Below are 115,343 nucleotides of genomic sequence, written 5' to 3'. Positions count from 1 at the left end.
AATCACACCAGGAACAGGAATAGTCACAGCCCGCAGTCCGCACGAACATCGTCTTCTGGCCTACTACCATTCCCTCGCCTTGAATTGTCGGTCCAAAAATCTCCATAACGGGCACCTTACTCAACTTCCATCCACTCCCGTCTCGCTTCAGCATAGCTTGTCGGAGTTTCATACAGCCTGATAAATTCTATACGCGCCCCGGTATATCGTTGTTCCTCAAGCAAGGCTTCGACCAACTTTTCGTAGATCCAGACAACGATGTTCTCTGCCGTCGTATTCATCGGTGGCAGGGTTTCATTTAAATAACGATGATCCAAATAAATCTCTATTTTTTGTTTCCATATCTCTTTTATATCGCCAAAATCTATCATCAAACCACGTTCATCCGTATATCCACTCAATCCTAATACGGCACGATACGTATGACCATGCAGGTTCTTACATTTCCCCTCGTAGTGATGTAAATGATGGGCAGCATCAAAGGTAAATTCCTTGCTCACAAGAACACGCTTTGAATGATAGTTCAATTGACTCCTTTGAATATCTTCGTCTATTTTTTGGAGCTTATCGACAATTCTAAATTCAGGCATGCCTTAAGACTCCTTCCGAAAGCTTAAATACTCATCAAGCCCTTTTTGTCTCAGCTTACATGCCGGACATTCCCCACAACCATCTGCTATTACACCGTTATAGCAGGTCAACGTTTTTTCCCGAACAAACTCCAGCGCCCCGAGCTGATCAGCAAGCTCCCATGTTTGTGCCTTGTTCAGCCACATTAGCGGTGTATCGATCACAAAGGTATCGTCCATGGATAAATTTAATGTTACGTTTAAGGATTTTACAAAAATATCTCGGCAATCGGGATATCCGCTGAAATCAGTTTCACACACGCCAGTCACGATATGCTTGGCTCCCACTTGGCTTGCTAAAACTCCGGCAAAGGAAAGAAAGAGCAAATTACGGCCAGGCACAAAAGTCGAGGGTAGTCCACCTTCTTCTCCGTCTTCTACCGCTATGTCTTCTCGTGTCAATGCATTCGGAGCAAGCTGATTCAAGAGTGACATATCCAGTATGTGATGCTTGATACCGAGTTCCTTGGTTATCTCCTTCGCACATTCAATTTCAAGACTATGCCTTTGACCATAATCAAAAGTCACTGCCTCAATCTCTCCAAAACGTTCTTTTGCCCAGAACAGACAAGTCGTACTGTCTTGACCTCCGCTAAATACAATGATTGCTTTCTCCTGCTTCATCTGTAAAAACTCCCTTATCATGAAAAAACAGCATCCTAAGAAAGAATGCTGTTTTCTCCTTAGTTTTTTAAAGAGGGTAGCTAAAAACCTCTTCCTTCATATGACTGACTATTCAATTCCTCGTTTATCGATTATCTATTTTTTCTGGATAAAGATCATGATTCATCAAACGATAATGAGCCATCTCTTCGTATTTCGTACCCGGCTTCCCATAGTTACACCATGGATCAATGGAAAGTCCTCCACGTGGAGTGAATTTCCCCCAGACCTCAATATACCTTGGATCAAGTAATTTAATTAAATCGTTCATGATGATATTTACACAGTCTTCATGGAAATCCCCGTGATTTCTAAAACTGAATAAATATAATTTTAGTGATTTACTCTCTACTATTTTTTGATCCGGTACGTACGAGATGTACATAGTTGCAAAATCAGGCTGATTCGTAATCGGGCATAAACTAGTAAACTCTGGACAATTAAACTTCACAAAATAATCCCGATTGGAATGAAGATTATCCACTGACTCCAATACCTCTGGTGCATAATTAAAAGAATACTGTACTCCTTGATTCCCTAACAGGGTTAAATCTTTTAAACTTTCTTCATGATTTCGGCTAGACATAAAAAAAACCTCCTAATAAAATGTTTCCCAACACTTTATCAAGAGAGGCATCTGCAACTGTTCTATAAAACAAATAGGATAAAAAACATAAAAAAAGCCACATCCAAATATGGACATGGCGAATAGTCATGTATCCATAGTTTTTTATAGAGGGTATCAGCTATGAACCTCTCCCGATCATTCGGGTACCTATTCATAATATAGAATACTTTCGAAAACGTCAATTAGACATTTATGTAGATTACTAGAAGAAATGTCTAGGAAATGCCGATATGAGTTTGGGAGTTTAGGACCTAGATTAAAGTAATTTAGATCGATAATCTCTTTTTTAAGAGATTATCAACATTTTTAAAATTTCCTTCTAAATTTAGGTATAAAATCGAAATAGATTTCCTATATTGGTAATAGAATACGAGATTCAAGGAGGAATAGAAATGAAGAGTCCAATAGATTTACCAGAACTATTACCAGAAACATTAGAAGAGTTATTGAAACTATTACTACAAACGATTGTCGCATAGGGAGAGATTTTAGATTAATAATGAACCTTGGAAACATAGAAAAGTAGATATTTCTACTTGTGTCAGGTAGAGATATCTACTTATTCATTATGCTCCAACATCTCCCTCACTCTCTCCTAAAAAACTTTTTATCATACGAATGGTACAACAAAATAGCTCTTGCAAGCGTTTTGGTCCAACACTATGTTTTACAAACTCTTTTTCTAACTCTTCACGGTGCACAGTTAATAGTTGTAAAAGCTAGGTTTACAAAAAATGTTCAGCAGTCTTCACAATCAAATCTTTAGAGTTCAATAAATCTAAAGGTTTTTCAAATTCTATTACCGTCCGTTCTTTATCGTTCGGTGCATTATTTAAAATAATGAAGTTCCGATTTTTTTCGAAGTATACTCGCATGATCCACTTGCGAATACTGTCGTCAATAAGGATATTGAAATAACTCTTATTATCTCTATAGAATATTCTCTCCGAGTCAAACACTCCGTTTAATATAACTTTTGTGATTGAAAAGCTTTCTAGTTCTTCATGTGTTGTGATTATTTCTGGGAATTCACGGACTTCCTCCTGCTCTTCTTCAATGACAGGTTTATTTTCATTCGTAGATTTTAGTGCGGCACTTAATTTGTCATTTACTTGTTCATTCACAATTTGTTTTAAGCCTCTTGCTATTATTGGAGTGAATTTTTCTAGAGTCGTTTTAGTTTTTACACCGTCGTAAATTTGATTTACAAGAAATCGGACAAACTCTTCTGATGGCATGTTAAATTGACCAGAAAGATAAATTTTAAGAGCATTCAAATACTTTAGTTCTGAAGCATTACTTGTAATCTTATCTACATCGAAATTTTCTTTTCTGAACTTAGCAATTTCGCTAATTTGTGTATCTCTTAGTTCTGTGATATTAAACACAAAAAACGGAGAAGCATCCATTTTGTTTGGTTGCTCTAAGTCCGTGAAGAATTTATATTCAATCCCGTTTGTTAAAATACTGAACTTGGAAGTTGTAGTTCCGAAATATCTAAATAGTTGTGAGTCATGTTTAGTTAATACTTGATTTATCCCTTTGCACTCAATTAATATAACAGGCTTTCCTTCGGATAAAATTGCATAGTCCACTTTTTCACCTTTCTTAATCCCAACATCTGCTGTGAATTCTGGTGTAAATTCATTTGGATTAAAAACATCGTACCCAAGAATTTGAAAAAACGGCATAACAATAGCTGTTTTTGTTGCTTCCTCCGTTCCAATTGATGCTCTCAATGTTTCAACTCTGTTAGCCAAACCGCGTATTTGTTCTGCAAACTTTTCCATCTGAAAATCCCCCTTTAAATTTGAGTAATCAAAAATGCATCAAAATCTATTCCTAGTAAAATACCCCATTATTATTAATCTTATTTCACTATATAAATTGACGGATAATTCTATTAATTATTGAAATTGTCTTCTACACAGAATTAATAACAAATATATTCCTATTACAAGTACGTTTATGTGGTGGTTTCCTTTACAATGATTCTTCCCTCCATTAAACTTTTATCGATAACATACTTTATTTTCTATAGCAGAAGTAGGCTACATATATATAGAGTATTATCAGTACCAAACTTTAATGATAACGTTCCAAGGAGGAATTATTAATGCACAATATCCAAGATATTTTAGAAACTAGAGATTTCATTATGAGTAAAACAGACGCTCGTCCTGTGATTGGACTGATTCTAGGCTCTGGCTTAGGAACACTTGCAGATGAAATTAAGAACCCGGTCAAAATTCCTTATAGTGAAATTCCACACTTTGCAAAGTCTGAAGCAATTGGTCATGCAAACGAACTTGTTATTGGCGAATTAAACGGAAAAATTGTAGCAGCGATGAAAGGTCGTTTTCATTATTATGAAGGGTTTACTTTGGATGAAGTAACCTTCCCAGTACGTGTAATGAAAGCACTTGGTATAGAGAATGTGATTATTACAAACGCTTGTGGTGCCGTGAATACAAGCTTTAACCCAGGAGATTTGATGTTAATTACCGATCATATTAATTTAGTTGGTACCAATCCGTTAATTGGACCAAATAATGATGAATTGGGCACTCGTTTCCCTGATTTATCACAAGTTTATAACAAGGAGCTTCGTACTATTGCCACTAAAGTAGCGAACGAACAAAACATCCCATTACAACAAGGTGTTTATGCTTGGTGGAGTGGACCTACTTACGAAACACCAGCTGAAATCCGTATGATTCGTACATTAGGCGCTGACGCTGTTGGTATGTCAACAGTACCAGAAGCGATTGTAGCCACTCACGGAAATATGAAAGTACTCGGTATTTCTTGCTTAACGAATATGGCATGTGGCATATTAGACCAACCATTAAATCACGACGAAGTAATTGAAGTTGCTGGTAAAGTTAGAGTTAAATTTGTGGAATTAGTTAAAGGGATTTTAGAAGAAATTTAAATGAGATGACTTGTTCTAGATAGGTTAATCTGACAAGAATTATAGTTTTAAAAAAGATAGAGTATGCCCTAGGTTTTCCGGATAGCTTTGGACTGCGTATCTACTACATCTGTAGCTATAGAAGAAAAGCTGAGGGAAGTGACAAGTCACTTCCCTCAGCTTTTTTCTTTCCGGAAATTTGTTATTAATATCTGGTGAACACTGTTTAAGTCATAGATACCCAAGAGATATGGATTATTTATTAGTCTGCAGTGACCCGAATTTCAACGGGTCCATCTGCTATTTCTATCCACTCAGTTGGGGTGTCTAGGACTTGAGCGAACCAGTAATAAGGTACAACACCATCAATCCCATGACAGGCATCATGCCAAATGCCTTCTTTCAACACAACAGCTTCCCCAGGTTGAATGATGATTGCTTTGATGTCTTCCGCTCTGGGGTGTTTCAGGTTTCCACTGTTTGCAATCGCCAACACTATGGGGTCTGCCATGCAAAAAAGGGCTTCTTCAGTATGCAAATGTCTTTCCATTTTATATGTTTTACTTGGCAAAGGTGATCCAACAGTTAATCCTAAATGCCCCTCTGAATTTATAAGAGGTGCATCCGTCATACTATCTTTCCAACCATCGCCTTCCGAACGTATAACATTATGTGGTTGATTTCTCATATTGTAGTACTTTCCATATTCCGAGAAATCAATTGATGACACAGATTGTGCAATGATTTTCATACCTTACCCTCCCCCCATTATATATGTCATTTAGACATGAAACAGTCGAACGTATTGTCTAGGAGAACATTCTGCTCTTTCATAAAGTCGATAATCTCCTCGTTTGAAGCCACTCCTCCACGAGGACCCATGACAGTTACTGCTCGAGCAGCAGCAGCGTTTGCAAAACGGGCTACAAGTGTTAAATTATCACTTTTATTTAGGGCATGGATAAACGAACTGCAAAATGTATCTCCTGCTCCAGTTACATCAACAACTTCAACTGGGATTCCTGGAACTTGAATCTGCTCATCCTTTGTATATACAACACACCCGTCTTCTGCATGTGTAACGACTACGATTTCCGTTCCAAATTCAAATAATTGGGCAACAGCTTGTTCAGTTGTTTTCTCTTTTCGATAGGTGTCAAAACCAATCGTGTTGAAAAATACAATGTCCATGTCTTCAATAAATAATTCGTCACCTGCTTCTAAATGAGCGACATCCAAATCATAGACCATTTTCGCACCACTTGCTCTGACTTTCTTAATAATGTCGAGTGCGTCCATATCTCCGCATCGTAAAGGTCTAATTTCTGAAATACATGTATATACGTATTTTGCCTTGCACATTGCATCGATAATTTCATGCGTTATTTCAAAATGAGTAATGCCCAATGTCGGGATAAATAATGTATGGTCATCTTCTGCTAATATAATCATATTCTTCGCATCTGGCAGCGAATCATCATGGAGAATATACCGTGTATCTATTCCTCTATCTTGTAAATCCTTACAGAGAATTTGTGTAATACTTCCACTATTAAGCAAAGCAAGATAGTAAATGTTTTCATTATAAGCTGCATAGACACTTGCTGCATTCGCTATCATTCCGCCGACATAAGCGTCTAACGTCTCTACAAGGACTTTTTCACGAATCCCCGGCCAATACGGAGACCTATAATATTGGTCTAACGCAATGTCTCCAACAAAAAAAGAATAATCGCTATTCATGTGTACCCCTCCTTACCGATAGGAAAAGCCTATCGTACGTTCTTTATTTGAGTCATAAAATGACGCACGTTTTCAACACTAACATTTCCATCATCCTTAAATGTGTCCTTCAAATAGCTTCCTACAATTGCAGCATCCGCTACTTCAAGTTGCTCTTTAAAGTTATCTGCAGTTAGACCCGCACCAATAACAAGCGGAAAGTCATTCCCCATAATCCTTCTAAATTCCTTGATTTTCGTAATATCTGTTTCTAGACCTGTCCCCTCGCCTGTCACAACGATTGCGTCGCATCTAGTCATCCCAATCGTTAAATCCTCTTCTAACGTTCTGCCTGACAAATAAGGTTGATATTTAAATCGAACGCCACCAAGTACAAAGGCATTCGTTTGTTTGCGTGCATTCGTAATCCATTCATCAAACTCGCGATCTTCATCTAAGTGCAGATGTCCTGCAACCGAATCCAACTGAATGAATTTCACATCGTATTTAACGGCAAGTTCAAATGCTTTCTTATCATTATCAAGCACGTTAACACCGTATATAATATTCTTCCGATTTTGATATACATAACTTAACACTTCTTCCACCACTTCAGGGGGACCAAAATAATTTTCAATGATTACAGCATCCACGCCATTATCAATCAATTGATCAATTTCTAGTTTAGCAATTTCAACCTTCTCTTCATTGCTTTCACCTTTCAAATGAATCATTGCCAATATAGGTTTGTTCACATTAAATAAGCTTAGAAAATCCTCTGTTTTAATACGCAATCCCTTCACCTCATACCATTTTTTTTGTGTTTATGTATTCATTATTTCTTGTTTAGTAGTTCCACCAGTTCATGTCGGTAGATGATATTCCCATCCATGCCGAGTTCCTCAGAAATCTCTCCAATTTGAGGCTTTTTAAGCCTGGCTTCCTTTAAGATTTCTGCAGACCAAAATGTATTCCGTGCCGAATCATCTGCAATAATCCTTTTATTTGCCATGGTTATCACACGTGTAAAATTATCTGCTACAAACTCCATATCATGAGTAATTGTAATTACACATTTCCCCTCTTCCTGTAGTCTATCTAACAGGTTTGTGAGTGTTTGAATACCATGTAAATCTTGTCCTGCTGTTGGTTCATCAAGGATGATATATGGTGTTTCTAAGGCCAACACCATGGCGATAGTTACAAATTTTCTGATCGAATAGGGCACATCGAATGGATTCATATTTAAATAGCCTTCGATCCCAGTCAATTCAACTACCCTACTTACACGCCGCTCGATTTCCTGTGCATCTAGCTTTAAATAATGGAGCATGTATTCAATTTCTTTTTGGACATTACTATTAAAAATCTGATCATCCGGATTTTGAAAAACGTAGCCAACATAGGCAGAAGTTTGGGCCGTGGTTTGCGCTTTGGTATTCACGCCATTAATGAACACATCACCGCTCGTAGGTTTGTTTAACCCATTCATTAACTTCACCGCTGTCGTCTTTCCCGCTCCATTCTGTCCTACAATTGCTACTCTTTCCCCTTTTTTTATGATCAAATTTAGCTCTTCGTTAGCTACATGTCCATCAGGGTAAGCAAACGAAACATTCTTTAACTCAATCGCTTCCATTTACACACCTACCCTTTGTTTGATCTGTTCTATTACCTGGGATTTCGTTATCGCGATTGTATCGAAAGCTTCATCCGCCTTTTGCATGTCGTAACTAAGCATAGCTGCTTGAGGAAGCATAACACCCATCTGAAGAAGCTCTATATTGGAAAGCACATCTAGCGTTGAACCGCTTAAGGTAATCCGACCATCTTTTAACACGATAACCTCATCCGAGTATTCCGCTATCAAATCCACTTTGTGTTCAACTAGAAAAATAGTTTTCCCTTGTTCCTTTAACAAATTGATAATCGCAAAAATCTCAGCAGTACTCTCCGGATCGAGCTGTGAAGTCGGTTCATCGATCACAAGGATATCGTTATTCATGGCAATAATGGATGCAAATGCAACGCGTTGTTTTTGACCACCTGAAAGATTATTCGGGTTTTTCTTGATAAGTTGTTCCAGTTTTAAAAGCTTCACAACTTCGATGACTCTATCGATCAACTCTTCTTTTTCCACACCTAGATTTTCAAGGCCTAGCGCAATTTCTTCAAAGACAGTGTCTTTAATTCCACTGATCTGCGTAAACGGATTTTGAAATATATATCCTATTTTGGTGGATAATAAATTACTATCCCAATTGCGCACATCTTTCCCTTCAATCAAAACATCACCCGTAAGATCACCTTCGAAAAAATGAGGAATCATCCCTCTAAGTAAATTACAAAATGTTGTTTTTCCACTTCCGTTGGCTCCAATAATACCGTAGCATTTCCCTGTTTCAAACGCGTAATTCAGCTCTTGGAGAGCGAATTCTTCTGTATAGGGATACTTATAGGAAACATTTTTAAGTGAAATACAGTTCATCCAACAACCCTCCATACGATAAATCCTATAAAAGCAAGATTGACGATAAGCAAAATTATTTTCTCAGACAGAGGAACCGGCCGTAATTCGCGTAAATGCGTATTTTTTGCGGGTGCATAAAATGCTCTTGCATCCATTGCAATCGCCTTTTCTTCTGAATTGGAGATAGCCCCTAAAAATAATGGTCCCAGTATCGGGAAAAAAGCTTTGATGCGATTAATGGCTTTTCCCTCCGTCTCGATTCCCCTCGCTTTCTGAGATTCCATAATTAGCTTCGACATGCTACCAAGGTCAATAATGGACTGGAGCGAAGAAAGAATAACGTAGGTAGCCGTAGGAGAGACACCCTTTTTTTCTAGGGCAAGCATTAAGTCTTTCGCTTGCGTCGCAACACTATAAAATACAAGCGCTCCGCAAATTGCCACAACTAATGTAGCAAACTGTATTCCGTGGTCCACGCCTTCTTGCGTAATTGTGAGAAAGCCGAATTTCATCAGTACATCTTCTCCGGGTATGAACATCGCCCTCATGATGAAGAGTAACGAACCAATTAGAAGTCCAAGCCGAATATAGACTTTTGAGAACTGTTTGATACGACTGGACGCTGTTGCGAGAATAAAATAAAAAAGGATAACCGCTACACTAACTATCCAACTCTTAGCGACAATCGGGATAATCGCTAAAATGAGGATAATATTTAACTTACTTAGTGGATTAAGATCTAAAAACCAATTATTTTGTACTTGTGCTTTTCTAAACGAATCGATAAATGCATAATCCATGTACATGTCTCCTCTTCAAAAGTGGTGGTAGTTCTATCATTCAAATTATGTAAAAAAAATTTCCCCACATGCAGAAATACGCTACATGGGGGGATAAGCGAATACACTATAATGTTCTACTCACTGTTATGCTACTTTTACAGTCGCACCTTGCAACTTATCCTTGTCAATTAGAACGTGTCCAAGTGGAAGCTTAGCCAATGTTCGTACTGGAATACTTTTAAGAATGAAAAATACAATAATTAACGTCGGAACTTTATCAAGTAAATCAGCAAACAACTCAGAAATAAATGCACCTGCCTGTACCGATAACCCCATTGTCATTAGCACACCAGTAATCATACCTGTCGTCCCTGCACCTAAACCATCAAATAACAAAATAGTAATCATTGATCCAACGCCTCCGCCAATAATAGCGAAACCCAAACCAGCAAAAACTGTTTTCCATAGTTTTTTAAATACACCTTTTTTCGATAAATAACCAGCAAGTAAACCGAAACCGATATTCAACCAAATGTAAGCAAGTGATGTTGGATTTGTAACGGAAATACTAACGTTTGTGATTGCTCCAACAATTGCTCCTGGTATTCCCCCGCAAAGTGCACCTACTGTAATTGTTCCAATCGAATCCAGATAGAGCGGTAATTTTAATAAGAGTGCAATTTGACCCCCTATAAAGTTGACCGCAATCCCAATTGGAATTAAAAAGATTGTTAACTTATTCATTTTTTTCACACGACATCCCCCTTTTAATTTTTTATAGAAATTAAATAAAATTATTTAATCTTTACAATCTGAATACATCACTTATCGAAATGTATACGCTTCCATCCATGAAATAAAAAAATTATTTGGCCGAGTTAATACTCGTCATTATATTGAATTCAATAGTGGGTGCATAAACGATTTTCACTTTTTCTATCTTTCTATTGTTTTGATCGTATACATTTCCTTCCGCTTTCAGTAATGCAACTTCTTCTCCATTTAACTCTAGTATGTTTCTCATTTGGTCATCGATTAAAATCGGTGACAAAGAGACTTCCGACCGAGTCGGCTTAACTCGATACTGTTCACGCAGTATTTTGTAAAGCGATTCATTTTCAAAATTATTTTTGTCTAGGTCTGGAAATAAGTTCACTGGAAGCAATGAGGTATCAATCATCAAGTAGGTAACGGAATCTTCCTTTTGTACGCCACGGGCTCGCGTCAACTGATAGTATTCTGTTCCATCAATTGTCACTCTGTTTTGTTCTAATACTTTCGAAACGGCTAGCTCATTACGGTTTTTCAAATAATCAGTAAAGCCACCAAAATTGGTAATACTGTACTGAAGTGGACTTAGTCGAACGAAAGTACCTTTCCCACGAACTTGATGGACTAGCCCCTCATTCACTAACAAAGACAAGGCTTTTCTAATGGTACCGCGAGTCGTATCAAACAACTTCATCATCTCTGTTTCAGATGGAATCGCTTCCCCTTGTATATACTCACCATTTACTATCTTCAACCTCAATTGACGATACAGTTGAATATACAAAGGAGTAAAATCATTCTTATCTAGCAATTCAAATCCTCCTTCATTCACATTAAAGTAGTTGACCACTTATGTGTACAAGTTAATAATAAAACAATAACTTACTAGTGTCAATAGTCTGTTTATTCTTTATTTTTTAACAAATTAAGGATAACACCTGTAACTTGTGTATGATGACAATCCGAAGGACGTCAACTGCATACAAAAAAGAAGTCACTAACATTGACTTCAGATAATAATTTAGACCGATAATCTCTTTTTTAATAGATTATCAACATTTTTAAAATTTTCTTCTAAATCTATGTATAAAATCGAAATAGATTGCCTATATTGTTAATAGAATACGAGATTCAAGGAGGAATAGAAATGAAGAGTCCAATAGATTTACCAGAACTATTACCAGAAACATTAGAAGAGTTATTGAAACTATTATTACAAACGATTGTCGCATAGGGGGAGATTTTAGATTAATAATGAACCATGGAAACATAGAAAAGTAGATATTTCTACTTGTGTCAGGTAGAGATATTTACTTATTCATTATGCTCCAACATCTCCCCCACTTTCTCCTAAAACCTTTTTTCTCATACGATCAGTACAACTAAATAGCTCTGCAATCATTTTTGTCCAACACTATGTATTACAAACTCTTTTTGTAACTGCTGAATAGGCATCGCTCTTGTTCCGACAGCCCCAAACTTCATTCCCTCTTGAACATCCTTAGATTTCCTTGTCCCTGTGTTTGAAAATTTTCAGTATTGGTTTGATGAAAGGCATCATTAATTTAGGTAATACGACTTCTCTAAAATTGTAGAGGGAGGGAGAGCGAGCAAATAATCTCTTTAATGAATTTACTCGAAGAGTAATGACTAGTTCGTTCTGTTTTTTTAGATAGAGTTGTGCGGATTTAATCTTCCTGTTCAGATTGAAATTTTTCAATCCACTTTGGCTTCACGAGGATTTTGGGGATAGTTTGTGTATAAGTAGATTGAATTTAAAAAAATACTTTAAAAACATCACCTTTATAACTCAGAATACGATTTTTTGAAGACCATCCAGAATAAATTCCTATAAAATTTTTAATACTAAACGGATTTTGGGGACAGTTTTGTGTATAAGTATATAGAATCTTAGAAAATACTTTAAAAGCTTAACTTTTTAACTCGGATTGCGATTTTTTGAAGACCAACCAGATTAAATTCCTATCAAATTTTTAATGCTAAAAGGATTTTGGGGACAGTTTTGTGTATAAGTATTATAGAATCTTAGAAAATACTTTAAAAGCTTAACTTTTTAACTCAGATTGCGATTTTTTGAAGACCAACCAGATTAAATTCCTATCAAATTTTTAATGCTAAAAGGATTTTGGGGACAGTTTGTGTATAAGTCTATATCTAAATTCTGAAAAAAAAAGATTCCCTCCTCTTTAAAATAGAGTTGGGAATCTTTTTTAGGTTAATTACCAGCCATAGCTGCAGTTAGCGTATCTTCATAGTCCTCATCATCAAAGACAAGGTTATAAATTTTCCAAGTTCCGCCTTCTGTTTTCTTTAAATATGCAGTACTTGATAAATCCACTGTCACTTCAAAATTCATGTCCATTTCTGGTTCACTCACGGAAACATGAACCTTTAGATTGTCTACTTTAACTTCTGCAAAACGCTTATTTAAGGAAACAATACTGCTTGAATGCTTACCCACTTGTTCCATCTTAATGGAACCCGATGAATATTCAGGGTCATCTAGTAGAATCTGGTTATCAAGTGAATAAGCTAGATAATAACCCATTGTTGTTTCGCGATAAAGAGCTTCCAACGCTTCAAGATTTTGTTGTTCAGAGTATAGTGACAACTCTCCTGTGATGTTACGATTTACAGTTTGAATCACTGAAAGTTCGTCTTCAGCTGTTCCAGATTCTAGATGTAATGCACGGTCAATCATCAATACGGCATGGGAACGTTTAGCGAAATTATTCGGTTTGAACTCGTCTCCATAACCATTTACAATTCCGACACCTGCTGTTTTTACAACTGCTTCATAAGCGCTGCTTTTTTTAGTTACATCTTTGAAAGTTTTTCCTGTTGTTGAAAAATCCACCGTCTCATTAAATGCACGATAAATCATAGTAGCCATTTGAGCACGTGTAATCTTATCATTTGGTTTAAAGGTTCCATCTTCTTTTCCAGTAATAATCCCTCTGCTACTAGCAATTTGGACATAGTTATAATACCAAGCTGAAGAATTTACATCAGGGAAGGTTTTTTTAATCTCACCACTTGTTAAATTCATAGCATTAACCAAAATTTTTGTGAATTGTGCACGGGTAATACTATTTTCTGGTTTTATAAGAATGGATGTATATTCATATTCTTCTCCATCTTCTTCATAAACCTCTGTTTCTTCATATCCATCTATGATATCTGAATACAAGAAGCGTTCTAATTGTTCATAAGCCCCATGCCCATAATCTACATCATCCATGTAATATTGATCAATGGTTTTTTCTGCTGCAAAAGTAGGTGTTATAGGAAAAAGAACAAAAGTAACAAGTAAAACTAATAAAATCCGAACTGTCTTCAATGGTTTGACCCCTCTCATTATCAATCTCTAATACTATGAATATATTACTCAATATATACTTAAAAGAATACAGGAATAATATGTCAATAACAAGTAAATAATGTAAGTTAATAGATAAAAAAGCGCACCTTTTTGGTACACATTACAAATAGCCGTCTAGTCCGATTTCTTTAATCGAATAGACGGCTTATTTTATTACTTCCCATATGCTACCTGGATTGTTTTTGACCAGGGCATGTATTGATCTAAAATTTCAGGGTTTTATATAGAGAAAAGAGTAAGCAGTAGAAGATGCAATTTCGGCTGCTATGTGCTTTTTTAGGTCACTTACTATACAATTCTTTCAAATCTTCCACAAATTTTCTTACCTCTTCTTCTTTAGTTGCCCATGATGTTACTAATCGAATCGCAGAGTGTGTAGAATCAACCTTTTCCCATACAATAAACGAGTAATTTTTTTGAAGCTCCGCAATAATTTCGTTGGGTAATATCGGAAAGATTTGATTTGATGGAGAATGGGTCAAAAATGAAAATTGGGCATTGCTACATGCTTCCCCAAGAATGGTTGCCATCTTATTCGCATGCTGAGCCAATTCAAAAAACAAATCATCTTTGAACAGCTCATAAAATTGAATACCTAACAGTCTCCCTTTTGCGAGAAGAGCCCCTTTTTGCTTCAAATGAAATCGAAAATCCTCTTTTAAAGAATTACGGCAAATGACCAACGCCTCTCCTAAAAGTGCACCGTTCTTGGTTCCACCAATATAGAAAGCATCCACAAGTGTAGGAATGTCACTTAGCTTTAAGTCATTTTCATCAGAGCACAGCGCTGACCCTAGTCTTGCCCCATCCATATATAATATAAGTTTATGCTCTTTACAAAAGTCTCTTAAATCCGTCAGTTCACTCTTCGTGTAGATAGAGCCAATTTCCGTTGAATTGGATAGGTAAACCAACTTTGATTTTACCATATGTTCATCCGTATGTAGGTCCAGAACTTCTTTTATTAGAGAGGGATTCAGTTTTCCATTTTTCGTTTCTACCGATATGACTTTATGTCCAGTAGCTTCAATCGCACCGGTTTCATGTGTAAAAATATGACCTGTACTAGCAGCGATTGCTGCCTCATGTGGTCGAAGAAAAGCGGATATTGCCGTTAAATTTGTTTGGGTACCGCCCGATAGTAGGTGTATATCAACGTCCCGTCTCCCTAATCTCTCCTTCAAAAGCTCAATTGCTTTTTGAGTAAAGCTATCACCTCCATAGCCTTCTTCTTGTACAAAATTTGAATCTATTAAAGCCTGTAAAATTCTAGGATGTGCTCCTTCAGCGTAATCATTCTTGAAGCTATACATATAAATTCCTCCACTCATTAAGATATCGTATCATTGAAAGGTACCAGGTTCTAATGTTTTAGAACCACCTGGTACCCTACACTACAACCTAACAAACTTAATTATTCAACACGCTAATCAATCTTTCATAAATGTCCATCCACGAATCTTCCAAATTCACCGTCATAACATCCAATGTTACTCGTTCATTCCAGCGATAACATTCTGCCACATCGGTTCCATTGTAAGGATACAATAAGATTCCTCGTACCTCTGTTTCTTGCTCTTGATGCATCAAGTACGTAAACAATTGATACATATTATGACTATGGAACGATGCTTTTCCGTGGAATTCTTGGAACATGTTTTTGTAAAACTTTGCATCCATGACGATCTTTTTCGGTTCACGCTTGTGAATTAGTGAGATATCGGTTCTCATTGATGGAAGTAACTTTGCATTTCCATCAAGATTCCAGTGCATTTGCTCGACTGCTACGCGATAGTCTTTTTGCTCGATTCGATAAAAATGGAACAAGAATTTCTCGAACAAGCGATTCATCGAAGTCTCATCAATCTCGGCGGAAAACAAACTCCAATTCCCCTGTTTATGTGACAATAACGTCAACTCGTGTAGGAGTCGGGCGATATGTATCATCCGTTTGTAATGCACATTATGTCGATGGAAATGACATCTTAAAAACATCTCACGAGTAAGAGCCACATACCCTACCCCTACTAAACTATCAAGCCACTTATAACTCCTACGACGTGTCTCTACCTTCACATATCGATTTTTTCTAATCGCCATCAACGTTACTTTCATGATTTGATTGAACAAAATATCCGCTGAATACTCATCCTTTTCACAAACCATTATCGGCTTTTTCGCCATGATGTACTCTAACGAGTCATTCATCAGGATTCGTCCTCCAAGTCGATTCGTATGCTCAACTCGAGTCACATAGCCATTTATAAAACCCCTTCGATTCAAAGCTTCTACTTCCTTCAAAAATTGCTTCGCTATAAAATCATACGTAATGAGATCTTCGTCGATATCATTCAAACTATCCACAAAATCTGGCATGTCGTTCGCATAGCTGAGCAAACAAAACAAATTACGAATTGGCACCTTAAATGTTTGCACCATTTCAAATACCCTCTAACAAAGTCCCGACTATTTCAGGGCGGTCGAAGAAATACTCCCCCAACAATGGCTTAATTTCATACTCTACAATTCCATTAAACCAAACCATCTCGTCCATTCCTTCAGGCAAAGTAGTAAAGAATGAATGACCTATCGCATAGTCACTCCCCAATTGAAAATCCGCAATAATTTCTTTATTCCACTTGTCAACTGCGGATAAAATGCGTTCAACCAATGCAAGTGAAACTCCATGGTTCAGCATAAATTCCTTCCACTTCTCGTTAAATGAAGGCATTAAGGAAACAAAAGCAAATCTTCTTCGCAGTGCAACATCAAGCTGTGCCAATGATCGGTCCGCCGTATTCATCGTCCCAATCAGATACACATTACTCGGCACAGTAAATGGTTCTTTTGAATAACCCATCGTCACAAAATCGTCCCGCTTGTCACGTTCAATGAGCATAAACAACTCACCGAAAATCTTCGATAAGTTTCCACGATTGATTTCGTCGATAATGAAATAATAATCCTTCTCCGGATTTTCTAAAGCCTTGTCACAAAAATCATAAAAAATCCCGGTTTGCAATGCAAAACTACCTTTTAGATTCGGACGGTAACCCATTACAAAATCTTCATACGCGTAGTTTTGGTGGAACTGCACCATCTCAACATGACTTTCATCTCTTTGTCCCATTAATGAATATGCAAGTCGCCTCGAAACAAACGTCTTTCCAACACCCGGAGGTCCTTGCAGAATGATATTTTTCTTATAGTGTAGCAAGTTCGAAATCGTGTCATATTGAGTCTCATCTATAAACACTTCTCGGAGAAAGTCTTCTTTATCATAAACCGGCAAATCGATTTTACTTTCAGCATCATTTGACACTTCTAATGCTTCTTTCAAATTCGGTTTTATCTCCCAAATAATATGATTTTTCTCTTCATATTCATCATCAAACAATATGCGCCAATAATTAGCCTCATCCACGTCAGTTAGTATTGGTTGAAACTTAAGATCTTCCATAACCCGTTTAGCTAATTCAACAACTTGTGTACTGAATGATGGAGGTTGTCCTCCAAGTGAAGCTGCAGTCTGTGTTACTTTTACTTCCCCACCAAGCTCGATTATCTTCTGAAGATAGACTAAATCTGATTCAAAAAAAACCTCGTCATTTTGAAGCAATTCCATCCAGGTTTCTACACTTATTTCTTGAATATAATCTTCAGTTTCTTCTACAACTACATCGGAATCTTCCAAGGAATTTAAGCTCTCTTCCATCTTCTTTTTAAATCGTTCGAATGTAAACTCTTCGTTATTAAATACTTTTTCAATATTTTCTGCTCCACGTTTCGGATGCTGATCACCATGAAGCAGGCCATATCTAACCTGCTCTTCGTTAATCGAAACAAAAAACTGTGGCGCAAACCGGTGACTTGAATACTTTTCTTCATATACAGCAAGCCAACATTCAGAACCTCCGAAGTGTTGATTCCAGTTGAATCCATTTAATACTTTTCCATCAACAAACTTCTTACCCTCATAAGCTTTAAATCGTTGAACCGCCTCGTGAATCTTCCGTTGCTCTTCCTTTACTTTCGTTTTTTTATTAATATAATATAACTCAAACAAAATGAAGAAGTTACTCCAAGATTTTAAAATATTCGTATCGTATTTTGTACTTACTCGTTCTTTAATTTCTTCTAATTCCGCTATACCAAGTGAACCATTTTCAATAAGCTTGTCCAATATTTGAAAACGGATTTGTTTGATCTTTTCCTGGTTTCGGTATTTATCCCGTGATGCCTTCAACATTACCGGACTGATTTCCGAAATAGCTTTCAACATTTCTTCAATATGATTTTTGAAATAATGGATCTCCTTCGCCATTCCAAACAAATACTCAACCGCCGTCTCGACCTTAATTTCATCATATTGAGTGCAGCAGAAAAAGAAATCTTGGATATCTAGCATTGTAAGTTCAGGATAATGTCCCTTAAGGTAATCAAACACAATTTCACACATCGTAAAATACATCTCATAGTTTGCCTGTACCAAACCTAGCTTCTCATCAATTCCAAAAGATTTCTTTAAATCCTTAAACACTTCTTCTTTATAGAGCGGATACTTTTTGTAATTAAATGCAGCAAGTAGATACCCGAAAAGTGGTGATCCTAATGAAATTTTAGGATCAAACTCTTTTCCACTTTCCCTGAACTTTTCAATTCGCTCCGTAACCGGAACTGTAGCATCATATAAGTGATTCATTAAGTCCGCCATCTCAGTCGACCGAGCTTCCGCAAACTTCACCAAATCGGTTGGACCACTCCAATGCACAAAACTCCCTGACTGAGGATTCTCCTTCTGAATCTTTTTCACTACATCGACAACATTAAACTCATTTATCTCCAAACCATCCATAAACTCGTTCAATCTTGTCAGCACCTCTAACTTGTATGCCTCTTCATATGTCGGAGTCTTCTTAAAATCCAAATACCTACGAAATGATATATCTATGTAATGATCCTTTAACAACGCCTTTTCTAATAACGTTCTCTCCATCTCATTCACCCCTATTCCTAATTGGAAATCTATCTACATTATACGTGAAGTAATTGGTCATGCGAACGAACTTGTTATTGAAGAGTTAAATGGTAAGATAGTAGCCGCGATGAAAGGTCGCTATCATTATTAGAAAGGTTTTACTTTGGATGATGTAACCTTCCCAGTACGAGTGATGAAAGCACTAGGGATAGAAAATGTCATCATTACAAACGCTTGCGGAACTGGAATACAAGCTCTAACCCAGGAGATTTAATGTTAATTACAGACCATATTAATTTAGTTGGAACCAACCCATTAATTGGACCTAATAACGGTGAATTAGGAACTCGTTTCCCTGATTTATCACAAGTGTAAAACAAGGATCTACGTAATATTGCAACCAAAGTAGCGAACAAGGTGTGTATGCTTGGTGGAGTGGACCTGCTTACGAAACGCCAGCTGAGATCCGAATGATTCGCATATTAGGCGCTGATGCTGTCGGTATGTCAACGGTACCAGAAGCAATTGTAGCAACTCACGGCGGTATGAAAGTTCTTAGTATTTCTTGCTTAACGAATATGGCATGTGGGATATTAGACCAACCTTTAAATTATGATGAAGTAATTGAAGTTGCTGGTAAGGTAAGAGTTAAATTTGTTGAATTGGTTAAAGGTGTGTTGGAAGAGATTTAAATGAGATGACAGACCCTTTGAAATGTTATATCTGGGTAGAAATTTAGGTAAGAAACTTAAAGTGTACGTTTGGTTTCCGGGTCGCTTTGGACTACACATTTGCTACACCTTTACCGAGAGAACAAAAGCTGAGGGAAGTGACTGGGTCACTTCCCTCAGCTTTTTTCTTTCTGGTAATCCTGTAGCTGATGTCTGTCCGTCGCTCTCCCGCACCCTTCAGGCCCTTTATGTTTTTGATTTGGGGAATGAAAGAATAGATACTTTCTATGTATAAAGGAAGCAACCGAAGATGTAATTTCGGCTGCTATTTCGCTTTTTTAAATAAGGGACACTGACTATTAGCAATAAAAAAAATAATACTCTCAGCTATTGAATCTCACAAGTGCTCATGACTATTCAGAAATCACATCATTCTTATATTCGCCCACCAAAAAACAGCTTCACAACTCATTAGATTTCTTCATGTCCTCCACAAAAGCTCTTACCTTTTCCTCTTTTGTCACCCATGATGTAACTAATCGAATCGCGGAATGCGTAGAATCAATCTTTTCCCATACAATAAATGCGTAATTTTTTTGAAGCTCCGCAATAAGATTCTCCTACCATCTGATTTGGTACCAGGATCCCATACATTTCAATAATCACAATTGCTTTGGTTCCTGGCATCAAACACTAATATTAACGCCGTGCACCATATTCTTTTTTTATCCTTGATATTTTATAAATTTGATTACTTACTGGCATCGCTTTAAAACGATTATAAAACATCGGGAGGACAAGACCCACATAATCATCTAAAAATTTGTTTTCCATCCTTTCTTCTATTAGCACTCTATACTTCACCAAAGCACTTACAATCAGCTTTTCATTTGGTTCAGACATACTAATTGTCTCTATATGTTGGATCATTCTAGTCTTAGACTGCAAAATCTTCTCTACTTTTTTTTCATAGTCTTTCGTATTTTTTACTTCCACTATCATATTTACTACCGTTATTACTTCAATCATTTGTAATCCTCCATGCGCAAATACCTAATACTCTTTACTAATGGTAGCATATTACATCAATATTCTATTGTTAAAGGTGTGATTTTAGATTTTATTGTACTAATTTTCTATAGAAAGGGGTCTATGAAAATAATTTAAGTTGATTGTGTTAGCGGAGGTGAAAAAATGCCTTGCAGAAAAATTTATCCACAATTTAGACTTAGTTATATCTAATTTAGTGGAGTTAGATATTTTCAATAATGTTGTACTATTAAAAAACAGATTTTTACAATTGTAGCAATACTGATTAGTTGTTTGTTATGTAAATTATACATCACCCCTAGTTGTTATCCATTATTTGCTAATAATGAATTTTATATTCCTATACTTCAAAAAAGTCCTTTCATTTTCTACATACCACGTATTTAATTGTTAACTTTTTCATTACGCTTCTTCAACTGACTTTCCATGTCAGTTAGCCATTTGGCCCTATCAACAATTTTTGCTGGTTTTGGATGACGATAATATGGACGTTCATTGAGTATTAAACCCTTTTGCTTTAACTTTTCATCTATTACTCTCGTTGCAAGTTGCTTGATAGAACTATTTCCTCCCCAAGCATAAATCAAGATTGATTCCTCTCCTAAATGACTCTTTAGCTCAGCACATCGACTTTCATGAAAAATGGAATGCTTATGGAATTCAATATGCTTAAATTCATTTAAATACTTCTTAAACTGATCATAATTTCCTGTACAAACATCTGATAAATTAATAATTTTCAGATAATCCCATTGCATGCGTTCCATTAAATTCATTAATTGATATTGAGTAGGATCTGGATTCGCTGCTATAAATCTTTTTTCCTCTATTACTTTTGGAAATGCATCAAACTCAATTGTTTGGTCAATCGCTAAACAACTTCCTGGATTCGCCATCACAATAACTGCATCCACAGAAGTTATCTCTTTTCCTTTTCGAACAATTTTCGCTTCACTACGCATTAAATACTTGTTTCCACCCTCGTTTGTAGTATAAAAATGCGCCAGAATATGAAATTTCTCTTTTAAGATTGTTGCCGGAATCAATGTCATGTAATTGCCTCCCTATATTTGATAATTTGACTATAACACCACTAATTAATTTCGAAATACCCAAAAAGGAATCCCAAAATTAATCCTGATAAACCTGTTCAAATTTAATAAAAAGTACTAAGTTATAAAACTGAATATTAAAGTTTCATAACTTAGTACTTTATCTTTATGCATTGCAATAGATCCAAATGCTCCCCAGCTTAGTCATTCTGCAATGCAGCTATGGTTTACAATTAGAAATCTTCAAAAACAAAGAAGAATATTGGCAAGTCTATCAATAGTTATATCCTCAACGACTATTTTACTTTAATATCTACCTCTAAGTATGATTTTAATATTTCAACAGCTCTTTTATCATTTGCTGGCAAGTTCATAGAAGCTCCTGAATAAATAACAATCGGTAATGCATTCATAGCATGTATTGGTCTAATCTTATAAATATTATGTGCCCTTCCCCCTTTTGGTCCCAAGAGTTCGACATAATCCTCGATAATAAATCTATCTTTGTAATGCATCAAAATATCAACCCATACTTTTCCTATTGCAAGAATATATTTAACTAGTCTATTACAGGAAATTTCCTCAACAGCATTAATTGCTAACTTTGTTGATGCTAAATCATAAATCCAATCTTGTTGTAAACTTTTTCTCAGATTCCAAGATTTTGAGTGATAGGGAAAAAACTCAATTGTATGTAAGAAAGGAATATCCTCTTGAACTAATTTTTGAACTTGTTGTAGTTTTGTATTGCGCCAATGTTTTTTTCCTAAAAATTGCTCAAATTCTATTTCTCGTAAACAATAATCTTTGCTATTCCATGTTAGGTGTTTATTTTTCACATGTGCATTTGATAATTTAACAATTTGTTCGTCTTTACCTTTACCGTATAGTTTCGATAAATCAGCAATATTCATTTGCCCAGGGTTAATAAGTGGCATAAACACATCCTTGCTCATATCTTCATGAAGATAGCCATAAAATGGTTCAGGATAATACTCCAGGTCAAAACTCTCGATAAGCTGTGCTGGAAGTCCATTGAACTCTCTTAAATCAATTTCAACTAAATTATTATTTTGTTCTTTAAAATATGTATTCCAGTAAATAATTAATTCTTGAATTGCATCATTTTTCAATATCATCACTCCAGCCTTTCCGAAATAATTTAGAGTAGTGTTAGAACCTGGTACTCTTAACTAAGATTTTCTACAAAACCTCTAGTAATTTTTCTAACCTCTTTATCTTCTTTGTTCTCAATCTTCTCACGATAATCATTCATACTATTTAATAGAAACTATTGATCCTTTCCCTTGGTTTCGCCATTTCTATGCCCCTTGTTTTAAATATTCTGCATTTCCAAAATCATTTGCACCAATTCTTCTCGATCAATCATTCGGACATGGTTTTTCTTGGCTAGTGTCAATGCCTGTTTTGTATAGATACTATTCGTTATAACCCATGCAGCTCCTGCTTTATACATATTTATAGATGGAATAACCTCCTGAACCGCTTTTACACCAACTGCTTTCTTATAACGTTTTGCTTGTACCACAATCGTATCTTTTCCTTTATTCAAAATTAAATCTGCTCCAAAGTCGCCCGTCGTGGATGTATAAGAAACCTTGTATCCTTGATGTTGAAAAAGCGTACCAACATATTCCTCAAATTGTCGACCACTCATCTGATCAATCTCTGCTATACCAGATTGCTGCATCTTTTTCCTAAAACGCGCTGATCTCCATCCCATTACTAAAATCATCGCAACTACCCCAATACCTATTGCAACTCCTGTTCCTTTTAGAGTCTCAGTAGTATACCAACCTACTAACGCTGCTACAATAATTAAAAATCCTGCCAATTCATCTATCATTTTCTGTTCTTTCTTCGTGCGATTACGCAATGAAAACACACTTCCTTTTTATAAGATAATTTATTTTATTATCTGATTTGGTGTATATTACTCTTTCTTGAAAAATCGAAATAGCAGTTCTTTTGTTGTTTTTTTGTTTTTTGACATGAAGATATGGGACTTCTATAATAATAAATTTGCAATCGGTTTATAAATTCATTGGAGAAACACCTGTTATTTCTATCAGTCTATTACATTTTTAATTATGCATCGTCACTATTTTTAAAATAATAATTATTAATAATGTATTTTACTTTCCTGCATATAACAAAAGACCCTAGAACAAATGCGATTGTCTTAGAGTCTAATCCTAAATATTTTTGGAACAACTTCTTTTAGAGTATTATATCTTTCATTAATTCCGTAGTAGATGGCGCTTTGTCTCTTTTCACACACCAGAATTGCATCTGAGTTGTGTACGAGAAACATACTAAAACTCAATTTTTATGCCATTTCCTCAAACACTATTGAAAATTTTATTCGGTTTGTATGTTACACAACGAAACATCTTAATTCTTTACTAAATTAATAGTTACTGTACTTTGCATTCTCCATGACTTTACAGAGTCCGCAATAACATTATTTTTTTCTTCTTTCATCCATTCATTCCAAAAATCAATTGTACCACTGTCTGGATGGTTATTTGGTTCTGTAATTCTAATACGACTTGGTAATAAGCTTGCATCACCTACAATTAATGCTTCTCCTCTATCAAGCACTGGAAGAACTTCTGTGAATCCTCCTAAATTATCTGGCAATAGTTTTTTAATTACATTTTGATCTTCAGAATTTGATAATCTCATCGCAATAAAGTTATTGCATTGACTTAAAATGGTTTTATTAACTCAGACGGTCTTTGACTTATTATTACTAATCCAACACCATATTTTCTTCCCTCTTTTACAATACGTTCAAAACTTTTTTGAGCAGTATCTAAATTTACGGTTTGTTTTTCAGGAATATACAAATGAGCCTCATCACATAACAAAGCAATTGGATGACGATCATCTTTTTTAGTCCATTGTTGAAGCGAGAAAACTAGACTTGCAATTCTTCCTATTACCATTGGTAAAATATCCGAGGGAACCTCTGACAAGTCAATTATTTTTACTCCACCTTTTTTATCATGTTGATGATTTCTTCCAGATAATAAAGCATTAGACAGTTTATTCATCCAATCCCATTGGCTCACTACTTCCGGCGGATTCATCATAAAAGCTAACCTTTTATCTGAAATCTTATTTTCTAATCTTGCTATAAATCTGCTTAATTTACCGTGAAATTCACCTTGTTTAGGACCTCTTGAACCTTCAACCATCTCCGTATCCAATTGAGTTAACTTATTCAATACTTCGCTAATATTATATGGAATAGGACTATCTACTGTGAAACTATTTATTACTTCTCCCTCTCCAATATCCTCCAAGAATTTACGTTTAGCATCAATAACTGTACGGGATAACAACATAGATTGATTTGGTGCATTTTGATCGCTACGGTCTACAAGCATACCCAACATATCTTCATAGCCTAATAACCAATATGGAAAATTAAGAACCCCATCTTCAATATCTTTTCCAAAATCAATATCTCCTGGCCCTGCTATTTTAAAGTGTTTAATACCATCATCTATTAGTGGCTTGTACTCTCCATGTAAATCAAAAAGAATTGCATTAGAATTATTTAACGCTGCAACTTGTTCTAGTAATTTGGCAGTTGTCCATGATTTCCCTGACCCTGTACTTCCAACAATTACAGCATGACGTTGGAAGAATTTATTTGCATCTAAATAAGCTTTTGCATTTTCATCTAATGTATAACTTCCTAAACTTAATGCCTGTTCTTCTCCTCCCGATTGAAAAGATATTGCCGTCATAAAAGAAGTCAATTTGGCACCATCTATGGGATAACAACAAGAATCAATTTCGGGAACAGTTTCAAGCGTTCTTCTAAAAACATTTGAATCCTCTAGATATCTATCAAAGAAGGTTCCAATTAATGTTACTTTAACCGAATTATCTTCGCTATATATTAACTCCTCTTCGTTACTATCTAATGCTTCAGCATTAATTGATTTACGAATGATCTTTTGAATCATACCTATTAAGTGTTGACCCGCTCGACTACTCTGCAATGCTACTAATCGATTCACCTGCATACTACGTAACTTTTCAATATTTTCAACTTTCAAGATCACACTAGCGGTGTCTACTGCAATAACTCTTCCTAATGAGTCTTCTACTTGATAATCAAATATACCCATTCCTATACCTCCTACAAAATAATATCTAAAAGTGTATTCAAATCCCAAAGGGATTCTGCAACGTCTAAATCGTCTTTATTTGGAAACACTATTTTAGAACCTTTATCATATTCTTCTATACCAAGAACTCTAGCCTGCGGATTACTTTTAATAAATGCTCTCGAATTTTCAGTTAATGTTTTTGAAATAATTAATATAGGTGTTTGAAGTGATCTCATTTTATCGTATAACTTAGGTTGTAAATGCTCGTCGTTAAATCCAAAACCAACAATGAAAATTGATTTTGCACCGATGAATAATTCGTCAACTCGCGTAATAAGACTTCTAAATGGATCGTCATATGTACGTTGATATTTGCCTTTACCTGGTGTAACCATTACCGGATAAAATCCACTAATAGATTGAAAGTCATCAGGCAATCCGTAAACATTTGACACATGGTCCCTATACCAATCAAGTGAACCGTGTACTTTTAGAACCTCTACTATATTGCTTTCTCTTTTCTGATTTTGAAAGTTTCCTTTAAATCTTTTTAAGTAGGCACCTTCAAAACCTGAATAGTGATTTAAACCTGCCTGATCAATAGCATATTCTGCTAATCTATCATAATTAGTAGTTACAATTTTTATTTGTGGTGAAGCAGCCCTATTTAGATGTGCTAATAATCGTGTAAGTGGCATATGTACTTGATTCAAGGAAATTGCTTTACGTATTTCTATATCCTTGCTTACAATTAATTCCTTTGTTTTCAAAACTATTATTTCCTCTAATCTAGAAGATAAATTTACCAAATGTAATGCTTTTTCTAAATCTGTTCCCTTTTCTAGTTCAGATTTGAATTCTTCCCATTTCTTATATTCAAATTCATTTGGTTCAACATTTTTTATTAAATATCTGGCTAATTCGCTCATACCAGCAATTCCGAATGCCGCTGATGCTCCACTACCTAAAATAATTACTGGAACAAAAGAAATGCATTCTTGGATGAACTTTAAAACATGCTTTGGAAGCTTCCCAATCAAATTCCTCACAATCCTCTCACTTTCTAAGAACTATTAATGCATATCCACTCCAAAATTCACATTATCTTAATTTATCGTCTTGCATTTAGCTTGTTTTTATTCTTCTGGAACAGAATATACCAATTAGACTATTAACTATAATAAATTTAGTTCTATTATATCATAAATTTAGAAAATAAAGCACTTACAATATAATTATAAAGTATTTCTTATATAGATTTGAATTTGAAAAATAGCAAATACAAGACATTGTCCCTTACCTACTCCAGACTTAGGAATGTATTATTTATGTTAGTTCTGTATACTCCATACAGAGTTCACATTTGATATTTAGGAGCTTAAATTTTCTTACTTACCCGCTATCCTATCACTAAGGAGACATCGAAAATGTTATCAAAATTATATATAGATAACATGGTAAAAAAATTAAAGATGCTAATTTCAAAGGGAATCACTTATGATGGAAATATCAAATATTTTTTAGGGTGAATAAAATGAAAAAATCAGTCCACGTAGTTGGAGCAATAATTGAAAATGAAAAAAAAGAAATTTTTTGTGCTTTAAGAAGTCCTGAAATGTCGTTAGCAAACTATTGGGAGTTTCCTGGTGGCAAAATTGAAGTTGGTGAAACACCCGAGCAAGCATTAAAACGCGAAATAGCAGAGGAATTTGCTTGTTCTATTGAAGTTGGTGAAAAAGTAGAAGATACCACGTATGAATATGACAAAGTGATCGTCAGACTAGAAACATACAAAGCAAAACTATTACAAGGTACACCTCTTGCATTAGAGCATGCTGAAATGAAATGGGTAACACGCGATAACTTACATAAACTTAATTTCGCTCCAGCAGATATTCCAGCAGTTGAAAAAATCGCAAAAGAATAATAACAGTTTGGAAAATTTGAATGAAATGACGTGATTTAAATGGAACAACTGGTTCGAAAAATGAAGAATTCATTATATAAAGGTTTTATAGATCAGAGTAATCCCGTGTCGGGACAGTTTAAACCAAAGCTACTATCAAATAAATCACATGAGAATGTTTTATCAACACTTCTTCAAGAAATGAAAACATGTGAAACCTTCATTTTTTCAGTTGCCTTTATTACAGAAGGTGGTTTAGCTACTTTAAAAACGATGCTCTATGACCTTCAGTTAAAAGGGATTAAAGGTCGTATTCTAACATCTACTTTTTTAAACTTTAATCAACCAAAAATGTTTAAAGAAATGTTAAAACTTGAAAATGTTGAAGTCCGCTTAACTGGTATTAAAGGATTTCACTCAAAAGGCTATATATTTGAACATAAAAACTATTATTCATTAATCGTAGGAAGCTCTAATTTAACGGATAGTGCCTTAAAAGCTAATTACGAGTGGAATGTCTTTTTAACTTCTTTAGAAGACGGTGAAATCATCCATAACTTTAAAAACCAGTTTGAAGAGGCTTGGATCGAGGCCCTTCCTTTAACAAAGGAATGGATAAACAACTACAATTTAAATTATGAGCAACAACCATTCATTAAACAAGCCGCTTCAAATGTATTTCAAGTCAACACAGAATATTTAACAAACCAGTTAGCCGATAGCCTAGCTATTCAGCCAAATAAAATGCAAACAGCTGCTCTCGAACAATTAAATAGACTACGAGCAACAGGAGCAGAAAAAGGCCTCATTATCTCAGCTACAGGCACAGGAAAAACATATTTGTCAGCATTTGACGTGCGAAATTTTGCTCCAAAAAAAATGCTTTTTGTCGTTCACCGAGAACAAATTTTAAAGAAAGCACTTCAAGATTACCGAAAAATATTAGGTGGCCATGAAGATGATTTTGGTATTCTCTCTGGTAACTCAAAAGACGTCCATGCAAAATATTTGTTTGCAACTGTTCAAACTTTATCTTCTAACCGACATTTACAACAATTTTCAAAGGATGAGTTTGACTACATTTTAATAGATGAAGTCCATCGTGCGGGTGCAGATTCTTACCTAAATATTATTAATTATTTTGAGCCTGATTTTTTGCTTGGAATGACGGCTACTCCAGAACGTACGGATAGTTTTAATATTTTTGAGCTCTTTGATTACAATATTGCTTACGAAATTCGTCTGCAAGCTGCACTTGAAGAAGAAATGCTGTGCCCATTCCACTATTTTGGTGTGACTGATTATGAAAAAGACGGCGAAATAATTGATGACACATCTACTTTGCGACATCTCGTATCAAATGAGCGTGTTCATCATATTCTTGAAAAAATCAATTACTATGGCTATTCTGGAAAACGCATTCGAGGATTAATGTTCTGTAGTTCTAAAGAAGAAGCACATGCACTTTCTACAGCTTTAAACATTATAGGATTGAAAACTATTGCTCTTACAGGGGATAATTCTCAACCAGAACGAGAAGATGCCATTAGTAAACTAGAGCGTTACGAGATCGAATATATCTTATCGGTGGATATTTTTAATGAGGGTATTGATATTCCATTTATAAATCAAATTGTGATGCTGCGCAAAACACAATCAAGCATTATATTTATCCAACAACTTGGTCGCGGCTTACGAAAACACGACACAAAAGACTATGTGACGATTATTGATTTCATAGGTAACTATAAAAACAACTACTTAATTCCAATTGCCCTTTCTGGCGATCAATCCATGAATAAAGATAACGTACGCCGCAAAACAGTAAACACGGACTATATCCAAGGAGTTTCGACAATTAACTTTGAGGAGATCGCGAAGAAACGCATTTTTGATGCCATTGATAATAAAGAATTAAAATTACATCATATGAGTTATTTAAAACAGCCTTATAATGAACTAAAAAATCGCCTAGGACGAGTACCTAATCTACTCGACTTTATTAAACATAATTCAATTGATCCTGAAGTAATTTTAATTAATAAAAACAATTACTATGAATTTTTAACAAGTATGAGAGAGCCTCTTCCAAATATAAGTGAATATGAAGTAGCTGTACTAACATTGTTTTCCCAAGAACTTATAAATGGAAAAAGAATTCATGAAGTATTATTAGTTCAAAATTTAATCCATCATGGTGAGACATCTAAAATAGATTACCTGAAATTATTAAATGATTTCGGAACTTATAGTGATGATGAGACAATTGCTTCCGTAGAAAACTTATTATCATTAAACTTCTTCGTTACAAAAGCACGTAAAAATTATGGTTCCAAACCAATTGTAATCTTAGAAAATGGAAATTATAAGCTAAACAATGAATTAAAGAAAAGCATTGAAAATAATGCATTTAGATTAATGTTAGAAGACATTATTTTATGTAGCTTTGAAAAAAGTAAAAAATATAATGTACAGTTTTCCCTTACAATGTATAAAAAGTACTCGAGAAAAGATGTATGTAGGCTTTTGAATTGGGATAGTAATGAAGAAGGTACTTTAAATGGTGGCAGAGTTAAAATGAATACCTGTCCTATTTTTGTAAACTATCATAAAGCTGAAGATAATGATTCAGAAGTTAAATATATGGATGAGTTCTTATCAACAGATATTTTTAAATGGTGTTCAACTAAGAATAGAAAAATTACAGCTAAAGATATCGCTCCTATAGTGAATTCCTCTTTAGCTAATATAGCTGTTCATTTGTTTGTCAAAAAACATAATGGTGAAGGTAAAGATTTCTATTACCTGGGAGAAGTAACTGTAGATCCAACTAGTGCACAAAATGATAGTCTTATAGACAAAGATAAAACGTATAATGTCGCTACAATGAATATGGTACTAGAACAACCAGTTCAATATGATATCTATCATTATTTGGTAGAGGAGTAGCACACTTAAAATCCCATAAAATATTTAAGGAGTATCTACACGAGCTATTACTCTTACAGATACTCCAAACCCGTCATCGATTTCTCGATGAAGAGTTCTTTATTATCACCCACATTTCAGATACAGATCTCTTAAAACGAAAGTTGCTGTGTCGTATAAGAAGATACTATCGAGGGCAAGGTCATTCCATGAATTAATAATCCTTCTTTATTAAATACAATTAATTCAAATTCATCATTTTCCATGCTATTTCTAACTTCACCAGTAGCGCAGAAAATAACAGAATCATTCTCTTCCGAAAAACGCTGAATATATGGAAACAAATTAATGTATGTTGGAGCTGAAGCAAAAAATGCTTTTTCAAATTTCACATTCATATACGTATCGTTTTTGAAGATCCTTACGATTACATTTCGCTCTGAAGATTCTACACTTTGTATTCTACCTATCAACGTTCTAGCTTGACCTAAGTCACTTTTCTTTAATGTATCTACATTTCTTTTGTATAATCTGGCTTTTATCTTTGGTGAGTCCTCCGTTAACTTACTAGGATCAAGAATCATATGAATAGTAAGTTGTTCTGATGTGCTTCTTCTCCTTAATCGTTTATTTCTATTATTTCTTTGTCTACTTTTATTTTCTAATCGTTTTACTCTTTCTTCTTCACTCAACACTTCCAATTCGAACGCTTCTTTTTGCGATCTATTCATTTGGTCACCATAAACCACACCAATTTGTACATTAGTTCTCCTGCTGACCGTTTCCCCTTCTTCTTTATCCAAAAAATGTGGACAATGTTTGGAATGTAAGTTATACCTCCAAGTTCTTAGATAACTTCTATTCCCAGACTTTGCGACAAATGATAACTTCGCATTACATCCCTCTGTAGAGCAAAATAATTTCCTTCTATATTTTTCTGTATAACCTTTCGGAGTAATATTCTTTAAGTCGAGAACAATTTTTTGACCATTATTTAAATAAATTGAATCAAAGATTTTAACCAATTTCCCCACCCCTTGGATCAAAATTAGATTAAAGACAATTTACTGGCCTACTATAAATTAATTATTCGACATTCAATTGGAAATTCCTCTCATAATCAAAAGGTAATTCCTAACTAACAAGCGTGTTAGACTAATAGCTTTTTTGAGCAATCACTATTAGATAAACAATAATTTCCCTCAGTAAAATTGCGTCCCTGTGCGAGAAACAACTGATCGTCTTCTTTGAATACAGAAAACCTTTTTGATCTAACACCGCCGACTTTTGTATAAAATATTTAAATAATTCTAAATAATCTCTTTACTTTATCCAATTTAATGGATTTAATAGAATTGTACGTTAAAAGAATTTATAGGGGGTAGAGAGATGAGTAATAGTTTTAAAAAAGTATATCTATTAATCTCAGTTCTAATGGTAGTTATGTTAGCTGCATGTAGTGAGGATGATACGAATACTACAAGTGCAAAATCTGGAGGTCCTGTTTCAGCAAAAATAGGCGTTATATCATATATGACCGGCCCTGGGGCAGCATACGGAGAAGCCATCACAAATGGGTTTAACTTAGCCTTAGATGAGATTAATGAAAAAGGCGATGTGAAGATAGAGCTTGTTATTGAAGATTCTGCTGGAAAACAAGACCAAGCATTGACTGTTGCTCAAAAACTGATGAGTTCAGATGATATTGTAGCTTTACTTGGACCAACTTTAAGTACTGAAATGAATGTTGTTGGACCAGAAGCAGACATAAACGGAATTCCTATCATGGGAACTTCTACAACCGCTGCAGGCATTCCACAGATTGGTGAGTATGTTTTTAGAAATTCGATACCTGAATCCCTAGCAATACCCGCTGCTTTAGAAAAAGCAGTGAATAAATATGGGGCAAAAAAGGTTGCAATTCTATACGGAAACGACGATTTGTTTACACAGTCGGGATTTGACACGATGAAAGCAGAGGCAGAAAAAATGGGCCTTGATATTGTAACAATTGAAACTTTCCAAAAAGGCCAATCCGATTATAATGCACAACTAACAAAAATCAAGGATCTTCAACCAGATTTGATCTTAGCTTCTGCTCTTTACAATGAAGGTGCGGTTATTATGGATCAAGCAAGAAAAATGGGAATTGATTTACCTTTTGTAGGAGGTAATGGATTTAACTCTCCACAAGTTATAGAAATAGCTGGAGAAGCATCAGAGGGCTTAATAGTTGCAACTCCTTGGTTTGGTGAAAAGGATGATTCAAAAGTGCAAGATTTTGTTAAAAAGTATGAAACTGCATATGGTCATAAACCAGATCAATTTGCTGCACAAGCGTATGATGCACTTTATATTATGGCTGAGGGCTTGAAGAACGCTGGAGTAGCTGATAGAGACGCACTTCGTGATGCTCTTGCTGAGATAAAGGATTTAGACGGTATACTTGGGAAATTTTCATTTGATGAAGATGGTGATGTCATCATGGAACCAACAGTACTCATTATTAAAGATGGGGCATTCCAACTATTTGAGTAAGTAGGTTTGCACTTAGCCATTTTGTACAAATACAGGTAAGGGTAACTTGCCCTTACCTAATTTGAAAGGGTGAGATTTCTTGCTATTAGAACAAATAATCAATGGAATAACACTTGGAAGCATTTATGCCATTGTTGCCCTAGGTTTTACTCTTGTATTTGGTGTACTTGGCATTATTAATATGGCACATGGCGAGATTTTTATGATTGGGGCTTTTATTGGGGTACTAATAACAAGTGTGTTGGGATTGCCACTGTGGATTGCGTTCATTGCTGCAATTGGAGTCACAGTTATTTTAGGTTATATGCTTGAGCGTATTGCATTACGCCCTCTTCGCGGTAAACAGGGTGTTTCACATCTTGCTCCTTTAATAAGTACGATCGGAGTTTCTATTTTATTGGAGAATCTCTCCCATCATATATTTGGGGCTGGTAACCATCCCTTCCGCCATTCTTTTGCGCAGATTCAATTTCAAGTTGGTTCCATAACCATTTATCTTGTACAAATTTTAATATTTGTCATATCAATTACATTAATGGTTGTACTCTCCTATTGGCTTTCCAAAACGAAAGCAGGAAAAGCTCTTCGTGCTACAGCAGAAAATTTAGAAACGGCAAGTCTGCTTGGTGTGAATACAAAACGAACGATAACAACAACAGTAATTATTGCTTCTGCACTGGGTGGGATAGCTGGTATTTTAGTAGGAATGGCATTTAACTCCGTTAACCCCCAAATGGGATTATCAATGGGACTAAAGGGTTTAGCAATTATTATTTTAGGTGGAATGGGGAATGTCAAAGGAGCAATGGCAGGAGGATTACTTCTTGGTCTTGCTGAAACGATGATTGTAGCCTACGGTGACTCAGGATATCGTGATGCGGTTGCCTTTATAACAATCATATTCATTCTTCTCTTACGACCACAGGGAATTTTCGGTAAGAATACCGCTGAGGCAGGAAGGTGATGATGGGATGTTAGGAGATATTATAAATCCATATCATTTACAAATAGTCTCTTTTATTCTAATTAATATTATTCTAGGAATAAGTATTTACATAACCCTTTCCTCAGGTCAACTATCTTTAGGAAATGCTGGTTTTATGGGAATCGGGGCTTATACTTCCGCCTTATTAACAATTAACTTTGATCTTCCAATTTTCCTAGGCATCATCTTAGGTGCAGTTGTGGCAGGTGTATTTGGGATTCTAATTGGTATTCCTGCGCTTAGACTATCTGGAGTCTATTTGGCCATTGCTACCTTAGGCTTTGGTGAAGTTATTCGGGTAATCTTTGTTAATTGGGAATCTATTACACAGGGCTCCATAGGTCTATCTGGTATTCCACATCTAGGAAGAGAACTATTTAAGACCTTTAAGCTTACAGGATTCGATCCCGACATGCTCGGGTTAAAAAACAATCAATTTATTTATTTACTAGTCGTGTTGATCTTATTATTAGTGAACATTTTACTCGTATGGTTCTTTATTAGACAAAATAAATCACGTGTTGGAAGAGCTTTTGCAGCCATTAAAATGGATGAAAAAGCTGCAGAGTCTATGGGTATAAATATTACCTATTATAAAGTTCTGTCCTTTACGCAAGGAGCCATTTTGGCTGGCTTTGCTGGTGCCTTGTATGCCCATGTAATGGCCTATATCAGTCCTGCTGACTTTGCTTATCACCGCGCAATAGATATCCTTATCTTCTCGATATTTGGTGGTAGTGAATTAATTTGGGGTGCGATATTCGGAGCAACATTTATGACCATTTTACCTGAGGCTTTACGATTTATAAGTGATTACCGTTATATGATTTATGGTGTAATCCTTATTGCCATGATGGCATTCCGCCCTCAAGGAATTATAGATGTGCCTCTTCTAAAGTGGTTCAAAAAGAGTTTAAAGTTAAAAAGGGGGGTCAGCCATGGTATTGGAACTAAAAAATATAACTAAGAACTTTGGCGGGATCTCCGCTTTAACAGATGTATCCTTCAAAATTAATGAGGGTGAAATATTCGGTTTAATCGGTCCTAATGGAGCTGGAAAAACGACCTTATTTAATGTGATTACGAACATGTTCTCCCCTACTTCTGGAGAAATCAGCTTTCTTGGTGAAAAAATATCTGGCCTTAAACCACATAAAATTACCGATAAAGGAATTTGTCGTACATTCCAGAATATCCGACTTTTTTCGCAAATGTCGGTACTAGAAAATGTTTTAGTTGGAGGCCATTGCCGCAGTAAATCAGGTGTGATTAACAGTGTTTTGAGAACTAAATCGCAACGTAAAGAAGAAACTAATTCACTTGAAGCTGCATTAGAACTATTAGAACTAGTAGGCTTATCTAAATTTCAAAACTCTACCGCCGAAAATTTAGCATACGGACAACAAAGAAGACTTGAAATTGCTAGAGCTTTGGCTAGTAACCCGAAACTGTTACTGTTAGATGAGCCGGCAGCTGGAATGAATGAAACCGAAACAGAAGGCCTATTTGATTTAATAAAAAAAGTACAAAAAAGAGGCGTCACCGTGCTATTAATCGAACACGATATGCCCTTTGTTATGAAACTGTGTGATAGAATAACCGTTTTGAATTTTGGGAAGAAACTTGCAGAAGGAACACCAGCAGAAATTCAGAACAACCAAGAAGTTATTGAGGCATACCTCGGTGCAGAGGAGGACGATGAAATTGCTTAAAGTAACGGGCATTGAAACTTTTTATGGGAAAATCCAGGCTCTTAAAAGGGTAAGCCTTGAAGTGGAACAAGGTCAGGTCGTAACTCTTCTTGGTGCAAACGGCGCAGGAAAAACGACGACGATGAAAACTATCTCTGGATTATTGAAACCAAAGCATGGAACAGTTGAATTCTTAGGGGAAAATATTACTGGACTTAGACCCGATCAGCTTCTAAGAAAAGGAATTGCTCTTGTACCTGAAGGTAGAGCAATATTATCCAGTATGACCGTTATGGAAAATCTAGAAATGGGTGCCTACCATCGAAATGATAAAGAGATAAAAAGAGATATTGAAGAAGTAATGTCCCAATTTCCTATTTTAAAAGAACGAAAAGAACAACTTGGAGGAACACTTTCAGGCGGACAACAACAAATGCTTGCTATAGCTAGAGCTTTACTTTCCAAGCCGAAATTATTATTACTAGATGAACCTTCTATGGGATTAGCTCCATTAATTGTAGCTGATATCTTTAAAATGATTCGAGAAATAAAAGAGAATGGAACGACAGTCCTTCTGGTAGAACAAAATGCAAAACAAGCTCTAAAAGTCGCCGATTATGGTTACGTGATGGAAACCGGAAAAGTAATTATCAATGGTGAGGCTAAAAGTTTATTAGAAGATTCAAGAATCGTAGAAGCTTATCTTGGCAAAAGATCAAGTTAATGTGACGAAAAACTCTTTTTACACATCCAAAGAGGCAAGGAAGGAAGATACCAATGACAAATTCTATTTCTCATCTAGAATTACCCCATTCTGTTTCACTATTAGAAAAAATGGCCGCTGAGTCTATAGAAAACGGCCCTTTTACATATGTTCATAGTGGAGCTGGTAATGAGATTACGTTAAAAGCTAATATAGATGCTTTTGAAAGTTGGCAAATCGTCCCTAAATATTTAAATGACGTCAACATTCGGGATACTTCCTCCAAAATATTAGGTACTACATTTCCTAATTCTTTCGCATTAGCTCCTGTTGGTGTACAAAGCATCTTCCATCCAGAAGGAGAGCTAGCTTCAGCACGGGCAGCTGCCCACCATGGGGTGCCGTTTATCGCTAGTACTTTAACATCTCATTCACTTGAGGAAATTGCTACTCATCTTGGAGATACCCCTCGCTGGTTTCAATTATATTGGTCTAAGGATGAGGAGTTAGCAATAAGCATGGTTAAACGGGCAGAAAAAGCAGGTTACTCAGCTATCGTCATTACGGTTGATACATCTTTAATCGGAAACCGGGAACGAGACTTAAATAATGGATACTCTCCTCTTAAACTAGGGAAGGGATCAGCTAACTATATAAATGATCCTGTTTTCCTAGAGAGATTCAAAACTCGCCCTTCTTCTGATGACAAGGGAGTTATAGAAAAAATAGGGGATGTATTATTTAATCCTTCGTTAACATGGGAAGATTTACGCACGATTAAAAAGCATACCTCTCTACCAATCTTATTAAAGGGTATTCTTCACGAAGAGGATGCATCTAAGGCACTGGATTACGGGGTGGATGGCCTAATCGTTTCCAATCATGGTGGTAGACAACTTGATGGTTGTATCTCTTCGTTAGAAGCCTTACCTCCTATTGCTGATGTAATTCAAGGTAGAATACCGATTTTGTTAGACAGTGGAATTAGAAGAGGATCAGACGTTATTAAAGCACGTGCTCTTGGTGCTTCAGCGATTTTACTAGGCAGACCCTTTGTCTATGGATTAGCTGTTGCAGGGGAACAAGGTGTTCGACACGTTCTAAAGGACTTTATAAATGATATTGACACCTCCTTGGCGTTAACAGGATGCTCATCCATGAGCCAAGTTAATGATTCTATAATTCGCAGAAAGAAGTAAAACTGAGGCTACAAATAGTTATACGACAAAAGGGCTGTCTTTAAAGTCATATAGTGACTGAGAGATGGTCCCTTTTCCAATGTATTGATTTCCGTTCCAGACGGACGCTTTCCGCGGGCATGGCTTCAGTCTCCTCAGGGCAACACGATGTTGGTCACGAAGGCGTTGACACACGAGGTGGCGTTCTTAGCCTTCGTTCCTTTGTTCGCTCCTGCGGGGCCTTCAGCTCATGCACCTGCCGCTTCGATTTCGATGCAGAAAACATTTGCTATTCCCGCTGAAGTCGCCGTCTTTCACTACATTCAATTGTCTACAAAAAATAGTAGTTTTAATAAAAAGTATACAAAAAATAGGTGTAGAAAAAGACTCGTTTTTCTACACCTGCTTCAATTTATGGGCTTATTGGACAGCCCCTTTGAATTAACGCGAATGTCTCTAACACAGGGTCGCTGAAGTCCCAGTTCCTAAACTTTCGGCATCTAAATCCCTCTGCTTTATTATTCTAAACTAGAAACTTACTCGTCAATAAACTCATCTAGACATTCCTCGCAAATACAATGTTTGCGTACACTTTCTGGCGGAACATGCTCGAAAATTTCAACCGGAAAGTGTCTCTTATCACACCAGCAATCCCCTACGTCTTTTTGATTATTATTACAACACTTATTGTTCTTACCACAAAGCGGGCAAGTCTTCTTACCGATAGTTTCATTCACCTTTTTACTCCCCCGTAGCATTCGCTTTGTAAATCTTCAATGATTTGAAAATCGCGTCCCTGTGCCAGAAACAAACATGAAAGTGTAAACATTCACGATTGTTTGAATTAACGTGAATGTTTCTAACACAGGGTCGCTGAAGTTAAAATCATCCCCTGCTTTCACACTGGCTTTAATTTCTGGATTATCTTCTTGAAAGGAGTCAAGATTCACTTTTCCTGCTTGGTAATAGGTTTTCCCTTTTTTATAAGCAGTAATGCCGCATAATTGCTTAATTTTCGTTTCGTTCATCGAAAAATTCATTTTCCAATCCTTTCTCGATCACTCTTTCGGTTATCTCTTGTATCGGTTTAGTTGGTTATATTTTAGCACGTTTGGACAGACAACTACATTTAGATATACCTTATTCGCAGGACACTAAAATAAGAAGAGCACATCAACTTTATATTTGATGTGCTCAGACTTAAGAGAAAAGGTTTCGCAAGTGTCAAGATTATTTAAACCTTATGAATTTCATTTATTCTTCCCGCTCATTCTGTAGATTTTTTGATATCATCGTAGAATACCCCTTGATTAATAGAAGGAGGAAAAAGATGCGAGACTCCCGCGGAAGAACGGACCAACGAGACTTCGCACGAAAAGGAGGAGGCTCAATGGTTCGTCTGAGGAAAGCTAATATCTTTTTCCAGATTCAATTTCACTCTTTACAGACTTACTCCACAATATCTTCATATTCCTTAGAAGTTCTTACTTCTATCGTAAGAAAACCATTGCCATAGATCGCTTTTATTAAAAATGGTGCTTCACTTGTATTTTGAAATCTAAAATCTAATGCACCATATGAAACAGTTGCATCTCTTCCTTTTGGAACGTAACCTACATCTAATGAATGATGATGTCTTTCAACATATTTTACGGATAATTCGTCTACTACGTTAAAAAGTGTAGAGGACGTTTGGCAAACCCCTCCCCCGATACCCATGACATGTTTCTTATTAATAATTTCCGGTGCGGGTTGGTAGCCGTTTGCTTCGTCTCTCGGACCTGTCATCTCATTAAACGAGAAATAATCCCCACTTCCAACGATTACATTATGGATAGCCTTCGCTGAAATTTCTATATTTTTGTTCCTGTTTACATCCGAGGGGTTAAAATAAGTTGTATAAGAAGCAATTATTACTTCCTCTAAACGAGCAATATCTTCAATGTTATAACTACTTTCTGTCACATACAAAGGAATTTCAACGTCCTTGCCAGTGGATGAAGCTTCTACAATCCTATTCACTAATTCACTTTCTTTTAAAATAATCCTAGGGCTTCCCTTAATAATCTGACCGTCTGCATCCACTTTATCAAGAACCATTCTTTTGTCATAACCAGCTTCTGTTTCTGTACCTCTTGCCAACTCATAAGCTAACTTTTCAATTTCCTTTTTATATGTTGCGAAATCTGCTTCATATCCTAAATCTTTCGGTGATATAGTTTTAATTATTTCTAATGTATTTGGATCAACAATATTTACAACTAAAGGCTTTATTTCCTTTTCAGCTTCTTCACTATAGGTAACTGGTTTTTTTTGCTCCTCCTTCGGTTGTTTCTGTTCATTATCATTTGTTTTTACTTCTTCATTTGAAGATTTTTGGAGACAACCTGCCAGTCCTATTGAACATAAAATTACCAGTGCAACAATCCATCTTTTCACTCTCTCGTACTCCCTGCTATAAGGTATTTCCAATTAGATATCTTATTCAAGTAGTAATGATAGTGTGAAAATTTTAATCCATTTATGGAAATAAAATGAGCGCGCGGAGTAGCGTGCGTCTGTGTTCTACGAAAAAAAGCCGCCCCGGTTTTTATGCGAGGCAGCGCAATTTTTTCTAAATGAATTATCATATTTGTTTCGGTGCCAGTAAAATAGACACGATTGCTACCATTAACAGAATAGTAATTAAAACATTTTTTTGGGTCAATTACTCCCGCTCATTTCTAAAGGATATTCATTCTCTATCTTCCTTATCTGTTTTTGTTTATCTTTCATAATAAAACAAAACTAGAGAAAATAAGAGAAAAAAGTATGAACAAGCATACTTTTTTCTCTCGAATATTATTCTTGAAATTTAATTACTCGCCTCTTGCAGCATTTGCTTGTTCTATAGCAGCATTATATTGGTCAACTGCAGTAGTATATGCTTCGTTTACATCTCCGCCATTATAGATAGTTTCAAGAGCAGTTTCCATAATTTTACGACCTTCTGGAAGCATATCCATTAAAGCACCTTGTGTTGCATAAGAAGCTTTTGTATCTTGTAACTGGTCAACTGTAACTAGTAATTGTGGTTTTTCAGCATGAGCATCTTTTACAACCTGTTCTTCATATGCAGCTGGGTTGATAGCAAAGTAACCTGTACCAACATGCCACTCGGCTTGGATTTCTGGAGTTTGTAAGTATTTCATGAACTCCCAAGCAGCTTTTTGTTCTTCTTCTGATTTACCATCAATCATCCAAAGACTTGCCCCACCGATAACAACACCTTGACGTTCTTTATCTTCTGGATGTGGTAAGTAAGCAATTCCTACCTCAAATGGTGCATTGTCAATTACATCTCTTGAACTTGCAGAGGATTGTAAAAACATTGACACATCACCTGCTAAGAAACCAGCCATCATGTTATCTCCATTTGTACCATAGTTAGCAAATGTTTTATCATCAACCATACGTTTTACCCATTCTAAAATGGATTTACCTTCTTCTTCAGTCCAACCAATTTCAGTAGGAGTTTCCGTACGTCCATTATCATTATTCAACAATTGTGCACCTTGGTTAGCTAATAATTGCTCCCACAACCAACCATACGCTTGTAATGCAAAACCCTTCATCTCTGGATTAGATTCAACGATTTTTTTGCTTGCTTCTTCTACCTCTTCGAATGTTGCTGGTGGAGCCTCTGGATCAAGTCCTGCTGCTTTAAATGCATCTTTGTTGTAATACATAACAGGTGTTGATGAGTTAAATGGCATTGAATAGAATGTACCATCTAAAGAATAGTAATTAGTAATATTTTTTTCTAAGCCGCTCATATCATAGTTATCCGCATCAACGAACTCTTGAATTGGCGTAATTTGTCCGCTATTAATCATTGACATTGTTCCAATTTCAAACGTTTGAATTACTGTAGGTGCACTATCTGAACCAGCAACAGCATTAAACTTGGTTAATGATTCATCATAAGTTCCTTGATATTCAGCATTTACTTGAATACCATCTTGAGACGTATTATATTCTTCCACAATTTTGTTCAATGCTTCCTGACCTTTTCCTCCCATAGAGTGCCAAAAAGTTACCACTTGTTTTTCTTCGGTTTCTGCACTTTCTGTTGAACCAGACGTTTCTCCATTACTTTCAGATTCGGTGGTTGTTGAGCTTCCTTCTGAATTACATGCTGCTAAAAATAAAGCAATCATCAGTGTAAAGAATACGAATAATTTTTTCATTGTTATTCTCCCTTTTTGTTTTGAATGGTTTAAATTTAAAATTATTTTAAGGCACCTTCAGTTAAACCTTTTTGAAGCTTTTTCTGTCCAAAGAACAATAATAGTAATGTGGGAATAATAACAATGACAGCACCTGCCATTATGACACCCCATTCGTTTAATTGTTCCTGGGTTTGTAATTGCTTCAAGCCAATTTGTACTGTACGTACCGTATCATTTGTCGTCGCCAATAGTGGCCATAAGTACATATTCCAAGAGGATAAAAATCCATAAATGCCTAATGTGACTAAACTAGCCTTGGATACAGGTAACACGACTGTTACATAATATTTAAAATCACCCATACCTGCAATCTGACTGGCTTCTCTTAACTCCTTTGGTATTTGTTTAAAGTTTTGCCTTAACAAAAATGTACCAAATGCTGTTGCAAAGAATGGCACTGCCAAGCCAGCATAGGTATCAATCCATCCTAAATCTCGGATGATTTGAAAGTTAGGAATGATCGATGCTTCAAAGGGTACCATCATCGTCGCGATAAATACGTAGAATAATAAATCTCTTCCTTTAAACTCCAGAAAGACAAAAGCATAGGCAGCTAAACTAGATAAGACAAGTTGGCCAATCATAATCACAATAGACACTACTAAACTATTAAATAAATACTGTAGTAAAGGAAAGCGTTCAAATGCACGGACATAGTTATCTAAAGTAAATGTACTAGGTATACTTCCGGTTAAAATATCCTGATTGGTCATGAAGCTCATTACAATGGCCATAATCATTGGTCCTGCTAAAATAAGAGCTGAAAGGATCAGTAATACATAAAAAATGACTTTTCGGCTTTTAGATATGGTCATTGATAGTGAACCTTCCTTTCCCCAAGCTTAAATTGCAATGCTGTCATCAATAAGATCAGGATGAATAAGACAATTGCTTGGGCACTCGCGGATCCAAATTTATAATTCGCAAAAGCCTCTCGATAAAGCGAATAAACGATTAAATTTGTTTCATTTATTGGACCGCCCTGTGTTAAGATATCGATTTGACCAAAGGATTGAAAAGCATTAATAATCGTTACCGTAATGACAAAAAACATGGTTGGAGAAAGCATCGGAATAGTTATTCTTCTTAGTTTGTATAAATATCCTGCACCTTCAATATCAGCACTTTCGTATAAAGATGAATCAATAGATTGCAAACCACCTAACAATATTAAAAAAGTAAATCCAACATTCATCCAAATCGTAGTGATAGATACAGCTATTAGAGCCCATTTCGGGTCTGTTAGCCATCCAATTGCTTCAATCCCAAACGATCCTAATACTTGGTTAAGTAATCCCATCGATGGATTAAATAAATACAACCAAAATACAGATGCAGCTGCAACAGATACTCCCATCGTTGAGGAATATATCGTTCGAAAAAAGCCAATCCCTTTTAGTTTTTCATTAGCAATAATAGCGAGAAATAAACTAATGATTACTGATGCAGGGACTGTATATAGAACAAACAAAAACGTAGACTTCATACTTTTTAGAAAAATCGGTGAGCTAAACATATTTAAATAGTTTTCCAAACCAACAAATACGGTTGGATCCCCGTTAGCTTTTGTTAAGAAAAAACTTAGATAAATAGTACGAAACATCGGATAAAATAAGAAAACGCTAAATAAAATAATAGATGGTAATAAAAAAGCCATACCTTTTATAAAGCTTTTGATTCGTTGTTTCTTTTTTACTTGCTCCATATCTAATAGACTGGTTTCATATATTTGAGCTGTGTTAGTCATACTCATATAGCTAAAACCTCTTGTTCTTTATCTTTCAAGGCAGATTGAATTAAATCACCTGTCTCAGAATCAAAAAATAATAGATTTTCAGGCAATATTTGGACAGGTACTTTTTGACCTACATGGATGGACCATTGTCCTGGCCATTTAGCCGTCCATAATTCTGAACCAACGTCAAATGCAATCGATGTTTCATTTCCCAATTGTTCAACATTGACCACTTCTAAAAAGTGATTTGTATTTTCATTTGTCCCAGGCAGTACATGCTCAGCCCGAATACCAATAGTTAACTTTTTATGATTGTGTAAATCCTTTACAAATGCAGAATCGAAGGCGATATGTAGTTGACCCTCAACAATTAATTCCTTGCCGTCTTCTGAAAATCTTGCTATTCCCATATTCATCTTTGGAGAGCCAATAAAAGAAGCAACAAATAGATTGGCCGGTTCATTATAAAGGGTAATTGGTTTACCAACCTGTTGAATTTCCCCATCATTTAAAACCATTATTCTGTCACCCATCGTCATCGCTTCTACTTGATCATGAGTAACATATATCAATGTCATTCCAATTTTTTTTTGCAATCTACGAATTTGGACCCGCATATTAGCTCGAAGTTTGGCATCCAAGTTGGAAAGTGGCTCGTCCATCAAACAAAGTTTCGCTTGACTTACAATAGCTCGTGCTAATGCAACACGTTGTCTTTGACCACCGGAAAGCTCTCTCGGTTTACGTTCTAACAATTCAGTTAGTCCCATCATTTCAGCCGCTTCTAATAATCTTCTTTGTCGTTCTTGTTTATCAACTTTTTTTGCCTTTAAACCAAAGAGAATATTCTCCTCTACTGATAAATGTGGATATAAGGCATAGTTTTGAAAAACCATTGATAAATTTCGTTCCTTTGGTGGCATGTGATTCACAGATTTACCGTTAATCTTTAAAATACCTCCAGAAATTTCTTCCAGTCCTGCAATCATTCTGAGTAATGTACTCTTTCCAGATCCAGAAGGACCAACAAGAACAAAGAACTCACCTTCGTCTATTATTAAATTGATTTCGTTCAATACGCCTTTTTGTTTATCGTATGACTTCGAAACCTCAACTAACTCAATTCGGCTCATACCCAACCTCCCCTTTCTTAAATTTGGGCGCATAGTTATTAAAACATAAAGAATTGCTTAAAAAAGGAATTTTACAGTATTTTAACTAATATTTTACAATTTCCAAAAAATTAATGGATACTTTACATTTTTTACATTAGCTGGGTTTATTAATTAGGTATTTCGTTACCTTCAAAATGACTACTACTATAATTCGTCCCATGGTCAAGGTCACAGAAATCAATTATTCCTATAGCTTTTCCAATTTATTGATTTCCGTTCCAGACGGACGCTTTCCGCGGGCATGGCTTCAGTCTCCTCGTAGCTTTCGCTCCTGCGGGGCCTTCAGCTCATGCTATTCCCGCTGGAGTCGCCGTCTTTCACTACAATCAATTGCCTACAAAAATAGTAGTTTTAATAAAAAGCATACAAAAAACAGTTGTAGAAAAAGACTCGTTTTTCTACAACTGCTTCAATTTATGGGCTTATTGGACAACCTCAAAAATAGTTTAAGTTTGATAAAAATACTTCTAAATCGCTGAAATCAAGTCACCAGTCGTATCATCATTAATCGTAGTGGAAGGGTATAGATAAACAGATGGGTTTCGTTCACATAGGGACACCCATGCATCTACACATGTAGGATCAAAATGTTTCCCTTTTTCCCCTACTAATACATTCATTGCCTCGCTATGGGACCATGCCTTACGGTAAGATCTCTCGGAGGTCAGTGCATCATATACGTCTGCTACCGCCACGATTCTCGCTAACAAATCGATTTCATCTCCCATAAGCCTGTCCGGATACCCACTTCCGTCCCATTTTTCATGGTGAGAACGAATAATACTTAGTTCCTCTTTCATAAACCCGAGTTCTCTACACATGTCGTAACCACTTACGGGATGCTGTTCAATTATTTCTCTTTCCTCCTTGGAAAGTTTTCCTGGTTTATTTAGAATATCATCTGGAATATTAATTTTCCCGACATCATGGACTAATGCACCTTGTGCTATCACGCGAAGCTGCTCTGGTTTTAACTGAAGTTCTTCTGCTAAATGCAGTGCATACATTGTTACACGAAATGTATGGCCTACGGTATATGTATCTTTTTTCTCTGTTGCAATCACTAAATCTTTCACACTTGGAGAAATACTGTTCGTAATTCTTTCAAAAGGATCATTCGTAAATAGAGCACGCATGGCAGAGATGAGTGTACCTTTCGTAGCATACTGCTTTACTAACCCAATTAGCATCACAATCATCGAAGCAAGTAATAAGTAATGATAGATCCACCAGCTCAGTCGCCAAGTCTCTCCGGTAACCATAATAATTTGGGTTAACATAAACCATCCGGCGATATAGACAATGGCAAGTTGAATTGGAAAACGGGAAAATCTGTATGTCTGGTAATAACGAAACATCGTAATAAGATTTAATAATAAAGTAATAAATATGATCGCCACTTTAAACGATTGTACATATAATGGCACAATGATATGAGGAAAAAACATACCAATGATCACCACAATACTCATTAAGACGATCCAAACTGGAAGAAGCAACTTATGCCTACCAGATAACAATTCAACTAACTTATTGTCGGAAGGTAGCGAGGAAAGCCATAACCAAATCGTTGCTAGTAACATACTCAACTGTGCTGCAACACCCGCTAAATCCGTTTCAGGAAGCAATAAATGAGGTGTTGATAAACCATGCAATAAAAACAGCAGTGCAAGTGAAATAAAAGACAATGCCAAAAAGCTTACTTTAATATTACGCAATCTTTTCCCCGCAATCCCTACTGCTATGGCAATAATCGTAGACAAGGACGCGATAGCGCTTACTATATAAAAGTGTCTTTTAAGGTTCATTAAATACGGATCTGTCATAAGTCCGAATCTTAAACAAAGAAATAGGACTAGGGGTAAGGTCATGGCGATTATTGGTCCAACAAAGCTATAATTTTTCATGCAATTGCCTCCAAGGCTCAAAAATTATGTAAATAATACTAGTATCTGTACGTATTATAACAAGTTTATACATATTTCGACATAGAATTTCAAGAGAATTCGACAAAATTTTCAATAAAATTTCATTTCAGCACCTAATACATATGTGAGTGGCTGAAAATAAATAGATTTACTTGGACCAGTATAAACAAAACTAGCCAATAGAAAATTGCTTTCTATTGGCTGGTATTTATTTTATCGGGGTTTATAGTACATTTCTTTAGACTGTAAGGAACAGTATGTTAACTTCCTAAATTAGAACACTTTACTTTAATATTATCTTTCCTTTGAAGAGGCTCTCTCAATTTTGGAGCCTTTTGAAGCATCTCATCAAAGTGTTCAATGTCTATTTGCTTGGTAGCCAGTTTTTCTGCTGGAGTCTCACGGATTTTCGTCACAAAATATATGCTTTAAAAAAAACAGCCTAGAGCTTGCATAAAAAAAGAGCCATATAAACGGCTCCTTTTCCTTTAATCTAAATCTTGCAATTCATTCAACGCGGCTTTCAAAGCCTGCAATTCCGATAGAGTAAATGTAACACCCTTACGCATTTTTTCATGATCCTCTGACCACTCTCGAATATCGTATTTCGGTTCTCGGTCATTCCAGCTAACCAAATTCAGCTCTTTCGTCCATCCTTTACTTCCCTCAGACAACACCGAAATCGTTTCCTTAATATCGTATTTAATTTCAGCCATTATATTTACATCCTTTCTTAGTTGAAAATCTTTCTACAGTCTCAGGTGACACCCTAGAATTTAGATTATCTCTTCAATCTTAAGCTTTTTAAGCATATACTACTCATCGTGAATCCATCCACCTTTAGATCACTATGCTTTACTTTGTTGCTTCTCTTTCAACTGTTCAAATAACTTTCCAACTATCCCTATCCCTACATTTTCATATTTGGCTAGATGGCTCGCTTACCCGCCGCGGATTCTACAATAATATAAATGCTGAAAACAACAGCCTAATTTAACAGAGACAAAAAGTAAGGGACTAACTACAAAAACAAGCTAGCCCCTCCATTCTTACTTTCACATTCATTCTTTTAGTAATTAACCTTCTCTTTAAACGCTTCATAGCTATCGGAAACTTTGTATGCCACATCTGTTTGTAGCGCTTCGAAATGTTTTTCACCACATTTGATTTTTGCACTTTCTCGGTTTCGGAGTCCATCTAAGTCCGTTGTTCCTTTTGTTTCGATTACGAAGAAAAGTTTTTCTACTCCATCTTTATCTAATAAGATTGCCCAGTCGGGATTGTAGTTGCCGAGTGGGGTTCCAATGACAAAGGAAGACGGAAGCTTCACGAATAGCTTTACGTCTTTATCTTTATCAAGGTCTTCCGCAAATGCCTTTTCAACGTCCGAGTCGTATTGAATATAGTTATAAACCGATTTTTCACCCGATACTTCTATCGTATTCTTTTTCAAGTATCCAATCAGTTCTTGCTCTTCAAATAAGGATTGGGAAAAATATTCCTGTTCACCAATTTTTTCATATTTAATCCCATCAATAATCATACTTTGTTTTTCTTTATGGATAATTTTTACTACCGCTTCCATAAATGCTTGTGGATTCTTTTTAAAGTCATCTAGTCTTCCCGACTGAATTAATATCTCTATTAATGTTTTTCTTTTAAGCGTTGTATGATCTTGTAAATAACGGAGTATATCTGGAAGTTTTCGTTTCACTTCTTTTAATTCCGTAACTCGGAAGCCCTTCCCTTCTCCCGTTATCCCCTTGCGTTCAGTGCGAATATCTGCTTTTTCCGTTCGAATTTTGCGCGCTGAAATCTCTTCTAATTTTTTTACTTTCTCTACGCATTTCTCTATTAATTTTTCGGAATCTAATGAGACAGAATAAGTTGTTTTATATTTGATACGGTCCCATAATTCATTGAATTCATCGGTCAAGAAAACTTGTTTGTTCAGTTGGATATCTACACGATCGTCTTTTTTGAAAACAGGAAGCTTTTTGATCGACTTCTTTAATACTTCCGTTATGCCATATTGAATATCCGTGAACTCTTCTGGTACTCGGAATTCCTCTTCTGACAATTCCTTCTTTAACTTTTCTTTCACTTCTCCATTTTTAGAAACATAGTTTTCTTTTACGAGATAAGCAAACACTTCTGCCGAACGCTCATAGCCAATCTCTATTTCCTTACCCGTTTCTTTATCCTCAATCGTAAGAGTGGCAAAGGTTTGTTCTTCAATGAATCCAAACTTAACGCCAGTTTCCTCTTCCATTTCTTTTTGAAGACTTTCTGCAAAGTCATGGTAAGATTCGTTTGCGATAACAGTCAATATGTTCAAATTTTGATCGTATTGTCTGATCCCATCTTTATTTACAGGTAATCGAAGACCACGCCCAATTTTTTGTCGCTTCGTTAGAGGATCTTTTGACTCTACCAGCGTACATATTTGAAAGACATTTGGATTGTCCCAGCCCTCTTTTAAAGCTGAGTGGGAAAAGATAAATCGTAAAGGTGTTTCAAAGCTTAGTAACTTTTCTTTTTCTTTCATGATTAGTTCAAAAGTGGATTCATCCTCTTTATTACTGCGAAGTTCCCCTGTTTTGCTCATAGAACTATTTTTGTATTTACCTTTTCCATCTTTCGAAAAATAACCATCATGTACTTCGGACGCTTTTGGGTTTGCTATATACTGATTTTCCTCTAATAGCGTATGGTATTTTTGAAGTTTCATAAGATTGGTATATTCCTCTTCAAACATGGTTGCATAAATTCCCTTTTCCCAGGAAGAACCTTCAGGATATATGCGATAATTTTCCACTCGATCAATAAAGAATAAGCTCAGAACTTTAATTCCTTTATGAACAAGTGATAATTCCTTATCTAAATGTGCACGAACGGCTTCTCTAATTTGTAATCTTTTTAGTTGTTGATCATCCAAACCACCGATGACACCACCTATTTTTAGGAACCTTCCATTCGCGAATTCAATGGATTCATTTCCTAGTTCTGCATTTATACCTTCTAGAACATACCCTTTATACAAGTCTCGTTCGCCTGAGATTGTAAATAAATTACTCTTCGTACTTGGATTTATTTCTTTTACAACACGTTTTACTGTGCCATCTTTTTTCTGTTCATCTATTTCTACCTTGGCTTTATATCCACCACTGTTTGATACACTCACAAGTTTTATATAAGCATCGTTATGATCATCTCCAGAGGTAACTGAAAGTACTTCAATCTTTTTCACTAACTTCTGATCATAGGCATCGACTGCATCTAATTTATAGATAAGATTATACGTTTCTTTATGTGTTGCGGAAAAACGAAGCTTACACATTGGATTTAAGGAAGCAATTGCTTTTTTAGCTGTAGCCGTATTATCTACGCTTTGAGGTTCATCAATAATGACAATTGGATTTGTTTCTTGAATGAACTGAATAGGGCGCATGCCATTCATTGTGTCTCGTTCCCGGTGAATAAGATTTGCTTTATTGTCTTTCTCTGGATCATCAAAGCTTTTACGGAACGCATCTATATTAATAATCATTACTTCAATATTCGTACTGGTAGCAAAGTCTCTCACCTGCTCTAAATTCGACGAATCATATTTAAAGAAATGACAATTTTGACCTGGATACTCTTCTTTAAAATGAGTTTCCGTCATTTGAAGGGATTTATAAACTCCCTCACGAATAGCAACACTCGGAACAACTATGATAAATTTGGTAAAGCCGTATAGCTTGTTTAGTTCAAAGATAGAACGTGTATAGACATACGTTTTCCCTGTTCCTGTTTCCATTTCAATCGTGAAATTCCAATCTTGAATATGGTGATCTTTTTTCAAATGGTTTCGAACTTGTACTTCTTGTAAATTTTCCATTACATCTAACGCGGATAGCTCTAGTTTATTTCCTACACCTAAAGCGGTAACCTCTGAACCCACAATATCGCCCATACTAACAGTAAAATTGGATACATTACTTGATTGACCTTTAAAAAGATCCGTAATCGATTGAATTGCATCAAACTGATACTGTTGTTTATCAAATTTAATCTTCATTTGATGCACCTCCTTAAATTACTCGAATGTCATCGACACCACTTCTTTTCAATAGTTGTTCTGCATTAATTTTCGCCTCATCAGACGCAAATCCATCATCTAAAAACACCATACGTTTACACTCTGGGTAATGTAAGACTAGTTCTTCTATATTTTTAGTTGTTAGATTTTTATCCAAACAAATCACTAAATAACCAAACCCTACTGAGAATGAAGTAATATCTCCCACTTTTTCTTCTTCCATTGGCACAGTTAAAGGAATGCCGTACTTCAATAAAATCTCATAAAGTACATCTTCCTGCGTACGCCCTTCTTTTACTGCTCCTTCAAAGAATAAGAGATTATTTTCAATATTCTCGGCATCCTCATCCCACGTTTTTAAATTTGTCTCATCTAACTTGAAAACTTTAAATCCAATATCCAGATTGTCTAATCCGTCTTTATCTTTATTTTCTTCTTTTACTTTTAAACCAGCACGTCGAATACGTTCTTTACCGATTTCACAAATGTTCGTATAACCCGCTTTGTAAGCATCCGACTTTTCATCCGTTGTTTCTGGAATCTGCACCATAATAAATTTCCTGCTACCTCCGTCTGCAGCATTTAAATCCATGACCGCATGGGCTGTTGTTGCTGATCCCGAAAAGAAATCTAGATAAATTTCATCGTTTTCAAAAATGCTTAGTAATCGCTTAATGAAACTTAATTGCTTTGGATTATCAAATGGTGTATTGAACTCTTTTAACAAAGAATAGTCCGGTCTTTGGTCATCTGACATAATGGATTTTGGTCTCTGCTCTAGATTATCTGTTAAATATCTTTTAAGTCTTGGAAGGCTTCCATCTGTATGAAAATGAATCCTATCTTCCTCTATTAATTGTTGCAGTTTCTCTGCGCTATATCTAAATCCTCCTGGAGGAATCGGGTCTTCCATTAAAGTAAGAGGATTCATGATAGTTACCATGTTCCCGTTCTTTACCCCACCTAGATTATCTTTTTGGTAAACTCCTTTATCGTCCATATACCAGTAGTTCACAAAATCCGTAAATCGAGGATATTTAGTAATTTGTTTTAATTCTTCCGTAATTTCATCATGGCTTAAATTCATATTCCTAAGCTCTTCAATTTTTCTTAAATAATCATTCACATTATTTTTGGCTACTGCCCATTTATTTTCTGCATATTTAACATTTAAGCTACCAATATTTTTAGCATAGACCAAACAATAATCATGACTTACAGAGAAAAAGATGGCTTGGTTTTTTGCACTATTTGTATTTCTCGTGACAGAGGCAATAAAATTCGCTTCCCCGAATATTTCATCCATTATTTTTTTTAGGTTACTTTGCTCTGAGTCATCAATACTGACAAAAATGACACCATCATCTTTCAATAAACTCTTTGCTAACTTCAATCTTGGATAAATCATATTTAGCCAATCCGTATGGTACCTACCATTTGTCTCCGCATTGGATTTATAGCTTTCCTCCATCATTTCTGTATAGTTTTTAATATTGTTATGGAAGTTATCTTTATAGACAAAATCTTTTCCAGTGTTATAAGGCGGATCAATGTAGATCATTTTCACTTTATCTCTATACGAGTTTTGAAGGAGTCTCAGGACTTCTAAGTTATCTCCTTCTATATATAAGTTTTGTGTTGTATCCCATTCTACACTCTCTTCCTTGCATGGACGGAGGGTTCCTGTTGATTGTTTTTGTGCCATTTGAATCGCTTCTGTTTTTCCGTTCCATGTAAATTCATATCTTTCTTTTTCGGATTGTACACGGTCTCCTAGAGCGATCTTTAGTTTTTCAAAATCTATCTTTTGTTCTGTAAAAACTTCTGGGAATAGCTCTTGTAGTTTTTCCACATTGTCTTTCACGACATCTATCGTTTTTCCTTCTAATTTTTCCATTTAAATCATACCTTTCAGTGTTTCAATTTCTTTCGTTCTCTTTTTTTCTTCTTTTTTATCTTCATATGCTAATCCATCTTTTCATTAAACTCTATTGCTTTCTTCTGGCATCCCAGATTTCATTAAACCAAGTCTTTTAGACTGGTGTTTCCGTGACGTATATATTATTAACATTATAGGAGTGTATACATAACCTAATCACTTTACAGTAAATGGTAAAGAAATTTGGATACTTATTCACCCACTTTAGTAATACAAAAGGTTTAATCCTAAATTTAGTTCCGTTGTAGATCTATTCTCGCTCTCCATTACTTATTGTCGTTTTAGGCAAAAAGTAATCTATACAAATATTTTATCATATCCCTATAGTTTTCCATCTAACATTAAAAGTCAGTTTGGTTTCATTCGTTTACGCTATTTATTTAATTCCAACAAAAAAAGCCCGCAACCGCGAACTTATTTCAACATATCCTTCACTCGTTGCACAAACGGGTCTTTATCATAGGAGTAGTATAGCTGAGTAGAAAGCCTAACAGGGTCACCAAAGAAAAAGCGTTCATATAGTGTTTGGCGTGTGCCGAAAGAACTCATCGTTAAATCCCAAGCTAAGCGGAAAAGTTTGACGCGATCCTCTGCATTGTCTTCGTTAGACTGTAAATATTGATCGAGATCTTTTCTAATTGTGGATTGAAACGCATTTTCGGTTGGGATGGACATTAATCCACTTGCCCCTAAAAGCTGAATGATTTCGGCAAACCTCGGGTATACGCGTGGAAATACATTCATCGCCACCTGTAGTGTATGGCGGTCTGGTTGCATAAACCCCCATTGGTTGATTTTTGCTTCTACCTCGGATTTGATTACTAATGCTTTCATCGTTTCCAAAGCTACAATAATTTCAGAAGCCTTTTCTTGGACATGCTGATATTCTTCTATTTGAATTGTCTCGATAATAGATTGGACGATCCCCAATATAAATTCTATTTTCACAATTTGTCTAGATGCAACTTGATGTAGGGTAAACGGTAGAAAAGAGCTAGAAATCATGAAGCTGGTCGATACTGGGATGTTATCATAAAAAAATACGCGATCCCAAGGAACCAATACATTGTCGAATACAACAAGAGAATCCATTTCCTCATATCGCGAGCTTAGTGGATAGTTAAATGTGGAGTCGCCACCAACAAAGGATTCTCTACATATAAACCTTAATCCCTTGCTATTACTAGGTATGGAAAATAAAAATCCATGTCCTTTTTCTAGAATCCCTCCCGATGATAACACTAATAATTCATCCGTTATTCCACCTTGTGTTGCAAGTAACCTAGCACCCTTTACGATAATTCCTTCTTCGTTTTGATCGATTACCTTCGCAGCAATTGGCTCCTTTATATCCTCCACATAAAACTGTGCCCGATTAACTTGTGGATCAATAAATGTATGGGTCAAGGAAATATCATGTTCCCTTGCATATTCATAGAACGCTCGTAAGTTAGCAGGAAAACAGTTCTGTTGATTTTCTAATATATCTACTGATGAAACATAAGCCATTAACACTGTATTCATATAGTCTGGACTTCTACCCATCAGCCCATTGTTTGTTCTAGCCCAATGCTGCACCATTGCTCGCCTGTTAGCTAAATCCTCTTTTGTCTTTGGCTGTAAAAAAGACATGCCTACTGAATTTCCCGTTAACGGGGATGGATACGTCATGACGTCTTTTAAGGAAGCATCATGCTGCAAATCGTACAATGCCGCCTGACTTCTCATGATCCCCTTGAATGCAGCGTGCTCGGAAATCTTACCCGTTACAGGTTTACCATCTATCCATATATTCGTTTGAAGTTGGTCAATTCGATCAATATATTGCTTTCCTGTAATAGCTGGCATATACACTCTCCTAAATGGTACTAGCTGATTATGCAAATTATCTAACCATTTCTTTAGTTGTATACTATTAAAATTTTCTTGCGATTGTTACTACGTAGCGTATATACCTCTTGTTTTATATAGAAAACTAAAAGGTACAATAAGTAGTGATCACCTATTCAAGAGGAGTTGTCATGATGAAAAAAATATTATTCGCTCTTTGTGGAATTACCCGCCTAAATGATGATGGGTTGATTTATAATGATAAATTTGAATAATAATAGAATAAGCCCCAGAAACTTATGAAAATTGTTTCTAGTGCTTATTCTATTGTGTCCTCACTAAATTGGTTAAACTAAGTAATGTGATTTCACTTTCTCTCTTACACCTGCATCTATCCCAAATTCCTCCAGTAAATACGCATCTACACTCCCGTACACTGATAAAATACTATTATATGCGCTTTGAATATAGATTTCTCTACAGCTTGCAAGTATTGCCACTGTTTCATCGTCTTGAATTATTTCTTTCATTTTTTCTAACCATTTTGGTGTATTTTCTTGTAAAAATTCATTGGTTTTTAAGTAATCTTCGATAATGGTCTCGATTGGAATATCTAAAATCATCAAGATAATTGCTGCTCCTACTCCAGTGCGGTCTTTACCTGCTGTACAGTGATGTAATAATGGTCCCTTCCCTTCGACAAAAATCTCTACTAGCTTTTTATAGGAAGCATTATTTATCGGTAATTCAACGTAAAATGCAGTAAATGAGTGTTCATCTATATTAGAAAAAGCTTCATTTTTTAATAATTCTTTCATGGCAGCAGTTTGGGTCTCATTTTGTTTTTGTGCAGGAATACGAATATTATTTACTCCCCCAATAAGAGGGGTTACATTGGTTTGTGCCTCCACTTCATCACGATAATCAAAAATAGTATGTAAACTTAATTGTTGAAGCTTTTCCAGGTCAACTTCTTTCATATTTCCTAGTTCACCAGAGCGAAATAGTACTCCTTCTTTTACTATACGACCATCTTTGGACTTGTAACCACCCATATCTCTAAAATTGTGGATACCTTCAAATTTTATTGCATTTAATAGTTTATTCATAAAATCCTCCTTATATCATTGTATGTTTTATAAGTACTTACTCGTCTTTACCTTCTAATAAATCGGTGGTATGGGCTCTGTTAAACTAGCTGCTTTGCTCTCGCATCGGTTCATTTATTCCATTTCACACGAAAAAGGATTTCCCATCTAAACCGGAAAATCCTTTTTCGTTTATTTGGCTGAGGCTGGGAAGTAACGACTTTTCAATTTAGTAGAAGCTAACTCTAAAATAATCGCTAAAAGTAAAATCATATAGGTGATTAATCCGACTTCGCGCATATCAAAGTAGAAGCCAGATGCCATGAACAATTCAAAGCCAATACCACCTGCTCCTGCTGCTGCTCCCATTGCTACAGCTACAGAGAAGTTAATTTCAAATCGTAAAAACGTCCAGGATAACAGATACGTGAAGGTGGACGGCAAGACAGCATGTGTCACAATATGCCACCAATTGGCTCCTGTTGCACGTAGCGCTTCCAATATTCCTTTATCCACTTCTTCAAACGCTTCTGAAAAAGCTTTTACCAAATATGCAATAGAGTGGAAAAGCATACCTAGAACGGCAGCTTCACTTCCTAGCCCTGCTGCAATTGCAAAGATTAATACCCATAATACGGTTGGAACTGCTCGAATAAAAGCGACCACGATTCGAATCGTTTGAGATACCCACTTGTTGGATAAATTGGTTGCCGCCATTAACGCCAGGAAGAATGCAATGACCGCTCCTAAAATCGTCGCAAGGAATGCTAATCCAAGCGTAATCCCTACTTGATAAAAAGCTTCTCCCCATGTGAAGTGAGTCAATGCTGGTTCTAAGAACATCGTTTTCAAGTTATAAATGGTTTCAGGGATAGCTGTCGCTAAGTCCAAGCCCGTATAGTTAAAAAACAGAAACGCTAAGATGGTTAGAGCAGTGAGAAGTAGAATGGTCCATTTCATCACACGCTCCACTTTGTTTCCCGATTTAAGAGAGATACGGCCATCTGATTTTCTTTTGATATATGTCGATGTAGTGGTAGTTGTTGCTTCCATTATAGAATCACCTTCCGTATATGGTTTGAAATTAACTCAATAGCTATGACGGAAATGACGATACTAAGTGTTACAAGCGCTACTGCATTATAATTAAGGGTTTTATAATAGAGGTCGAATGAGTACCCAATTCCAGTACCAGTTAAAATACCAACGAGTGTCGCACTTCTGATGTTCGTCTCGATCATAAACAAAATCCAGCTAATCATCTGTGGCAAACATTGGGGAATAACTGCTTTATAGACAATTTGAAAGTATGTAGCTCCAGTTGCTTGCAATGCTTCCACTGCACTTTGACTCGCTTCATCAATGGATTCGATAAATGCTCTCGTTAAGAATCCAACTGACCCAACAAATAACGCCAAGTAACCTGTTACGGAGTTTTGACCAAATGAAAGCAACAATATTAACGCCCAAGCAACGACTGGAATATTTCGTGCAACAGATGCAACGAAGCGTGCAAAAACGCCTAACGCTCTGCTCGTTCCTGTTGTTTTAGATCCCATTAATCCTAAAAAGAGAGAAACAACAGTCCCAGTTGTCGTCGCTGCAATGGACATAAGGATAGTCTCTGCTAATTTTTCTAATATCTTCGGCAGTCTTTCTAGGGTTTCTTGGGTAACAATCAAATTGGAGAATATCCAAGTAACAGCATTCGGTAACGTTGCAATTCCATGAATGATATTAAAGTTCGTTATGTCAGATGATAAATACGTCAAGACGATAATAATGGAGGCAAATAGTATCGTCTGCCACTTCCGCTGGTTTCTCATTACTTTTTCATTCACTTTGGTTGCTCCTTACACAGTTACTAACTGTCTTTTCTCTACAGTTTTTGTTCCATAAATTAAGTCTGTACTGTCTGTATTCAGTCTATAGCTTGGTCCATCAAATACGATGCTCCCTTTACTTAAACCAATAATGCGATCAGAATATTCACGTGCAACTTCCACTTGATGCAAATTCACGATGCAAGTAATATTAAGCTCCATCGTAATCATTTTTAAATAATCCATAATCACTTTGGATGCATTAGGATCAAGAGAAGCGATTGGTTCATCACAAAGAACGATTTTTGGCTCCTGAATAAGTGAGCGAGCAATACCTACACGTTGTTGTTGACCCCCACTTAGCTGATCGCATCGTTTATAGGCATGTTCTTCTATTCCTAATTTTTTTAGAAGGAAAAAGGCATGCTCCTTCTCTGCTTCTGAAAACCTTCCCAGAATACCTTGAAGCGTTGTTTTATATCCCAATCGACCATGTAGCACATTTTCTATCACCGATAAACGCGGCACGAGATTATAATGTTGAAAGATCATGCCAATGTTCGTACGCATTTTGCGTAGTTCTTTCTTGTTCAAAGTCCCTACGTCTAGACCATCAAAAATGACTTTCCCTTCATCGATTTCAACCATTCGATTAATACAGCGTAAAAGTGTTGATTTCCCTGCTCCTGATGGACCAATGATGGAAACAAATTCTCCTGCTCCTACCTCAAAACTAACGTCCTTTAAAACTTTCGTTTCTGCGTTATATGATTTCCCTAACTTCTCCACTTTAACTAAGGACATATGATTCGACTCCCTTTAAGCTAATTTATAAAATTAGAGCATGCACGTAATCGCATGCATACTCTAATTCCTTACTAATGCCATTCATTTTTTTATTTAGAAAGCTCACGAATTGGGTTGAACCATGCGTCTTCCACTTCTGCGAATCTTTCACTTTCCGTTTTGAAGAATAATCCTGGTTGTCCTGAATCTTTAGGAACAAAGATTTTTTCATTGTTTGCCACTTCATCTGAAGTGAATAGTTCTAGTAATTTATCATAATCCTCTTGACCTAAAGCTTCTAAATTTGCTGCGAATGGTGCGTTTAAAACCGGAGTTACAGACATCAAAACAAATTCTTTACCTGGTACTGTGTTAAAAGGCTCTGCTGCGTCGTCTTTTACTTTATAAACGGATCCAGCTGTGTTTTTTTCACCTTCCACCACATCTACGTAGTTTTCTACGCAAGTATCACAGAAAGCCGCTACCTCTGAATTGTTACTTAATAGATTTACTGCAGAACCTTGATGTGAGTTACCGAATAATACTTGAGAGAATAGAGGTCCGCCTTCCATCAAATCTTCTGGTACTAAATTTTCAAAGCCTGACTTCTCTGCATAATGAGCGATAATTGATGATGATGGAACCACAAATCCGGATGTTGAACTATTTGAAACGAATGACATACTTTTTTGTTCTAGTGTATCTAAAGAAAATTCTCCGTCTACTTTGAAATCATCTTGTGCATCTACATTTACAGCTAACCAGCTATGGTATAATGCATCATCTAACGTACCTGATTTACCAGTAGGTACAACTAATGGTTGAATAGCATCGTTTCCATTCTTAGCTTCGATATAACCTTGCGCTCCCATGAAAGCAAGATCTGCGTTGTTGTTTATTAATGTTTCAATAGCAATTGCATAATCAGTAGTTAACTGATGTTCCACTTTTTTACCAGTAGCTTCTTCAATTACTCGACCAATTTCATCACGTGAAGATTTCATATCTGTACCAGATTCATTTGGGTACCAAGCGATTGTGATCACGTCGTCCACTTTTGACTCCTTCGCTCCAGCAGTTCCTTCTGAGCATGCAGATAACAATAGAGCAACTACTAAAAACAGGCTGATGATAGACCAATTTTTCTTCATTAATAATTCTCCTTTTCGCTAAATAAAATGGCAGTGCAAGATTCTTAACCTAGTCGTACTTTTACATTTAAACATAAATTATTTTCCAATTGTGGAAATTTACAGTATCTTTAAATACTATTAACCTTCTTTACAACTCTTTGAAATGAAGGACTCACAATAGCCCCAATTTCAATAGTTACTCCATACAAACCGTGGAAATCTGTACCACCAGTCATGATCAAGCCATATTTTTCAGCTATAACTTCCACCTTTTGATAGTCTTCATCTGTATGATCTAAATGATTCCGTTCTATTCCCCCCAAGCCAACCTCTACAAGTTCTGGAATAAGGTCATAAGAATTTAACTGACCAGGATGCGCCACGACAGCTAGTCCTCCGTCTGCAACAATTGCTTGCACAGCTTCAAAAGCGTCTATATACTCAATATCCCCGGCAGCAACACCGTCTCCTTTAAATAACCTTTTATAAAGTTGCTTATATTCAGAAGATGAATAGTCCGCATCGGTGAGATGGTGCATAATATGTTGTTTGTAAATGGTCTCGGAAGGCTTAGCAGTTTCCTTTATTGCTTCTATATCCAGTTCATATCCAGCAGCTATAATGTGTTCTATCTGCCAAATAGAATGAGCCTGACGCCGCTCCAGTAGCGGCTCGCAAATCTTCTGTATGTGAGTTGCATCTGGAAGATAGTTATATCCCAGCACATGTACTTTACGGTTTCTATTAAAATCGTAGGCTGATATTTCAATACCAGGTATCACCTTTATGCCGTATTTTTCACCGAGTTTGATTATTTCAGGTAGGCCTTTAACCGTGTCATGATCGACAAAACTAATATCCGTTACCCCTTGCTCACTTGCCTTTTTCATTACCGATTCTACAAGATCTGATCCGTCCGAGTATCGACTGTGGACATGTAAATCAGCTTTCATCCCTAACAACTTCTTTCGCAACGGTCAGTTGCCTTGTTTGCATATCGAAAACCTTATCGCAAAGACCTTCCATAAATTCGATATCATGAAAAATACCTACTAAGGTTGTTCCTTTGTTTTTCAACTTCTCGATGATTTCACGAACCTTTAGTTTTGATTGCTGATCTAGACTAGCAGTTGGTTCATCCAACAATAATAATCTTGGATTTTTAACCGTTGCCATAGCAATGTTCAAGCGCAGTTTTTCACCGCCAGAAAAAGTATTTGGATAGCTGTCCCATAGTTTTGGATCTAATTCAAAATGAGTTAATGCTTTTTCCGCTTCTACAAGAGCAACTTCTTCTGATTCGCCCATTTCCAGTAAGGCATTAATAACGAGCTGTTTGCAGGTGGTTCTCGGCATGACATTTAAAAATTGGGATACGTAGCCAATTTCATACTTTCGTAAATACAACATCTTTCTTTCGGGAATGGTCGACAAGTCGATGTCACCAAAACGGTCTGAGTTATATAAGATCCCGCCTGTATCGGGTAAATAGGAGCGGTAAATACTTTTCAATATAGTAGATTTCCCACTGCCACTCTTCCCTACAATTCCTATAAATTCTCCAGCTTCCAAGGAGAAATTAATATGTTCAATCGCAGGCATCGTTTTCCCTAAATGATGAATGGTGAATCGCTTGCCAAATTCCTTTATTTCTAGCATCGGCATATTGTTTCCTCCTCGCTTTACTATTTAATCCGGTAATTGGTTGTCGTTATTAAAACACCATTCACCATTGTTCCAGTTAGCATTGGATAACCGTCTTCCATTCTTTCAATCACAAGAAGGTCGGCTTTCTTCCCAACTTTTATAGAACCCAACTCATCGTCCATGCGTACAGCTTTAGCAGGATTTAGGGTAACCATCATAAACATTTTGTGTAAATCTTTTCCGTGCTTTTCATGCAAATCAAATATGGCATGCAACAGAGCAGCCGGGTAATAGTCACTGCAAAGAATATCTACACAATCATGCGCAATCGCTTCTGCTGCTGATAAATTGCCAGAGTGCGAACCACCGAGTAGCACATTTGGAGCCCCCGCAATGGTATGTAAACCGATTTCCTTCGCCCGTTTAGCAACCTCTAGTGTGATAGGGAACTCACTAATCGTTGTTCCAAATGATTTCACTAACTCTAATTTTTTTATGTCATCATCGTCATGTGATGCGACTGCAATCCCTCTTGATAGAGCGATATCTGCCACTTCTTTTATTTTTTCTATCGTTAAAAACTCCGTGCTTTGTCGTTCTGCGATTAAAACATTCACATCATCATCTGAAATATCACGGTATCCCTTTAAAGTTTCACGGTAGACTTCTAGATTGCGATATTGCCCTTGCCCTGGTGTATGATCCATAAAAGATAATAAATGCACTTTGCCATCTTCCATATTTCGAACAAGTGTATCAATCTCATCCACATTATCTATTTCAAAACGTGCATGTAAGCGATGGCGGATTAAGTGCAGCTCGTTATGCGTTGCATCAATGGCATCAACCATTCGTTGGATATTGTTCGGATTACGCATCGGTTTATGGGTAAAAACGTCTTCACGGTAAAAAGAAAGGGAATGGAACATTGTCGTAATCCCATGGCTGATCAATATTTTTTCTGCTTCTCGTAAACTAATATTGAAATCCATCATGCTAGTCGGTCTCGGTGAAGCAATCGTCTCAATATAATCAGAATGGATATCGATAAATCCAGGGGAAATATATCCGCCTCTGGCATCCATTAGATTTGCCTCTGGATAAGCTACAACTTCTTCCTGTGGGATAATCGCTTGAATGGTTTCATCTTCCACGACAACCGCGAATCCTTCGATAATTGCTTCTTCCGTTATGATTTTCCCGTTATGAATAATGTACAAAGTAGTCGATCCTCCTATAATAATGAGTAAACTAATTGCTGCGTGTACTCATGTTGTGGGTCTTCTAAAACTTGATCTGTTAATCCCTCTTCGATAATTTTTCCGTTCAGCAAGACAATCGTTCGATCTGCAAGCATGCGGATCACCGCTAGATCATGCGATACGACGATCATACTGATACCTAAATCCCGTTGTATTTTTTTAATTAAATCCAGAACATTTGCCTGAACAGATAAATCGAGACCAGTTGTTACTTCATCCAAAAATAAGATCGGCGGATTATTCGACAAAGCCTTCGCAATTTGAACTCTCTGTTGCATCCCACCAGAGAAATTTCGTGGTTCTTCTTTCATTCGATGCAAAGGAATATGCACGCTTTCCAGTAGCCTTTTGCTCGTTGCTTCCATTTCTGCTACGTTTCGATTACCTGCCGCAATTAGTTTTTCCGCAATATTACCGACAGAAGAGAAGTTCATTTTTAAACCATGCATTGGATTTTGATACACCATGCCATAAATATGGTTTCGAATAGAACGTTTTTGCTGGGAAGACAGTTCAAAAACGTTTTGCCCTGCTAATATAGCGTCGTTGATATATGCATCTCCTGAAGATACCTCTGCATCAAAATACAAACATTGCATCATCGTAGATTTTCCGCTTCCACTTTCCCCAACAATCCCCAAAATTTCTCCGGGATACAAATCAAATGAAATATCTTGGCATGCATAAACCGTGCCGCAATGCTTACAGAAGTTTTTCTCCAATTTTCTCGTCTCAAGTTTCGAGCATTCTCGACATCCTGTACCAAATTGCTTTCGTAAGTTTCTGACTTCTAGTATTGGTTCCTCATGCATAGCTGGTTTGCACCTCAGCTTTCTCTTTCTTATTCAACTGATCCATACAGTGGCTTGTGTCGTTACATTGATAGATGGTTTTTCCTGTTTGATGATCAATCAATTCATCCAAAAAGATAGCTGTTGAACCACATAAATGACAATGCTCGCCTTCAAACGATTCCACCGTAAATGGATAGTCTTCAAAAGCAAGAGATTCGACATTTGTATAAGGTGGTACAGCATATATTTTCTTTTCACGTCCTGCCCCAAGTAAGATTAAAGCTTCCGAATGATGCATCTTTGCGTTATCAAATCTAGGGATCGGGCTAGGTGCCATCACATACCGATGATTCACGTATACCGGGTGATCTGCAGCTGTAGCCGTCTTGCCGTATTTCATAATTTGTTCGAATAACATTAACCACACACCGCTATAATCATCTTCGGAATGCATTCTTTTTGTCATATATTCTCTTGCTTCCACTTTTCGAAGTGGCTCTGGTTCCGGAACTTGCAAAACAATAATTTGCTCTTTTGTTAGAGCAAATTCTGGTATACGGTGCCTTGACTGAATAATATCAGCGTCTTCCGTTTGATCCGTTAGCTCTACACCAGTTGTTTCTTGGACTAGTTTTTTTATATTGACTGCATTGACCGACTCGTCTGCACCTTGGTCAATCACTTTTAGTACATCTGCCTTACCAATAATCGAAAGAGTGATTTGTAATCCCCCTGTGCCCCAGCCACGCGCAATTGGCATTTCTCTTGAAGCAAATGGCACTTGATATCCGGGAATTGCTACTGCTTTCATAATGGCACGACGAATTTCCTTTTTAGATCCTTCATCGAAAAAAGCAAAATGAGTTTTAGCTTTCAACTTTCTGCACCCCTTTCTTCACTTGGCGCATACTATCCAATTTAGATTGGAACGTAACATAATGCGGTAATTTCAAATGAGAGATAAAACCGGTCGATTCCACTGAATCTATGTGCAATAAAACAAATTCTTCATCATGAGTTGGGAAATCAGATTCTGTATGCTCGAGACATTGATCTAAAATACTCATAGCAATAGCCTTCGTTTCATTTTGTCCATAACAAATGCCATAACCGATTTCAAACTCCAACACATATTCATTGTTTTCATTTTTCACTTTCGTTGGAACAAACGACTCCACTTCGGTCACCGTGATTTCTCCGATGTAAAACTCTTCTTCTTTGCTCTGCTCCATCTCGTTTGGATGTTCTACATATATCGGAACAGCACCTACACGTACCTCTCCAACAGTCGGATGAACTTGCCCATATCCTCTAAGTGAGGCGTACCCTAGAGATGTAACAGCACCTGTTTGCCCTCGCGTTAGCACTTGCAGCCTCTCACTACGCGTTGTTGGAAATTGTAAACTTTGCTTTGTAATATCGATAGGTGGTGTGTTATTTGCTTTGTGTTTTTCGAAAAGTCCTTCTTCACGCAAATAATCCACTACTTTGGGGAAATACATAAGTTCGTCCAACTTCTCTATATTTTGCAATTCTTCTTGGTAATTCTGTAGCCATTGCATATTATCTTCTGTGTTTTCTTTTATGAGATCAAAGTCTAGCAATCTGTGGGTGTAATCATATGTTGCACCTAATAATTGACCACCTGGGATATCTTTAAAACTTGCAGAAATTCTTCGTTCGACGAACATCGTTTCCGATTCAACTGTTTGACTGTAATAGGGACGCGGCAAGGTGGAACGATGAGCACGCATAAGGAAAACCGCTTCCTCCATACTTCCTTCTGCTTGTTTAATAGCTAATGCAGCCAAGTAAGGAGAATACAAACTACTTTCAGACATCACTTGATCTACCATTGCACGCATAGTCGACATAATTGTGTTTATTTCTATGATTTCTTTGCCTTTTAGACGTTCAAACTTTAATCGTTTAATAGAAGCTTCAATTGCCTGAGTACCACCTTTTACTGGAACGTATCCCATTAGCTCACCCCCATCATATTCACGGAAGTCGACCGAGGAATGCATACGATTTGTGCATCCGAATCCGTGAAAATCAAATCAATTCCCAGTGGATATTCCTTCGTCCGTTCATTTCTCGCTTGCCACATAGATGGCTTAAAGCTTGTGTCCAATTGAGATGTATGTTGAATCCCAGGTCCAGTTAAAGTCATTTCACCTGTATTAGATAAAGGAGAACTCTCGATAATCCATGTCGATGATTGCTGCGGATCGATGAGGTTGCCATTTTTACATTGCAGTAACGCAGTTTGAATTGCCGCATCTGTATCTTCACGCAGTACAATGACAAAGTCTGCTTCATTAATCGGTGAATATCTTGCAGATGTATATTCTGAAATTTTTTCTATTAAATTTTGTTGATCATTTGAAAGAATGTGAAATGTAACTTCTGCATCTAGAAATGTCATCGCAGTTAAAATGGTTGCTTCATTACATGGAAGATTGAAATCCACTCGTTCTGCTAGTTCAGATAAGGTGGAAATCGTTCCAGGTCGTGACATACTGTGCAATACTTTTCTGTAAACTTGCTGCAAATCATGTACTTGATCAATCGCCATACTATCTCTCCTGGTCATTAATTTTGTCTTTTTCGCTTAAACTTCCATTGTCTCAAAGTTCACTTTGGTCTTGAAAAGTTCCGATTGCTTTGTGGCACGCTCTTTTACGATTTGTGCTTCCGCTTTTATTAAGGAATCTTCCCAAGTGATGGTTTCAGGTAATTCCGCTTTATATGCTGCATCGATAATCGCTAAATGTTTGGCCAACTCATCTTTCATGCCAACAACAATACCGATTCCAATGCGGTTATTTATCTCTACTTTTGCTTCTGTAATAAGGACTTCTCCTATATAAAATAGTGAGTTTTTTGCCGTTTCACGCATTTTGATCATTGTTAATCCATATTGCGGTTCCAGAATCTCACGGCATTCATAGGTATCGATAATGGATTCTGCAAACTGTTGTGCCAAGTGGCCATCTCCTTGAATGAGAATCTCAGTTCTTCGTCTTCTTTTCATATGGTTGAATCCTCCTTTGCAAATTCATCTTAACTTGTCGCCAAGTGCCCGTGTTTTAAGGTATCGTAAATGTTTGTAAATTTACTTAATAATTCTGCAACAAAAAAGACAAACAACTGGAGGGGTTTGTCCTTTTCGTGGCTATTTTGTCGCGTTCATTTTGCGGATTGTCGCTTGCGGAGGAGCTTTTGTCCTGCTTATTATTTTTTTACAATCATTTCATTTCATTGTCACAAACTAACCTCTTATCTCGTTTAATATGCAGATAGAAAAAGGAGTAGATAACATGAGTGAATTGACTTGCATCATTATTGGTGGAGGATACGCAGGCATTAATGCAGCTAAAGAAATTCAAAAAAATTTAAAGAAAAAAGAAAACAAACGATTAATTAAACTGATTTTAATAGACAAAAACCCCTATCACTTACGAAAAGTATTACTATTTAAACCCGCGGCCGGCAACCAAGATATTACGATCCCTTTAACACAGTTGCTTCCAAAGGAGTTTTTATTCCTTCAGGCTTCCGTAAAAAAAATTGAATCGGAATCAAAGCGATTACTTTATCTGGATGCCGAAGGAAATGAGAATTCTATAAGGTTTGACATTCTTGTTATTGCTGTGGGCAGTATCGTGCGCCACCCCTCCCCTATTCAAGGGGGACTTTCATTGGATAGCCTAGAATCTGCCCGAAAAATCCGGGAAGCTTGGCGCACTAATCTAAAGAAAGCTGTTAAGGAAACAAACATGATTGAACGCCAGAGATTAATGACCATTGCAGTTGCAGGAGCAGGCATAAGTGGGATAGAGACATCTGCCGAACTAGCCTATTTCGTACGGAAAGACGCGGAACACCTGGGACTGGACTCAGAGCAGGCTAGGATAAACTTAATTAATACGAATGAAAGGCTCTTCCCAGAGGGACCAGCCAAAGTAGCAATTAAATTGGAGAGTTCACTTAAAGCTAGCGGAGTAACCATCTATCATCAAAGCAGAGTATTAGAGGAGGACGACGGAAAACTAACTTTATCTAGTGGAGAAACGATGTCCATTGGTCTATGCGTCTGGACGCTAGGACTGTTACCCAATCCAATACTACAAAACATCGGTTTGCCGGTCACTTCCGACGGATACGTAATTGTAGATGCAAGCTACCGGGTTCAGGGGGCACAAGATGTATATAGTATCGGCGACTGCGCACGAATTGTAGACCCCGCTAGCGGGCAGGTGGACGGGAAGACTTGTAAGGAAGCGACCGCTCAAGCGACGAGACTTGGAAAAATTTTATTGGCGGATCTTATAGGACGCCCAGCACCTTCACATAAGGGGTTTATTGACCTTTTCTGTTTTGGCTTAGGTCCGGAGAAGGGAATAGTTTGGATGAATAAATGGGGGCTAGATATTATTATTACTGGAAATCTAGGGAAAAAAATTAGAAAATTCACATGGGATTCTGCGAGTTTGATAACATAGTCTATACAGAGGATTAGTTCCAAGAATGGAAGTGACAAAAATACAAAAATTATATGAAAAGTATAAAGGATTGCTATTTACACTCGCCTACCAACTAACAGGGTCCACTTCCGATGCAGAGGATGCCGTGCAAGACGTATTCCTAAAGTTACATGACATTAATCTGGATCGTTTGGTTGAACCGAAAGCATATCTATGCAAAATGGTAACTAATGGTTGTCGAGATTTAAACAAATCGGCACGTAAGCGACGCGAACAGTATTTCGGAGAGTGGCTTCCCGAACCCATTGCTATTTCGGATGACGAACCGTTTGAATCAGTAGTTCAAGGTGAGCTGTTGTCTTATGGTATTCTCGTATTGCTTGAAAAATTGTCCCCTACAGAACGGGCAGTCTTCGTTCTTCATGAGGCTCTAGGCTTTAAGTATCCTGAGATTGCTGAGATTGTAGGGAAAAGCGAAGTAAATTGCAGAAAGCTCTTCAGCCGTGCAAGAGGGAAGTTGGGAAATACTTTTGGTGAGTCGGTCCATCTCGAAGTCGCGAGCGAAGAATGGATTTACCAATTTCTTACAGCTCTCGAACAAGATAACGTAGGTGCGATTGTATCCATGCTAGCCGAAGATGTTGTGTTGGTTTCAGACGGAGGGGGTAAAGCACATGCAGCAGTCCATCCTATTGTATCTAGCAATCTCGTCTCCCGTTTCCTCCTTGGTCTATTTCGTAAGGCTCAACATAACGAAGAAGGCCCAAGTTTTGAGACTATGAATATAAACGGACAAACCGGTGTTGTTATATCTTCTGGTAAAAATATTGAAGCTGTTGTCCTGATACATGTCGAAAGAAATGCAATTTGCAATCTATACATTGTCAGGAACCCTGATAAGCTCAAGGCTTTTATTGACAGGAAAAAATAAAAATGTGGACATTAAGAAACCCGCTAAAGCTCCCTTTAAGTGCAAAACCGGTTTTAACTTGTTTTCGGAGGGCTTTGGACAGACTTTGGCTATAATGATTACCGATGGATCTATTAAGAGGATGGTCGTGTGTTGAAAACATTCATACTACGACCTTTCTCCAATTAGAAACACAAATAGCAATAAGATTAATAGGACTTGCTTTACATCCATAATTGTAGCACAACAGGAAAATGAAAACTTACTTACCTTGCCTTTTCAATCCATCGTGATATCATATTTAAACTTATCGCTACGATACAGTATTTTTGTATGTTCCAGAATTTTATTGGTGTTTACATCTATACAATCACTCTCAACAATGATGAGTGGCACCATGCTTTTACAAGACAATAATTTTTGCTCTTCAGAAGTAGGAAACGTAATACTTAACATACTTTTTTTACTTGTAAATTCCTTGTAACCGAAATTTCGATAGTAAGCAAACATAGACTCTATCGTTGGACCGTCTTCTGCAATTTCTGGAAACATCTTTTTACTGACGAATGAATAATGAATCGCCATCGGTTCCCCATTAATATAGCGTAGTCTCCCTACTTTATAGACATCTTCCTCTTCGTCTGAGTTTAAGCTTCTATAAATATGTTCATTATAGACAATCTTTTCACACACATTATTCTCTGTTTTTAATTCATAGCCCGCTTGCTTCATTTTATCTGTAAAACTCGTTTTACCAGTTAGGTGTAATTGAATTGGAATAGATTTCTCTTTTAAGTAACGTCCTTTGCCTTGTACCGAAAAAATGTATCCTCTTTCTTCTAATTTTGTCAGTGCATTTCTTACAGTCATTCTAGGTACTCGATACTTTTTTGCAAGTTCGTTTTCAGAAGGAAGTTTTTCCCCATGTTCCATTGTCTTTGAAACGATACGATGCATGATGTCATCGATTATTTGAGTTTCCATATCTACTGAAATAAGAACCATCTCCCTTTTCCATCGATTTTAAACCATTCTGAATCAATTTCATAATTCCAATTTACATAAAAAAACACGAAGGAAACTAAAGAAATATATATTTTACGCGGAATAAAGTATAGTTGATTTCCACTATAGGCGGACGCTTTCTGCGGGGTGAGCGATAAGCCATCACCACAGCTCACGCGTCGTTTGTGATATCTTATCTGTCTCACTCATCCCGCTGGAGTCGCCGCCTGCCGCTTCAATCAACGAAGTGATAAATGTTCGTATTTTAATAACAAAGTACTATTTAGGAAACTAACTCATTCTATCTATATTATAAATTGTACTATAGTGATCACCAAGCAATTAATTCAATGATTTTCATTATTCTTTTTATTCCAAGCATTCAAACTTGCAATCATTTATCCTAATGAAGATAATTAGAAAGAATTACTAATTTAAAACTCGGAGGAATACTATGTTCCCATTTACAAAAGAAAAATCAGAGAAAATGAAGTATAAAGCTATTATGGAATTCCCAGAAATATCAAGTATTGTTCTTACTAGCGATGAAAACCTTTCCCCTATTTTGAACTATATGGGCTATACGCAGGAACAATTAGAAACATTAATGGGAATGGCTCCATTAATAGATTCAGTGCTAGATGAAGTGTTGGAAAAATTAATCGATCAGTTGTCTCTTAATCCAGATATGCTGAAAATCATGCAAAACGCTTCTTCACGCGAACGCATGAAAAAGGTGTTTGAAGATTACTTTGGTAGCTTATTAACAGGAAGAATGGACGATGCATTTTTGCAAATACGAAAGCAATTAGGTCAAACGCATAACCTAAATTTTGTTCCAGTTACGTGGTTTCTTGCTTCTTATTCCGCTTTTAAAACGTTACTAATTCCTAAAATTGTCGAACATTATCAAGGCGATCCGAAGAATTTAACACAAGCTATACTAGCTATTTCCCATGCCATGAATTTCGATGCGCAGCTGGTAACAAATCAATATATGAATACGCGACTAGAAGAGATTGATCAAGCTAATGCGTCGAGAGTAAATTTACAAAATGAAATTTCTGCTGTTAGCCAGGAAGTGGCAGCTTCTGTAGAACAAACCGAGGCGTCTATAGCGGATACGAGTTTACGAGCAAATCAAATCTTACAAGAAACAGGAAACACGCAAAAATCTAGTAGAAATCTAGTTGGCTTAACGACACAAAACCAAGAACAAATGGAAGAAATGCAACTCCAATTCAATCAATCTACCGAAAAAGTGAATGCATCGCTAATAGGAATGCATGAGTTGAAAGCAACATCGGAGGAAATTATTAAAATTACGCAAGGTATTGAAGGAATCGCGGATCAAACAAATTTATTAGCTTTGAATGCTTCCATTGAGGCGGCGCGTGCAGGAGAGCATGGTAAAGGTTTCTCTGTTGTAGCAAGCGAAGTAAGAAAGCTAGCAGAAAACTCTAAGTTGCTAAGCAGCAATATTAATACATTAATCGAAAAAAACAATTCCAATATAACGAGTTTGGTCAAGCAAATGGAGGAAATCACACACTCTAACGAACAGTCCCAAACAAAGCTACAACAAGCTAAAAACGGTTTGGTCACTGTAAAATTTGAAGTGGAAAACTATGTGGATATGTTTGGGCGCAACAAAGAGGATTTAGACAAAATCGTCCAATCCATTGAGGAAATAAGCCAAACAACGGAAGGTTTGTCACGACTGACATACAGCCTGTTACAGAAAGCAGAACAGAATAGATAAGGAATGAGACTAGCCTTCGAACAAACATGCTTATGTTAGAAGGCTGGTTTTTTAAAAGACTGACGACACTTGCTCTAGTTATCGAAAGTATGAAAATAGCAATAGAATAAGATAGGCATCTACGTAATTAGATTACCACCCCATGGAATACATGATGATCATTTCAACTACTACAACAACCAGAAATACGACCGCCAGCATACTTTTACTTGAGAAATACAGGGCCGCTATAGCTAATGCAAATATAATAAGCTGCAATATAATTCGTACCGGGATGGACACAGGAATAGATGCTTTTGGAGCGATGAAGGTCCCCCAAAAGATTGCAACAAGAAGAGGGGCGCCTATACCTAACAAAATTTTTATGAACCAACCTCTGTTCAAATGAAACCCCCAATAGGAGAATGCTGCAAGTGCAGATAATTCCATCAGAAAAAAGATACCTAATACCGTATATTGAACAAAGAGCATGATTACCTACCTCCTAGTTTTCTTTCCATTCTTAAAGTATATTCCTCTAACTGATCTGCCGGATGAAGCACTGCATTCCCATGACATATTTCCAACTGTTTTGGTTTTAATTCCCCCACAATAGAGCTGCTTTTTACCGCTTGTATCATATCTGCTGTAAACGAAGACATCGGCGGTTGAATCTTACCTTTCTTAGAAGTGAAGAGATCTCCACCTAACAATATTTGATCTTTTTCATGGTAGTAAACGACGTGACCAGGGGAATGGCCGGGCGTAAAGAATGGTGTAAGTCCACCTATCGATTTTAAGTTGCCATTCTCATCCTCTAAGAGTGGATGAGATAATTGTTTTGGTAAGTTATGTTCCAGTTTTTTTCTTTTTGGGTAGATAATATCTCCCTGCATATAGGGAATTTCAACTCGATGTGCGTATACTGGAACTTCATACTTGTTCAAGATAGCTTTCACAGCCCCAACATGATCCGAATGTCCATGGGTTAAGAGAATTCTTTGTAAAGGACCGGCATTTAATTGTTCAATGAATTTTATGATTCCTTTTGCCATCATCGGTATGCCTGCGTCTACTAACGTGACACCGTCCTCATCCACAACAACCCATACATGAATTGGAATGATCATCCACATTTTTAAACTCCAAATATGTTCAGAAATCTTTTTTGCTCTCATCATTTTATCCCCTTACTTCAATTTTTCTTTAAAGCCTAATAGAAGAATTTCGATTGCTAGGTCAAACGTGGGTGCCAATCTTTCCATTAATACGTCCAGCGGTTCATGCTGATACGAGTACGTGCTTAAAATACCATTCAAATGGAAATAATAAATACGAGAAAAAGCGAGTAATTGGTCGTTATTTGAAATAATTAAACATTCCTGAATAACCAATTTCATCAGTTCAAATATTTCAATTCGAAGTTTATTAATTTCTAGCTCAGGCTCTTTGACATCTACTCTAGATGATTTTGCGTTGAAAAAAATATCGTACATATTTCTATTTTTTAAGCAGAAGTGTATATATTCGCGACTAATACTTTTTAGTTTGTCTTCAGCTGTTAATGTATTCTTACGTACAATTTGGTGTAATTGGTTGTGCAAATCTTGAAGTGGTGGCATAGAAAGTTGGTGAAGCAGTGCTTCCTTATCTTTAAAGTAAAGATAAATCGTTGTATGCGAACACTCTGCAGCCTTTGCTATTTCGCGGATTGTTACGGCATCATAACCTTTTGTAGCGAATAAATTTCCAGCAGATTCCAAAATCATCATTTTTGTTTCTTCCGAACGTTTCTCTTGTTTACTTTTCATTTAATTATTCATCCTCCATTTATCTAACCACTGGTTATATTATAACCAGTGGTTAGTTTAATGTCAAAATAAAGACGAGTCTGTCCCTAAAGTCATACATTGACTGAGAGATGGTCCCTTTTCCAATGTATTGATTTCCGTTCTAGACGGACGCTTTCCGCGGGCATGGCTTCAGTCTCCTCAGGCCAACACGATGTTGGTCACGAAGGCGTTGCCACACGAGGTAGCGTTCTTAGCCTTCGTTCCTTTGTTCGCTCCTGCGGGGCCTTCCGCTCACGCTATTCCCGCTGGAGACGCCGTCTTTCATTACATTCAATTGCCTACAAAAAATAGTAGTTTTATAAAAAGTATACAAAAAAAAGATGTAGAAAAAGACTCGTTTTTCTACACCTGCTTCAATTTATGGGCTTATTGGACAGCCCCATCCTCTATTAACCTAAAATATCTCGTTTATTATAAGTGATGAATCCAACAATAGATAAAACAATTGCAATGATTACTAATACCGAAACTGCCATAAAATCCATTTCCTCTACTGGAAGGTGTGGAATATGACCATATGGTGAAAGATTCCTCAACCAATCCGGAAATTGAAGTAACGCCCCTAAGTAAACTACAATAAATGAATAAATAAAATACAACCATGTAATGCTTGTATTTGTAGGACGAAATCCTACTAAAAATACCGCTAAACCAATCATCGTCCAGATTGCAGGTAAATAAACCATTGCTGCTTTAAAAATTGTACTAAAGGAAATGGCATCCTCCATCACAACTACACTTGAAAACCACATTCCGAGAACTGCTAACAAAAGCATTACAATGCTAGTAACGATTGAAATTATAAAATAACTTCCCATTGTCCGCGATCGTGATACCGCACGGCTAAGTATATGTTCCGTATAATTCTTCTTTTCTTCACCTTTCAGCTTAAAAACTACTAGGAGAGCCGGAACTGTACAAAACATCGCTATTACCGTCATTAACATTGGTATAAATTGTTCTGTTAACGTAAATCCTTCGACGGGTGTTATTAGAGCTTTCATCATTTCTACATCTTTGAAAAAGGATTCTAAATCACCTAAAACAGACCCATAGGAAGCCCCCAATAAAAACAAACCAATTGCCCAAGCAATTAATCCAGTACGTTGAATTCTTAGAGCTAGACCAATCGGACCCTGCAAAAATGGCGATGCATGCACTATGCCCGGTTTTGCAGGTAAAAATCCCGCATCTAAATCACGAATGGAATTCAGGTAGAATGCTAGCACCAATAAAAGTATTGCTAAAGTGATCACTAATATAATAGGCATCCAGTAATTGTGGACATATACTTCCGCTTTTAATACGATTCCTAGTGGGGAAAACCAGGACAGTGTTGCATTCCCAACATCACCAATTGCTCGGATGAAATACGCAAGTCCAAGCACTGCAAAACTTAACCCTATTGTCCCACGAGAGTTCTCCGAAAGCTGGGCAAATATTGCGGTCGCCGCTGCGAAAAAAATTCCAGTTGCACCTAAAGCTGCTCCATATAAGAAGGAACCTTCTAAATCTAAACTTTCAATTCCTAATGCATACAATCCAAAACCCACTATTATTGCTAATAACACATTCGTACCACTGACAACTAGGATAGTTGCACTTAAATTCGACAAACGTCCAACCGGTAGGGCGCGGATCATTTCCAACTGCCCATCTTCCTCCTCTGTGCGAGTATGTTTAGCAACAAGTAAAATACTCATGATGGCAACCGCTATAGCACTGAAAAGCAACATTTGATGAGCCATCATCGCTCCATTCGTATAATTTTCTAACCCTCCACTATAACCAACCATCGCCGTCATAGCCGGGTTCCTCATTGTTTGTGCGATTGCCTGTCTTTCCTCCTGATTTTGGTACAAATCCGAAAAGGAAATGGCCGTGCTTAAAGTGATGAGCACTAAAGCGATTATCCATATAGAAATCCGTAGACGATCTTGGCGTAATATAAAACGTACAAGCATCCCTGTATGTTGAAATGGTTTCTTCGACATTAGGATACACCTCCTACTCCTTTATAGTGGCGCATAAACAAATCTTCTAAAGTAGGTGGTGCACTTTCTAATCTCATTATGCCGAACTGGCTAATATGTCTTATCACAACATCCAATTCTTCTGTATCCACTTGGAACGAAAGAGTTTGGTTCTTTTCTTCTATTGCATAAACACCATTTAGTTCACTTAATCCGATCATTGGTAGTTTCGTTTCGATCAGTAAATTTGTTCGTGTTAAATGACGTAATTGATTTAGACTCCCTGTTTCAATTATTTTCCCCTGGCGAATGATTCCAACTCTATCACATAATTTTTCTACTTCCGATAATATATGACTGGAAAGTAGAATGCTTTTTCCTTCTTTCTTGGAGTCCAGCACACAATCCTGGAACACTTTTTCCATCAATGGGTCAAGTCCAGATGTCGGTTCATCTAAAATGTATAGATCCGCATCGGATGCAAATGCGGCTACTAACGCAACTTTTTGTCGATTCCCTTTAGAGTAGGTTCTACATTTTTTAGATGGGTCTAATTTAAACTTTTCAATCATTTCTTCCCGTCGGCTTTTATTTCTCGCTCCACGTAATTTCATAAATAGGTCGATTACTTCTCCGCCTGTTAAGTTTGGCCATAAGTTAACATCGCCTGGCACATATGCCAAGCGCTTATGTATATCCACAGCATCTTTCCAAGCATCCAGTCCGAAAATAGTTGCTTCTCCCTCCGTAGCCTTAATCATACCTAGCAAAAGACGAATGGTGGTGGATTTACCTGCTCCATTAGGACCGATGAAACCATACACTTCCCCTTCCTTCACATCGAGATTCACATGATCTAAAGCAGTAAATTTTCCAAACTTTTTTGTTAGGTTTTTTGTATTAATTATCGTCATGTTTCTCACTCTCCCTTTATTTATAAAAAAAGGTACGCATCATGTCTAAATAACTAAAAAACTCCTCGATATAAGGTTCATAATTTATTTTACTTAAATCTTGACCTTTCAAACGTAGTTTTACCTCATTTTCATAACCTTCAACTGCCCATCGAATCAAGTTAAATGCTTTTGGAACGTCCATATCTTCTTTAAAAAATGAGTATTCCAAATTCCCGTAAATTTTAGTGTATCCTTCGTTATGTAACGCTTCTATCCTAGACTTTACGTCTGCATCGATTTGATCATTCGATAATATGGTACCTATAAAGTTTATTACTTCTGGATACTTTGATAGGAAATCCATTTTGACTACTACGATTCGCTTCATTCGCTCAAACAAGTCCGGTTCTTTTCCATCTATTGCTCCGAAATACTCTTCTTCCACGATTACAAGACAATAGTCAATTAAGTACGAATACAGATCCAGTTTATTATTGAAATAATAAAAGAGCATTCCTTTACCAATCCCTGCTTCCTTCACTATTTGATTGGTAGAAGCTTGGTCAAAGCCCTTCTCCCTAAACTCTTTTAGAGCAGCTTCTATAATTCTTTTTTGTTTACTGGAATCCAGGCTTTCAAATGTTTTTGTGATTTCTAGTCTCCTCCTTTCAATGATTATTTTATTGCTAAAAAAATAATAATAGACCAGTGTGGTCGATATGATTTTACCATATTTAACCATAATTTAAGCATTTAATTTTCGATAATAGGAAAATTTTAGTTAGCTTAAAAAGCCCCAGAAACAGGTAGTAATGGTTTCTGAGGCTTAGTTCTTCATTTAGTTTTTCGAAGCTTCTTAAAGGTGTTTAGAGATAATTTGTTTTATCTTTTCATTTAAATTCGGTAAATCTTGTGTAGTAATGGAAAGTCTAATATGACTCTCATCCGTTTCAAGCGCTTCGGAAAGAAACCCTCCTAATCCTCTTGCTCTACGATCTACTTGCATAAGGATCTCTGCGGATTGTTCAGTTTGTGAAAGGAATACAATCTCCAATTCATCTAATCTTCCTCTATATAAACTGCTCGTTGGAATGAATTCGAACTCTTGAACAAATGGATACGTAGTAGGTATTCTTCTAGAAGCTTGTTCACATTCCGCTTTACGTAATCGGAAGCCGAGTTGTTCTACTGCTTCTAAAATTTGCGCAGCAAGTCTTGTTGGTCGAACTTCTATATAGTCTTTATCTGTCGGATCTACTGCATTTTTAATATCTAGTCCTGTGCTCACCCATACTCGTGTATTTCCAAGTGTTACAGGCGTTTCAACTGGAAGCTCTAAAGAAAATGGAATTACTTTCGTTTCGTTTGCTCCAATTGTAAACGGTTCATGGACCTTATACGATTTCACTGAAGCAACAGCTGTATATTTTTTATCATCTGATTCTCTGATATACGTAGTATTCGCTGTTAAGTAGATGGAGTCAATTTGTTGTTCAATATTCCCTCCATACACTTCCACTTCCCCATTCATCATTTCTCCAGCTACATACGTAGATTTCTCTAACTTCGTTTCTACTTTCGCTCCACCAATCCCAACGCTCGCTAGTACTTTATTAAAAAATGACATAAGTAGATTCTCCTTTGCAGTTTTAATGTTATTCAATTACTATACGAACTTTGTAAATAAAGGTTCCAAAATATTCATTCCTACATGAAATGTTTTATTGATTCATTTTTGATAAGGATATTCAAGTTCTGAGTAGTCATTTATAAAGAGTAAATACTCTATATTCGAATCGCCATTCCAGGATGTACTACTATTTAAATTACGATCCGGATAAGTTATTTCATCCGATTTATCAATGGTATTCCAACCAAAATATATATCCTGCTGAGGAGTATAGAAAGGGAAGAATGGGTCAGGTTGCTTGGCCGAATTTAATTTATTTAAGGAGTCAATAACAGAAACCCATTCGTTCGATATCGGCAAGCTTCCATAGGTCGTTTTAGGAAGGGAAATCTTCTCTTCCATTTGTACTCCTGGAAAGTAATGATGAACGTTATCGCTGACATAATAATTCCTCTTTTTAATTAAGTATAGATTCATATAGTTTAGCTGTTCTGAAGAAGCGAAATTCCATACAAAGTGATAGGTAGAGGGATCATTATTATTTATTTTCCAAACCCGCACATTTCCGTTTGTATCCATAAATTCAACCATCCATTTGTGATGTTTCCACACCCAGAAACTTATACCATAATGGTCCTCCTCCGAGATAAAGGGAACAAATGCATGCTCTTTATCCAAGTAAATGACTTCTTGAATTATACTTGCAGAAACTTCAGGAAACAGGCTAGTCATCTCTTTTACTAATTGTTCTTCCGTAGGAAAAGGATTAGGCTTTGAAAAATAAAACCAATAGATAAGGACAACTGTCAGTAGGAATACGATACTTCCAAAATAAATTAAGATCTTTTTCTTCATGCTATTTCGCCTCCCCTAACAAGGAGTCTTCGGATCGAAAATATATGTTCTTTTTAGGGGTTGAAATTAAGAGCCCTTTTCCGTCACCTTCTACATAAATACTTGTTTGAAGACCGCTCCCCCATTTGGGGGAGGTATTCACTAGCATATATGGAAATCGTTCGTTCCTTCTATTTGGCTCGGCATACATATACGTCTCGTTATACCATTCGTCACTATAAATCATTTCTTGACTCATACTATTCAATTGTCTTTGAAAGTTTTCATGACTAAAAGAGCGTTCCTGCCCAGATGGATGAATAGTAATTATGGAAGCATTTTCTACATGTGACATATAAGTTGCTAGTTCATCTTCCGAATACAGTAAGTAATTTATCGGTATTGCTATTAATGTAGACGCTAAGATAATATAGTTAGCAAAAAAGCCTAACCAAGCAAAGGGTTGATATTTCTCCCACTGTTCTTTGTTTCTATTTAAAAACCCATACATAACCCATACTCCAAGTGGCAAGATGGAAATCTTCAAGAACGTACCAAATACAGTAAAATGAAAAGAAAATGAAAAGAGACCAATCAAGATGACCACAATCATTTTCCATAGCTCTGGTTTCATCAGTTTATTTTTATACAAACGATTTGCAATAATACCGACTGTAATCCAAGCCAAAACTATAGTGAATATCTCCACAATGTTTCCACTCCACAAGAAAAATTACCCCTCTTCATTAAGTCTATATCCATAATTTCTATATTAATCCAACTATCACCTCTTTTTTAAACTAAATCAATTAAGATTCCTTTTAATCAAAGCAACTTCTTTCAGCTTAGAAATAGGCCTTCTAAGGTATTAAACAACTTTTTGGAATAATACTACATAATAATTATGTATTGTTTGGCTACTTCATATGGACCTCTCTTTTGTAGTCCCTGAAAGAATATTATTAAATGTACTGCTAATAAAAAGGGGAGAATCCACTTGAAAAGAAAAACTTCTAACCCCAACTCTTCCACACTGTTATTAGCCCTCAAGCAAGCATTCACAGTGAATAAAAATCCCCTTCCATGGCTTAAGGCCTTCATAGCAGGTGTTTGTGCTGGATTTCCTGTGCTGGTTGGATATTTATTTGGCAGCTTGGAATATGGGCTTATTGCAGGTATTGGTGGTTTAACTTATCTCTACGTGTTTAATATTCCTTATGCTTTTCGTGCAAAAAAATTACTGTTTGCTGTACTAGCTTTGTCAGTTGCTATGGGATTAGGTACATATACAGCACCATATCCGTTTATTTCCGCTATTATGGTGGCAATTGTCGGGGCAGTCGTTACGTTTTTATTTGGAGCATTACGCATTACAGGTCCTGCCGCTATCTTTATTGTTTTGACCTTTTTAATGGGGAATGGAATGCCTGTAGATCCCGAGCTTGCTCCTTTACGTGCGGGACTCGTATTCTTGGGTGGTGCTTTTTCTTGGATTATAGGAATGATTGGATGGCTAGCAAACCCACACGGTCCCGAAAAAGTCGCAGTCAAGAAAGTGTATGTTGAACTTGCTGCATTTATGGAATCCTTAGGGACGGAGCACTTTAAGTTGTCACGACAAAAGATACTAGCCGCTTTAAAATCCGCTGACGAACTCTTATTGTCGGGATATATTCCATGGCGAGTTTCTGATACATATAAGCGACTTGTTTTGTTGAACGAACAAGCAAATCGTTTGTTTCTTCATGCAAATGAACACTTAGAAATGAAAGAAGGTGTATTATCAGACGAATTAATAGAGGGGATTCGATCGATTGCGAAATCTATTGACAATAAAGGGCATAAACCAACCCAGTCAGTTGAAATACGGGATGACAATTTAGAAACTTTGTATGATTTATTCAACGAGGCAAGCACCATTGTAAGTAAACCAATTATTAATATTCACCGGGAAATAATTATTTCCAAGCCTTCTCTTCGCGTTGTCCTTGGTGGAGCTTTCGATAAAAATTCTGTCGTATTTTTAACTGCACTTCGTTACGGAGTAGTACTTTTTGTTGCAGCTATAGTTGCACAGTCATTTGATTTTAATCGTTCGTTTTGGGTGACCTTATCCTGTGCTGCTGTTTTGTCTGGAGCGACTATTGTAGCGACGTTCCACCGAGCTATCCAGCGCTCAATTGGAACACTTGTAGGAATACTAATCGCAAGTGCGATTCTTTATTTTCAACCCGAAGGATATGTCATTATTTTTGCTATTTTTCTACTAACGTTCTTGACAGAGCTTGCCATTGTATTAAATTATGGAATTGCCGCTTTATTTATCACACCAAATGCTCTATTGCTTTCGGAAAGCACCACCCATATTCACGATATTTCCTATTTTGCTTCCGCACGTATTATTGACGTACTTATCGGTAGTGCAATTGGTTTGATTGGAGCATTTTTAATTAGTCGAAAAAGCGCTTCAGTTCTTCTTCCTCATACGATAGCTAAGACAATTCGTAGTCAGCAACAATTTATAGTAACTCTTTTTTCAGCGCAACCCGGTTTAGTAGATGCAGCCTACTCGAAAGAAAGAAACAAAATGCAAACGAATCTCACTAACTTAAAAATCGTGCATCATACAGCTTTAGGAGAAATTCCAAGAGATACAGTTTGGCTAGATCATTTGTTTCCAGTTATTCACTCGATTGAGCAACTAGGTTATTTACTGGATTTGTCCTCTAAGTATAAGAATCGGCCATTACTGACTGATGAAGAGGTTTCACAAATGCTACTCGTGTTTGAAACAATGGCAAAAGCAGCAGATCAACAACTGTCCTTTTCTAAAAAGACGGTTCCGAACATAAAAGGATTTTCGAAAATACAGAAGGAAATAGAACATTTGCAGGATACCCTGCTTTATCCCAACTAATTTTATTGAAATTAATGGCTGAACGAGACTAATAGAACTGAGACTGCAACCATTATACTGGAAACAAGACCAATTCCGCTTCAACCGAGACCAATTTAAAAAATCCTTCCATTCATAACGAATGGAAGGATTTTTGCTTTATATTATTAGTAAGCAGTCCAGCCAGCGTCTGCTGTTACAACTGTTCCGTTAACAAAGCTAGCTTCATCAGAAGCTAGAAATAGAGCTACTTTTGCGATTTCTTCTGCTTTCCCCGTACGTGGATTAATTGCTAATCCCGCTTGTATGCGACCCATACCAAATTCATTAATATTTGTCATGGAAGCCCCAATATTTGTTTCTACTCCACCTGGTGCAATTGCGTTACATCTGATGCCTTGAGGTGCATACATGAATCCTGTATTTTTCGTGAATCCAACTACGGCGTGTTTAGATGAAGTGTATGCTGCTCCTGCACGCGCACCTTGTAATCCTCCTGCAGAAGCCACGTTTATAATTACGCCACTTTGTTTTTCTAAGAAGATCGGCAATACTTTACGTGTTGCACGCATTACGCTAGTTGTGTTTACTGAGAAAATTAATTCCCAACGATTATCTTCAATATCGCCTGCTGCTTCAAAATTATCCATGATGCCCGCGTTGTTTACTAAAATATCTACAGTTCCGTAAGTACTAACTGTAGTATCGATAAGATTTTGAATATCCTCTTCTTTCGCAACGTTGGCTACTACTACAATTGCTTCTCCACCATTTGCTTTAATTTCTTCTACAGTCGCGTTTGCAGAAGCTTCATTTATATCAGAAACTACTACTTTTGCTCCTTCTTTTGCATAGAGGTTAGCGATTGCTTTTCCCATACCTGAACCAGATCCTGTTACTACCGCTACTTTGTTTACTAATCTCATCTTTTTCCCCTCCAAATTGTAATTTGAACACGCTTACACATCTATTTTATTGAACAAATGTTCAATAAAACCTTACATTTATAGTATAATCAACCCTAACAGGGCTATTCAATCAGCAAACAATTACCTTTTTGTACTCTAATAAACAATTTCTATATTATTTGATTATTTATTAATAATATTCAACATAGGGGGATGGAAATGACTACTAAAATAAAGAAATTAGATAGAAGAATTAGCAAATCGAAGACTGCTATGAAAGAAGCACTTCTCTCTTTAATGAAAAAGAAACACTTTAAAGAGATTACCATAACCGATATTGTGCAGACTGCAGATCTGAATCGAGGAACGTTCTATAAACATTATCAGTATAAAGAAGAATTATTAGAAGAAATTATCGACGATGTGATTAAGGATTTAATTGATTCTTATCGAGATCCTTATAAAGGAATGGAAGTTTTTACGGTGAGTGAACTAACTTCTTCCGCCATTAAGATATTTGATCATGTTGCGCAGTATACTAATTTTTATTCATTATTAGGAAAGTCTAACGTTCTATTTGAATTACAAAATAGAATTTGTAATGAGTTAAAACAACTTTTATTACAAGATTTATCTAATAATCCCTTGCATTCTAATATAAATAGTAATTTAAACGCTAGTTATCAAGCGCATGCAATATGGGGAATGATTATAGAATGGATCGACAATAATTTTATGTATTCTTCTACTTATATGGCAGAGCAGTTATTAGCTATTCTTCATTATAATCCTGTCGAAATACGCGTAAACTAAAATTGGCGAGGAGTGACTTAAGCTAATAAGAAGTATCCAGTTCACCGCTCCCTCGCATTATCAAGTAGTGATTAATAAGTCTGTTGTTTATGGATTTTTCATACATACTTTAGAAATTTTTAAGGATTGCGTGTTATGGTTCATATAGTTTCTTATACATTTGATAAATAGAATAATTCTATAAAAGAATGAAGAGTTGATTGTGAGGTGATTAAAAGTGTCAATTAAAATGCGATTTCTATTGTCCTACGTAGGAGTAATACTTTTTTCATTCACATTATTACTAGCAGCTGGTTTTTTAATTATTTTTTCGATAACGGGTGATATAAATTCTATCGAGCATTTTTATAAAAAGACTTATGTTCAAAAACCTTTGACTACAGTTGAAGAAAGTGCTTTTCTAGACTTGAAGTTATTAGCAAAAAATAATCCTTCCCAGCTTCTAGATGAAGAGCAACTAAAAAAAATTGAACAAGAAGGTATCAATCTTGTCGTTAGAAAAGAAAATAATGTCGAGTACGCTTCCCCTACTCTTGATAAGCAAGCATTGATTATCTCTCTTCCTGGATTTGAAGAAACAAATATAAATACGCGAGATTCGATAAAAATCGATAATTCTTTTTTCACATATGTGAAATTTGACTTTTATTTTCCAGATAAAAGCAAAGGAAGTATATTTGTATTGAGAAAGGCAAGTTCCTATGCCGAGTTGGCTAAGGAGTTGTTTCCAATTTTATTTGGACTATTACTATTTCTATTTATAGTAATTATTGGACTTTTAAACTATTTAGTATCACGAAGTATTATCCTTCCCATCTCTATTCTGACAAATGGTGCCCATCGAATAAAATCAGGAGATTTAAGCTTTGAAATCAAAGCCACTTCGAATGATGAAATCGGACAGTTAAATAGGTCTTTTGAAGAAATGAGAATAAAATTAAAAGAATCCGTAAATCTTCAGCTACAGTATGAGGAAAACCGGAAAGAACTACTATCCAATATTTCGCATGATTTGAAGACACCTATTACCTCGATTATTGGATACGTTGAAGGAATAAAAGATGGTGTGGCTAATACCCCTGAAAAAACGGATAAATATTTATCCATCATTCACTTAAAAGCAAAAGATATGGATTCATTGATAGACGAATTGTTCTTGTTCTCCAAATTAGATTTAAAAAAAGAACCATTCTCTTTTGAAATTATCGAACTGAATCAATATATGCGAGACTATGTAGAAGAACTTCATTTAGAACTACTTCAAGACGGGATTAAAATTGAATTTGATCTACTGCATAAGCCGATGTACGTGGCAGCAGATAGAGAGAAACTAAAAAGAGTAATGGCTAACCTAATTAACAATTGTGTGAAATATATGGATAAAGTTCAGAAGAACATTACCATTTCTCTAATTGAAGGAAATAATGATATCACTATAAAAATCACAGATAACGGTCAAGGAATAGAACCTTCCGCTTTACCTCACATTTTTAATCGTTTTTACCGAGCTGAACAATCTAGAAACTCACAAACAGGTGGAAGTGGCTTAGGACTCGCGATTGCCAAACAAATTATCGTGGAGCATGGCGGAGAGATTTGGGCAACGAGCGAATTAGGAAAAGGTACAAATGTTTTCTTTACCTTAAGGAAAGGAAGATAAAATGAAAAATATCTTACTTATTGAAGACGAAGTTAGTATCGCAGAATTACAAAGAGATTATTTAGAAATCAATAATTTTACTGTCGATATGCAGCATACTGGAGATGCTGGACTCCAACATGCCCTTCAAGGTAACTATGATTTAATTATTCTAGATATCATGCTTCCAGGAATAAGTGGATTTGAGATATGCAAACAAATACGTGCTGTCAAAAACATCCCTATATTATTTGTTTCTGCCAAAAAGGAAGATATCGATAAAATTCGAGGTCTTGGTTTAGGTGCTGACGATTATATTACAAAGCCTTTTAGTCCAAGTGAGCTGGTTGCTAGAGTTAAAGCACATTTGGCACGATATGAACGGTTAGCAGGAAATCAAAACAAATCAAACACTATCTATATTCACGGAATATCCATTGATAAATCATCACGTAGAGTTCATATAAACGGGGAAGAAGTACCATTTACAACAAAAGAATTCGATTTGTTCGTTTTTCTTGTAATGCACCCGAACCAAGTGCTGAGCAAAGAGCAACTTTATGAAAACATTTGGGGTTTTGAGTCAGCTGCAGATGTTTCTACTGTGACCGTCCATATTGGAAAATTACGTGGCAAAATTGAAAGAGAACCTGCTCATCCGAAATTACTAGAAACCGTTTGGGGAGCCGGATATCGCTTTAATGTTTAAATAATAAGCTTTACTACCCGTTACTTAGGTAACGGGATTTTTTTATTTATATTAAGAAATGTTATTAAAAAGTTTATCCTTTTTTAAGAAATTGATTAGTTAGATTTTATGATTTAGGACTAATATAGTTTTAGGAATAAAAAGTCTACAAATAGCAAAACACAACTAAACTGAGGAGATGTCAGCATGAAAAAAGCAAAATTATTATCACCTATACTACTTGGATTGACATTAGCAATAACAGGTTGTAATACGGAAACACAAAACAATCAAAGTGAACAAAAACAAGAACAACCTCAAAAGGAAACACAAAACGAAGCACAAATCTCGGATTTACAAGCGTTAAATGCGATGACATTACAAATAACATTCTCTACGCCTTTATTGGAAGAAGACGTTAATCCAGATAATCTGGATATAATAAAGAAAAACTTTGAATTTGATCATGAGTTAAGCTTAGTCAATGTTCCTAGATTAAAAATCGGTTCGGAAAGCACATATATTATTCCCGTTACCATACAAAAACCAGGAACAACTTATACTGTTATCTATAAAGATGGAGAAAAACAATCCTTTGAAGCAAGTGAAGAAAAAATTAATTTAAGCCAAACCAAACAAGTTACAAACGATACATTTGAAATTGAATCTTTTAAGGAAGATGGCGTAACAGATTATGCGAATATTATTGAAGCGTATAAGGCCGGTAGAGGTGATCTTTCTTTTCAAGTAGATGACGAAAATAAAGATGACAATGGAAACCAATATCAAGTGATATCTTCTTTACGAGATCGCACAGTAATAATTACAGCTGATAATGGAGAAGAATTTACAGCGAATTATGTACCCTTTACCCAAGCAGCAGATGGTAGACAAGCACCAAAATTCCGTTTATCAGAAGGACAAACTTTAACACCTGGTACAACATATACTGTATCATCTGATTGGGCAACAATTAAAAATCCAACCTTCGAAACGAAAGAGATTGCTCCGTTGACAGTCAAATCAGCAGAAGCAATTGATGATAAATCATTCCAATTAACATTAGATAAAGATCCTGGAATGGATTTACTTGCAGGTCGAAGCGTAGAATTACAAGCTGAAGATGGAAGCAAGATTCAAGCACAATATCGCTTCTCTTCTCGTAAAGGTGCAGTTGGTATCTTTGACGTTAAAGACAATACATTAAAGCCCGGTGCAACATATATTGTGGTTCCAATGAACGATTGGGCCACAGCAAGTGATGTATCCTTAGTGACTAAATAATATAAGAACAACGAAATACCAGATCAGAGAAATGGAAATAGCTCTGATCTGGTATTTTTTATACTACTCTATTCTCTGGCTCTTTATTCTCCAATACAGCTTTAATAGCGTCAGCATTCATTTGCATCATAGCAATTCTCGTACGGATACTTGCACTTCCGATATGCGGTAGCACAGTAACATTCGGTAATGTGAGTAATGGGTGGTCTAATGGAACTGGTTCCACTTCGAATACATCTAGACCAGCAGCCCAGATTTTATTTGTCGTTAACGCTTGGTATAGGGCTTGTTCGTCAATGACTCCACCACGCGCAACATTAATAATTGCAGCGGTTTCTTTCATCAATTCTAGTTCACGTTCCGCGATTAATCCCTTCGTTTCCGGTGTTAATGGCGTTAACAGAACGATGAAATCTGATTCCTTCAGCAATGTATCTAATTCTGCATACGTAAAACCGTATTTTTCCTCGGATTCCATTTTTCTTGTTCGATTATGGTAAAGAACATTCATATCAAAACCTTTTGCTCGTCTTGCAACGGCTTCTCCGATGCGCCCCATTCCAATGATACCAAGGGTTGCACCAAAAACATCCATCCCTGTATACTGCATTGGTGACCGTGACTTCCACTTACCTGCACGAATATCACGTTCTGCCTCCATTACACGACGAGCAGTAGCTAGAAGTAAAGAAAATGCTAAATCTGCAGTAGTTTCTGTTAAAACCCCTGGAGTATTTGTTACGATAATTCCATGCTCTTTTGCTGCGTCAACATCGATATTATTGTATCCAACCCCTAAATTACTAATCAATTTTAAATTTGGCAAACTTTCAATAAGTGCTCGATCCACTTTATCAGAAAGCATAGTCCAAATTGCATGAGCATCTTTTGCTTCTAACTTTAACTCCTCATAAGTCATCTGCACATCATCACTATGCCACATCTTTACTTCAAATTTTTCCCTTAATGGGTTCACAACTTCATCTGGTAACTTGCGCGTAATTAATATTTTTTTCAAATTTGCAACCTCCAAATATTCTGATAGCTTAAGCATGGACGAAAGTATGAAATTTTGCAACTGCATTTACAATGCTAATTTCGTAGGGTATACTGGGGGCACATTAAAAAAACTACATACCGTTTTCTGCACTAGGGGTGCCCACTTTGGCTGTGATGAGAGCTTTTTAGCTCCGATCCCTTATTACTCGATCAGGATAATACCTGCGTGAGGAAGTGCGGTGACTTTCCGAATTTTTTTATATTGGATAAGTGGCTGCATCTTCACGGATGTGGTCTTTTTTTATGAAAAAATTTAGGAGGTTTTATGATGCAATGTGGTTTAAGCCCAATCGTCGGATTTCGTTTTTCGTTACATCCGATGACCAATGATTTTATTTCAGTAATAAAAGGAGCACTACAAGAAACAGATACTTCAAATGTTTGGATGCACACAGATGATGTATCAACAGTGATTCGTGGGAAGCAAGTGCATGTGTTTAACGTGGCAAAAGCAATCACTTTACACGCTTCTAAAACAGGTGTGCATGTTGCTTTATCTGGTACTTTTTCTGCAGGTTGCCCTGGCGATACTGCTGGAGACGTGTATTTAGATAAGGGTGATGAAATAACGAATAAAGATTTGACGAAGCAATACGTTTCTTCTCAATTTGCACTTTATCCAATGAATAATCCTGATTACATGGATGTTATTTATAAAGAAATTGACCGCGCAAAAGAACGAGGCGTTTACAATGAGTCCATGCATTACGCAAGTGGAATTCATGGAGACATTCATGATGTGTTTGCGTTTTACGAAGAGACATTTACGCACGCCCGCTCAGAAGAACATAAGCATTTAGTGATGACGGTTTCGATGAGTATAAATAGTCCTTCGCACGGAGGTCTTTAATATGTTGAAATCTTGGAAGTTAAAAGAGATTGTACTCATGTCTTTATTTGCAGCCGTGTTTGGAATCGTGTATCTACTATTCTTACATGTAGGGAATATTTGGGCAGGTTTTATTGGGCCAATTGCGTATGAATGGATTTTCGGAATCTGGTTTATCGTATCGATTATTTGTATGTATATTATTCGCAAGCCTGGTGCGGCGGTGATTTCAGAGACGATTGCAGCGGCTATTGAAGTGTTGCTTGGAAATGCAGTTGGTCCGAGGTTAATACTTTCAGGAGTTATCCAAGGTTTAGGTGCCGAGGCCGTATTTGCTGCAACTCGTTATAAACGCTTTGATCTGTGGGTATTGATGCTAGCTGGTGTTGGATCATCTGTATTTAGCTTTGTCTATGGGTACTTGTTAGGTGGATTTACGGTGTATAGTACTGGTTATGTCGCGCTCATGTTAGGTATTCGAATTTTGAGTGGAGCTTTACTTGCAGGTGTTGGCGGAAAAGGGGTTGCCGACGGATTGCTTGCGACTGGGTCGCTAAGAGGCTATGCAATTTCACGCCCTAAAAAAGGTGATGTTCGTGCATGATGTCATTCAGTTTGAACAGGTAAGTTTTCGTTATCCAGATGAGGAGAAATGGATATTGGAGGATTTCTCCTTTTCTGTTCAGCGTGGTGAACGAGTGGTCATCACCGGACCTAGTGGTTGTGGAAAAACGACGTTACTTTATTTGTGTAATCGCTTGTATCCTGATAATTGCGATGGTGTTTTGTCTGGTTCCGTAAAGTTGTTTGGACAGGATAGTTTGACGTTCGTTCCTGGAGAAATAAATCACCGGGTAGCGACTGTATTTCAGGATCCCGATGCACAGTTTTGCATGCAGACGGTAGAAGAAGAGCTAGCTTTTACACTAGAAAATTTACACATCCCAAGAGTAGAAATGGACAAAAGAATATGCGAAGTGTTGGCTTTAACGGACTTAAGCGAGTTTCGTCATGCAGTTATTCAGCAGCTATCTGGCGGTCAAAAACAACGAATTGCTACTGCCTGTGCACTGATTATGAATCCAGAGGTTCTGCTACTAGATGAGCCACTTGCGCATTTAGATCCATATACTGCAAAGAAATATGTGAATTGGTTGGATAGGTTGCAGAAAAAACGAACTATGACCATTGTTGCTATTGAGCATCGACTGGATATATGGGGAGATTTTTTTGAAAGAAGCATATCGTTAAATCAAACGGAGATTGCTTCTACTTTAGAAAAACGGAATAGCACGAAACAAGAAAATACTTCGCTTGTCGTTCATAAAGTACAAGCAAAGATCTTCTTGCAAGAAACTACTTTTACGTTAAATCGTGGTGAAATAACCGTGCTTGCCGGTTCAAATGGAAGCGGAAAGTCTACATTATTAAAGGCATTATGCCAGCTAATTCCTTCAAGTGGTACTGTTCAACCAAAGTTTTTAGGCTATGTACCACAATCACCAGAGTTTTTATTTCTCACCCAAAATGTACGTGATGAGGTGGCATATGGTGGCGGAAGTGATGTGGACGAAATGTTAGCTCGGCTGAAGCTCATACCTATTGCGACAGCACATCCTTTTGCGGTTAGTCACGGACAAAAGCGTCGTGTGGCCGTTGCAGCAATGCTCTGTGATGGGCGTGAAGTGATTTTAATGGATGAGCCAACTTCTGGTCAGGATGCAGCCGCGCTTTTCGAGCTATTCCAATTAATTGATGAGCGAGCCCGAGCTGGAACAACTTTTTTAATCGTTACGCATGATATGGAGTTTGCTTATTGTTTGGCTGATTCTATTTTATTGATGGACGATGGTCGGTTGACTGGGAAGTTTGAAGCAGATGCTGTGTGGGGCGACGAGCAATTATTATTAAATCATCATTTACTTCCTCCGAAAGGATTGTTTAGTAGTGAAAAATGCTTTGCATAGGATGAATCCTTCGGTGAAGTTTTTATTAATTACCGTTTGTATGTTTACGATGGCGTTCTTTTTTGATCCATGGACACCGCTTGTGTTCTGGATTGGTGTGCTTGTGCTGCAACTGTTGTTTAGTCATATTAATTGGAAGAAATGGTTTTTGTTAATGCTTCCATTTTTTATTACGGCTTTTGGTTATTTTTGGACCACACTTGTTTTTGCAGAAGCTCAATCTGGTACTGTTATTTGGACTTTGGGGAGAGTGGAAATTACTGTATCGCAGTTGGATCATGCACTTTCGTTGAGTTTTCGCGTGTTAGCATTTTCTAGCCTGTCTTTATTGTTCGCGTTAACAACGAACCCTGTTACATTCATCTTGAGTTTAATGCAACAATTGAAGCTATCACCAAAAATCGCATATGGTGTGATGGTCGGCTATCAATTTTTACCTGTTTTGAAGGATGAATTTGTGCAAATCGGGCAAGCACAACGCTTACGAGGAGTAGCTAGAGAGAAAAATGCTTTACAGCGTTTGCTTGGCATTCGGCGAGTATTGATTCCAATGCTTGCTGGTGCTGTTCGAAAAGCAGAACGCGCAGCATTTGCGATGGAGGCTCGGGGATTTATAGGAGAGCGAAGAAGTAGCTATTACCATGTCATTTCTATAGGTAAAGTGGACTTAGCTATGTCAGCTATGTTTTTATTCGTATTAATAGTAAGCTGTACGAATCACTTGTGGTTTGGTTTATACTAGTTATAGTTAGAACACATGGGAGTGGTGAGGGTGTCATTTGTTGCTTTACTTCGTGGAATTAATCTTGGTGCTAAAAATAAAGTAGATATGAAGTCATTGAAGGCCCTCTTTGAAAATATGGCCTATGAGAATGTACGGACGTATATACAAACTGGAAATGTTATTTTTGATAATGAAACATACGATGTTCAGCAAATGGAGAATTCGCTACGTGGCACTTATAGCTTTGACATACCGGTTGTTGTCCGTTCGAAGGAAGAATTGGAAGAGATTCAACAGCATCCAATTTTCATAAAGGATCAGGTGTATGTCATGTTTTTAGCGCAAGAAATTACGGATGAACAGCAAGATTTACTAGACAGCTTAGTTGATGATGACTTCGTCGTCCTAAATAAAAGAAATCTCATTATTAGTCTGTCGAAAAATTATCATCAGACCAAATTTACGAATACTTTTTTTGAAAAGAAGCTTGGCATGGTATCTACTGCACGAAATCAAAATACGGTTAATAAAATAGTGTTGAAAATGTAAAATGGGTTTCCGCCAGATGATGGTGGAAGCCTTTTTATGTTGATGTAGTATGTAGATTGTGACCGGATAAACGAATTTGTGACCGTTCAGAATTTTTTCTGACCGGATAGAAATAAATATGACCGGAAAAATGGATTTCTGACCGGATAGAAAATTTTCTGTCCACTCAACTCAAATTACAAATAAACGCTTTCAAACATCACCAAGATCCAGTCAGTACTTTTTTCTACATAAGTAATTCTTATGTACAATCATCATTACAATAAAATTTCCAAATGTTTTTCTTTAGGATAAGATTAAACTAGAACAAAACAAGGGGGATTTACCATGTCATTTGCATTTAAATCAATCGATCATGTTCAACTAGCTGCTCCTATAGGTTCAGAAACAATTGCCAGAAAATTTTTTTGTGAAATATTAGGCTTTCAAGAAGTAGAAAAACCAGGTATTTTAGGGAAAAGAGGTGGTGTGTGGTTTCAATTCGGTACCTATCAAATTCATATAGGGATTGAGGAACCATTTGCTCCAGCCAAAAAGGCTCACCCCGCGTTTCAAGTAGAAAATTTAGAGGCATTAAAAATGCATTTAACAAAAAATGAAATTAACTTCATTGTAGATACAGATTTACCTGGAGCAAACAGAATATATGTACACGATCCTTTTGGTAATCGAATAGAAATATTGGAATGGATTTAAGCAATAAAAAACAGGATTGCGGCATATGCTGCCCTTTAAGTGCATCTTGTCTTTTACATTCCCGAGGGCTTTGGACGAAACATTGGCTATACTATTACCGTGGGATTTTTAGATGAGCTGGATGTGCATAGACATGATACATTTGGTTTGGATAATGAGAGAAGAAATACTTTCCTACTTTTTTAAAGGCGTCCGAAGATACAATTTCGGCCGCAGCTTCGCTTCTTTAGCAATCGATACTGCCTATTTTTTCTCTATGTCCACTTAACATTTTGATAAGCAAATGAAAGTACACCAGTCCATTCCCTGGACTGAGCGCAGCGAAATTAAATTTTCCGACGAGCTTGCGCAGGAGCATGGGAAGCTGCTTGATGCTTGCCCCTGGAAAGCGTCCGCCTGCAGTGGAAATCAACCTGTTCCTGGCATCAAAATTTGTATATTTTCTTAATTCTTATATAAAAATAAGTGACAAAAAACAATTTGTTTTTCATCACCCATTTTATTTTAAGGATTTATTATATAGTTCCACTTTCTAGGTTTACTTTTTCTGATTTTTTAAAGAAAGTTCTCTTTTTCTTCACAGATCCATTCCAAGAAAAGTTAGTTCCTATTCGTAAAATATGCTCGAGTGGACCACGACGAAACATTTTTAAATATAGCGTGCTACACACACATTGCAGAGCAAAAATTACTAGCCCTAGAATTATGCTGTTCAGCATTCCAAGCTCTCCAAAAAGCCCTAACCCGTACCCGTAAAAAATAGTCGTACAAATAACAGTTTGCATTATATAGTTTGTAAGAGAAAGCTTGCCGACACTTTCGAATCCACGAAATACAATCGAATTTGAAAATGATACAAACAGAATCGAAAATGCTGCGATGTATCCAAGCGAAAGCAGCTGTGCACCTACAGTTAATAATATTGCTGACCACGCATTTTCTTCATTTACTACACTCACACTTTTTAACGCAAGCCCTACTGGCAAAAGTATCGCTCCAACTTTATACCATCTTTGTTCTACGTGGGGTTTAGTAAATATTTTCCCTTTAGCCGCGGCCATTCCGAATAAAAATAACGGTGCTGTCATAAAAGGAGCTAAAATCATCGCAAATAGCAAGAAAATTTCATTCTCTAACAGTAACGGACTTTCATTTTCCCTATGATCTTTAATCTCCAAATACGTGCCATTTTTATATACATCATTTGTCTGTACGATATAAGAAGATGCTTTTTCAGCTTCTTCTTTCGTTTCTTCATATACTCCATACCCCATTGCGCTCGTTAGTAAAAATAAAATGCTTCCCCAAATGATAAGCGTTTTCTTTTTTCTATTAATAAAAAGTAAGAGAAAGAATCCCATCAATCCGTAGAAGAATAAAATATCACCTTCCCACAAGTAAGTACTATGCAATATTCCAATAACCATTAGCATTAGAAACCTTCTTACTAAATGCCACTTCACTCTTACGCCTTTACTTTTTAACGACTCTACAAGCTTAATAATGGAATATCCAAATAGAAACGTAAAGATTGGCATGAAACTACCTTCGACAGCTATTTTGATAAATTTATAAGCACCAACATCTATATTAGACAAAGAGAAGAAAGAAATTTCTTCCTTTCCCCATATTCCATACTGGAAAATAAGTAAGTTTGCCAGTAAAATACCGAACAAGCTAAGCCCTCTTAAGCTATCTATCAGTCTTACTCTCTGGAAATTCATTCGTAGTCCTCCTAGAATTTTCTATCGCTCATTTGTTAGTATAAGATAGAAAGCTTATATCAAAATGAAACGTACCTTAAAGAAATCTTAAATGGTGGAGTGGGATAAATGGTAGATGTGAAAATTCTAGTTGTAGATGACGAACAAGCAATAGGAGACATGGTGGATATCGTATTAAGAAAAGAAGGATTTAACAATATCAATGTTTGTACAAGCATTAAAGATGCCACTACACATATTACACAAAATACGTATGATTTATATATATTAGATATTATGTTACCTGATGGAACAGGTCTCGATTTAGCAGAACATATTAGAAAACAATCAGACGCACCGATCTTCTTCTTAACAGCAAAAGCAAATGATGCAGATAAAATTAGAGGCTTTATGTACGGAGCAGATGATTATATTACAAAACCTTTTAATCCAATGGAGCTTGCAGCACGCGTGAAAGTACAAATGAAAAGATACTTACCCTCCATTACAAAGTCAAAACCTGTATATGATTTCGGAGGCTTTCAATTAGATATTCAAGCAGCAGAACTTACCGTTGCAGGAAAAACTACTGTATTAGCCGGAAAACTATTTCACTTACTCCATTTCTTTTGTGAACATCCTGGACAAGTATTATCAAAAGAACAAATTTATGGGCAAGTATGGGGCGAGGAACATTTTATCGATGATAATACCATTATGGTACATATTCGAAAGTTACGAGAGAGAATTGAAGTGAACCCAGGAAGTCCACAGCTTCTCCTGACGATTCGCGGGATTGGCTACAAGCTCATTAGTGAGGAACGGTAATATGAGCTTATCTGGAAAAATGACTGCTCGATTTTTAGTTTACTTCGTTTCATTTTATGGTTTTTTACTGATTGCCTCTTTCGGACTGTCTGCATACTTTTTTTTCGATATTACAAGTACTAGTAGTTACTCCAATATCCGTGAGTTAGATGCATTTGAGCTAGAATCAGATTTTAAGATGGATGCAGATGGCACTTATCATTTATCACAAAAACTAATAAATTCTGCAAATGCTAATAGCGGGGTTGTTCAATTAATAGATACAAACGGTACTGTACTAGCTAGTTCAAAAAAAGGCTTTAAATGCTGTACAAACTATTCCATTTCACAGTTTGTTGAAATGACGAAATCTAGCAAATCCTTCGTTTGGAATCAAGGGAATGGCTTGTATTTAGTATTCATTGATAACCATCTTGCACAGCAATTATTATCAACAATCGTTCAGCAGTACCCTGCAGAGCTGTCAAAAGAAATCCAAAAAGAACTAGCTAATGCAAACGCTAGCTTTGAAATTTACAATGCAGCTGGAAAACGAGAGCAAGTTATTTTTGGTGACTCAAAAAAAGAATTGAGTGGTATTGAAATCCTTGCTGGTTCTCATGACTATATGGAAAGGAAAGAAATCGTTGCTTCGGAAATATTAAAAGATGGAACCACTGCTGTTGTAAGACTAAGAAACTCACACTATAATCCTTTTGAACCTGCACTTGAAAACGGCATTAAAAAATTTGTCGTTGGGATTCTAGTCTTCCATGTCCTACTTTTATTATTTACACTTCTCTTCTCCTTTTGGATTGGAAATCGATTTGGGCGACCTGTTTTATATTTTTTGAGACGAATCGAAAAGTTGGGGAAACAAGACTATGCTTCTTTAGATGATCGAAAACTGCGTACTAAAAAAACTGGCAGGTTTAAACGTAAATACCGTGTATATGAAGATATAGATCAGTCACTATCTCGATTAACACATACGTTACAAGAAAACGAACGGAAAATTTTGCAAACGGAAAAACTTCGTGAGGACTGGATTACTGGCCTTTCACATGATTTAAAAACGCCACTTAGCTCGATTTACGGATATTCAACAATGCTAGCTTCGAACGATTATGAATGGTCGGATGCAGAAGTGAAGCATTTCGCCAAAACAATGCAGGAAAAGGCAACATACATGGATGCATTAATAGAAGATTTGACGTACACGTACCAACTAAAAAATAATGCGATTGCTATTCATAAAATAGATTTAAACCTTTTTGACTTTATCGTAGGCTATGTAAATAGCTCTGTTTGGATGGAATTACAACAGCCCACTGGTCATCCAGAAGCTCATGTTTTCTTTGATCCGAAACTATTAGCCCGGGTACTCGATAATATAGTCGGAAATGCGATAAAACATACACCTAATGGAACAAAAGTGTTTATTGAAATTGAGAAAAAGAAAGACAATGTGTACTTACAAGTGAGGGATGATGGGAACGGAATTCCGACAGAAGAGCTAGAGAACTTGTTTGACCGATATTACCGAGGTACAAATACAACCTCTGAGGTTTCTGGAACAGGTTTAGGGCTCGCTATCACTAAACAGCTCGTCGAAGCACATGCTGGACAAATTCACGTGGATTCTAGTGACAATGGAACGGTCGTCTCAATCGTTCTTCTAGCTATATAAATAAGAAAAGCGCAAGCGCCCTTTAAGTGCAATATGCCTTTTGCCAATTCCCAAGGGCTTTGGACGAAACATTGGCTATACTATTACCGTGGGATTTTTAGAGGAGCTTGATTTGACTGAGTCACATCAAGCTCCTCTTTTCCGGCAATCTTATGGAGAATGTTGGAAAATAAAGTTTTCCAACATGAATGAGTACATAAAAGTAGAAAGGATCGTTTTTGGGGTTTGGAGAAGCGTCCACTCGACTCCTGCGGGAAAGCGAGCGGTAAGCATCGGGAAACCTGACCTGGACAATGCCGAGTCCGAGTAGGGGGTATGAGTGTTAAATCACGGGTGTCTTCTTATTCATTGAAAAAAGCATTCCAAAGTAGATGGAATGCTTTTTATACGTTGCAAATTTTAAGGACTGATCGAACAGACTCTACCGATTTATCTAACGCCTGTTTTTCTTCGTTTGTTAAAGGAAGTTCGATAATACTTTCTATCCCATTACCACCAATTACAGTTGGTACTCCTAAATACAAGTCACTGTAACCGTACTCTCCTTCTAAATATGCAACTGAAGGTAATATTCTCTTTTTATCACGAATAATGGACTCCGCCATTTCCACAAGTGAAGCAGCTGGTGCATAGTATGCACTACCATTTCCGAGTAGCGCGACGATTTCGCCGCCACCTTTTCTAGTTCGCTCTACAATTGCATCTAGACGGTCTTTCGGAATGATTTTCTCCAGTGGTATTCCACCTGCGTATGAATAGCGCACAAGTGGAACCATATCATCTCCATGTCCACCTAATACAAAGCCTGAAATATCCTCGACAGAAATATTTAATTCCTCTGCAACGAATGTATTGAATCGTGCAGTGTCTAAGACACCGGATTGACCGATCACTCTATTTTTAGGGAATCCCGTTGTTTTATAGCATACATAGGTCATAGCATCTACAGGATTGCTCAAGATTAATACATAGCTGTCTGGAGCGTACTTTTTCACTTGTTCAGAAACGGAACGAATAATTTTCGCATTTGTATTAACGAGGTCATCTCTGCTCATGCCTGGTTTTCTAGCAATACCTGCTGTAATAATAACCAGATCTGCGTCTTTTATCTGTTCATAGTTAGATGTACCAGTAATTTTTGAATTGAAGCGTTGAACTGGACCTGTCTCCTGAATATCGAGCGCTTTCCCTTTTGCAGGATTCTCTTGTTCTGGAATATCTACAAGCACAATATCTCCTAGTTCTTTTTGTGCTGCCATTAAAGCTACAGTAGCTCCTGTATAACCAGCACCAATTACAGCAATTTTATTTCTCCGAAAAGCCAAGTGTTTTCACCCTTTCCAATACCTCACGATTCTGCTGGTGGGCTAGCTTCTGTTTTTACTACCTTTGCTCGTGAATGCTTTGTTGGTTGCTTACTTTCTTCGTATTTATTGTAGTCAAGAGGTTTAATCATATCAAAAACAGATTGGTCTGGACGTGGAATAACATGAGCTCCTAAAAGCTCTCCTACACGCTTTGCTGCTTCACGACCCGCATCTACAGCTGCTTGCACTGCACCTACGTCTCCTTGAACAACAACCGTCACAATTCCACCGTCGACCATTTCTTGTTTGATTAATGTTACATGCGCCGCTTTAATCATTGCATCTGTTGCTTCGATTGAACCAATTAACCCTTTTGTTTCAATCATCCCAATTGCTTGACTCATCGATTTCACCTCTCTCTACTTCAGTCGAATCAATAATTCCAATAATTACTGAATCGATGGGAATTGGATTATCACGCATTATGTAACGTGATGAACCTCCGCTAGTAACGAGTACATCGTCTCCGATACCAGCACCTATTCGGTCGGCAGCAACAAACTGGGTTTTCACTGGTTTTCCGTGCACGTTTACGGGCTGCACAATGAGTAATTTTATCCCTTGTAACCCTTCCTCTTTACGAGTTGCCCAAACGTTTCCGATAACTCTTCCTATTTGCATGCTGTCATCACCTGCTTCTATTTTCTAAACGAAATGGATATACCTATATCTCTTGCAGTATCACGTGCAAGTGCTGTAACAATTGTCCCTTTTTCTAGAACAATTTCTTTTTCTTTTATATCTCTTACATCATCTTTTGAAAGTAGCTTCTTTTGAAAATGCAAAACAGATTTGCTACTACTCTCTACCTCGGATGTTTGGGGCTCTACCCGAACTGGAGTGTGTACTTCTCCAGATTTCATCAGACGACCAATTGCTCCTTTTGAAATAAAACCAGCATTCGCTTCGTCTGTATCGATATGCATTTCTAAACGGTAACGATCGGAAACACGAATTTTTACATTTCGATAAGCAATTGGGCGAACACCATTCACTTCTACTGACACACACTCTCCATTTAGCACATTAAAACGAGCAGCGTCTGCAGTTGCCATATGAATATGAGCTTGTGCGATGATTAGTCCTTCTTCTAAAAAGAGACTTCCTTTTGGTCCGATTATTGTAAAAGCACCAGAGCCTTCAATATCTCCTGATTCACGAAGCGGTGGATTTACTCCTAGCTTCATCGCGTCTGTCCAACTTACTTCTGCTTGTGTCAATGAACGAGCAGGACCAAGTACTCGAACTCGTTCGATGCTACCTTTTGGTCCTGCTATAACTACTGTTTCATTGGCAGCAAATTGATTTGGTTGAGACAAATCTGCCTTTTTTGTTAACTCATACCCTTTACCAAAAAGCGCTTCCACATGATGTGGAGACAAATGAACATGACGGGCAGAAACAGCGATTGGAATTGAATCATTTGGAAGCGTCTGTCCAACTTTTGTTAGTTGTTCTAAAACTTCCCCTACAATTTTTTCAATCAATTGCTGATTCATCTTAGTACCGCCTTTCTTATCAAATACAACTCAGCTATATTAACTCCTAAGCAAAACTCGTTTCAGAAGGGGTTATAACAAACTATTAGTTTTCTAATTTAGGTAAAATCATTTCAAGCTCGTTATGTGGTCTTGGAATTACATGAACAGATAATAATTCTCCTACACGTTGTGCTGCTGCCGCTCCTGCGTCTGTTGCAGCTTTTACTGCACCTACATCACCTCGAACTAATACAGTTACAATTCCTCCACCAACGTGTACTTTCCCTACTAGGTTAACGCTTGCTGCCTTCACCATTGCATCTGCAGCCTCAATTGAACCGATTAATCCTTTTGTTTCTACCATTCCTAATGCTGTACCTTCTCTTGACATATTCATTTCCTCCTAAGATATATTATTTATATAATTTTTTTACTATTTCACTGACTAAGTCTTTCACTACATTTGGATCGACTGAGTCATTTGAACCCAACGAATGTAATACACTTGATACAACTTGCTCTGTTACGTCATCATCAGAAGAAGATATTGGCTCATGTGTTGGAAGATTTACTTCTTTTATTCCATAAGCCATTCTCTTGATATTCAATAAATGCTTCGCAGTTACGTTATCGGATGTAATATTACCACCGAATGTGCCACAGCCTAGAGTCAAAGAAGGTATTAAGCCTGTTGTTCCTCCTACAGCTCCTACAGAAGACATCGTATTAACCATAATTCTAGAAACAGGCATTTCAATTGCAAATTCTCGAGCAACCGCGTCTGTTTCTGTATGAAGAGAAAGGCTGTGCCCCATACCTCCAAGCTGTAAAAGAGACAAGCAGAGTTCCTTCGCATGATTGACGTCGGATGCAATATACATCGCAAACACCGGCGAAAGCTTTTCTAACGAAAACGGAACATCTTTCCCAATTTTCGTCTCCATCCCAACTATTATACGAGTACCTTCTGGCAATGAAATACCAGCAAGATTCGCAATCGTTTGTGGGCTCTTACCAACAATTTTAGGATTCACCTTGCCTGGAATTGGTGAGATAACCTTCTCCATTGCTAGCTTTTCTGTATCAGACAATATGTAAGCTCCATTTTTCTTGAGAGCACGAGTCACTAATTCTGCTACATTTCGATCCACTACAATTGCCTGTTCCGTTGCACAAATCGTTCCATAATCGAAAGACTTACTATTAACGATATTTTCCACTGCTTTATCAATTTTTGCAGTGCGCTCGATATATACAGGAACATTTCCTGGACCTACTCCATACGCTGGTTTCCCAGAGCTATATGCCGCTTTTACTAAAGCCCCCCCACCAGTTGCTAAAATGAGGTTAATATCCGGATGCTTCATAAGCTGTTGTGTCGCTTCCATAGAAGCCATCGTTAAACATTGCACAAGCCCCCTAGGAGCGCCTGCAGTAACTGCCGCTTCCTCACATACTTTAAGAGCTTCTTGCGTACAGTTCACCGCATATGGGTGAGGACTTACTACAATAGCATTTCTTGTTTTTAATGAGATTAGCGTTTTAAAGAACGCAGTAGACGTAGGGTTTGTAGTTGGAATGATTCCAGCTACTACTCCAAATGGAGCAGCAATCTCTACTACTTTATTTACTTTATCTTCTCCTACAATACCGACTGTTTTTACATTCTTTATACTTTCATAAACATCTCTAGAGCCAACTTCATTTTTAATCTTTTTATGTTCAGCTACTCCCATACCTGTTTCTTCTACTGCCATTTGCGCAAGTCTAGCAGATTCTGCAAAAGCTGCATTTGCAACTGCTTTTACAACTTGGTCGACTTGCTCTTGTGTAAAATTCATATACACTTTCTGGGCAGCTTTTGCTGCTTGAACTGCAGTTCGCATTTCTTGAAGAGCTAATAAATCTTTATCTATAACGGTAACCAAAGCATTTACTCCTTTCCTAGTAATCTAATGGCCGCTTCGCCATGTTAAAAATTGCATCCCTAAATGCATCTGCTGCTGCTTGACAGGACGATTGACTACCAGTGAGTAATCCTCCTCCAAAGTTCGTCTCAGATGGCGGCGAAAAGAATTCGCTTACCTGAACATCCGCAGCCTTTAAAGCAGCATCTAAGCCAACAATTGCTTCTAAAGGTGGCGCGATTAAATAGGCTAGGGACTGACCTTCTTTTACTCCAGCAACACTTGCTAAATAACTTCCACAACTTGAAATTGTTTTGGCATATAGCGCGTGATTCTCATCATCATTGATTGCTTCAAAATAAGCATCGTTTTCTATCGTAATTCGAATAGATTCAAGCCCACTTTTCACTTCTTCTGGTGAAGGACCGGCAATTATACCGATAAACTCTCCAGAAAGAGGCCCAGAAGCATGCGCTGCTCCGGCATAAAAGCTTTTTGCATAGACGACTTCTACATCCGACTTTTTCGTAGCTTCATCAGCAGCTGTATAGCCAACGTCGTCAATCGTCGTTGTAAATAAGCCTAAGCTTCTTTGATAGGGTTTTAATTGGAGCTTTTCAGCAAGGCCGGCATCCACGTTTGAAATAACTTGCATGGACAAAATATTTGCATGAATTTTTTTCATACGAGTCTAGAAACCTCCTATCCTTCTTTCTTTACTAACGACACACCACTTGCTTCATACTTTAAGATTTTTTGAATGAGTGTACCTAAATAGGCCCCAGCTTCTACAGCAGGAATCCCACCTTTGTGAATATTGGAAACAACCATTCGATCTGCTTCAATTGTTCCAACTCTCGGTTTGTAGCAAATATAAGCACTTAATGATTCCGCTGACAGTAGACCTGGTCGCTCTCCAATTAATATGATTACGACATCGGGTTGTAACAGCTCTCCTATTTCATCCATTAACGCTACTCGACCTTTATCTACATAGAAAGTTGTACCTAAATCGATATTTAAATTTTTTAGTGACTGCTCTAAGCTCAGGTAAACGTCTTCTAAATTTTCCTCCAGCGCTTTTGCACTAAGTCCGTTGGATGCAACGATTTGTACTTTAGGCGATCGTTTACATTTTTCTAAAACCATTTTTTTAGACTCGTCAGATAGCCTTCTGCCTAAATCAGGTCTTCTAATATACTCTTCTTTGTCTTGTACTCTTGTATGAACTTGAAAGAAATTTAGTCTATCTAATATTTCCTGTGGAACCTCTCCGTAAACTGCATCTACTGCTGCTGCATGGTCAAATCGAAACTGAAGCCAAGTATTTGTTTTAGGCCTTGAGCCTGCTCTACCTACCGCAATACGTGAAGGCGTTTTTTTACGTAGCTCCGCTAGGTAACTTTCTTTCTTTTCATCATTCAAAGAAACAGTTTTTTTACTTACTGGAGTTTTCTCTTCTAGCTTTTTCGGTGCTTCATTTGATTGATAGAATTTTACTTCTCCTACTGGCGTGGAAGTCACTTTTGCTTCAGCAATACTATTAACTGGCTCATTTTGATACAAGTTAATCATTGGCTGCTCCTGATTTTTATCCTGAGAATTCGTATTCACGTTACTCATTTGGAGCTTTTCCACTACCATTTTTGTAATTTGTTCAATTAGTTGTTCATTCACATATGTCATCTCCTAACGTGTGAATATAGTCGGGTCACCAGCAAGAGCACTGAGACGACCGTTTTCGTAAATGCCCATTTTTTCAAGCCACTTCAAATACTCTGGGGCAGGTGTTTTACTAAACGTATTTAGTAATGTCGCCACATCATGAAAGCTCATCGACTGGTAATTCAACATACAATCGTCTCCCATTGGAGTAGCAATGATAAAATTCACTCCCGCAGCAGACAATAAAACGCCTAAATCCTCTATATCATTCTGATCAGCTTTAATATGGTTTGTATAACAAATATCTACCCCCATTGGTAGACCATGCATTTTCCCCATAAAATGATCCTCTAACCCAGCACGAATAACTTGTTTGTTGTTATACAAATATTCTGGTCCGATAAACCCGACAACTGTGTTCACAATAAACGGATCATAATGTCTAGCAAAGCCGTAGTTACGAGATTCAAGTGTCATTTGGTCGATTCCAAAATGTGCTTCTGCAGAAAGTTCGGAACCTTGACCTGTTTCAAAATACATCACTTGTGGTCCTGTACCAGTTCCTTGCTTCATTGCCAAATGACGGGCTTCTGCAATAAGTTCCGCAGAAATTCCGAACGACTTGTTAGCCAATTCAGTTCCAGCAATACTTTGGAAAATCATATCTGCCGGTGCGCCTTGCTCAATTGCCTTCATTTGCGTTGTAACGTGTGCTAAAACACAGTTTTGTGTAGGGATTTTCCACTCACTAATAAAGTCATGCGTTGCATGAAGTAGTCGCTTCACGCTTTCTACCGAGTCATCTACTGGATTAATCCCAATAACTGCATCGCCTATTCCATAGGACAAGCCATCTTTTAAAGAAGCAATCATTCCGTCTACATTGTCTGTCGGATGATTAGGCTGTAGCCTAGAAGAAATCGTTCCTTTTTGACCAATCGTAATATTACAAGTAGTGAGGATTTCCACTTTATTAGCCGCATGTACTAAATCGAGATTAGACATTATTTTTGCCACAGCAGCTATCATTTCAGAATTTAATCCTTTACTAATGCGCTTTAATTCTCGGTCCCCAACATCATTACTTAAAATATATTCTCGTAATTCAGCGACACTCCAGTTTTTAAGTTCACCATAAATTCTTTCGTTGATATCGCTTTCAATTATTTGTGAAACCTCATCTTGCTCTATAGGGATTAAAGGGTTATTACGGATATCACTTAATATTATTTCACTTAGCACCGCTTTAGCTGCAATACGTTCTTGAACAGTTTCTGCAGCAACACCTGCTAAACGATCCCCAGATTTTTCTTCATTTGCCTTTGCCATTACTTCTTTTAAATCTTTGAAATTATAACTAATACCGCCTAATACTGATTTTAAGTTCACTTTTGAACACCCTCCTTTACGACGAGTGGAACGTTAATGTCTTCACTACCACTGGTACAACACCAGATTCTAGTGATTTTCCAATATCCATATAGTCTCCGTGATCCACGCTTATTTGGTCGATACATATAATACTTTGCTGTACATTCATCGCTAATAACGTTTGCCCCATTACCTTTGCATGATCTGTTTGTACAACTAGTACGATCGGTAGAGTTGGATCTGGACGTTGTTCCATTACTTGTATAATTGCTTCTGACAACTTCTGAATATCTCTAAATCCCATATAAGGTAATCCTGAAATATAGAGTGCAAAATTCTGACCTTCTCTTGTAGCATCATACAAATCGATGGCCTTTTTAATCTCTGCATCAAATCTTTCTAATCCTTCTTGCAAATTCGAATGAAAGTTAAAATTGTATACAGGTAGATTTTTAACCGGTAAATCCTGAGTAGATACTTGTATCGTTGCTCCACTTATTTCCGTTGTTTGTGTTCCAGCACCTAACACCGTCGCACGCACTGTTTCAATAGGCTCCAACCACGAAAAACTATTTAGTGCTTCATTTTGTTGAAGCTCTAATGCAAGATCCTGACCAATATCGTCATATTCAGCTGTTGAATGAACACCCAACTCATGAGTGTATATACATTCTGAAATACCGCCTGAAAATACAATGCTTTCCACATCATCTTTCCAGTTAGGAGAATGACCTAATAACAGAACATGGTCCTTTTCTTGCACTTCATTTTTTAGAATTCTACTAAGAGATTCAGCCATAAATTGAGTGACAAGTCGTATATACTTGGCATCCTTTGAATCTCCTACCTTTAGCAAGATTCCCTGCTCTTCTATTAGCCTTTGTATAGGTGGAGAAATAGATATTATTTCCCCTTCACGAAACTCAATAAGCCTACCGCCAATGTGCATCGTACATGTCCCAAGAAGCTCTTTATCTTTATAGACTGCTATATTTGCAGTCCCTCCACCAATATCAATATTCGCTATAACTTTCCCGCTTCGAGCAGAATAATCGTATGCTCCAGAACCTTTAGCTGCGATAATTCCTTCCAAATCTGGTCCAGCTGTTGCTACTAAAAAATCTCCAACTTCATTGGATAAATAGTGGAGCATTTCTTGTGCATTATGCTTAGTTGCGGTTTCCCCAGTAATAATGACCGCACCCGTCTCTATCTCTGCCGCTTCAATCCCTGCTTTGGAGTACTCGGATCGAATGATTTTTTCAACCTCTGCAACATGAATAGTTGAAGCGTCTTTTAGTGGTGTTCTGAATATGGGACTTTTATAAATAATTTCTTTATCTACAATTTCTATTCTCGGAACATGTGTAGTTCCAGCTAGATTCATTAATGAGAATCGGCTAATAATTAATTTCGTAGTGCTAGTGCCTATATCAATTCCTGCACTTATTATTGTTTCTTCTTTGCGGTTGAAATCGAACATACTCATCCCTCGCCTCTAACAGAAATGCGCAAGCGCCTATGTCTGCCCCGAGGGGCAAAGCGCTGAAGCTAAACAATACCGAGTAGAATAGCGTATACTTTCTTATTCTTTAAAAAAAAAACGCCTTTACTTATACACGCAGAATTTTCTACGTGTAAGTAAAGGCGTCATTGCCGATTTATGAACTTTTGATTGATAACAGTAAATATATCAAAGATTCCGAGAACTGTAAAGTTGATCCGTGAACAATAAACATTCATCTTGTGAATTCTTCACATAGCTTTTCATCGATTCCATATCATCCATCTTTACTAATTCCTTTAGCGGTTCTATACCAGCTCCATTAATAGAGGACGTGATAACGATAGGTCCATACGAAATAACTGAGCGAATCATTTCAATCGAGCGAGCTAAATTCGCATCTGGATGATCACTTTTGGTAATTACACCGATAGGTAATTTTGAAAAACCCATACTGAACCCAGGGGGGAAAATCATTTTCCCACTAGTTGCATCCAGCAAATAAAGCACATGCGTTACCTCTAATGCTGTAGCCATAATATTTTTATAAAAAAATGGATTTTCTGTATACTCGCCTGGCGTGTCTACTATCCAGTCATAATAGATTAATGTTTGCGTCTTAACAGCAGGTACAGCTTTACCTAATAATGCATTTGTTAAAGTGGATTTCCCCACACCAATTGCACCTATTAGCATTGCTCTATTTTTCATGGTTTTCACACGTCCTTATGACTTTGTAATTTCTGCAGGCGTATAACCTAGTCTTTCTGATAAAAACCGATTAATCTCATGCATAGCCATGTCTACTTCTGAAACACTACCAACAATTACAAGACTTCCTGTAAATCGATCCAAAAATCCTATGTTTACATTGGCTGCTTTTGTAGCTAAATCCCCTGCAATAATAACCGTCTCACTTGGAGTGCAAGTCATAATCCCGAGTGCTCCTGCTTCTTGAATTCCTAGTTTTACAAACATATCTGAGTCTGGATTTGCAATTAAATGACTGAGTGTAATTTGCTTACCTGGAACGAATTCTTGTATAAATCTCTTTTTCTCTTCGCTCATAATACCACTCCTTTCATGTGCAAAGAATTATCAAGCTTTGGATGGAACTTTCTCATCTTCCAAATATTCACCCGGACGTATTGTACCATCTGCACGATCTTTTTCCTCTAGCTTTAATGCAGTCGGAACAGACAACCAGTATGCAAAGGCAATAGCACAAACACCAGCTAAAAATTTCCCTAAAATTACTGGCAATATAATGGTCGGTTGAAAGTTAGCGGTAAAGGACAAGTGATCCCCTAACAAGAACGCCGCACAAACAGCAAATGATATATTAATTACTTTATCTTTCGGTCGCATATAACGCACTAACGAGAACATTGCTAGGATATTCGCAATAGTAGCTAGAATACCTGCACTTCCTACAGATGTAAGCCCAATCTTGCGTCCACCTGCTTCTAATGGTTTCGATGCATACTTACGTAATAAGTAAATCATCGGGAAAGCACCTGCTAGCATGATTCCAATGTACCCTGCAGTTTCAAGTGCTCGGAACTGATCCTCTTTATCAGCCATAATCGGATCGAAGCCCCACGCACCAAAAATAGTTGTGAATAGACCAGTAAAAATTTCTACAATCGAGAATACTAATACTAGTTTAATACCAGCGTCCATCACGCGACCAAATATCATGAAGCCTGAAATCATACCCCTTGGGAAGAATTTTAGACCTGCTGCGATTAATATTACAAAAATGAGTAAAGGCGTTAAGTTGATCAAAATTTGCCCATAACTTATAACAAATTCATACGTTGAATCGGCTGTTGTACTAATCACATCACGAACTTTAGTATCAAAAAGAACTAGTAATACTGAAGAAATAAATGCCCCAATCGGAATTGTCAGTACTCCTGACATAATACCAAGAGCCATATATTTATGGTCTCGTTTATCCAGCATAGCTAGTCCCATTGGGATAGAGAACACAATAGTCGCTCCAGCCATATAACCGACAACCAACGCCATAATCCATCCTTCATAGGATTCCTTTAATGCATTCGCTAACTGATATCCTCCCATGTCAGATGCCAATATTGCTGTTGCCGCAATCGCTGGATCTGCCCCAATGAAATGGAAAATCGGACCTATAAATTTATCAATAAACCATGTTAAGTAAGGTATAGATGCCATAATACCAGCTGCTGGAACAAAAATATGACCAACTGCATGAAGACCAGACATAAACTCTTTTCCAAGACCTTCCTCTGGATTTTTAATCGCTGCAAAAGCCCCCATAATTGCACACGCCATAATTATGTACACTACTACTGTACCGATCATTGCCATTCGTTTTTCCCCCTTTAGATTAATACATGAACTTTCACCCTAAATCATCTTCCTTACACGCTATTTGAATATCTAACACCCCCTCTAAAAAAATAAAAGACGATTAAAGAAATTACTCTTTAAGCGCCTTTGCTTGTTTATTTACTTGTATTGTAAAATAATTCTTTTCGCAACTGACTCCATCGTCATTTTAGTGGACATACTAGATTCTCTTAATCTTTTATAAGCTTCCTGTTCCGTTAACTTCTCCGCTTGCATTAATAATCCTTTTGCCCGTTCAATTATCTTTCTTTTTTCAACTTCTTGTTGTGCAACGTTTACTTGTTGCTTCAGTCGTTTCGCTTTATCTGATTGATGTAAAGCAATCTCTACTGCTGGTATTAGATTTGCCTCGGATACAGGTTTAACTAAATAGCCAACGATATTATCCTGTTGTGCCTTTTCTACAAATTCCTTTTGACTATACGCGGTAATAATAAGTATGGGTAAGTCTAGTTGGTTTGCAATTATTTTACTAGCTTGTAATCCATTGATCTTAGGCATCTTAATATCCATAAGAATAAGATCAGGTTTATGTAAAAATGCTAATTCAATTGCTCGATCACCGTCCCCAGCCTCTCCAACTATTTCATAACCATGATCCTGAAGCATCAATTTGATATCCATTCGAATAATTGATTCATCTTCAGCTATCAGTATTTTCTTTTTCATAATAGATAACAACCTCCGAACTGATGGGAAACGTTATGACCGCATGCGTTCCTTGCTCTACAGGTAAATATCTAAACTCACCATTTAAATCATTCATCACTAAATTATGAACTATTTCTAACCCTAATGAAGACTTTGGCTTACTAATCCCGACCCCGTTGTCGAAAATATGAAGCTCTAAAAAATCTTTACTAGAATAAAAACTTACTTCTATTTCACCGTGACTATCCTCTGGAAAAGCATGTTTTAAAGAATTTTGAACAAGTTCATTAATAATAAGTGCGATTGAAACCGCTTTACGTGATGTTGTTAATATTTTATTGCCATTTGTCTGAATAATCAAGTTGATTTTTTTATGAATTTCATTTAATACCATTGTGGAAGATACTTTTTTCGTTAATTCAATGATATTTACATCTTCGTCATCCGCATCTGTATTAGCGAGAATAATTTCATATACGGACGAAATACTATATATTCTATTTAATGTATCTTCAAAGTAGACCTTACTTTCTTCCGGAAACCCTTTTCTCATTTGTAGTCGCAGCAAACTTGCAACTGTTTGAAGATTATTTTTAACTCGGTGGTGAATTTCCTTAATAAACACGGACTTCATCATCAATTCTTTTTCCTTCGTGCGCAGCTCCGTCACATCTTGAATAATGAGAAGTGTTCCTTTTAACTGCTCCTTATCTCGCATCCTAACCTTTTTAACGATTAAATTTTTTCTATCTACTGTGAGGTCAAATATAAATACATCTTCTTTAAAATCATAGATTGGTTGAATGAAAGGAAGTAATTCTAATATGTTTTGATTTCGAATCTCATTCATTTGACTCATTTCTGTGATGAAATTTACACCTGCAGGATTTGCATAGATTAATCTATTATTTTTGTCCGTCAACAAAAAAATTTCCATGAGTAAATCTGAAATCATCGGCATTTCATTTGGGCTACCACTAAATATTGCACTAAGTTCTTCCTGACCAAAAGACACATTTTTGTGACTATCACTGAAGGGTAAGTGCTTAAATATCTCTTTTTCAGATATGAGCACTCCAATAACTTGATGCATTTTATTTTTTATTGGAATAACGCTTTGGTCCACAGACTTTCCTTCTTGCGTTACAGCATGACTATTAAGAGACTTTTTACCAGTGCGATAACTATAAAAAACTCCAGGTTCAAACGAATCAAAAACAATTTTGCCTACTACAGAGTTTTCATAGATAGTCTCAGATGATTTAGAAAATGCTTCAGCTACAACAATTGCATGCTCACTATCCCGCATCTTACAATCTATGAACATATATGCATTATTTAAATCAGCATATAATTGTAAGGTAGAAGAAACGTTTTTCAAAATTTCAACTTCCTCGGAAGTCAAATCAGTATATAAATTACACAATTGTTCTAAAGTAGATTCAATCATGATATCTGTCCCTTTTCTATTTTTCAGATTATTAGATTTGATTATACGCACAACTATCTAATTGGTCAATTTGCTATAGAGAATAAGAAAAGCGCAAGCGCTCTTTAAGTGCAATATGTCTTTTGCCAATTCCAGCGTGCTTTGGACGAAACATTAGCTACACTATTACCGCTTTCTTTAGAGGAAATCTTGTGGCGGATGTTTGTCCGTCGCTCTCTTGTATTGTGAAATGGCATGGTGCATAAGTTACTCAGTAAAAGATTTTATTCTTTCTTATCTCTCAAAAAAAGGATGCTCTCGCAAGTATCACACTCCTGAGAACATCCTTTTTCATATTAAGAGAGCTTAAATCGATTAACGACTTCTTGTAACTCTTGTGCAATCTTGTTCATATGATTGATAGAATCTGCCACTCTCTCTAATTCTGCCTGCTGATCTGCAGCTGAAGCACTTACCTCTTCCGCTGAAGCAGCTGTTTCTTCTGATATAGCTGAAATACTTTGAATTGAGGTCATTGCTTGATTTTTATGTTCCAACATACTAGAGAGTTCAGAGACCAGCTCATTAATTGCAGCTTCAATTGCACTTGATAGCTCATGATTATCTTTAAAAGCAGATTCTGTGCTATGGACAGAGTCACTTTGTGCTTGCATTAATGCAACATTAGAAGCAATCACTGAAACTGTCTGTTTAGAATCCTCTAATATACTTTCCACGGTTTGTTTAATTACTTCCGTCTCAGCTCTTGACTGCTCTGCTAACTTTCTTACTTCCTCCGCTACTACTGCAAAACCTTTTCCATGCTCACCAGCACGAGCTGCTTCTATACTTGCATTAAGTGCAAGCAAATTTGTTTGCTCAGTAATACCTTGAATAGATGCAATTACTTGGTTGATATTAGCTATGTTTAATGTTAATGATTCAATTTGTTTTTGAACCTTTTCATTCATTTCATTAGTTGCAGTATTATGTTCACGTAAGGTTTCTACTTCTTTCATGCCTTTTTCAGTGGAAACTTTCGTTTTAGTAGATAATGTATCCATTTGAGAAGACAATACTGTTAGTGCATCTATTTGGTCAGATAAATCAATCATTCGGTGATTCGTTTCCTCTGTGTCTTCTGATTGCTTAGAAGCTCCTTGAGCAATTTCATTCGTTGCTAGCGAAACTTCTTGGCTAGACGCAACAATTTCGTCAAATGCTTCATTTACATGGCTAGACGATTTATTAAGAAGTGTGGAAGAATTTAGAACGCTATGTATTGCACTATTAGTTTTTTCTAACATATCGTTATAAGCTAAGGCAACTGCACCAATTTCATCTGATTTAATAAATTTATCGTCTACTTTTTTAGTCAAATCTCCGCCTGCTGCTGTTTCAATAGATTCTCGCAAAAATTTCAATGGCTTTAATTGATTGAATATAAACCATGCAGTCACAATTGCCATCAAAACTATCATTATTATTGATGCTACAATTGTTAATAAAAGAATTTGATTGTATGTTTCTAAAATTTTTGTTTTTGGTACAACTAATTGAACAGACCATGTATCGTCTATTCCCTCTAGCAACATTGGTGCGAAGGCATTAAAAGATTTTTCTCCTAGTTGCTTCGATTCTAAATACGTACTTACTGGCTTGCCACCTTCTAGTGTATTTTTAAAGGATGACCAATTAAGCGTATCCTGCATGTTTGTTCCATTTAACTTTTCGTTAGCACTATTTACTGTCAGCATTCCTTGTTCTGTAATGATTCCGGCATATCCACCTTCTGGCTTAATAGAGTTTACCAAATCTGTTAGAAAATCAATAGACAAGTCAGCAGTTAGCACTCCAAAAAATGTTCCAGATGAACTAAATAGTGGAACTGATATTGTTGTCATGGAAACCGTTTTTCCATTTACTTCATAATCATATGGTTCCGTAAGTACTGCTCTACCTTCTTTTTTGGGAATCCAGTACCAATCTCCATTTTCAGCGTCTTCATATCCTTCTAAAGAAGTTGTCGAAATCTCATTCCCATCTTTTGATAAGTAAGGCACAAAATGTTTACTGCTATCGATGAGATTCGAAGGAATGGTTGACTCTATTTTCGCTGAACCATTTTCTAGGATTGCTGCTACTCCTAGTAAATCCTCATTTTCAGCCAAATTTGTTTCAAGTATACTTAATACTTCTGCAGCTGATAATTCTCCATTCGACTGCATTGTTTCAAATATTCGTTTCGTTGTTTGTAATGTATCATTCGTTTTCTTAAAGCGATCGCTCATCTTTTGAGCAGAAAACTGTGCATTTTGAAGTGTGGAAGTCTCCGAATCTTCTATACTTTTATTGTACAAAATCACACTTGTTGTTACGGTGTAAGCAAGAAATAAAATGAAAAATAGCCCAATAATTAACCCTGATAACTTCCATGCAATACTTTTTGATCTTTTCACTACAAAAACACCCCTTTTTTCCTATCACCTTTATAATAATGCATAATAATTAGTCCTACAATAATAAAATATTTTTAATTATTAGGATGAGGAAAGTAGCATAAGCTGCCCTTAAAGTGCAATATGCCAAAAGGCAATTCCAGCGGACTTTGGATCAAACATTGGCATTACTTATCGTGGGATTTTTAGAGGAGCTTGCGCAGGAGCAAGGGAAGCGGCTTGATGCTTGCCCCCTGAAAAGCGTCCGCCTACAGTGGAAATCAACCTGTTCATGACATAAAAATTTATATATTTTCTTATTCATAAAAAAAGCGTCTGAAAGTCGAGATTGACTTACAGACGCTTCTTATATTATTTATAAATCATCAAATCCATTATCTTGCACGTTCACTTTTACGTATTGGCGAGATTTTTGTTCAAAAAAGTCGGTTTTTCCTAGGTCTACTTCTTCGTAGGCTTTGATCCATTTCAATGGATTTTTTCGGTATTCTGGGAATGGTCGGTCATAGCCTAGTTGGTTGCATCGCACATTTGCGTAAAAATAAATATAAGCTTCGACATCTTCCACGTCTAGACCATCTATCTTCTCCCCGATCACTTCGCGTGCCCAGTCAACTTCGAGCTGTGCTGCTTCACGGAAAATTGCTTCTACTTCCCTTGCTCGCTCTGGTGTATCCAATTCAGGATATTCCTCTAATATCTCCTTGTAAATCTTCACAAATAAATCGACATGCAGCTGTTCATCACGGTTTATATAGTTAATCATCGTACTCGTGCCAACCATTTTTTGATGTCTGGCAAGATGATAGAAAAATGCAAAGCCAGAATAGAAAAATAGTCCTTCTAAAATCACATCATATACAATCGATCGAAGCAAGCTATTCACATTAGGATTTTCTGCGAATTCCTCATATCCTTTTAAAACAAAATCATTTCTTTTTTGAAGTACTGGATCTGTTCTCCAAAAGCCAAATACACGATCCTGCTCATCTTTTGATACTAAGCTAGACAATACATAGGAATACGAATGATTATGAATAACTTCTTGCTGCGCTAAAATAATCATGAGTGCGTTTAAACTGGAATCTGTTAAGAAGTCCGCTACCTTACCAGCGAAATCCGTTTGCACACTGTCTAAAAGAGCCAGTAACCCAATAATTTTTAAGAAAGCTTCTCTTTCTGCATCTATTAATCCTGGAAACTGCTTAACATCGTTGCTCATATTAATCTCAAAAGGAGTCCAAAAATTTCCTAGCATCTTTTTGTATTTAGGATATGCCCAACTGAATCGTACATCATCCCAGTTTAGAATATTAGAACTTTGACCATTTACAATCCCGGTTGAGCGGTTTGGCGCTTCTTTATCCATTAATTTTCTTCTTTCTAATTGCATGTTAGGTTCCTCCTTAGCTTGAACAAGAATCACAATCGATTAATTCTACGGAAGTAGAACGAACGTAATATGTCGTTTTCAATCCACTGTTCCAAGCGTCTAAATGTAAGTCTAGTAATTCTTTTGCCTTAATTGTATTTTGGACGTATAAGTTTAGTGACACACCTTGGTCGATATGGCGTTGACGTGCGGCATTTTGCTTTAATGTCCAATGTTGATCTATAAAGTACGCAGATTTGTAAAACCATGTCGTTTCCGAATTTAGATCCGGTACTGTCACAGGAATTTTATAATCCTTCTTCTCTTCCGAGTACGACTTTTGGAAAATCGGATCTATGCTCGCCGTGCTTCCTGCTAAAATCGACGTAGATGAGTTTGGTGCAACAGCCATTAAGTAGCCGTTACGGATGCCATTTTCCGCGACTTCCTTACTTAATTCATTCCATGCTTCGCTTTCGTATTGACGTTTTTCAAAATACGATCCTGTTTGCCAGTCCGACCCTTCGAATAAAGGATATGCCCCTTTTTCTTTTGCAAGCTCTACGGAAGCTTGAATTGTTAAGAAAGCGACCTTTTCATATAGTTTATCTGCAAACTCCACTGCTTCATCGGACTCCCAGCGGATGCTATTTAGTGCAAGTAAATGATGCCAACCAAAAGTACCAAGGCCAATTCCACGATATCTTGCATTCGTGCGATCCGCTTGTGGAATCGGAATCATATTCAAATCAATCACATTGTCGAGCATGCGCACTTGGATTTTAATTAAGCGCTCCAAAACATCCGCTGGAACTGCTCGTCCAAGGTTAATGGAAGATAAGTTACAA

At 36.8% G+C, this 115,343-nt stretch carries 108 protein-coding genes, 1 pseudogene and 3 riboswitches (2 of these 112 cut by a window edge); of the genes and pseudogenes, 28 read left to right on the top strand and 81 right to left on the bottom strand.

Annotated elements, in window-relative coordinates:
* The 4 genes from queE to queF form a co-directional block, all read right to left on the bottom strand.
* Positions 1–124: the 5' end (the start) of a 7-carboxy-7-deazaguanine synthase QueE gene (queE, locus tag MHH81_RS01655; protein WP_340917196.1), read on the bottom strand. It extends 605 nt beyond the left edge of the window; only the first 124 of its 729 coding nucleotides appear in the window; it begins with the start codon at positions 122–124; its stop codon lies beyond the left edge, outside the window.
* The gene (gene queD / locus MHH81_RS01650) at positions 117–590 is read right to left on the bottom strand and encodes a 6-carboxytetrahydropterin synthase QueD (protein ID WP_340917193.1); all 474 of its coding nucleotides are present in this window, start codon (positions 588–590) and stop codon (positions 117–119) included. Before queD ends, queE begins: the two co-directional genes overlap by 8 nt.
* 3 nt (positions 591–593) lie before the next feature.
* On the bottom strand, positions 594–1,253 hold the full coding sequence (gene queC / locus MHH81_RS01645; protein ID WP_340917191.1) for a 7-cyano-7-deazaguanine synthase QueC: 660 nt from the start codon (positions 1,251–1,253) through the stop codon (positions 594–596).
* 53 nt (positions 1,254–1,306) lie between these two features.
* Positions 1,307–1,350: riboswitch (PreQ1 riboswitch) on the bottom strand.
* Positions 1,351–1,377: 27 nt separating this feature from the next.
* Positions 1,378–1,878 (bottom strand): preQ(1) synthase, encoded by a 501-nt coding sequence (queF, locus tag MHH81_RS01640; protein ID WP_340917189.1) that lies wholly within the window; start codon positions 1,876–1,878, stop codon positions 1,378–1,380.
* A 130-nt stretch (positions 1,879–2,008) separates the two neighbouring features.
* Positions 2,009–2,055, bottom strand: a riboswitch (PreQ1 riboswitch).
* Positions 2,056–2,276: 221 nt separating this feature from the next.
* Here queF and MHH81_RS01635 point away from each other — a divergent pair.
* On the top strand, positions 2,277–2,399 hold the full coding sequence (locus MHH81_RS01635) for a hypothetical protein (RefSeq protein ID WP_340917187.1): 123 nt from the start codon (positions 2,277–2,279) through the stop codon (positions 2,397–2,399).
* Between the two features lie 246 nt (positions 2,400–2,645).
* Here the strand turns inward: MHH81_RS01635 and MHH81_RS01630 are convergent, their stop codons facing one another.
* Entirely contained in the window at positions 2,646–3,710 is a 1,065-nt protein-coding gene (locus MHH81_RS01630) for a type I restriction endonuclease (protein ID WP_340917185.1), read from the bottom strand.
* A gap of 326 nt (positions 3,711–4,036) precedes the next feature.
* On the opposite strand from MHH81_RS01630, the gene MHH81_RS01625 reads away from it, so the two are divergent.
* Positions 4,037–4,855, top strand: a complete 819-nt coding sequence (locus MHH81_RS01625; RefSeq protein WP_340917183.1) for a purine-nucleoside phosphorylase — start codon at positions 4,037–4,039, stop codon at positions 4,853–4,855.
* Between the two features lie 241 nt (positions 4,856–5,096).
* Here MHH81_RS01625 and MHH81_RS01620 read toward each other — a convergent pair whose 3' ends face one another.
* The 8 genes from MHH81_RS01620 to MHH81_RS01585 all read right to left on the bottom strand — a co-directional run bounded on the left by MHH81_RS01620 (position 5,097) and on the right by MHH81_RS01585 (position 11,390).
* Complete coding sequence (locus MHH81_RS01620) at positions 5,097–5,585, bottom strand: ureidoglycolate lyase (RefSeq protein WP_340917182.1); 489 nt, start codon at positions 5,583–5,585, stop codon at positions 5,097–5,099.
* 26 nt (positions 5,586–5,611) lie between these two features.
* Positions 5,612–6,577, bottom strand: a complete 966-nt coding sequence (locus MHH81_RS01615) for a carbohydrate kinase family protein (RefSeq protein ID WP_340917179.1) — start codon at positions 6,575–6,577, stop codon at positions 5,612–5,614.
* Between the two features lie 29 nt (positions 6,578–6,606).
* A complete protein-coding gene (locus MHH81_RS01610) occupies positions 6,607–7,350 on the bottom strand; it encodes a BtpA/SgcQ family protein (protein ID WP_340917176.1) in 744 nt (247 codons plus the stop codon).
* Positions 7,351–7,391: 41 nt separating this feature from the next.
* Positions 7,392–8,195: an energy-coupling factor ABC transporter ATP-binding protein gene (locus MHH81_RS01605; protein ID WP_340917173.1), complete on the bottom strand. Its 804-nt coding sequence runs from the start codon at positions 8,193–8,195 to the stop codon at positions 7,392–7,394.
* Entirely contained in the window at positions 8,196–9,044 is an 849-nt protein-coding gene (locus tag MHH81_RS01600) for an energy-coupling factor ABC transporter ATP-binding protein (RefSeq protein ID WP_340917170.1), read from the bottom strand.
* Positions 9,041–9,826, bottom strand: a complete 786-nt coding sequence (locus MHH81_RS01595; RefSeq protein ID WP_340917167.1) for an energy-coupling factor transporter transmembrane component T — start codon at positions 9,824–9,826, stop codon at positions 9,041–9,043. The genes MHH81_RS01600 and MHH81_RS01595 overlap by 4 nt, the downstream gene beginning before the upstream one ends.
* A 126-nt stretch (positions 9,827–9,952) precedes the next feature.
* A complete protein-coding gene (locus tag MHH81_RS01590) occupies positions 9,953–10,561 on the bottom strand; it encodes a hypothetical protein (protein WP_340917164.1) in 609 nt (202 codons plus the stop codon).
* Between the two features lie 112 nt (positions 10,562–10,673).
* A complete protein-coding gene (locus tag MHH81_RS01585) occupies positions 10,674–11,390 on the bottom strand; it encodes a GntR family transcriptional regulator (protein WP_340917162.1) in 717 nt (238 codons plus the stop codon).
* A 300-nt stretch (positions 11,391–11,690) separates the two neighbouring features.
* Between MHH81_RS01585 and MHH81_RS01580 the strand changes: the two genes are divergently transcribed.
* Positions 11,691–11,813 (top strand): hypothetical protein, encoded by a 123-nt coding sequence (locus tag MHH81_RS01580; protein WP_340917160.1) that lies wholly within the window; start codon positions 11,691–11,693, stop codon positions 11,811–11,813.
* Positions 11,814–12,815: 1,002 nt separating this feature from the next.
* Here MHH81_RS01580 and MHH81_RS01575 read toward each other — a convergent pair.
* The 4 genes from MHH81_RS01575 to MHH81_RS01560 all read right to left on the bottom strand — a co-directional run bounded on the left by MHH81_RS01575 (position 12,816) and on the right by MHH81_RS01560 (position 18,978).
* Positions 12,816–13,940 (bottom strand): S-layer homology domain-containing protein, encoded by a 1,125-nt coding sequence (locus MHH81_RS01575; RefSeq protein WP_340917157.1) that lies wholly within the window; start codon positions 13,938–13,940, stop codon positions 12,816–12,818.
* Positions 13,941–14,263: 323 nt separating this feature from the next.
* On the bottom strand, positions 14,264–15,295 hold the full coding sequence (locus MHH81_RS01570) for a threonine aldolase family protein (protein WP_340917154.1): 1,032 nt from the start codon (positions 15,293–15,295) through the stop codon (positions 14,264–14,266).
* Positions 15,296–15,392: 97 nt separating this feature from the next.
* The gene (locus tag MHH81_RS01565) at positions 15,393–16,421 is read right to left on the bottom strand and encodes an McrC family protein (RefSeq protein WP_340917152.1); all 1,029 of its coding nucleotides are present in this window, start codon (positions 16,419–16,421) and stop codon (positions 15,393–15,395) included.
* A gap of 1 nt (position 16,422) precedes the next feature.
* Positions 16,423–18,978 (bottom strand): AAA family ATPase, encoded by a 2,556-nt coding sequence (locus MHH81_RS01560; RefSeq protein WP_340917150.1) that lies wholly within the window; start codon positions 18,976–18,978, stop codon positions 16,423–16,425.
* Positions 18,979–19,024: 46 nt separating this feature from the next.
* Between MHH81_RS01560 and MHH81_RS01555 the strand changes: the two are divergent.
* Positions 19,025–19,652, top strand: a pseudogene (locus MHH81_RS01555) (purine-nucleoside phosphorylase); the annotation flags it as partial.
* Between the two features lie 678 nt (positions 19,653–20,330).
* Here the strand turns inward: MHH81_RS01555 and MHH81_RS01550 are convergent.
* The 7 genes from MHH81_RS01550 to MHH81_RS01520 form a co-directional block, all read right to left on the bottom strand.
* The gene (locus tag MHH81_RS01550) at positions 20,331–20,660 is read right to left on the bottom strand and encodes a hypothetical protein (protein WP_340917148.1); all 330 of its coding nucleotides are present in this window, start codon (positions 20,658–20,660) and stop codon (positions 20,331–20,333) included.
* A 404-nt stretch (positions 20,661–21,064) separates the two neighbouring features.
* Positions 21,065–21,733 carry a hypothetical protein gene (locus MHH81_RS01545; RefSeq protein WP_340917146.1) on the bottom strand — a complete coding sequence of 223 codons (669 nt, stop codon included), beginning with the start codon at positions 21,731–21,733 and terminating at the stop codon, positions 21,065–21,067.
* A gap of 296 nt (positions 21,734–22,029) precedes the next feature.
* The gene (locus MHH81_RS01540; RefSeq protein ID WP_340917144.1) at positions 22,030–22,866 is read right to left on the bottom strand and encodes a hypothetical protein; all 837 of its coding nucleotides are present in this window, start codon (positions 22,864–22,866) and stop codon (positions 22,030–22,032) included.
* A gap of 203 nt (positions 22,867–23,069) precedes the next feature.
* Positions 23,070–23,630, bottom strand: coding sequence for a restriction endonuclease (locus MHH81_RS01535; protein WP_340917142.1), 561 nt, complete (start codon positions 23,628–23,630; stop codon positions 23,070–23,072).
* A gap of 518 nt (positions 23,631–24,148) precedes the next feature.
* A complete protein-coding gene (locus tag MHH81_RS01530) occupies positions 24,149–24,442 on the bottom strand; it encodes a hypothetical protein (RefSeq protein WP_340917140.1) in 294 nt (97 codons plus the stop codon).
* 23 nt (positions 24,443–24,465) lie between these two features.
* The gene (locus MHH81_RS01525; protein WP_340917138.1) at positions 24,466–25,902 is read right to left on the bottom strand and encodes an ATP-binding protein; all 1,437 of its coding nucleotides are present in this window, start codon (positions 25,900–25,902) and stop codon (positions 24,466–24,468) included.
* A gap of 11 nt (positions 25,903–25,913) precedes the next feature.
* Positions 25,914–26,933, bottom strand: coding sequence for an SIR2 family protein (locus MHH81_RS01520; protein ID WP_340917136.1), 1,020 nt, complete (start codon positions 26,931–26,933; stop codon positions 25,914–25,916).
* Positions 26,934–27,418: 485 nt separating this feature from the next.
* Here MHH81_RS01520 and mutT point away from each other — a divergent pair, with 485 nt between their 5' ends.
* On the top strand, positions 27,419–27,811 hold the full coding sequence (gene mutT, locus MHH81_RS01515) for an 8-oxo-dGTP diphosphatase MutT (RefSeq protein WP_340917133.1): 393 nt from the start codon (positions 27,419–27,421) through the stop codon (positions 27,809–27,811).
* Positions 27,812–27,850: 39 nt separating this feature from the next.
* Entirely contained in the window at positions 27,851–30,739 is a 2,889-nt protein-coding gene (locus MHH81_RS01510; RefSeq protein ID WP_340917131.1) for a DEAD/DEAH box helicase, read from the top strand.
* Positions 30,740–30,870: 131 nt separating this feature from the next.
* Here the strand turns inward: MHH81_RS01510 and MHH81_RS01505 are convergent, their stop codons facing one another.
* A complete protein-coding gene (locus tag MHH81_RS01505; RefSeq protein ID WP_340917129.1) occupies positions 30,871–31,743 on the bottom strand; it encodes a hypothetical protein in 873 nt (290 codons plus the stop codon).
* 364 nt (positions 31,744–32,107) lie between these two features.
* Here MHH81_RS01505 and MHH81_RS01500 point away from each other — a divergent pair, with 364 nt between their 5' ends.
* From MHH81_RS01500 to MHH81_RS01475, 6 genes are all read left to right on the top strand, one after another.
* Positions 32,108–33,256: an ABC transporter substrate-binding protein gene (locus MHH81_RS01500; protein ID WP_340917127.1), complete on the top strand. Its 1,149-nt coding sequence runs from the start codon at positions 32,108–32,110 to the stop codon at positions 33,254–33,256.
* Between the two features lie 79 nt (positions 33,257–33,335).
* Positions 33,336–34,220: a branched-chain amino acid ABC transporter permease gene (locus MHH81_RS01495; protein WP_340917125.1), complete on the top strand. Its 885-nt coding sequence runs from the start codon at positions 33,336–33,338 to the stop codon at positions 34,218–34,220.
* A 7-nt stretch (positions 34,221–34,227) separates the two neighbouring features.
* Complete coding sequence (locus MHH81_RS01490; protein WP_340917123.1) at positions 34,228–35,208, top strand: branched-chain amino acid ABC transporter permease; 981 nt, start codon at positions 34,228–34,230, stop codon at positions 35,206–35,208.
* Positions 35,180–35,953: an ABC transporter ATP-binding protein gene (locus MHH81_RS01485; RefSeq protein WP_340917121.1), complete on the top strand. Its 774-nt coding sequence runs from the start codon at positions 35,180–35,182 to the stop codon at positions 35,951–35,953. Before MHH81_RS01490 ends, MHH81_RS01485 begins: the two co-directional genes overlap by 29 nt.
* Positions 35,946–36,656: an ABC transporter ATP-binding protein gene (locus MHH81_RS01480; protein WP_340917119.1), complete on the top strand. Its 711-nt coding sequence runs from the start codon at positions 35,946–35,948 to the stop codon at positions 36,654–36,656. Before MHH81_RS01485 ends, MHH81_RS01480 begins: the two co-directional genes overlap by 8 nt.
* A 53-nt stretch (positions 36,657–36,709) precedes the next feature.
* Positions 36,710–37,834, top strand: a complete 1,125-nt coding sequence (locus tag MHH81_RS01475) for an alpha-hydroxy-acid oxidizing protein (protein ID WP_340917117.1) — start codon at positions 36,710–36,712, stop codon at positions 37,832–37,834.
* 515 nt (positions 37,835–38,349) lie between these two features.
* Here the strand turns inward: MHH81_RS01475 and MHH81_RS01470 are convergent.
* The 25 genes from MHH81_RS01470 to phnG form a co-directional block, all read right to left on the bottom strand.
* Entirely contained in the window at positions 38,350–38,571 is a 222-nt protein-coding gene (locus MHH81_RS01470; protein ID WP_340917115.1) for a cysteine-rich CWC family protein, read from the bottom strand.
* 15 nt (positions 38,572–38,586) lie between these two features.
* Complete coding sequence (locus tag MHH81_RS01465; protein WP_340917113.1) at positions 38,587–38,853, bottom strand: hypothetical protein; 267 nt, start codon at positions 38,851–38,853, stop codon at positions 38,587–38,589.
* Between the two features lie 409 nt (positions 38,854–39,262).
* Positions 39,263–40,252 (bottom strand): VanW family protein, encoded by a 990-nt coding sequence (locus tag MHH81_RS01460; protein WP_340917110.1) that lies wholly within the window; start codon positions 40,250–40,252, stop codon positions 39,263–39,265.
* A gap of 419 nt (positions 40,253–40,671) precedes the next feature.
* Positions 40,672–42,042, bottom strand: coding sequence for an ABC transporter substrate-binding protein (locus MHH81_RS01455; protein WP_340917108.1), 1,371 nt, complete (start codon positions 42,040–42,042; stop codon positions 40,672–40,674).
* Positions 42,043–42,083: 41 nt separating this feature from the next.
* On the bottom strand, positions 42,084–42,899 hold the full coding sequence (locus MHH81_RS01450; protein WP_340917106.1) for a carbohydrate ABC transporter permease: 816 nt from the start codon (positions 42,897–42,899) through the stop codon (positions 42,084–42,086).
* Complete coding sequence (locus MHH81_RS01445) at positions 42,896–43,789, bottom strand: carbohydrate ABC transporter permease (protein WP_445678121.1); 894 nt, start codon at positions 43,787–43,789, stop codon at positions 42,896–42,898. Before MHH81_RS01445 ends, MHH81_RS01450 begins: the two co-directional genes overlap by 4 nt.
* 44 nt (positions 43,790–43,833) lie before the next feature.
* Positions 43,834–44,952 (bottom strand): ABC transporter ATP-binding protein, encoded by a 1,119-nt coding sequence (locus tag MHH81_RS01440; protein ID WP_340917103.1) that lies wholly within the window; start codon positions 44,950–44,952, stop codon positions 43,834–43,836.
* Positions 44,953–45,461: 509 nt separating this feature from the next.
* Positions 45,462–46,901 (bottom strand): HD-GYP domain-containing protein, encoded by a 1,440-nt coding sequence (locus tag MHH81_RS01435; RefSeq protein WP_340917100.1) that lies wholly within the window; start codon positions 46,899–46,901, stop codon positions 45,462–45,464.
* 509 nt (positions 46,902–47,410) lie between these two features.
* Positions 47,411–47,638, bottom strand: a complete 228-nt coding sequence (locus MHH81_RS01430; protein ID WP_340917099.1) for a YdbC family protein — start codon at positions 47,636–47,638, stop codon at positions 47,411–47,413.
* A 353-nt stretch (positions 47,639–47,991) separates the two neighbouring features.
* Positions 47,992–50,985, bottom strand: a complete 2,994-nt coding sequence (locus MHH81_RS01425) for a type III restriction-modification system endonuclease (RefSeq protein ID WP_340917097.1) — start codon at positions 50,983–50,985, stop codon at positions 47,992–47,994.
* A gap of 13 nt (positions 50,986–50,998) precedes the next feature.
* Positions 50,999–52,903 (bottom strand): site-specific DNA-methyltransferase, encoded by a 1,905-nt coding sequence (locus MHH81_RS01420; protein WP_340917094.1) that lies wholly within the window; start codon positions 52,901–52,903, stop codon positions 50,999–51,001.
* A gap of 456 nt (positions 52,904–53,359) precedes the next feature.
* Complete coding sequence (hpaB, locus tag MHH81_RS01415; RefSeq protein WP_340917090.1) at positions 53,360–54,793, bottom strand: 4-hydroxyphenylacetate 3-monooxygenase, oxygenase component; 1,434 nt, start codon at positions 54,791–54,793, stop codon at positions 53,360–53,362.
* 329 nt (positions 54,794–55,122) lie between these two features.
* Positions 55,123–55,884 (bottom strand): tyrosine-protein phosphatase, encoded by a 762-nt coding sequence (locus MHH81_RS01410; protein ID WP_340917088.1) that lies wholly within the window; start codon positions 55,882–55,884, stop codon positions 55,123–55,125.
* Positions 55,885–56,055: 171 nt separating this feature from the next.
* Positions 56,056–56,916 (bottom strand): phosphonate ABC transporter, permease protein PhnE, encoded by an 861-nt coding sequence (gene phnE / locus MHH81_RS01405; RefSeq protein WP_340917084.1) that lies wholly within the window; start codon positions 56,914–56,916, stop codon positions 56,056–56,058.
* Positions 56,916–57,704: a phosphonate ABC transporter, permease protein PhnE gene (phnE, locus tag MHH81_RS01400; protein ID WP_340917081.1), complete on the bottom strand. Its 789-nt coding sequence runs from the start codon at positions 57,702–57,704 to the stop codon at positions 56,916–56,918. The genes phnE (MHH81_RS01405) and phnE (MHH81_RS01400) overlap by 1 nt, the downstream gene beginning before the upstream one ends.
* Positions 57,705–57,716: 12 nt before the next feature.
* The gene (phnC, locus tag MHH81_RS01395) at positions 57,717–58,490 is read right to left on the bottom strand and encodes a phosphonate ABC transporter ATP-binding protein (protein ID WP_340917079.1); all 774 of its coding nucleotides are present in this window, start codon (positions 58,488–58,490) and stop codon (positions 57,717–57,719) included.
* Between the two features lie 92 nt (positions 58,491–58,582).
* Complete coding sequence (locus MHH81_RS01390; RefSeq protein WP_340917077.1) at positions 58,583–59,623, bottom strand: PhnD/SsuA/transferrin family substrate-binding protein; 1,041 nt, start codon at positions 59,621–59,623, stop codon at positions 58,583–58,585.
* A 110-nt stretch (positions 59,624–59,733) separates the two neighbouring features.
* Positions 59,734–60,558: a PHP domain-containing protein gene (locus tag MHH81_RS01385; protein ID WP_340925085.1), complete on the bottom strand. Its 825-nt coding sequence runs from the start codon at positions 60,556–60,558 to the stop codon at positions 59,734–59,736.
* A complete protein-coding gene (locus MHH81_RS01380; RefSeq protein ID WP_340917075.1) occupies positions 60,548–61,270 on the bottom strand; it encodes a phosphonate C-P lyase system protein PhnL in 723 nt (240 codons plus the stop codon). The genes MHH81_RS01385 and MHH81_RS01380 overlap by 11 nt, the downstream gene beginning before the upstream one ends.
* Positions 61,271–61,290: 20 nt before the next feature.
* Entirely contained in the window at positions 61,291–62,472 is a 1,182-nt protein-coding gene (gene phnM, locus MHH81_RS01375) for a phosphonate metabolism protein PhnM (RefSeq protein ID WP_340917073.1), read from the bottom strand.
* A 14-nt stretch (positions 62,473–62,486) separates the two neighbouring features.
* Positions 62,487–63,326 carry an ATP-binding cassette domain-containing protein gene (locus tag MHH81_RS01370; protein WP_340917072.1) on the bottom strand — a complete coding sequence of 280 codons (840 nt, stop codon included), beginning with the start codon at positions 63,324–63,326 and terminating at the stop codon, positions 62,487–62,489.
* A complete protein-coding gene (locus MHH81_RS01365; RefSeq protein WP_340917070.1) occupies positions 63,319–64,185 on the bottom strand; it encodes an alpha-D-ribose 1-methylphosphonate 5-phosphate C-P-lyase PhnJ in 867 nt (288 codons plus the stop codon). The genes MHH81_RS01370 and MHH81_RS01365 overlap by 8 nt, the downstream gene beginning before the upstream one ends.
* On the bottom strand, positions 64,175–65,290 hold the full coding sequence (locus MHH81_RS01360) for a carbon-phosphorus lyase complex subunit PhnI (protein WP_340917068.1): 1,116 nt from the start codon (positions 65,288–65,290) through the stop codon (positions 64,175–64,177). The genes MHH81_RS01365 and MHH81_RS01360 overlap by 11 nt, the downstream gene beginning before the upstream one ends.
* Positions 65,290–65,886: a phosphonate C-P lyase system protein PhnH gene (gene phnH, locus MHH81_RS01355; RefSeq protein WP_340917066.1), complete on the bottom strand. Its 597-nt coding sequence runs from the start codon at positions 65,884–65,886 to the stop codon at positions 65,290–65,292. Before phnH ends, MHH81_RS01360 begins: the two co-directional genes overlap by 1 nt.
* 36 nt (positions 65,887–65,922) lie before the next feature.
* Positions 65,923–66,345 carry a phosphonate C-P lyase system protein PhnG gene (phnG, locus tag MHH81_RS01350; protein ID WP_340917064.1) on the bottom strand — a complete coding sequence of 141 codons (423 nt, stop codon included), beginning with the start codon at positions 66,343–66,345 and terminating at the stop codon, positions 65,923–65,925.
* Positions 66,346–66,631: 286 nt separating this feature from the next.
* Here phnG and MHH81_RS01345 point away from each other — a divergent pair, with 286 nt between their 5' ends.
* On the top strand, positions 66,632–67,816 hold the full coding sequence (locus MHH81_RS01345; protein ID WP_340917062.1) for an NAD(P)/FAD-dependent oxidoreductase: 1,185 nt from the start codon (positions 66,632–66,634) through the stop codon (positions 67,814–67,816).
* Between the two features lie 40 nt (positions 67,817–67,856).
* A complete protein-coding gene (gene sigJ / locus MHH81_RS01340) occupies positions 67,857–68,729 on the top strand; it encodes an RNA polymerase sigma factor SigJ (RefSeq protein WP_445678120.1) in 873 nt (290 codons plus the stop codon).
* A 258-nt stretch (positions 68,730–68,987) separates the two neighbouring features.
* Here sigJ and MHH81_RS01335 read toward each other — a convergent pair whose 3' ends face one another.
* On the bottom strand, positions 68,988–69,713 hold the full coding sequence (locus MHH81_RS01335; protein WP_340917058.1) for a GntR family transcriptional regulator: 726 nt from the start codon (positions 69,711–69,713) through the stop codon (positions 68,988–68,990).
* Between the two features lie 454 nt (positions 69,714–70,167).
* On the opposite strand from MHH81_RS01335, the gene MHH81_RS01330 reads away from it, so the two are divergent.
* Entirely contained in the window at positions 70,168–71,475 is a 1,308-nt protein-coding gene (locus MHH81_RS01330; protein WP_340917056.1) for a globin-coupled sensor protein, read from the top strand.
* Positions 71,476–71,607: 132 nt separating this feature from the next.
* Here the strand turns inward: MHH81_RS01330 and MHH81_RS01325 are convergent, their stop codons facing one another.
* From MHH81_RS01325 to MHH81_RS01285, 9 genes are all read right to left on the bottom strand, one after another.
* The gene (locus tag MHH81_RS01325) at positions 71,608–71,946 is read right to left on the bottom strand and encodes a YrdB family protein (protein ID WP_340917054.1); all 339 of its coding nucleotides are present in this window, start codon (positions 71,944–71,946) and stop codon (positions 71,608–71,610) included.
* Between the two features lie 2 nt (positions 71,947–71,948).
* On the bottom strand, positions 71,949–72,635 hold the full coding sequence (locus MHH81_RS01320) for an MBL fold metallo-hydrolase (RefSeq protein ID WP_340917051.1): 687 nt from the start codon (positions 72,633–72,635) through the stop codon (positions 71,949–71,951).
* Positions 72,636–72,644: 9 nt separating this feature from the next.
* Positions 72,645–73,265 carry a TetR/AcrR family transcriptional regulator gene (locus MHH81_RS01315; RefSeq protein WP_340917048.1) on the bottom strand — a complete coding sequence of 207 codons (621 nt, stop codon included), beginning with the start codon at positions 73,263–73,265 and terminating at the stop codon, positions 72,645–72,647.
* Positions 73,266–73,696: 431 nt separating this feature from the next.
* The gene (locus MHH81_RS01310) at positions 73,697–75,301 is read right to left on the bottom strand and encodes an ABC transporter permease (protein ID WP_340917046.1); all 1,605 of its coding nucleotides are present in this window, start codon (positions 75,299–75,301) and stop codon (positions 73,697–73,699) included.
* Positions 75,301–76,194 (bottom strand): ABC transporter ATP-binding protein, encoded by an 894-nt coding sequence (locus MHH81_RS01305; protein ID WP_340917044.1) that lies wholly within the window; start codon positions 76,192–76,194, stop codon positions 75,301–75,303. The genes MHH81_RS01310 and MHH81_RS01305 overlap by 1 nt, the downstream gene beginning before the upstream one ends.
* Before the next feature lie 16 nt (positions 76,195–76,210).
* Positions 76,211–76,918, bottom strand: coding sequence for a TetR/AcrR family transcriptional regulator (locus MHH81_RS01300; protein ID WP_340917040.1), 708 nt, complete (start codon positions 76,916–76,918; stop codon positions 76,211–76,213).
* Positions 76,919–77,032: 114 nt separating this feature from the next.
* Complete coding sequence (locus MHH81_RS01295; protein WP_340917037.1) at positions 77,033–77,803, bottom strand: sporulation protein; 771 nt, start codon at positions 77,801–77,803, stop codon at positions 77,033–77,035.
* A gap of 102 nt (positions 77,804–77,905) precedes the next feature.
* A complete protein-coding gene (locus MHH81_RS01290; protein WP_340917035.1) occupies positions 77,906–78,661 on the bottom strand; it encodes a hypothetical protein in 756 nt (251 codons plus the stop codon).
* Position 78,662: 1 nt separating this feature from the next.
* On the bottom strand, positions 78,663–79,367 hold the full coding sequence (locus tag MHH81_RS01285) for a hypothetical protein (protein ID WP_340917033.1): 705 nt from the start codon (positions 79,365–79,367) through the stop codon (positions 78,663–78,665).
* 270 nt (positions 79,368–79,637) lie between these two features.
* On the opposite strand from MHH81_RS01285, the gene MHH81_RS01280 reads away from it, so the two are divergent.
* A complete protein-coding gene (locus MHH81_RS01280; protein WP_340917029.1) occupies positions 79,638–81,557 on the top strand; it encodes an FUSC family protein in 1,920 nt (639 codons plus the stop codon).
* Positions 81,558–81,703: 146 nt separating this feature from the next.
* On the opposite strand, the gene MHH81_RS01275 is transcribed toward MHH81_RS01280, so the two are convergent.
* Positions 81,704–82,462: an SDR family oxidoreductase gene (locus tag MHH81_RS01275; protein ID WP_340917026.1), complete on the bottom strand. Its 759-nt coding sequence runs from the start codon at positions 82,460–82,462 to the stop codon at positions 81,704–81,706.
* A 201-nt stretch (positions 82,463–82,663) separates the two neighbouring features.
* On the opposite strand from MHH81_RS01275, the gene MHH81_RS01270 reads away from it, so the two are divergent.
* From MHH81_RS01270 to MHH81_RS01255, 4 genes are all read left to right on the top strand, one after another.
* Complete coding sequence (locus tag MHH81_RS01270; protein ID WP_340917024.1) at positions 82,664–83,257, top strand: TetR/AcrR family transcriptional regulator; 594 nt, start codon at positions 82,664–82,666, stop codon at positions 83,255–83,257.
* 217 nt (positions 83,258–83,474) lie between these two features.
* Entirely contained in the window at positions 83,475–84,917 is a 1,443-nt protein-coding gene (locus tag MHH81_RS01265; RefSeq protein ID WP_340917022.1) for a sensor histidine kinase, read from the top strand.
* Position 84,918: 1 nt separating this feature from the next.
* Positions 84,919–85,605, top strand: a complete 687-nt coding sequence (locus MHH81_RS01260) for a response regulator transcription factor (protein ID WP_340917020.1) — start codon at positions 84,919–84,921, stop codon at positions 85,603–85,605.
* 186 nt (positions 85,606–85,791) lie between these two features.
* Positions 85,792–86,868: a hypothetical protein gene (locus tag MHH81_RS01255; protein WP_340917017.1), complete on the top strand. Its 1,077-nt coding sequence runs from the start codon at positions 85,792–85,794 to the stop codon at positions 86,866–86,868.
* 58 nt (positions 86,869–86,926) lie between these two features.
* On the opposite strand, the gene MHH81_RS01250 is transcribed toward MHH81_RS01255, so the two are convergent.
* On the bottom strand, positions 86,927–87,922 hold the full coding sequence (locus MHH81_RS01250) for a 2-hydroxyacid dehydrogenase (protein WP_445678119.1): 996 nt from the start codon (positions 87,920–87,922) through the stop codon (positions 86,927–86,929).
* Positions 87,923–88,009: 87 nt separating this feature from the next.
* Positions 88,010–88,117: riboswitch (TPP riboswitch) on the top strand.
* Positions 88,118–88,192: 75 nt separating this feature from the next.
* On the opposite strand from MHH81_RS01250, the gene MHH81_RS01245 reads away from it, so the two are divergent.
* The 6 genes from MHH81_RS01245 to MHH81_RS01220 all read left to right on the top strand — a co-directional run bounded on the left by MHH81_RS01245 (position 88,193) and on the right by MHH81_RS01220 (position 92,692).
* Positions 88,193–88,777: a YkoF family thiamine/hydroxymethylpyrimidine-binding protein gene (locus tag MHH81_RS01245; RefSeq protein WP_445678060.1), complete on the top strand. Its 585-nt coding sequence runs from the start codon at positions 88,193–88,195 to the stop codon at positions 88,775–88,777.
* 4 nt (positions 88,778–88,781) lie between these two features.
* Positions 88,782–89,360: an ECF transporter S component gene (locus MHH81_RS01240; RefSeq protein ID WP_340925082.1), complete on the top strand. Its 579-nt coding sequence runs from the start codon at positions 88,782–88,784 to the stop codon at positions 89,358–89,360.
* Complete coding sequence (locus MHH81_RS01235) at positions 89,320–90,723, top strand: ABC transporter ATP-binding protein (protein WP_340917010.1); 1,404 nt, start codon at positions 89,320–89,322, stop codon at positions 90,721–90,723. The genes MHH81_RS01240 and MHH81_RS01235 overlap by 41 nt, the downstream gene beginning before the upstream one ends.
* Before the next feature lie 13 nt (positions 90,724–90,736).
* Positions 90,737–91,465, top strand: coding sequence for an energy-coupling factor transporter transmembrane component T family protein (locus tag MHH81_RS01230; protein WP_340917007.1), 729 nt, complete (start codon positions 90,737–90,739; stop codon positions 91,463–91,465).
* 30 nt (positions 91,466–91,495) lie between these two features.
* Entirely contained in the window at positions 91,496–91,996 is a 501-nt protein-coding gene (locus MHH81_RS01225) for a DUF1697 domain-containing protein (protein WP_340917005.1), read from the top strand.
* Between the two features lie 327 nt (positions 91,997–92,323).
* On the top strand, positions 92,324–92,692 hold the full coding sequence (locus tag MHH81_RS01220; protein WP_340917003.1) for a VOC family protein: 369 nt from the start codon (positions 92,324–92,326) through the stop codon (positions 92,690–92,692).
* A gap of 515 nt (positions 92,693–93,207) precedes the next feature.
* Here MHH81_RS01220 and MHH81_RS01215 read toward each other — a convergent pair.
* The gene (locus MHH81_RS01215) at positions 93,208–94,416 is read right to left on the bottom strand and encodes a DUF418 domain-containing protein (RefSeq protein WP_340917001.1); all 1,209 of its coding nucleotides are present in this window, start codon (positions 94,414–94,416) and stop codon (positions 93,208–93,210) included.
* Between the two features lie 108 nt (positions 94,417–94,524).
* On the opposite strand from MHH81_RS01215, the gene MHH81_RS01210 reads away from it, so the two are divergent.
* Complete coding sequence (locus MHH81_RS01210; RefSeq protein WP_340916999.1) at positions 94,525–95,223, top strand: response regulator transcription factor; 699 nt, start codon at positions 94,525–94,527, stop codon at positions 95,221–95,223.
* A gap of 1 nt (position 95,224) precedes the next feature.
* On the top strand, positions 95,225–96,892 hold the full coding sequence (locus MHH81_RS01205; protein ID WP_340916997.1) for a sensor histidine kinase: 1,668 nt from the start codon (positions 95,225–95,227) through the stop codon (positions 96,890–96,892).
* A gap of 383 nt (positions 96,893–97,275) precedes the next feature.
* On the opposite strand, the gene mdh is transcribed toward MHH81_RS01205, so the two are convergent.
* From mdh to MHH81_RS01115, 18 genes are all read right to left on the bottom strand, one after another.
* Entirely contained in the window at positions 97,276–98,217 is a 942-nt protein-coding gene (gene mdh, locus MHH81_RS01200; RefSeq protein ID WP_340916994.1) for a malate dehydrogenase, read from the bottom strand.
* Positions 98,218–98,240: 23 nt separating this feature from the next.
* Positions 98,241–98,603 (bottom strand): BMC domain-containing protein, encoded by a 363-nt coding sequence (locus tag MHH81_RS01195; RefSeq protein ID WP_340916992.1) that lies wholly within the window; start codon positions 98,601–98,603, stop codon positions 98,241–98,243.
* Positions 98,578–98,880 (bottom strand): EutN/CcmL family microcompartment protein, encoded by a 303-nt coding sequence (locus MHH81_RS01190; protein WP_340916990.1) that lies wholly within the window; start codon positions 98,878–98,880, stop codon positions 98,578–98,580. Before MHH81_RS01190 ends, MHH81_RS01195 begins: the two co-directional genes overlap by 26 nt.
* A gap of 17 nt (positions 98,881–98,897) precedes the next feature.
* The gene (gene pduL / locus MHH81_RS01185) at positions 98,898–99,758 is read right to left on the bottom strand and encodes a phosphate propanoyltransferase (RefSeq protein WP_445678059.1); all 861 of its coding nucleotides are present in this window, start codon (positions 99,756–99,758) and stop codon (positions 98,898–98,900) included.
* Between the two features lie 85 nt (positions 99,759–99,843).
* Positions 99,844–100,131, bottom strand: coding sequence for a BMC domain-containing protein (locus MHH81_RS01180; protein ID WP_144512570.1), 288 nt, complete (start codon positions 100,129–100,131; stop codon positions 99,844–99,846).
* Between the two features lie 22 nt (positions 100,132–100,153).
* Complete coding sequence (locus MHH81_RS01175) at positions 100,154–101,626, bottom strand: aldehyde dehydrogenase family protein (protein WP_340925080.1); 1,473 nt, start codon at positions 101,624–101,626, stop codon at positions 100,154–100,156.
* A 58-nt stretch (positions 101,627–101,684) separates the two neighbouring features.
* Positions 101,685–102,332 (bottom strand): ethanolamine utilization microcompartment protein EutL, encoded by a 648-nt coding sequence (eutL, locus tag MHH81_RS01170; RefSeq protein ID WP_340916988.1) that lies wholly within the window; start codon positions 102,330–102,332, stop codon positions 101,685–101,687.
* 17 nt (positions 102,333–102,349) lie between these two features.
* Complete coding sequence (gene eutC / locus MHH81_RS01165) at positions 102,350–103,324, bottom strand: ethanolamine ammonia-lyase subunit EutC (protein WP_340916986.1); 975 nt, start codon at positions 103,322–103,324, stop codon at positions 102,350–102,352.
* Positions 103,325–103,336: 12 nt separating this feature from the next.
* Entirely contained in the window at positions 103,337–104,701 is a 1,365-nt protein-coding gene (locus MHH81_RS01160; RefSeq protein WP_340916983.1) for an ethanolamine ammonia-lyase subunit EutB, read from the bottom strand.
* Between the two features lie 16 nt (positions 104,702–104,717).
* Positions 104,718–106,166 (bottom strand): ethanolamine ammonia-lyase reactivating factor EutA, encoded by a 1,449-nt coding sequence (locus MHH81_RS01155; protein WP_340925079.1) that lies wholly within the window; start codon positions 106,164–106,166, stop codon positions 104,718–104,720.
* 210 nt (positions 106,167–106,376) lie between these two features.
* Entirely contained in the window at positions 106,377–106,898 is a 522-nt protein-coding gene (locus MHH81_RS01150) for a EutP/PduV family microcompartment system protein (RefSeq protein ID WP_340916980.1), read from the bottom strand.
* Between the two features lie 15 nt (positions 106,899–106,913).
* Positions 106,914–107,255, bottom strand: coding sequence for a BMC domain-containing protein (locus MHH81_RS01145; protein ID WP_340916978.1), 342 nt, complete (start codon positions 107,253–107,255; stop codon positions 106,914–106,916).
* A 30-nt stretch (positions 107,256–107,285) separates the two neighbouring features.
* Positions 107,286–108,542, bottom strand: coding sequence for an ethanolamine utilization protein EutH (eutH, locus tag MHH81_RS01140; protein WP_340916976.1), 1,257 nt, complete (start codon positions 108,540–108,542; stop codon positions 107,286–107,288).
* 141 nt (positions 108,543–108,683) lie between these two features.
* On the bottom strand, positions 108,684–109,253 hold the full coding sequence (locus MHH81_RS01135) for an ANTAR domain-containing response regulator (protein WP_340916975.1): 570 nt from the start codon (positions 109,251–109,253) through the stop codon (positions 108,684–108,686).
* Positions 109,228–110,685 (bottom strand): sensor histidine kinase, encoded by a 1,458-nt coding sequence (locus MHH81_RS01130; RefSeq protein WP_340916973.1) that lies wholly within the window; start codon positions 110,683–110,685, stop codon positions 109,228–109,230. The genes MHH81_RS01135 and MHH81_RS01130 overlap by 26 nt, the downstream gene beginning before the upstream one ends.
* A gap of 335 nt (positions 110,686–111,020) precedes the next feature.
* A complete protein-coding gene (locus MHH81_RS01125; protein ID WP_340916972.1) occupies positions 111,021–113,123 on the bottom strand; it encodes a methyl-accepting chemotaxis protein in 2,103 nt (700 codons plus the stop codon).
* 355 nt (positions 113,124–113,478) lie between these two features.
* Positions 113,479–114,516: a ribonucleotide-diphosphate reductase subunit beta gene (locus tag MHH81_RS01120; protein ID WP_340916969.1), complete on the bottom strand. Its 1,038-nt coding sequence runs from the start codon at positions 114,514–114,516 to the stop codon at positions 113,479–113,481.
* A 13-nt stretch (positions 114,517–114,529) separates the two neighbouring features.
* Positions 114,530–115,343 carry the final stretch of a ribonucleoside-diphosphate reductase subunit alpha gene (locus MHH81_RS01115; protein WP_340916967.1) on the bottom strand. 1,412 nt of this gene lie beyond the right edge of the window, so the window shows 814 of its 2,226 coding nt (coding positions 1,413–2,226); the start codon falls outside the window, past its right edge — the gene reads right to left on this strand; the stop codon is at positions 114,530–114,532.

The sequence above is a fragment of the Psychrobacillus sp. FSL H8-0484 genome (assembly GCF_038005325.1).
Taxonomy (GTDB): domain Bacteria; phylum Bacillota; class Bacilli; order Bacillales_A; family Planococcaceae; genus Psychrobacillus.
The sequence above is the reverse complement of the archived record's forward strand: the minus strand, read 5'-3'. Positions and strand labels throughout refer to the sequence as shown.

Coding starts and splice junctions, on each gene's coding strand:
- MHH81_RS01145 (WP_340916978.1), bottom strand. CDS start 107,255: ATGAGCGAAGAGAAAAAGAGATTTATACAAGAATTCGTTCCAGGTAAG.
- pduL (WP_445678059.1), bottom strand. CDS start 99,758: ATGAATCAGCAATTGATTGAAAAAATTGTAGGGGAAGTTTTAGAACAA.
- MHH81_RS01625 (WP_340917183.1), top strand. CDS start 4,037: ATGCACAATATCCAAGATATTTTAGAAACTAGAGATTTCATTATGAGT.
- MHH81_RS01510 (WP_340917131.1), top strand. CDS start 27,851: ATGGAACAACTGGTTCGAAAAATGAAGAATTCATTATATAAAGGTTTT.
- MHH81_RS01295 (WP_340917037.1), bottom strand. CDS start 77,803: ATGTCATTTTTTAATAAAGTACTAGCGAGCGTTGGGATTGGTGGAGCG.
- MHH81_RS01475 (WP_340917117.1), top strand. CDS start 36,710: ATGACAAATTCTATTTCTCATCTAGAATTACCCCATTCTGTTTCACTA.
- MHH81_RS01205 (WP_340916997.1), top strand. CDS start 95,225: ATGAGCTTATCTGGAAAAATGACTGCTCGATTTTTAGTTTACTTCGTT.
- MHH81_RS01380 (WP_340917075.1), bottom strand. CDS start 61,270: ATGCCGATGCTAGAAATAAAGGAATTTGGCAAGCGATTCACCATTCAT.
- MHH81_RS01435 (WP_340917100.1), bottom strand. CDS start 46,901: ATGAAAAATTATAGCTTTGTTGGACCAATAATCGCCATGACCTTACCC.
- MHH81_RS01320 (WP_340917051.1), bottom strand. CDS start 72,635: ATGATGAGAGCAAAAAAGATTTCTGAACATATTTGGAGTTTAAAAATG.
- MHH81_RS01120 (WP_340916969.1), bottom strand. CDS start 114,516: ATGCAATTAGAAAGAAGAAAATTAATGGATAAAGAAGCGCCAAACCGC.
- MHH81_RS01525 (WP_340917138.1), bottom strand. CDS start 25,902: ATGGGTATATTTGATTATCAAGTAGAAGACTCATTAGGAAGAGTTATT.
- MHH81_RS01550 (WP_340917148.1), bottom strand. CDS start 20,660: ATGATTGAAGTAATAACGGTAGTAAATATGATAGTGGAAGTAAAAAAT.
- MHH81_RS01620 (WP_340917182.1), bottom strand. CDS start 5,585: ATGAAAATCATTGCACAATCTGTGTCATCAATTGATTTCTCGGAATAT.
- MHH81_RS01190 (WP_340916990.1), bottom strand. CDS start 98,880: ATGCAAATAGGAAGAGTTATCGGAAACGTTTGGGCAACTCGTAAAGAG.
- phnE (WP_340917084.1), bottom strand. CDS start 56,916: ATGGAAGCAACAACTACCACTACATCGACATATATCAAAAGAAAATCA.
- MHH81_RS01300 (WP_340917040.1), bottom strand. CDS start 76,918: ATGGTTAAATATGGTAAAATCATATCGACCACACTGGTCTATTATTAT.
- phnC (WP_340917079.1), bottom strand. CDS start 58,490: ATGTCCTTAGTTAAAGTGGAGAAGTTAGGGAAATCATATAACGCAGAA.
- MHH81_RS01455 (WP_340917108.1), bottom strand. CDS start 42,042: ATGAAAAAATTATTCGTATTCTTTACACTGATGATTGCTTTATTTTTA.
- MHH81_RS01615 (WP_340917179.1), bottom strand. CDS start 6,577: ATGAATAGCGATTATTCTTTTTTTGTTGGAGACATTGCGTTAGACCAA.
- MHH81_RS01235 (WP_340917010.1), top strand. CDS start 89,320: ATGCAATTTCACGCCCTAAAAAAGGTGATGTTCGTGCATGATGTCATT.
- MHH81_RS01420 (WP_340917094.1), bottom strand. CDS start 52,903: ATGGAAAAATTAGAAGGAAAAACGATAGATGTCGTGAAAGACAATGTG.
- MHH81_RS01270 (WP_340917024.1), top strand. CDS start 82,664: ATGACTACTAAAATAAAGAAATTAGATAGAAGAATTAGCAAATCGAAG.
- MHH81_RS01440 (WP_340917103.1), bottom strand. CDS start 44,952: ATGAGCCGAATTGAGTTAGTTGAGGTTTCGAAGTCATACGATAAACAA.
- mutT (WP_340917133.1), top strand. CDS start 27,419: ATGAAAAAATCAGTCCACGTAGTTGGAGCAATAATTGAAAATGAAAAA.
- MHH81_RS01250 (WP_445678119.1), bottom strand. CDS start 87,922: ATGCTTAAGCTATCAGAATATTTGGAGGTTGCAAATTTGAAAAAAATA.
- MHH81_RS01150 (WP_340916980.1), bottom strand. CDS start 106,898: ATGAAAAATAGAGCAATGCTAATAGGTGCAATTGGTGTGGGGAAATCC.
- MHH81_RS01135 (WP_340916975.1), bottom strand. CDS start 109,253: ATGAAAAAGAAAATACTGATAGCTGAAGATGAATCAATTATTCGAATG.
- MHH81_RS01385 (WP_340925085.1), bottom strand. CDS start 60,558: ATGAAAGCTGATTTACATGTCCACAGTCGATACTCGGACGGATCAGAT.
- MHH81_RS01195 (WP_340916992.1), bottom strand. CDS start 98,603: ATGAGTCAAGCAATTGGGATGATTGAAACAAAAGGGTTAATTGGTTCA.
- MHH81_RS01450 (WP_340917106.1), bottom strand. CDS start 42,899: ATGACCATATCTAAAAGCCGAAAAGTCATTTTTTATGTATTACTGATC.
- MHH81_RS01600 (WP_340917170.1), bottom strand. CDS start 9,044: ATGAACTGTATTTCACTTAAAAATGTTTCCTATAAGTATCCCTATACA.
- MHH81_RS01260 (WP_340917020.1), top strand. CDS start 84,919: ATGAAAAATATCTTACTTATTGAAGACGAAGTTAGTATCGCAGAATTA.
- MHH81_RS01370 (WP_340917072.1), bottom strand. CDS start 63,326: ATGCATGAGGAACCAATACTAGAAGTCAGAAACTTACGAAAGCAATTT.
- phnG (WP_340917064.1), bottom strand. CDS start 66,345: ATGAAAAGAAGACGAAGAACTGAGATTCTCATTCAAGGAGATGGCCAC.
- MHH81_RS01290 (WP_340917035.1), bottom strand. CDS start 78,661: ATGAAGAAAAAGATCTTAATTTATTTTGGAAGTATCGTATTCCTACTG.
- MHH81_RS01220 (WP_340917003.1), top strand. CDS start 92,324: ATGTCATTTGCATTTAAATCAATCGATCATGTTCAACTAGCTGCTCCT.
- MHH81_RS01360 (WP_340917068.1), bottom strand. CDS start 65,290: ATGGGATACGTTCCAGTAAAAGGTGGTACTCAGGCAATTGAAGCTTCT.
- MHH81_RS01445 (WP_445678121.1), bottom strand. CDS start 43,789: ATGGAGCAAGTAAAAAAGAAACAACGAATCAAAAGCTTTATAAAAGGT.
- MHH81_RS01130 (WP_340916973.1), bottom strand. CDS start 110,685: ATGATTGAATCTACTTTAGAACAATTGTGTAATTTATATACTGATTTG.
- MHH81_RS01255 (WP_340917017.1), top strand. CDS start 85,792: ATGAAAAAAGCAAAATTATTATCACCTATACTACTTGGATTGACATTA.
- hpaB (WP_340917090.1), bottom strand. CDS start 54,793: ATGCCAGCTATTACAGGAAAGCAATATATTGATCGAATTGACCAACTT.
- phnH (WP_340917066.1), bottom strand. CDS start 65,886: ATGGCGATTGATCAAGTACATGATTTGCAGCAAGTTTACAGAAAAGTA.
- MHH81_RS01425 (WP_340917097.1), bottom strand. CDS start 50,985: ATGAAGATTAAATTTGATAAACAACAGTATCAGTTTGATGCAATTCAA.
- MHH81_RS01465 (WP_340917113.1), bottom strand. CDS start 38,853: ATGAATTTTTCGATGAACGAAACGAAAATTAAGCAATTATGCGGCATT.
- MHH81_RS01155 (WP_340925079.1), bottom strand. CDS start 106,166: ATGTTCGATTTCAACCGCAAAGAAGAAACAATAATAAGTGCAGGAATT.
- MHH81_RS01530 (WP_340917140.1), bottom strand. CDS start 24,442: ATGAGATTATCAAATTCTGAAGATCAAAATGTAATTAAAAAACTATTG.
- MHH81_RS01325 (WP_340917054.1), bottom strand. CDS start 71,946: ATGCTCTTTGTTCAATATACGGTATTAGGTATCTTTTTTCTGATGGAA.
- MHH81_RS01310 (WP_340917046.1), bottom strand. CDS start 75,301: ATGTCGAAGAAACCATTTCAACATACAGGGATGCTTGTACGTTTTATA.
- MHH81_RS01275 (WP_340917026.1), bottom strand. CDS start 82,462: ATGAGATTAGTAAACAAAGTAGCGGTAGTAACAGGATCTGGTTCAGGT.
- MHH81_RS01430 (WP_340917099.1), bottom strand. CDS start 47,638: ATGGCTGAAATTAAATACGATATTAAGGAAACGATTTCGGTGTTGTCT.
- MHH81_RS01175 (WP_340925080.1), bottom strand. CDS start 101,626: ATGCGAACTGCAGTTCAAGCAGCAAAAGCTGCCCAGAAAGTGTATATG.
- MHH81_RS01315 (WP_340917048.1), bottom strand. CDS start 73,265: ATGAAAAGTAAACAAGAGAAACGTTCGGAAGAAACAAAAATGATGATT.
- queD (WP_340917193.1), bottom strand. CDS start 590: ATGCCTGAATTTAGAATTGTCGATAAGCTCCAAAAAATAGACGAAGAT.
- MHH81_RS01605 (WP_340917173.1), bottom strand. CDS start 8,195: ATGGAAGCGATTGAGTTAAAGAATGTTTCGTTTGCTTACCCTGATGGA.
- MHH81_RS01245 (WP_445678060.1), top strand. CDS start 88,193: ATGATGCAATGTGGTTTAAGCCCAATCGTCGGATTTCGTTTTTCGTTA.
- MHH81_RS01595 (WP_340917167.1), bottom strand. CDS start 9,826: ATGGATTATGCATTTATCGATTCGTTTAGAAAAGCACAAGTACAAAAT.
- MHH81_RS01565 (WP_340917152.1), bottom strand. CDS start 16,421: ATGGTGCAAACATTTAAGGTGCCAATTCGTAATTTGTTTTGTTTGCTC.
- MHH81_RS01630 (WP_340917185.1), bottom strand. CDS start 3,710: ATGGAAAAGTTTGCAGAACAAATACGCGGTTTGGCTAACAGAGTTGAA.
- MHH81_RS01345 (WP_340917062.1), top strand. CDS start 66,632: ATGAGTGAATTGACTTGCATCATTATTGGTGGAGGATACGCAGGCATT.
- MHH81_RS01470 (WP_340917115.1), bottom strand. CDS start 38,571: ATGCTACGGGGGAGTAAAAAGGTGAATGAAACTATCGGTAAGAAGACT.
- MHH81_RS01330 (WP_340917056.1), top strand. CDS start 70,168: ATGTTCCCATTTACAAAAGAAAAATCAGAGAAAATGAAGTATAAAGCT.
- queF (WP_340917189.1), bottom strand. CDS start 1,878: ATGTCTAGCCGAAATCATGAAGAAAGTTTAAAAGATTTAACCCTGTTA.
- MHH81_RS01490 (WP_340917123.1), top strand. CDS start 34,228: ATGTTAGGAGATATTATAAATCCATATCATTTACAAATAGTCTCTTTT.
- MHH81_RS01335 (WP_340917058.1), bottom strand. CDS start 69,713: ATGGTTCTTATTTCAGTAGATATGGAAACTCAAATAATCGATGACATC.
- MHH81_RS01210 (WP_340916999.1), top strand. CDS start 94,525: ATGGTAGATGTGAAAATTCTAGTTGTAGATGACGAACAAGCAATAGGA.
- MHH81_RS01545 (WP_340917146.1), bottom strand. CDS start 21,733: ATGACATTGATTCCGGCAACAATCTTAAAAGAGAAATTTCATATTCTG.
- MHH81_RS01410 (WP_340917088.1), bottom strand. CDS start 55,884: ATGAATAAACTATTAAATGCAATAAAATTTGAAGGTATCCACAATTTT.
- MHH81_RS01305 (WP_340917044.1), bottom strand. CDS start 76,194: ATGACGATAATTAATACAAAAAACCTAACAAAAAAGTTTGGAAAATTT.
- queC (WP_340917191.1), bottom strand. CDS start 1,253: ATGAAGCAGGAGAAAGCAATCATTGTATTTAGCGGAGGTCAAGACAGT.
- MHH81_RS01390 (WP_340917077.1), bottom strand. CDS start 59,623: ATGAAGAAAAATTGGTCTATCATCAGCCTGTTTTTAGTAGTTGCTCTA.
- MHH81_RS01215 (WP_340917001.1), bottom strand. CDS start 94,416: ATGAATTTCCAGAGAGTAAGACTGATAGATAGCTTAAGAGGGCTTAGC.
- eutL (WP_340916988.1), bottom strand. CDS start 102,332: ATGAAAAAAATTCATGCAAATATTTTGTCCATGCAAGTTATTTCAAAC.
- MHH81_RS01570 (WP_340917154.1), bottom strand. CDS start 15,295: ATGTATAGCTTCAAGAATGATTACGCTGAAGGAGCACATCCTAGAATT.
- MHH81_RS01500 (WP_340917127.1), top strand. CDS start 32,108: ATGAGTAATAGTTTTAAAAAAGTATATCTATTAATCTCAGTTCTAATG.
- MHH81_RS01180 (WP_144512570.1), bottom strand. CDS start 100,131: ATGTCAAGAGAAGGTACAGCATTAGGAATGGTAGAAACAAAAGGATTA.
- eutH (WP_340916976.1), bottom strand. CDS start 108,542: ATGGCAATGATCGGTACAGTAGTAGTGTACATAATTATGGCGTGTGCA.
- MHH81_RS01560 (WP_340917150.1), bottom strand. CDS start 18,978: ATGGAGAGAACGTTATTAGAAAAGGCGTTGTTAAAGGATCATTACATA.
- MHH81_RS01485 (WP_340917121.1), top strand. CDS start 35,180: ATGGTATTGGAACTAAAAAATATAACTAAGAACTTTGGCGGGATCTCC.